At 62.9% G+C, this 114,777-nt stretch carries 98 protein-coding genes, 1 tRNA gene and 1 pseudogene (1 of these 100 only partly in view); 37 read left to right on the top strand and 63 right to left on the bottom strand.

Annotated elements, in window-relative coordinates:
- Positions 1-719, top strand: partial view of a monofunctional biosynthetic peptidoglycan transglycosylase gene (mtgA, locus tag ACP691_RS15795; RefSeq protein ID WP_426151810.1) — the 3' portion only. 4 nt of this gene lie to the left of the window's left edge; the window shows 719 of its 723 coding nt (coding positions 5-723); its start codon lies beyond the left edge, outside the window; the stop codon is at positions 717-719.
- A gap of 172 nt (positions 720-891) precedes the next feature.
- Here the strand turns inward: mtgA and rpoH are convergent, their stop codons facing one another.
- The 4 genes from rpoH to ftsY form a co-directional block, all read right to left on the bottom strand.
- Positions 892-1,746 carry an RNA polymerase sigma factor RpoH gene (rpoH, locus tag ACP691_RS15790; RefSeq protein WP_040259541.1) on the bottom strand — a complete coding sequence of 285 codons (855 nt, stop codon included), beginning with the start codon at positions 1,744-1,746 and terminating at the stop codon, positions 892-894.
- Positions 1,747-1,852: 106 nt separating this feature from the next.
- Entirely contained in the window at positions 1,853-2,878 is a 1,026-nt protein-coding gene (gene ftsX, locus ACP691_RS15785; protein ID WP_426151645.1) for a permease-like cell division protein FtsX, read from the bottom strand.
- Complete coding sequence (gene ftsE / locus ACP691_RS15780) at positions 2,875-3,546, bottom strand: cell division ATP-binding protein FtsE (protein WP_040259538.1); 672 nt, start codon at positions 3,544-3,546, stop codon at positions 2,875-2,877. Before ftsE ends, ftsX begins: the two co-directional genes overlap by 4 nt.
- Positions 3,543-4,931: a signal recognition particle-docking protein FtsY gene (gene ftsY / locus ACP691_RS15775; protein ID WP_426151648.1), complete on the bottom strand. Its 1,389-nt coding sequence runs from the start codon at positions 4,929-4,931 to the stop codon at positions 3,543-3,545. The genes ftsE and ftsY overlap by 4 nt, the downstream gene beginning before the upstream one ends.
- Positions 4,932-5,162: 231 nt before the next feature.
- Here ftsY and ACP691_RS15770 point away from each other — a divergent pair, with 231 nt between their 5' ends.
- From ACP691_RS15770 to ACP691_RS15755, 4 genes are read left to right on the top strand one after another with little or no spacing between them, the layout of a single operon-like run.
- Complete coding sequence (locus ACP691_RS15770) at positions 5,163-6,515, top strand: M16 family metallopeptidase (protein WP_426151650.1); 1,353 nt, start codon at positions 5,163-5,165, stop codon at positions 6,513-6,515.
- A gap of 34 nt (positions 6,516-6,549) precedes the next feature.
- Positions 6,550-7,956: a M16 family metallopeptidase gene (locus ACP691_RS15765; protein WP_426151812.1), complete on the top strand. Its 1,407-nt coding sequence runs from the start codon at positions 6,550-6,552 to the stop codon at positions 7,954-7,956.
- On the top strand, positions 7,956-8,549 hold the full coding sequence (gene rsmD / locus ACP691_RS15760) for a 16S rRNA (guanine(966)-N(2))-methyltransferase RsmD (RefSeq protein WP_426151652.1): 594 nt from the start codon (positions 7,956-7,958) through the stop codon (positions 8,547-8,549). The genes ACP691_RS15765 and rsmD overlap by 1 nt, the downstream gene beginning before the upstream one ends.
- A gap of 11 nt (positions 8,550-8,560) precedes the next feature.
- Positions 8,561-9,574: a hydrolase gene (locus ACP691_RS15755; RefSeq protein WP_426151654.1), complete on the top strand. Its 1,014-nt coding sequence runs from the start codon at positions 8,561-8,563 to the stop codon at positions 9,572-9,574.
- Here ACP691_RS15755 and ACP691_RS15750 read toward each other — a convergent pair.
- Positions 9,561-10,436 (bottom strand): sulfurtransferase, encoded by an 876-nt coding sequence (locus ACP691_RS15750; RefSeq protein ID WP_426151656.1) that lies wholly within the window; start codon positions 10,434-10,436, stop codon positions 9,561-9,563. The genes ACP691_RS15755 and ACP691_RS15750 overlap by 14 nt on opposite strands.
- A gap of 43 nt (positions 10,437-10,479) precedes the next feature.
- Positions 10,480-11,172 carry a TetR/AcrR family transcriptional regulator gene (locus tag ACP691_RS15745; RefSeq protein ID WP_426199732.1) on the bottom strand — a complete coding sequence of 231 codons (693 nt, stop codon included), beginning with the start codon at positions 11,170-11,172 and terminating at the stop codon, positions 10,480-10,482.
- Positions 11,173-11,335: 163 nt separating this feature from the next.
- Between ACP691_RS15745 and ACP691_RS15740 the strand changes: the two genes are divergently transcribed.
- The 3 genes from ACP691_RS15740 (at position 11,336) to ACP691_RS15730 (ending at position 12,471) form a co-directional block, all read left to right on the top strand.
- Complete coding sequence (locus tag ACP691_RS15740; RefSeq protein ID WP_040259528.1) at positions 11,336-11,551, top strand: acyl carrier protein; 216 nt, start codon at positions 11,336-11,338, stop codon at positions 11,549-11,551.
- 95 nt (positions 11,552-11,646) lie between these two features.
- Positions 11,647-12,126: a pantetheine-phosphate adenylyltransferase gene (gene coaD / locus ACP691_RS15735; RefSeq protein ID WP_040259526.1), complete on the top strand. Its 480-nt coding sequence runs from the start codon at positions 11,647-11,649 to the stop codon at positions 12,124-12,126.
- A gap of 93 nt (positions 12,127-12,219) precedes the next feature.
- Positions 12,220-12,471 carry a YfhL family 4Fe-4S dicluster ferredoxin gene (locus ACP691_RS15730; RefSeq protein WP_040259525.1) on the top strand — a complete coding sequence of 84 codons (252 nt, stop codon included), beginning with the start codon at positions 12,220-12,222 and terminating at the stop codon, positions 12,469-12,471.
- A 4-nt stretch (positions 12,472-12,475) separates the two neighbouring features.
- Here ACP691_RS15730 and ACP691_RS15725 read toward each other — a convergent pair whose 3' ends face one another.
- The 3 genes from ACP691_RS15725 to ACP691_RS15715 form a co-directional block, all read right to left on the bottom strand.
- Positions 12,476-12,817, bottom strand: a complete 342-nt coding sequence (locus ACP691_RS15725) for a hypothetical protein (RefSeq protein WP_040259524.1) — start codon at positions 12,815-12,817, stop codon at positions 12,476-12,478.
- An 85-nt stretch (positions 12,818-12,902) separates the two neighbouring features.
- Positions 12,903-13,715 (bottom strand): bifunctional DNA-formamidopyrimidine glycosylase/DNA-(apurinic or apyrimidinic site) lyase, encoded by an 813-nt coding sequence (mutM, locus tag ACP691_RS15720; protein ID WP_426151661.1) that lies wholly within the window; start codon positions 13,713-13,715, stop codon positions 12,903-12,905.
- A gap of 21 nt (positions 13,716-13,736) precedes the next feature.
- The gene (locus ACP691_RS15715) at positions 13,737-14,594 is read right to left on the bottom strand and encodes an HDOD domain-containing protein (protein ID WP_426151663.1); all 858 of its coding nucleotides are present in this window, start codon (positions 14,592-14,594) and stop codon (positions 13,737-13,739) included.
- Positions 14,595-14,734: 140 nt separating this feature from the next.
- Here ACP691_RS15715 and ACP691_RS15710 point away from each other — a divergent pair, with 140 nt between their 5' ends.
- Together ACP691_RS15710 and ACP691_RS15705 are read left to right on the top strand one after the other, a co-directional pair.
- A complete protein-coding gene (locus ACP691_RS15710; protein ID WP_040259520.1) occupies positions 14,735-15,931 on the top strand; it encodes a class I SAM-dependent rRNA methyltransferase in 1,197 nt (398 codons plus the stop codon).
- A 221-nt stretch (positions 15,932-16,152) separates the two neighbouring features.
- Complete coding sequence (locus ACP691_RS15705; protein WP_426151666.1) at positions 16,153-17,340, top strand: MFS transporter; 1,188 nt, start codon at positions 16,153-16,155, stop codon at positions 17,338-17,340.
- On the opposite strand, the gene mgtE is transcribed toward ACP691_RS15705, so the two are convergent.
- Positions 17,312-18,628 carry a magnesium transporter gene (gene mgtE, locus ACP691_RS15700; protein WP_426151667.1) on the bottom strand — a complete coding sequence of 439 codons (1,317 nt, stop codon included), beginning with the start codon at positions 18,626-18,628 and terminating at the stop codon, positions 17,312-17,314. The genes ACP691_RS15705 and mgtE overlap by 29 nt on opposite strands.
- Before the next feature lie 465 nt (positions 18,629-19,093).
- Between mgtE and ilvD the strand changes: the two genes are divergently transcribed.
- Positions 19,094-20,932: a dihydroxy-acid dehydratase gene (gene ilvD, locus ACP691_RS15695; RefSeq protein WP_040259519.1), complete on the top strand. Its 1,839-nt coding sequence runs from the start codon at positions 19,094-19,096 to the stop codon at positions 20,930-20,932.
- Between the two features lie 48 nt (positions 20,933-20,980).
- Here the strand turns inward: ilvD and ACP691_RS15690 are convergent, their stop codons facing one another.
- Positions 20,981-21,499, bottom strand: a complete 519-nt coding sequence (locus tag ACP691_RS15690; protein ID WP_426151669.1) for a dihydrofolate reductase — start codon at positions 21,497-21,499, stop codon at positions 20,981-20,983.
- Positions 21,500-21,580: 81 nt separating this feature from the next.
- Here ACP691_RS15690 and ACP691_RS15685 point away from each other — a divergent pair, with 81 nt between their 5' ends.
- Together ACP691_RS15685 and ACP691_RS15680 are read left to right on the top strand one after the other, a co-directional pair.
- Positions 21,581-22,951, top strand: a complete 1,371-nt coding sequence (locus ACP691_RS15685) for a DUF2868 domain-containing protein (protein ID WP_426151671.1) — start codon at positions 21,581-21,583, stop codon at positions 22,949-22,951.
- Positions 22,944-24,317 carry a GTPase/DUF3482 domain-containing protein gene (locus tag ACP691_RS15680; protein WP_426151673.1) on the top strand — a complete coding sequence of 458 codons (1,374 nt, stop codon included), beginning with the start codon at positions 22,944-22,946 and terminating at the stop codon, positions 24,315-24,317. Before ACP691_RS15685 ends, ACP691_RS15680 begins: the two co-directional genes overlap by 8 nt.
- Here ACP691_RS15680 and ACP691_RS15675 read toward each other — a convergent pair.
- Positions 24,284-26,611: a heavy metal translocating P-type ATPase gene (locus ACP691_RS15675; protein ID WP_426151675.1), complete on the bottom strand. Its 2,328-nt coding sequence runs from the start codon at positions 26,609-26,611 to the stop codon at positions 24,284-24,286. The genes ACP691_RS15680 and ACP691_RS15675 overlap by 34 nt on opposite strands.
- 101 nt (positions 26,612-26,712) lie before the next feature.
- Between ACP691_RS15675 and cadR the strand changes: the two genes are divergently transcribed.
- The gene (gene cadR / locus ACP691_RS15670) at positions 26,713-27,162 is read left to right on the top strand and encodes a Cd(II)/Pb(II)-responsive transcriptional regulator (RefSeq protein ID WP_426151677.1); all 450 of its coding nucleotides are present in this window, start codon (positions 26,713-26,715) and stop codon (positions 27,160-27,162) included.
- A 44-nt stretch (positions 27,163-27,206) separates the two neighbouring features.
- Here the strand turns inward: cadR and ACP691_RS15665 are convergent, their stop codons facing one another.
- From ACP691_RS15665 to ACP691_RS15655, 3 genes are read right to left on the bottom strand one after another with little or no spacing between them, the layout of a single operon-like run.
- Positions 27,207-28,178 (bottom strand): thymidylate synthase, encoded by a 972-nt coding sequence (locus ACP691_RS15665; RefSeq protein ID WP_426151679.1) that lies wholly within the window; start codon positions 28,176-28,178, stop codon positions 27,207-27,209.
- Positions 28,179-28,219: 41 nt separating this feature from the next.
- Positions 28,220-29,029, bottom strand: a complete 810-nt coding sequence (lgt, locus tag ACP691_RS15660) for a prolipoprotein diacylglyceryl transferase (protein ID WP_040259513.1) — start codon at positions 29,027-29,029, stop codon at positions 28,220-28,222.
- 13 nt (positions 29,030-29,042) lie between these two features.
- Positions 29,043-29,825: a sulfite exporter TauE/SafE family protein gene (locus tag ACP691_RS15655; RefSeq protein ID WP_426151681.1), complete on the bottom strand. Its 783-nt coding sequence runs from the start codon at positions 29,823-29,825 to the stop codon at positions 29,043-29,045.
- Between the two features lie 119 nt (positions 29,826-29,944).
- On the opposite strand from ACP691_RS15655, the gene ACP691_RS15650 reads away from it, so the two are divergent.
- Positions 29,945-30,694, top strand: a complete 750-nt coding sequence (locus ACP691_RS15650) for an NRDE family protein (RefSeq protein WP_426151683.1) — start codon at positions 29,945-29,947, stop codon at positions 30,692-30,694.
- A 128-nt stretch (positions 30,695-30,822) separates the two neighbouring features.
- Here ACP691_RS15650 and ptsP read toward each other — a convergent pair whose 3' ends face one another.
- A complete protein-coding gene (gene ptsP, locus ACP691_RS15645) occupies positions 30,823-33,102 on the bottom strand; it encodes a phosphoenolpyruvate--protein phosphotransferase (RefSeq protein WP_426151685.1) in 2,280 nt (759 codons plus the stop codon).
- Between the two features lie 22 nt (positions 33,103-33,124).
- Entirely contained in the window at positions 33,125-33,604 is a 480-nt protein-coding gene (locus ACP691_RS15640) for an RNA pyrophosphohydrolase (protein WP_181113787.1), read from the bottom strand.
- 139 nt (positions 33,605-33,743) lie between these two features.
- Between ACP691_RS15640 and ACP691_RS15635 the strand changes: the two genes are divergently transcribed.
- Positions 33,744-34,400, top strand: a complete 657-nt coding sequence (locus tag ACP691_RS15635) for an HAD family hydrolase (RefSeq protein WP_426151687.1) — start codon at positions 33,744-33,746, stop codon at positions 34,398-34,400.
- Between the two features lie 81 nt (positions 34,401-34,481).
- On the opposite strand, the gene ilvA is transcribed toward ACP691_RS15635, so the two are convergent.
- Positions 34,482-35,996 (bottom strand): threonine ammonia-lyase, biosynthetic, encoded by a 1,515-nt coding sequence (gene ilvA, locus ACP691_RS15630; protein WP_426151689.1) that lies wholly within the window; start codon positions 35,994-35,996, stop codon positions 34,482-34,484.
- A gap of 148 nt (positions 35,997-36,144) precedes the next feature.
- Between ilvA and rpiA the strand changes: the two genes are divergently transcribed.
- Complete coding sequence (rpiA, locus tag ACP691_RS15625; protein WP_426151691.1) at positions 36,145-36,816, top strand: ribose-5-phosphate isomerase RpiA; 672 nt, start codon at positions 36,145-36,147, stop codon at positions 36,814-36,816.
- Between the two features lie 3 nt (positions 36,817-36,819).
- On the opposite strand, the gene ACP691_RS15620 is transcribed toward rpiA, so the two are convergent.
- The 3 genes from ACP691_RS15620 to ACP691_RS15610 form a co-directional block, all read right to left on the bottom strand.
- Positions 36,820-37,731 carry an SdiA-regulated domain-containing protein gene (locus tag ACP691_RS15620; protein ID WP_426151693.1) on the bottom strand — a complete coding sequence of 304 codons (912 nt, stop codon included), beginning with the start codon at positions 37,729-37,731 and terminating at the stop codon, positions 36,820-36,822.
- A gap of 76 nt (positions 37,732-37,807) precedes the next feature.
- A complete protein-coding gene (locus ACP691_RS15615; protein WP_426151695.1) occupies positions 37,808-38,734 on the bottom strand; it encodes an SdiA-regulated domain-containing protein in 927 nt (308 codons plus the stop codon).
- Between the two features lie 86 nt (positions 38,735-38,820).
- Positions 38,821-39,486 (bottom strand): fumarylacetoacetate hydrolase family protein, encoded by a 666-nt coding sequence (locus ACP691_RS15610; RefSeq protein WP_426151697.1) that lies wholly within the window; start codon positions 39,484-39,486, stop codon positions 38,821-38,823.
- A gap of 210 nt (positions 39,487-39,696) precedes the next feature.
- Between ACP691_RS15610 and serA the strand changes: the two genes are divergently transcribed.
- Positions 39,697-40,926 (top strand): phosphoglycerate dehydrogenase, encoded by a 1,230-nt coding sequence (gene serA, locus ACP691_RS15605; protein ID WP_426151699.1) that lies wholly within the window; start codon positions 39,697-39,699, stop codon positions 40,924-40,926.
- Positions 40,927-40,966: 40 nt separating this feature from the next.
- Here serA and ACP691_RS15600 read toward each other — a convergent pair whose 3' ends face one another.
- Positions 40,967-41,458 carry a DUF523 domain-containing protein gene (locus tag ACP691_RS15600; protein ID WP_426151701.1) on the bottom strand — a complete coding sequence of 164 codons (492 nt, stop codon included), beginning with the start codon at positions 41,456-41,458 and terminating at the stop codon, positions 40,967-40,969.
- Positions 41,455-42,078 (bottom strand): 2OG-Fe(II) oxygenase, encoded by a 624-nt coding sequence (locus ACP691_RS15595; protein ID WP_426151703.1) that lies wholly within the window; start codon positions 42,076-42,078, stop codon positions 41,455-41,457. Before ACP691_RS15595 ends, ACP691_RS15600 begins: the two co-directional genes overlap by 4 nt.
- Positions 42,079-42,210: 132 nt before the next feature.
- On the opposite strand from ACP691_RS15595, the gene ACP691_RS15590 reads away from it, so the two are divergent.
- Positions 42,211-42,945 (top strand): DUF2059 domain-containing protein, encoded by a 735-nt coding sequence (locus tag ACP691_RS15590; protein WP_426151705.1) that lies wholly within the window; start codon positions 42,211-42,213, stop codon positions 42,943-42,945.
- A 28-nt stretch (positions 42,946-42,973) separates the two neighbouring features.
- On the opposite strand, the gene ACP691_RS15585 is transcribed toward ACP691_RS15590, so the two are convergent.
- The 8 genes from ACP691_RS15585 to ACP691_RS15550 all read right to left on the bottom strand — a co-directional run bounded on the left by ACP691_RS15585 (position 42,974) and on the right by ACP691_RS15550 (position 52,199).
- Positions 42,974-43,912, bottom strand: coding sequence for an alpha/beta hydrolase (locus ACP691_RS15585; protein WP_426151707.1), 939 nt, complete (start codon positions 43,910-43,912; stop codon positions 42,974-42,976).
- A gap of 57 nt (positions 43,913-43,969) precedes the next feature.
- Complete coding sequence (locus ACP691_RS15580; protein WP_426151709.1) at positions 43,970-44,866, bottom strand: ABC transporter permease subunit; 897 nt, start codon at positions 44,864-44,866, stop codon at positions 43,970-43,972.
- Complete coding sequence (locus tag ACP691_RS15575; RefSeq protein ID WP_187375306.1) at positions 44,863-45,744, bottom strand: ABC transporter permease subunit; 882 nt, start codon at positions 45,742-45,744, stop codon at positions 44,863-44,865. The genes ACP691_RS15580 and ACP691_RS15575 overlap by 4 nt, the downstream gene beginning before the upstream one ends.
- Before the next feature lie 32 nt (positions 45,745-45,776).
- The gene (gene potA, locus ACP691_RS15570) at positions 45,777-46,919 is read right to left on the bottom strand and encodes a polyamine ABC transporter ATP-binding protein (RefSeq protein WP_426151711.1); all 1,143 of its coding nucleotides are present in this window, start codon (positions 46,917-46,919) and stop codon (positions 45,777-45,779) included.
- A gap of 51 nt (positions 46,920-46,970) precedes the next feature.
- Positions 46,971-48,035 carry a polyamine ABC transporter substrate-binding protein gene (locus ACP691_RS15565; protein ID WP_426151814.1) on the bottom strand — a complete coding sequence of 355 codons (1,065 nt, stop codon included), beginning with the start codon at positions 48,033-48,035 and terminating at the stop codon, positions 46,971-46,973.
- Positions 48,036-48,228: 193 nt separating this feature from the next.
- Positions 48,229-49,326, bottom strand: coding sequence for a polyamine ABC transporter substrate-binding protein (locus ACP691_RS15560; RefSeq protein WP_426151713.1), 1,098 nt, complete (start codon positions 49,324-49,326; stop codon positions 48,229-48,231).
- Between the two features lie 103 nt (positions 49,327-49,429).
- A complete protein-coding gene (locus tag ACP691_RS15555) occupies positions 49,430-50,794 on the bottom strand; it encodes an aspartate aminotransferase family protein (protein WP_426151715.1) in 1,365 nt (454 codons plus the stop codon).
- Positions 50,795-50,840: 46 nt separating this feature from the next.
- Positions 50,841-52,199: a glutamine synthetase family protein gene (locus tag ACP691_RS15550; RefSeq protein WP_040259485.1), complete on the bottom strand. Its 1,359-nt coding sequence runs from the start codon at positions 52,197-52,199 to the stop codon at positions 50,841-50,843.
- Between the two features lie 718 nt (positions 52,200-52,917).
- Between ACP691_RS15550 and ACP691_RS15545 the strand changes: the two genes are divergently transcribed.
- Both ACP691_RS15545 and ACP691_RS15540 read left to right on the top strand, forming a co-directional pair.
- Complete coding sequence (locus ACP691_RS15545) at positions 52,918-54,294, top strand: glutamine synthetase family protein (RefSeq protein WP_040259484.1); 1,377 nt, start codon at positions 52,918-52,920, stop codon at positions 54,292-54,294.
- A 173-nt stretch (positions 54,295-54,467) separates the two neighbouring features.
- Entirely contained in the window at positions 54,468-55,112 is a 645-nt protein-coding gene (locus tag ACP691_RS15540; RefSeq protein WP_426151718.1) for a TetR/AcrR family transcriptional regulator, read from the top strand.
- 18 nt (positions 55,113-55,130) lie between these two features.
- Here the strand turns inward: ACP691_RS15540 and ACP691_RS15535 are convergent, their stop codons facing one another.
- From ACP691_RS15535 to ssuE, 6 genes are all read right to left on the bottom strand, one after another.
- Positions 55,131-55,346 (bottom strand): TOBE domain-containing protein, encoded by a 216-nt coding sequence (locus tag ACP691_RS15535; protein WP_040259480.1) that lies wholly within the window; start codon positions 55,344-55,346, stop codon positions 55,131-55,133.
- A gap of 21 nt (positions 55,347-55,367) precedes the next feature.
- Positions 55,368-56,171, bottom strand: a complete 804-nt coding sequence (ssuB, locus tag ACP691_RS15530) for an aliphatic sulfonates ABC transporter ATP-binding protein (protein WP_426151816.1) — start codon at positions 56,169-56,171, stop codon at positions 55,368-55,370.
- Between the two features lie 2 nt (positions 56,172-56,173).
- On the bottom strand, positions 56,174-56,965 hold the full coding sequence (ssuC, locus tag ACP691_RS15525; RefSeq protein ID WP_426151721.1) for an aliphatic sulfonate ABC transporter permease SsuC: 792 nt from the start codon (positions 56,963-56,965) through the stop codon (positions 56,174-56,176).
- Positions 56,966-56,974: 9 nt separating this feature from the next.
- Entirely contained in the window at positions 56,975-58,123 is a 1,149-nt protein-coding gene (gene ssuD, locus ACP691_RS15520) for an FMNH2-dependent alkanesulfonate monooxygenase (protein WP_426151723.1), read from the bottom strand.
- A 46-nt stretch (positions 58,124-58,169) separates the two neighbouring features.
- A complete protein-coding gene (locus tag ACP691_RS15515) occupies positions 58,170-59,132 on the bottom strand; it encodes a sulfonate ABC transporter substrate-binding protein (protein ID WP_426151725.1) in 963 nt (320 codons plus the stop codon).
- Positions 59,133-59,204: 72 nt separating this feature from the next.
- Positions 59,205-59,798, bottom strand: coding sequence for an NADPH-dependent FMN reductase (gene ssuE, locus ACP691_RS15510; protein ID WP_426151727.1), 594 nt, complete (start codon positions 59,796-59,798; stop codon positions 59,205-59,207).
- 201 nt (positions 59,799-59,999) lie between these two features.
- Here ssuE and ACP691_RS15505 point away from each other — a divergent pair, with 201 nt between their 5' ends.
- Positions 60,000-61,604, top strand: a complete 1,605-nt coding sequence (locus ACP691_RS15505) for an inorganic phosphate transporter (protein WP_426151729.1) — start codon at positions 60,000-60,002, stop codon at positions 61,602-61,604.
- Between the two features lie 192 nt (positions 61,605-61,796).
- On the opposite strand, the gene ACP691_RS15500 is transcribed toward ACP691_RS15505, so the two are convergent.
- The gene (locus tag ACP691_RS15500; RefSeq protein ID WP_426151731.1) at positions 61,797-62,435 is read right to left on the bottom strand and encodes a peroxiredoxin; all 639 of its coding nucleotides are present in this window, start codon (positions 62,433-62,435) and stop codon (positions 61,797-61,799) included.
- A gap of 255 nt (positions 62,436-62,690) precedes the next feature.
- On the opposite strand from ACP691_RS15500, the gene tauA reads away from it, so the two are divergent.
- The 6 genes and pseudogenes from tauA to ACP691_RS15470 all read left to right on the top strand — a co-directional run bounded on the left by tauA (position 62,691) and on the right by ACP691_RS15470 (position 68,045).
- On the top strand, positions 62,691-63,674 hold the full coding sequence (gene tauA, locus ACP691_RS15495; protein ID WP_426151733.1) for a taurine ABC transporter substrate-binding protein: 984 nt from the start codon (positions 62,691-62,693) through the stop codon (positions 63,672-63,674).
- Positions 63,675-63,705: 31 nt separating this feature from the next.
- A complete protein-coding gene (tauB, locus tag ACP691_RS15490) occupies positions 63,706-64,497 on the top strand; it encodes a taurine ABC transporter ATP-binding subunit (RefSeq protein ID WP_426151735.1) in 792 nt (263 codons plus the stop codon).
- A gap of 56 nt (positions 64,498-64,553) precedes the next feature.
- Positions 64,554-65,324: pseudogene (tauC, locus tag ACP691_RS15485) on the top strand (taurine ABC transporter permease TauC); the annotation flags it as partial.
- 39 nt (positions 65,325-65,363) lie between these two features.
- Complete coding sequence (gene tauD / locus ACP691_RS15480; protein ID WP_426151737.1) at positions 65,364-66,197, top strand: taurine dioxygenase; 834 nt, start codon at positions 65,364-65,366, stop codon at positions 66,195-66,197.
- A gap of 55 nt (positions 66,198-66,252) precedes the next feature.
- On the top strand, positions 66,253-67,242 hold the full coding sequence (locus ACP691_RS15475; protein ID WP_426151739.1) for an alpha/beta hydrolase: 990 nt from the start codon (positions 66,253-66,255) through the stop codon (positions 67,240-67,242).
- A gap of 62 nt (positions 67,243-67,304) precedes the next feature.
- Complete coding sequence (locus ACP691_RS15470; protein ID WP_426151741.1) at positions 67,305-68,045, top strand: SDR family oxidoreductase; 741 nt, start codon at positions 67,305-67,307, stop codon at positions 68,043-68,045.
- A gap of 54 nt (positions 68,046-68,099) precedes the next feature.
- On the opposite strand, the gene betT is transcribed toward ACP691_RS15470, so the two are convergent.
- On the bottom strand, positions 68,100-70,064 hold the full coding sequence (gene betT / locus ACP691_RS15465) for a choline transporter BetT (RefSeq protein WP_426151818.1): 1,965 nt from the start codon (positions 70,062-70,064) through the stop codon (positions 68,100-68,102).
- Positions 70,065-70,321: 257 nt separating this feature from the next.
- Positions 70,322-71,269: a serine O-acetyltransferase EpsC gene (gene epsC / locus ACP691_RS15460; protein WP_426151743.1), complete on the bottom strand. Its 948-nt coding sequence runs from the start codon at positions 71,267-71,269 to the stop codon at positions 70,322-70,324.
- Positions 71,270-71,477: 208 nt separating this feature from the next.
- Between epsC and ACP691_RS15455 the strand changes: the two genes are divergently transcribed.
- From ACP691_RS15455 to tcyN, 4 genes are read left to right on the top strand one after another with little or no spacing between them, the layout of a single operon-like run.
- On the top strand, positions 71,478-72,476 hold the full coding sequence (locus ACP691_RS15455; RefSeq protein WP_426151745.1) for a D-cysteine desulfhydrase: 999 nt from the start codon (positions 71,478-71,480) through the stop codon (positions 72,474-72,476).
- 22 nt (positions 72,477-72,498) lie between these two features.
- A complete protein-coding gene (gene tcyJ, locus ACP691_RS15450; protein ID WP_426151747.1) occupies positions 72,499-73,290 on the top strand; it encodes a cystine ABC transporter substrate-binding protein in 792 nt (263 codons plus the stop codon).
- On the top strand, positions 73,287-73,955 hold the full coding sequence (tcyL, locus tag ACP691_RS15445) for a cystine ABC transporter permease (RefSeq protein ID WP_426151749.1): 669 nt from the start codon (positions 73,287-73,289) through the stop codon (positions 73,953-73,955). The genes tcyJ and tcyL overlap by 4 nt, the downstream gene beginning before the upstream one ends.
- Positions 73,956-73,958: 3 nt before the next feature.
- Positions 73,959-74,702 (top strand): L-cystine ABC transporter ATP-binding protein TcyN, encoded by a 744-nt coding sequence (gene tcyN, locus ACP691_RS15440; protein WP_426151751.1) that lies wholly within the window; start codon positions 73,959-73,961, stop codon positions 74,700-74,702.
- A 129-nt stretch (positions 74,703-74,831) separates the two neighbouring features.
- Here the strand turns inward: tcyN and ACP691_RS15435 are convergent, their stop codons facing one another.
- From ACP691_RS15435 to ACP691_RS15410, 6 genes are all read right to left on the bottom strand, one after another.
- Positions 74,832-77,876, bottom strand: coding sequence for an efflux RND transporter permease subunit (locus ACP691_RS15435; protein WP_426151753.1), 3,045 nt, complete (start codon positions 77,874-77,876; stop codon positions 74,832-74,834).
- The gene (locus tag ACP691_RS15430; RefSeq protein WP_426151755.1) at positions 77,873-78,937 is read right to left on the bottom strand and encodes an efflux RND transporter periplasmic adaptor subunit; all 1,065 of its coding nucleotides are present in this window, start codon (positions 78,935-78,937) and stop codon (positions 77,873-77,875) included. Before ACP691_RS15430 ends, ACP691_RS15435 begins: the two co-directional genes overlap by 4 nt.
- Positions 78,934-80,007, bottom strand: a complete 1,074-nt coding sequence (locus ACP691_RS15425) for an efflux RND transporter periplasmic adaptor subunit (protein ID WP_426151757.1) — start codon at positions 80,005-80,007, stop codon at positions 78,934-78,936. Before ACP691_RS15425 ends, ACP691_RS15430 begins: the two co-directional genes overlap by 4 nt.
- A 209-nt stretch (positions 80,008-80,216) precedes the next feature.
- Entirely contained in the window at positions 80,217-81,002 is a 786-nt protein-coding gene (locus ACP691_RS15420) for a MetQ/NlpA family ABC transporter substrate-binding protein (protein WP_426151759.1), read from the bottom strand.
- A gap of 93 nt (positions 81,003-81,095) precedes the next feature.
- On the bottom strand, positions 81,096-82,037 hold the full coding sequence (locus ACP691_RS15415) for a sigma 54-interacting transcriptional regulator (protein ID WP_426151761.1): 942 nt from the start codon (positions 82,035-82,037) through the stop codon (positions 81,096-81,098).
- 55 nt (positions 82,038-82,092) lie between these two features.
- The gene (locus ACP691_RS15410; protein ID WP_426151763.1) at positions 82,093-82,674 is read right to left on the bottom strand and encodes an RBBP9/YdeN family alpha/beta hydrolase; all 582 of its coding nucleotides are present in this window, start codon (positions 82,672-82,674) and stop codon (positions 82,093-82,095) included.
- 107 nt (positions 82,675-82,781) lie between these two features.
- Between ACP691_RS15410 and ACP691_RS15405 the strand changes: the two genes are divergently transcribed.
- Positions 82,782-83,258 (top strand): DUF962 domain-containing protein, encoded by a 477-nt coding sequence (locus ACP691_RS15405; protein WP_426151765.1) that lies wholly within the window; start codon positions 82,782-82,784, stop codon positions 83,256-83,258.
- A 119-nt stretch (positions 83,259-83,377) separates the two neighbouring features.
- Here ACP691_RS15405 and ACP691_RS15400 read toward each other — a convergent pair whose 3' ends face one another.
- The 5 genes from ACP691_RS15400 to oscA all read right to left on the bottom strand — a co-directional run bounded on the left by ACP691_RS15400 (position 83,378) and on the right by oscA (position 87,467).
- Entirely contained in the window at positions 83,378-84,361 is a 984-nt protein-coding gene (locus ACP691_RS15400) for a sulfate/molybdate ABC transporter ATP-binding protein (RefSeq protein ID WP_426151767.1), read from the bottom strand.
- 3 nt (positions 84,362-84,364) lie between these two features.
- On the bottom strand, positions 84,365-85,237 hold the full coding sequence (gene cysW, locus ACP691_RS15395; protein WP_426151769.1) for a sulfate ABC transporter permease subunit CysW: 873 nt from the start codon (positions 85,235-85,237) through the stop codon (positions 84,365-84,367).
- Between the two features lie 9 nt (positions 85,238-85,246).
- On the bottom strand, positions 85,247-86,065 hold the full coding sequence (cysT, locus tag ACP691_RS15390) for a sulfate ABC transporter permease subunit CysT (RefSeq protein ID WP_040259444.1): 819 nt from the start codon (positions 86,063-86,065) through the stop codon (positions 85,247-85,249).
- Between the two features lie 67 nt (positions 86,066-86,132).
- On the bottom strand, positions 86,133-87,143 hold the full coding sequence (locus ACP691_RS15385) for a sulfate ABC transporter substrate-binding protein (protein WP_426151771.1): 1,011 nt from the start codon (positions 87,141-87,143) through the stop codon (positions 86,133-86,135).
- 141 nt (positions 87,144-87,284) lie between these two features.
- The gene (gene oscA / locus ACP691_RS15380; RefSeq protein WP_426151773.1) at positions 87,285-87,467 is read right to left on the bottom strand and encodes a sulfur starvation response protein OscA; all 183 of its coding nucleotides are present in this window, start codon (positions 87,465-87,467) and stop codon (positions 87,285-87,287) included.
- A gap of 271 nt (positions 87,468-87,738) precedes the next feature.
- On the opposite strand from oscA, the gene ACP691_RS15375 reads away from it, so the two are divergent.
- Positions 87,739-88,728 (top strand): GGDEF domain-containing protein, encoded by a 990-nt coding sequence (locus ACP691_RS15375; RefSeq protein ID WP_426151775.1) that lies wholly within the window; start codon positions 87,739-87,741, stop codon positions 88,726-88,728.
- Between the two features lie 8 nt (positions 88,729-88,736).
- On the opposite strand, the gene ACP691_RS15370 is transcribed toward ACP691_RS15375, so the two are convergent.
- The 3 genes from ACP691_RS15370 to gabD form a co-directional block, all read right to left on the bottom strand.
- Positions 88,737-89,975 carry an HDOD domain-containing protein gene (locus ACP691_RS15370; protein WP_426151777.1) on the bottom strand — a complete coding sequence of 413 codons (1,239 nt, stop codon included), beginning with the start codon at positions 89,973-89,975 and terminating at the stop codon, positions 88,737-88,739.
- 126 nt (positions 89,976-90,101) lie between these two features.
- A complete protein-coding gene (gene gabT / locus ACP691_RS15365) occupies positions 90,102-91,379 on the bottom strand; it encodes a 4-aminobutyrate--2-oxoglutarate transaminase (RefSeq protein ID WP_426151779.1) in 1,278 nt (425 codons plus the stop codon).
- Between the two features lie 125 nt (positions 91,380-91,504).
- Complete coding sequence (gene gabD / locus ACP691_RS15360) at positions 91,505-92,947, bottom strand: NADP-dependent succinate-semialdehyde dehydrogenase (RefSeq protein WP_426151781.1); 1,443 nt, start codon at positions 92,945-92,947, stop codon at positions 91,505-91,507.
- Between the two features lie 258 nt (positions 92,948-93,205).
- Here gabD and ACP691_RS15355 point away from each other — a divergent pair.
- Positions 93,206-93,282: transfer RNA gene (locus ACP691_RS15355), tRNA-Arg, on the top strand.
- A gap of 406 nt (positions 93,283-93,688) precedes the next feature.
- Here the strand turns inward: ACP691_RS15355 and ACP691_RS15350 are convergent.
- Both ACP691_RS15350 and ACP691_RS15345 read right to left on the bottom strand, forming a co-directional pair.
- The gene (locus tag ACP691_RS15350; protein WP_426151783.1) at positions 93,689-95,164 is read right to left on the bottom strand and encodes a YdgA family protein; all 1,476 of its coding nucleotides are present in this window, start codon (positions 95,162-95,164) and stop codon (positions 93,689-93,691) included.
- 123 nt (positions 95,165-95,287) lie between these two features.
- Entirely contained in the window at positions 95,288-96,370 is a 1,083-nt protein-coding gene (locus ACP691_RS15345; RefSeq protein ID WP_426151785.1) for a beta family protein, read from the bottom strand.
- Positions 96,371-96,626: 256 nt separating this feature from the next.
- Here ACP691_RS15345 and ACP691_RS15340 point away from each other — a divergent pair, with 256 nt between their 5' ends.
- Complete coding sequence (locus ACP691_RS15340) at positions 96,627-97,733, top strand: YcjF family protein (protein WP_426151787.1); 1,107 nt, start codon at positions 96,627-96,629, stop codon at positions 97,731-97,733.
- Positions 97,717-99,258, top strand: coding sequence for a GTPase family protein (locus tag ACP691_RS15335; RefSeq protein ID WP_426151789.1), 1,542 nt, complete (start codon positions 97,717-97,719; stop codon positions 99,256-99,258). The genes ACP691_RS15340 and ACP691_RS15335 overlap by 17 nt, the downstream gene beginning before the upstream one ends.
- 167 nt (positions 99,259-99,425) lie before the next feature.
- On the opposite strand, the gene ACP691_RS15330 is transcribed toward ACP691_RS15335, so the two are convergent.
- The 7 genes from ACP691_RS15330 to ACP691_RS15300 all read right to left on the bottom strand — a co-directional run bounded on the left by ACP691_RS15330 (position 99,426) and on the right by ACP691_RS15300 (position 114,722).
- Complete coding sequence (locus ACP691_RS15330; RefSeq protein WP_426151791.1) at positions 99,426-100,841, bottom strand: efflux transporter outer membrane subunit; 1,416 nt, start codon at positions 100,839-100,841, stop codon at positions 99,426-99,428.
- Positions 100,838-101,737, bottom strand: coding sequence for an efflux RND transporter periplasmic adaptor subunit (locus ACP691_RS15325; RefSeq protein ID WP_426151793.1), 900 nt, complete (start codon positions 101,735-101,737; stop codon positions 100,838-100,840). Before ACP691_RS15325 ends, ACP691_RS15330 begins: the two co-directional genes overlap by 4 nt.
- Positions 101,734-101,943 carry a DUF1656 domain-containing protein gene (locus ACP691_RS15320; protein WP_040259428.1) on the bottom strand — a complete coding sequence of 70 codons (210 nt, stop codon included), beginning with the start codon at positions 101,941-101,943 and terminating at the stop codon, positions 101,734-101,736. The genes ACP691_RS15325 and ACP691_RS15320 overlap by 4 nt, the downstream gene beginning before the upstream one ends.
- The gene (locus ACP691_RS15315; RefSeq protein WP_426151820.1) at positions 101,940-104,021 is read right to left on the bottom strand and encodes an FUSC family protein; all 2,082 of its coding nucleotides are present in this window, start codon (positions 104,019-104,021) and stop codon (positions 101,940-101,942) included. Before ACP691_RS15315 ends, ACP691_RS15320 begins: the two co-directional genes overlap by 4 nt.
- Positions 104,018-104,473, bottom strand: a complete 456-nt coding sequence (locus ACP691_RS15310; RefSeq protein WP_426151795.1) for a MarR family winged helix-turn-helix transcriptional regulator — start codon at positions 104,471-104,473, stop codon at positions 104,018-104,020. Before ACP691_RS15310 ends, ACP691_RS15315 begins: the two co-directional genes overlap by 4 nt.
- Positions 104,474-104,675: 202 nt before the next feature.
- Complete coding sequence (locus ACP691_RS15305) at positions 104,676-105,014, bottom strand: hypothetical protein (protein WP_040259425.1); 339 nt, start codon at positions 105,012-105,014, stop codon at positions 104,676-104,678.
- 105 nt (positions 105,015-105,119) lie between these two features.
- Complete coding sequence (locus ACP691_RS15300; RefSeq protein WP_426199730.1) at positions 105,120-114,722, bottom strand: tandem-95 repeat protein; 9,603 nt, start codon at positions 114,720-114,722, stop codon at positions 105,120-105,122.
- Positions 114,723-114,777: the final 55 nt, after the last annotated feature.

Below are 114,777 nucleotides of genomic sequence, written 5' to 3'. Positions count from 1 at the left end.
TAGGGACGCTCCTTCAGCACACTCGTCGCTTTCTGATGTGGTTCGCCATCGGCAGCCTAGCCCTGGTGCTTGTGTTTCGCTGGGTTCCGCCGCCGGGCACCGCCTTGATGATCGAGCGCAAGGTGCAATCCTGGTTCGATGGCCGGCCCATCGACCTGCAACGGACATGGCGAAGCTGGGACAACCTGCCCGACGACCTGAAAGTGGCCGTCATTGCCGGTGAAGATCAGAAGTTTCCCTTCCATTGGGGGTTCGACCTCCCCGCCATCCGCGCCGCCTTCAGCCATAACGAACGCGGTGGCGCGCTACGCGGGGCCAGCACTCTGAGCCAGCAAGTGGCCAAGAATCTGTTCCTGTGGTCGGGGCGGAGCTATTTGCGCAAGGGCCTGGAAGCCTGGTTCACGGTATTGATCGAAGTGCTATGGCCCAAGCAGCGCATCCTGGAGGTATATCTGAACAGTGCCGAATGGGACAGCGGCGTGTTTGGCGCCGAAGCGGCGGCCCGACATCACTTCAATACGTCCGCCATCAACCTGAGCCGCCAGCAGGCCAGCCTGCTCGCCGCGGTACTTCCCTCACCCTTGAAATGGAGCGCAGCCCGGCCTAGCCCCTACGTGCTACGCCGGGCTGCCTGGATACGCCAGCAGATGGGCCACTTGGGGGGAAGCGATTATCTGGGGAACCTGGACAGGCCCAGGTCCGCGCCCTGGGCCGACTAGGAGGTAGCGAAGCTACCGAATGGCAGGGAATACAAGCGTCGATTCGCCAGCTTCGCTGGCTCCCACCCGCTGTCCAACGATTAGCTTGAGCACCTGATTCAGGCCCATGCCCTGGGCCACTATTCACCAGCTGCCCGGCCTCCACCAAGGAGGCCGACAGGCTTGAGGCTTATCAAGCCGCGATGGTGCCCTTGAGCTTGTTCATCGCGTTCTTTTCCAACTGACGGATGCGCTCGGCCGACACGTTGTACTTGGCGGCCAGCTCATGCAGCGTGGCCTTTTCCTCGGCCAGCCAGCGCTGGTAGAGAATGTCACGGCTGCGTTCGTCCAGCACTTCCAACGCCTCGTGCAGGTTGCTGGTGGAGCTGTCGGTCCAGTCTGCATCTTCCAGCTGACGAGCCGGGTCGTAGCGATGGTCTTCCAGGTAATGGGCCGGAGACTGGAACGCGCTGTCGTCATCGGCCTCCGCGGCCGGGTCGAAAGCCATGTCCTGGCCTGTGAGGCGGCTTTCCATTTCACGCACTTCGCGAGGCTCCACGCCCAGGCTTTCGGCCACGCGATGCACTTCTTCGTTGTTCAGCCAGGCCAGACGTTTTTTCTGGCTGCGCAGGTTGAAGAACAGCTTGCGCTGGGCCTTGGTGGTGGCCACCTTCACGATCCGCCAGTTGCGCAGGATGAATTCATGGATCTCGGCCTTGATCCAGTGCACGGCGAAAGACACCAGGCGCACGCCCATTTCCGGGTTGAAGCGCTTGACCGCTTTCATCAGGCCGACGTTACCTTCCTGGATGAGGTCAGCCTGGGCCAGGCCGTATCCGGAATAGCTACGGGCGATATGCACCACGAAACGCAGGTGGGCAAGGACCATCTCCCGAGCGGCGTCGAGGTCCTGGTCGTAGTAGAGCTTTTCGGCCAGTTCGCGCTCCCGCTCGGGTGTCAGCAAGGCAATGCTGTTCACCGCATGCACGTAGGCCTCCAGGTTCGCACCCGGGACTAGCGTATAAGCAGGTTGCAAAGACGTGGTCATTCAAAAACCTCCGAGAAACCGATGTGCGCCTTGTGAGCGCCGACCCAATAGACCACGCTGCCGGAGGGGAGTTCCGGTGCACGATCCACTGGCGCCAAAAATTCGATCAGCGTGGCGCCAGCTCCCGAAGGTGCCTCGCCACTGCAATCCATGCACCGATATACCCTAACAATACCGCCCCTAGCAAGAGCGATACCCCGTCTGCCCCGGGAACTCCGGCCAGGGCAAAATCGCTACCGTACAGCCCGGCCAGGTTGATCACCGCGCCATTGAGCCAGTCCAGTCCGAAGGCAAGCACTGCCCAGGCGAGCAAGCCGGCGCCGAGCCCATAAAGCGCGCCCATGTAGAGGAAGGGCCGTCTTACATAGGCATCCGTGCCGCCCACCAATTTAATGACCTCGATCTCGTTGCGGCGGTTCTCGATATGCAGCCGAATGGTATTGCCGATCACCAGCAGCAGCGCGGAAATGAGCAATACGGCCAGGCCGAAGACGAAACGGTCGCCCAGCTTCAAGATGGCAGCCAGACGCTCCACCCAGACCAGGTCCAGCTGGGCCTGCTCCACGTTCGGCAATTGCGCCAATTGTTCACGCAGGGCTTCGAGAGCGGGCTTGTCGACCTCCAGGGGGGTTACCACCACGACGCCCGGCAAGGGATTGTCCGGCAGTTCCTTCAGCGCCTCGCCCAGCCCGGACTGTTGCTGGAAACTTTCCAGAGCCTTGTCACGGCTGATGAACTCGGCGTCCGCGACGCCCGCCAGCCCCTTTACCTGCCCTACAAGGGACTCGCCTTCCCGTGTTCCAGCGTCCATGCGCATATAGAGGGAAATCTGCGCGGCCCGCTGCCAGGAACCGCCAAGGCGTTCCACATTCTTGAGCAGCAACGACAACCCCATGGGCAGGCTCAAGGCGACCGCCATCACCATGCAGGTGAAGAAGCTGCCGATGGGCTGCCTTCCGAGACGCTTGAGACTGTCGGCCAGGCTGGCCCTGTGACTTTCCAGCCAGGCGTGAAACAACGTGCCAAAATCCGGACCCTCGTCTTCGTCCTGGCGACGCGGTTTCTTCGGCGCCGGTTCAGCGGGCTTGGGCGCGACCCGGTCCGATACCTTAGGGCTACGTGTGGCGCTCATTGGCCTGCCTCCCCATCGCCGATCAGGCGACCTCGCTGCAAGGTGAGCATGCGATGGCGCATGCGTGCGATCAGTGCCAGATCATGGCTGGCGATCAGCACGCTGGTACCCAACCGGTTGATATCTTCGAATACGCCCATGATTTCCGCGGCCAGGCGCGGGTCCAGGTTGCCGGTGGGCTCATCGGCCAGCAGCAGGGCCGGCTTGTGCACGATGGCCCGGGCAATGCCTACCCGTTGTTGCTGACCGGTGGAAAGGTCGCCCGGAAAGAGTTCGCCCTTGTCGCCAAGGGATACTCGCTCCAGGGCCGCGTCTACCCGCTTGGCGATCTCGGCCTTGGACAGGCCCAGGATCTGCAGCGGCAGGGCCACGTTGTTGAACACGGTACGATCGAACAGCAACTGGTGGTTCTGAAACACCACGCCGATCTGCCGGCGCAGGAACGGGATCTGTGCGTTGCTGATCTGCCCCAGGTCCTGACCGGCAAGCAGCAACTTGCCGCTGGTGGGGCGCTCCATGGCCAGCAACAGGCGCAGCAGGGTGCTTTTGCCCGCGCCCGAATGACCGGTTACAAAAAGGAATTCACCTCGACGCACGCGGAAGCTCAGCTCATGCAGGCCCACGTGGCCATTGGCGTAGCGCTTGCCCACCTGCTCGAAGCGGATCATGCACCCTCCCGCTCGGCGAACAGGGCCTTGACGAAGGGCTCGGCCTCGAAGGTGCGCAGGTCGTCGATCCCCTCGCCTACTCCAATATAACGAATCGGCAGGCCGAACTGCTTGGCCAGGGCGAAGATGACCCCGCCCTTGGCGGTGCCGTCCAGCTTGGTCAGGGCCAGGCCCGTGAGGGCCACCGACTGGTTGAAGTGCTTGGCCTGGTTGATCGCGTTCTGGCCGGTGCCCGCGTCGAGCACCAGCAGCACCTCATGGGGCGCGGCTTCATCCAGCTTGCCCATGACCCGGCGTACTTTCTTCAACTCCTCCATGAGATTGTCCTTGGTGTGCAGGCGGCCGGCCGTATCGGCGATCAGCACATCTATGCCCCGGGAGCGCGCGGCTTGCAGCGCATCGAAGATGACCGAGGCGGAGTCGGCGCCCGTATGCTGGGCGATCACCGGCACATTGTTGCGCTCGCCCCAGACCTGCAGCTGCTCCACGGCGGCGGCGCGGAAAGTATCGCCGGCGGCCAGCATCACTTTCTTCCCCTCGCGCTGGAAGCGCGCGGCCAATTTGCCGATGGTGGTGGTCTTGCCGGCGCCATTGACACCCACCACCAGGATCACGAACGGCTTGTGCTGCGCCTGTACGACAAGGGGCTGCTCCACGGGGCGCAGCATGTCCGCCAGCTCGCCCTGCAGGGAGGTGTAGAGCGCCTGGGCATCGGTCAGCTGCTTGCGCGCCACCTTCTGGGTGAGATTGCGAATGATCACCGAGGTGGCCTCGACGCCCACGTCGGCGGTCAGCAGGCGGGTTTCGATTTCGTCGAGCAGGTCATCGTCGATGGCCTTCCGGCCAAGGAAGAGGCTGGCCATGCCTTCGCCGATACTGGCGCTGGTCTTGCTCAATCCCTGCTTGAGCCGGGCGAAGAAGCCTACCTTGGTAGCCTCGCCAGCCACGGGCACCGGGGGCGTAGGGGGCGCGATCTGCGGCTCGAACGCAGGCATGGCAGGTTCAGACGCCGCGGGTATCAGGGCCTGGGCCGCCTGGGCGGCCTGCACCGGCCTGGGCGGCGGCAGCGGCGCGGGCTCCGGCTCTGGATCGATGCCAACCGGCTCTTCCGGTACCGGCAGCTCCAGCCGTGGCTCGGGCGCCGCGGTTTCAGGCGCTACTTGCGCCGGGGCTGTATCCGACGCCCCGGTGGTCAGCGTTGGCTCGGGGGCAAGTTCCACGGCGCGCTCGACGCCCACTTCGGCGGCGTCAGGAGCGTTCGCCGGAGCAGGCTCGGCCACGGGCTGTGGGGCAGGCTCCTGCGGCTTCTTGCGCAGCCAGCCGAACAGGCCTCTTTTCTCACCGGCCTGGGCCGGGGTCTTCTTATCGTCACTGGAACCAAACATGAAGGGCGGCTATCTCAAGGTAGCGAAGCGCCAGCCGGGGCGCTTCGGGGAAACTGGAGGTCGCAGAACAGACCTTTTTTCGCCCGGCGCGTTCGTGCAACATTTTGCGCCGAGACGCTTGGCAAAGCATGGCCACAGGCGTGGCCGTCCACCGGGCGGATCAGTATCCTAGCACCTCCTCGCCCGCCGACGCTAAGGCCAGGGGGCATCCGTACAGGTTCCGTAGTGAAAATGACCGCTCACACCCGCCGCTTCGCCAGCTGGCTGGCCAGCCTGGCCTGCTGTTCCATGGCCACCGCTGCGCTGGCCGCTCAACCTACCCATGAATACCAGCTCGCCAACGGCCTGAAGATCATCGTGCGCGAGGATCACCGCGCGCCTGTGGTGGTTTCGCAACTCTGGTACAAGGTGGGCTCGAGCTACGAGGGGCCGGGCCACACGGGCCTGTCCCATGCCCTGGAACACATGATGTTCAAGGGCAGCAGCAAGCTCGGCCCCGGCGAGGCCTCGCGGGTACTGCGCGACCTGGGCGCGGACGAGAACGCTTTCACCAGCGACGATTACACGGCGTACTACCAGGTGTTGGCGAAGGATCGACTCCCCGTAGCCCTTGAAATGGAAGCCGATCGCATGGCCACCCTTGCCCTGCCACCGGCGGAATTCACCCGGGAGATCGAGGTGATCAAGGAGGAGCGCCGCCTGCGCACCGAGGACAAGCCCGCGCAGAAAGCGTTCGAGCTGTTCAAGGCCGCCGCCTACCCGTCGTCGGGATACCGCACGCCGACCATCGGCTGGATGGCCGACCTGCAGCGCATGACCATCGATGACCTGCGCGACTGGTACCGCACCTGGTATGCCCCCAATAACGCCACCCTGGTGGTCGTGGGCGACGTGCAGCCCGAGGAGGTCAAGGCTTTGGCCGAGCGCTTCTTCGGCCCCATCGCGCAACGGCCAGTACCCGCGGCCAAGCGCCCGGTCGAACTGGCCCAACCTGGCGAACGGAGGCTGACGCTGCACGTGCGCACTCAACTGCCAAGCGTGCTCATGGCGTTCAACGTCCCGGGCGCGGCAACAGCCAGCGACCCTCGCTCGGTCTCCGCGCTGCGCCTGCTGGTGGCCCTGCTCGATGGCGGCTACAGCGCCCGCATGGCCGCGCGACTCGAACGCGGCGCCGAGGTAGTGACCGGAGCCTCGGCCAGCTACGACGCCTACAATCGTGGCGATAGCCTGTTCATCCTCTCGGCCACGCCCAACGCCGAAAAAGGCAAGACTGTGGCCGATGCCGAGAAGGCGCTCTGGGGGCTGCTCGACGAAATCAAGCGCACCGCGCCGTCGCCCGAGGAGCTGGAACGGGTCCGCGTGCAATACATCGCCGGGCTGGTCTACGACCAGGACTCGATCACCTCCCAGGCCACGGCCATCGGTCAATTGGAAACCGCCGGGCTGCCCTGGACCCTGCTCGACAGCGAGGTCCAGGCCCTTGGCCAGGTCACGCCGGCCGATATCCGCCAGGCCGCGCAAACCTACTTCAGCCGCGACCGACTCACCGTCGCCCATGTTCTTCCGGAGGCTGATCATGAGTAAGCGCCCCGTTACCCCATGGCTACTGGCACTGCTCATGGCCGGCCACGGCGCCGCTCATGCAGAGGCGGCGCCTGCTACCTCAGCGCCCCGGCTGGAGACCCTGGCCAGCGCCGAGGCCGCCACCCCGACCTACCGCCAATTGAATGTGCAGCGCTGGGTCACCCGCGCAGGAGCACGGGTTCTTTTCGTCGAAGCCCACGAGTTGCCGATGTTCGACCTGCGGGTGACTTTCGCCGCCGGTAGCGCCCGTGACGGACAGCATCCCGGGCTGGCGCTGATGACCAACGCCATGCTCAACGAAGGGGTGCCAGGCAAGGACGTTGACGCCATTGCCCGTGGCTTCGAAGGTCTGGGCGCCGATTTCGGCAATGGCTCATACCGTGACATGGCCGTGGTGAGCTTGCGCAGCCTGGTCGATGAAGCCAGGCGCGTGCCGGCCATGGCGCTGTTCACCCAGGTGATCGGGCAACCCACCTTCCCGGCTGCCTCGGTCACCCGCATCAAGAACCAACTGCTGGCCAGCTTCGAATACCAGAAGCAGAGCCCGGGCCGTCTGGCCAGCCTGGCGTTCATGGGCAAGCTCTACGGCCCCCACCCCTATGCACACGACACCCAGGGGACGGCTGCGTCGGTGCAGGCCATCACCGTGGCGCAGATGAAAGCCTTCCACAAGCAGGCCTACGCCGCCGGCAACGCCGTTATAGCCTTGGTGGGCGACCTCGACCGCGCCCAGGCTGAAGCCTTGGCCGAGCAGGTCTCCCAAGCGCTCCCCCCCGGCCCGGCCTTGCCAGCGCTGCCTGCGGCCGTTGAGCAGGCGCCCGGCGCCACCCATATCGAATTCCCTTCCAAGCAGACCCATCTGTTGATTGGCCAGTTGGGCGTCGAGCGCAAGAATCCGGACCATGTCGCGCTCACCCTGGGCAACCAGATCCTCGGCGGTGGCGGCTTTGGCACACGCCTGATGAACGAGGTCCGTGAAAAGCGGGGCCTGGCCTATGGCGTATCCTCCGGTTTCTCGCCGATGCAGGTTCAGGGCCCCTTCATGATCAGCCTGCAAACCCGGGCATCGGTGAGCGAAGGCACCCTGGAGCTGGTTCGTCGGGTGCTTCGTGACTACCTCCGCGATGGCCCCACCGAAGCGGAGCTGGCCGCCGCCAAGAAGGAACTTGCCGGAAGCTTCCCACTGTCCAATGCCAGCAACGAGAGCATCGTCGGGCAATTGGGCAGCATGGGCTTCTACGACCTGCCAGCTTCCTACCTGGAGGACTTCATGGCCCAGTCCCAGAAGTTGACCGTGGAACAGGTCAAGAGCGCCATGAATCGTCATCTCGATGCAGACAAGATGACGGTGGTGACCGTAGGGCCCACCGTGGAGCAGGATGCTCTGCCCCCTCCAACCGATAACCCCACCGAGCCTGCGCTCGGCATTCCGGAGCACTAATGGCCATTCAACCTGCCAAATCCGGCCCCCGTGGCGGCCAGGGTCAACTCCGCATCATCGGCGGCGAGTGGCGCAGCCGCAAGGTCAGCTTCCCCGACGGCCCGGGGCTGCGGCCTACGCCTGATCGGGTACGGGAAACCCTGTTCAACTGGCTGGCCCCCTATGTGGCCGGCGCACGGGTGCTCGACCCCTTCGCCGGGAGCGGCGCGCTGTACCTGGAAGCGCTGTCCCGGGGCGCCGCCATGGGCCTGGCGCTGGACAACAACGCCGTTGCCATCGCCAGCCTTCGCGATAACCTTGCCCTGCTCAAATGCCCAGTAGGGCAGCTATTGCAGGCCGATGCGGTGCGCTACCTGGACAACCAGCCCGCGCATCCCTTCGACCTGGTGTTCCTCGATCCACCATTCCACCAGAACCTGCTGGCCCCCGTATGCGCCCTGCTCGATGGCAAGGGCTGGCTGGCCGAGCGCGCCTGGGTCTATACCGAGAGCGAAACGCCTCCGTCTTCCCTGGGCCTGCCCGCTCGCTGGCGCCTGCATCGGGAAAAACAGGCCGGCCAGGTGTACTACGCGCTCTGGGCCACGGCTGAGTGAGCCCCGGCGCGATGAACCTCGACACGGCGCCAGGCGAGCCCTTCCGCCCTGCCCGGGGCCTGGCGAACCCGCACCTGCAAACCCTGTGGGGGCCGCTCTGGCGCAACGCGCCTGCGCTGGAGCGAACCCGCGAGCGGCTATGGCTGCCCGATGGCGACTTCCTTGATATCGACTGGCACGGCCCTCATGACACCCAAGCCCCGCTGGTAATGGTGCTGCATGGCCTTACAGGCTCATCGAATTCGCCCTATGTCGTCGGGCTGCAACAGGCCCTGGCGCGCCAAGGCTGGGCCAGCGCGGCCCTGAACTGGCGGGGTTGTTCGGGCGAGCCCAACCTTCTGCCGCGAAGCTACCACTCGGGGGCCAGCGAGGACCTGGCCGATGTCATCGCCCAGCTCAAGGCGCGCCGCCCAATGGCGCCGCTGTATGCAGTCGGCTACTCCCTGGGCGGAAACATCCTGCTCAAATACATGGGCGAGACCGGGGCAGACTGTCCGTTGCAGGCCGCGGTCGCCGTGTCGGTACCCTTCCGTCTCGACCAATGCGCGGACCGCATCGGCCTAGGCTTTTCGCGCATCTATCAGGCGCATTTCATGAAGGAAATGCTTGGTTACCTTCAGCACAAGCGCCAGCGCTTCGAGCAGCAGGGCCATGCGCGCCACCTGCAAGCCTTGGCTGACTTGGGCCCGCTCCAAGGCATACGCACTTTCTGGGATTTCGACGGCCGCATCACCGCGCCGCTGCACGGCTTCAAGGACGCGCAGGATTATTACCGCCGGGCGTCCAGCCGCTACTTCCTGCCGGATATCGAACGCCCTTGCCTGCTTATCCAGGCCGAAGACGACCCGTTCGTGTTTCGTCACAGCCTGCCCGAAGCCAGCGAACTATCGCCCACTACTACCTTCGAGCGGCACCGCCGTGGTGGCCACGTTGGCTTCGTAGAGGGAAGCCTGCGGCGTCCCGGTTATTACCTTGAACGCCGGATTCCCCAGTGGCTGGGCGAGCGTGCCCTCAACCCGGCCTGACATCGCCCGTCGTGACTTCCACCGGGCGCTGCGGGTCGGTGATCCACTCGCTCCAGGACCCGGCGTACAGGCGCGCCAGGGGCAGCCCCGCCAGGCACATGGCGAAGAGGTTGTGGCAGGCGGTGACACCGGAGCCGCAATAGGCTACCACCTGTGCGGCATCCCCCTTCAAGGACAGGTAGGGCTCGAACCGTTCGCGCAGTTCCTCGGCCGGCAGGAAGGTACCGTCCGGGCCCAGATTCCGGTTGAAATCCAGGCAGTGGGCGCCGGGTATGTGGCCTGCCACAGGATCGATGGGTTCGACTTCGCCGTCGAAGCGCGCCTGGGCCCGAGCATCGAGCAGTACAAGCTGGTCCTGTCCGAGCTGATCATGGACCTGCTGGGCGGTCACAACCAGATCTGGATCGGGTTTGCCGCTCAGATGCCCGCGCTTGGTGGAAGGGGGGTTCAAGCTTAGCGCGCCGCAAGCCCGGTGCCATGCCTTGAGGCCACCATCGAGCAGGTAAAGGCCGTTACGCTTACCGAGCCAGACCAGTAGCCACCATGCCCGCGCGGCATAGATGCCTGGGCCGTCGTCATAAAGCACAACGTCGGAATCGGCATTGATGCCCCAATCCTGGAAGCGCTCCAGCAGATGCCCAGGGCTGGGCAAAGGATGGCGCCCGGTAACGTTCTTGACCACCTTGCCGCTCAGGTCTCGTTCAAGGTCAGCCAGGCGCGCGCCTTCAATATGGCCTTGGGCATAGCTGCGTCGGCCATAGTCCAAATCCTCAAGAGAGGCCCGGCAATCGAGAATCACCAATCCAGGTTCCTCGAGCCGCTGGTACAAGGCAGTAGGCGTAATGAGTTGCGCGATAGGCATGGCAGGTTTCCCGGGAAATGCTCGATTGATCCGTGGTTCAGGCCTAAGTTCCAGCGGCCAGGGCGGCTAGACGGCCTGGGCGCTCGGGCTGGTCGACACCTCGAAAGCTGAGCATCAGCTCGGCAAAGGCGGGCCTGGCCGTTGGAGTCACGAACCCCTGGAGCAGACTCAAGGCTTGCCAGGCACCCCGCCTTACTGCTGGCACCGTCAACCGCGCGGGCCCGGGCAAGGTCGTTTGCAGGTAACGAACCCAGGACGTAAGGATCAACCAGGCATTGATCGCCACGGTTTGCTGCTCCTGCCCAGTCATGAAGAGGATCTGGCAGCGGCAGAGCGCCTCAAGAAACTTGCGCCCCTCACGCAGGCAAGCGGCTGAGAACGCTCTATGCTGGAGCGCCAGCTCTTGATCAGCCTGAAGCAGATGTTCAAGGTCTCGGTAGATGAAGCGGTAGTCCCAGATGGCCGCGATGATCCCTTCAACACAATTTCGCAATCCAGGCATGCCCTGGTCCGAAAGCGGATCAAGCGCCAATGCTCGCTTGACCTGCGCCTGATAGTCAGAAAACAGCAGCGCCACGATCTCTTGCTTGTTACTAAAATGGTAATAGAGATTACCAGGCGACATGCCTGCCGCCGCTGCGATGTGATTGGTGCTCACGCTGCGCTCACCATGCTCATTGAATAACGCAAGGCCGGTGAAGGCGATCAATTGGCGGGTTTTCTGACTGGCCCTCATGGCATGTCTCGGCGCGGCTATTCGAGGTATGAGCATAGTGACACAGGCGAGCAAGCCTGACTGTTTTTGCGATTTGCGAATAGAAGCCCAAACAGATCTTGACGTGGCGCAATGCCAGCACTAGCGTGCGTTCAGCTCGGACTTTCGCGCGAATGAGGCAGTGATGAATGTATCGCGGGACGATGTCATCGGATTGTGGAAGAAATACCTGCACGTGGATGTGGTCAACGATCAGGACAACTTCTTCGAGCTCGGCGGGGACTCCATCCAGGTATTGCGTATCGTGTACGAACTGAGCCTGCGCTACAGCACGGGCATGGACGTGCGCTCCTTTCTCGCCAACCCTACGCCGGCCGGCCTGCTGGCCGCCGCTCACTGAGGCCTGTCGGCCCCTGCGTACTCGCCTGCTGGCGCCTGTGCGCCCGGCTGCGCTACCATCCGAGTCCCTAACGGCTTCCTTTTCAGGATCTGGCGATGAATCGAGTGTTGTATCCAGGCACCTTCGACCCTATTACCAAGGGCCATGGCGATCTGGTCGAGCGGGCGTCGCGCCTGTTTGACACTGTGGTGATCGCGGTGGCCGCCAGCCCCAAGAAGAACCCGCTATTCGCGCTGGATCAACGGGTGGCCCTGGCCAAGGAAGTCACCAGTCACCTGCCCAATGTGGAAGTGGTCGGCTTTTCGACGCTGCTGGCAGCCTTTGCCAAGGAGCAAGGCGCCAACGTACTACTACGCGGCCTGCGGGCGGTTTCCGATTTCGAATATGAATTCCAGTTGGCGAACATGAACCGCCAGCTGGCGCCCGATATCGAAAGCCTGTTCCTGACCCCTTCCGAGCGCTATTCGTTCATTTCCTCCACATTGGTCAGGGAAATCGCTGCCTTGGGCGGTGACATCAGCAAGTTCGTGCATCCAGCCGTGGCGGATGCCCTGCAACAGCGCTTCAAGGGCTGAAACCGACACACCGGCGTGCAAGGCGCCGGTGATTGGGGCAAAATGCGCGCATTGTCTCAGCATGCCCTGGCGCCGGCCCGGGCCGGAGTTTTCATGTCTTTGATCATCACCGACGATTGCATCAACTGCGACGTCTGCGAACCCGAGTGCCCGAACGCCGCCATCTCCCAAGGGGAGGAGATCTACGTGATCGACCCGAACCTGTGCACCCAGTGCGTGGGGCACTATGACGAACCCCAGTGCCAGCAGGTGTGCCCGGTGGACTGCATCCCCCTGGATGAAGCCAATCCGGAAACCCACGACCAGCTCATGGACAAGTACCGCCGGATCACTGGCCAGGCCTGACGGGTCAATCCCCGTGGTGATAGCCGCTTTCGGTGCAGCCCAGGCAGCGAACGAACGCGGCCCTGCCCGGATCGACCACCAGGGCCTTGCCGGCAGCCTTGACGTTGCCGCCAAGCGCGGTGAAAGGCAGCGACACCACGAACACGCCGGTGCCAATGACGGTAGCTGCGATCAGCAATGGCCGGGCTACCAGCAGGTCGCCAATCATCGCGTAAGCGGGTGGTGCCTGTACGTCGTAGACGGGATCACCGCTGGTATTGCTCTGGGACACCTCGGCCACGACCGAGACACTGGTCATTGCCATGGCCAGCGCCAGGGCGGACGTTAGGGAACGGAACGGCGTCATGAGGCTTCCTTTTTCCCAATGGGGGAAAGCGACTGCAAGTCTGGTTAACTATATCAGCGCAACGCTGGCTGTCAGGCTGGGGACATCATTTCTGACAACCTGGACAATATACGCTGGCACGCTGCCCAAGACGTATTTCTCTTAGTATCCGACCGCATACTTTGCAGTACTCGCCCGCTCGGCCATAAACGAACAGCTCTTGCTGAAAGTATCCTGGCTGGCCGTCACCGCCGATGAAGTCGCGCAAGGTAGTGCCGCCGCGCTCGATGGCATAGGCCAGGATTCGCTTGATTTCTTCGGCCAGGCGCAGGTAGCGCCCTTTGGAGACATTCCCCGCGGCCCGGCGTGGATCTATACCCGCGGCGAACAGTGCTTCGCTGGCATAAATGTTCCCGACGCCCACGACCACTTGGTTATCCATGATGAACGGCTTGATCGCCGCGCTTCGCCCGCGTGAAAGCGCGAACAGGCGATGGCCGTCGAAGGCATCGGTCAGAGGCTCCGGCCCCAGGCCGCGTAGCAGTTCGTGAGCGTGAGGGTCACTGCTCCAGAGCATCGCACCGAAGCGCCTAGGGTCCGTGTAACGAAGCGCCAACCCTGACTCCAGTTCGATATCTACGTGCTCGTGCTTCAAGGGGGGCTGGCCGACCGGCACCAGGCGCAGGTTACCCGACATCCCAAGGTGCGCGATAAGCGTACCCACTTCGGCATTGAGCAAAAGGTACTTGGCCCTGCGTTCCACCGATACGAAACGCTGCCCGGAAAGACGCGCATCCAGGTCTTCGGGGACAGGCCAGCGCAAGCGACCGTCGCGGACCACGACACGCGCCACGTGCTGTCCCTGGACATGAGGCGCTATGCCGCGACGGGTGGTTTCGACTTCAGGTAGTTCAGGCATTGGAAACTCGGCGGGCAGACGTTAGCGGGCACTCATTTCACGCAGGGTTTGGCGAAGGTTATCGAAATCGTATTCCGAACACCCTACATAATCGAGCACCAGGTCTGCGACGCGGTTCCATTCGTGATCCTCCACCTGGGCGCCCATCACCTGATAGGAACGGCCTATATGCTCAGCCATCTTCAGTACCGCCAGCAGATTCTTCAAGGGGGTGCGCTGACTAGGATTCGCTTCCAGAACCGCCAAGGCATTGTGATGATTGCCAATGGCCGCGCACCATTTGTCTGGTAGCCGCCATGCCCGGGCCGTGTAGTACCCGACCACGGCATGGTTGGTGTTGTAGGCACGGTTTTCCGCATCCACCACACGGTCGTCCATGCTGGCGGCATAGGCAGCTTCCAGCTGGGCCATGTACTGCGGGAAACGCCTGAGCATCAGCGGCACACCACAGTCGTGGAGCAGGCCAAGCGCATAGGCCTCGTCCTCGCCGGGCACACCGAACTCCCGGGCCAGTGTGGCACTGGCGGTGGCCACATCCTGGGCGTTGTCCCAGAACTGGTTGAGGGTAACGATGGTTTCATCGCTCATCTCGCCCTTGATGGACTGCGCATCGATCAAGGCCGCCACCAGTGGCGCACCCAGGGTATCCACGGCCTGCCTTATGCAAGTAAGCCGCTCGCCTTCGGTCAAGCTATTGGTCACCTTGAGTACCGCGCCGGCCAGGCCAGGGTCCTGCGCGATCAGCCGGCCGATGGCGGGCAGGTCCGGGTCGGGCATATACAGCTCCATTTGCAGGTCGACCAGGATCTGGGGCTGGGCAGGCACGCTGATGCCTTGCAGGGTTTGCTCAAGTCGTTCGGGGGTCAGCGCATGCGCCATAAGAAGGGGTACTCCGCAATGCGCTGATTCTACCTTCTGGTCGGTTCTTCAGGGCACAACCTGTCACAGGTTTCATCGGCAAAAAGCCTGTGTGGCGCGGCTGCGGGTATAATCACGCTCTTTTTGTCCGGAGCACCCTCATGTCCTTGCCAAGCCTACGTCTTAAAGCCAACGCCGACCGTCGGTTGCGCGCGGGCCATCTGTGGGTCTTCAGCAACGAGGTGGACGTCGCCGCCACGCCGCTGCAGAGCTTGCAGCCAGGCGGCCAGGCGATCCTGGAGGCGGCCAATGGCAAGCCTTTGGGCGTGGTGGCCGTGAGCCCGAACAACCTGATCTGCGCCCGCCTGGTATCGCGCGATGCGCGAATCGTGCTCGACAAGTCGCTGCTGGTGCACCGCCTGAACGTGGCGCTCTCCTTGCGGGAACGGCTGTTCGACAAGCCCTTCTACCGCCTCGTCTACGGTGACTCGGACTTGCTGCCAGGGCTGGTGGTGGACCGTTTCGGTGACATCCTGGTCGTGCAACTGGCTTCGGCCACCATGGAGGCCCATAAGGACGACGTACTGGCGGCCTTGATTCAGGTGCTCAAGCCCAGCGGCGTGCTGTTCAAGAACGACTCCTCGGCGCGTGATGCCGAGGGCTTGCAGCGCTACGTCGAAACCCCGTTCGGCGTAGTGCCGGAGTGGGTAGGCCTGGAAGAAAACGGCGTGAAATTCGAAGCGCCCGTGATGGAAGGCCAGAAGACCGGTTGGTTCTATGATCACCGCATGAACCGTGCCCGCCTGGCGCCCTATGTCAAAGGCAAGCGGGTACTGGACCTGTTCAGCTATATCGGAGGCTGGGGCGTGCAAGCCGGTGCCTTTGGCGCCAGTGAAGTATTCTGCGTGGATGCGTCCGGCTTCGCCCTCGATGGCGTGGAACGCAACGCGGCGCTCAATGGCTTCGCCGAAAAAGTCACCTGCGTTGAAGGGGATGTGTTCGAAGCGCTGAAAGAGCTCAAGGCCGCCGAAGAGCGTTTCGATGTGATCGTGGCCGACCCGCCCGCCTTCATCAAGCGCAAGAAAGACCTGAAAAACGGTGAAGGCGCCTATCGCCGCCTGAATGAACAGGCCATGCGGCTGCTGAGCAAGGATGGCATCCTGGTCAGCGCCTCCTGCTCCATGCACCTGCCTGAGGATGATCTGCAGAACATCCTGCTGACCAGCGCCCGCCACCTGGACCGCAATATCCAGTTGCTGGAACGCGGCGGGCAAGGGCCGGATCACCCCGTGCACCCGGCCATTCCGGAGACGCGCTATATCAAGAGCATTACCTGCCGCTTGCTGCCTAACAGTTGAGATCGAGGAAAGTCGCAGTCGGCCCGTCGGCCGTCTGCGCGCCCTACCTGGACATGGAGGCTCCATGTACCTATAGCGCCCGGGTTCTTTCGACAGGGTTTTTGGGTTCAGCGTGATCGTCAAGCTGAACCCTGCCCCGAGCGTTTTCCTACAGCTTTTTCAGCTCACGCACCGCTGAGGTTTGCTTTTAGGCTTGCTACTCCTTCTGCAGGGGGTTTGCAATGCCGGCCGTTATGCCTTTGCTCTTGCTGGTCGTGCTTCTCGGCGTATTTCCCATCGATGTAATGCTCGCCTCGATTCTCTCGATGTCGCGGCACTTTGGAGTCGGTACGCAGCTGCTGGTAGCCAATGTAGGGCTTTTCCCGGTTGGGGTTGCGGTGGCTCAACTGATCGTCGGGGCTGCATCGGATCGCTATGGCCGCAAATCCCTGTTGGTGGTATCCCTGGGCATGGCTGCCTTCGGTGGGCTTGGCAGCGCGTTCGCCAGCAGCTTCATTGAGTTCAACGTTTGGCGCGCCTTGCAAGGCTTTGGTTGCGGGGGCTTGGTACTTGTCCACGCCTTGGTGCAAGACCTGTTTCCTGACTACCAGCGCACCCGCCAGCGCATAGCGTTGAACACCGCCGGTGGCCTGTTCATCTCGCTTTCGCCCCTTGCGGGCGTGATGTTGGAGGCACAGTTGGGCTGGCACGCAAGCTTCTGGGTTTTCGCCGGGCTCTGCGGTCTGGCTGCCCTGCTTGCCATGAAGATCCTGCCAGGCGGCATGCCTGCGAAAGTGGCAGAATGGCCGAAAGCGAACGAAGCCCTGGCGAACAAGGCCAGCTTCGTCTGCGCCGCCTCGCTGGCTACGCTGCTATTCACCGCTCACTTCAGTTTCATCCTGCTCTCTCCCTTGGTATTCCTCGAACAACTCGATGGGGACGCAACAGCCTATGGCCTGGCGATGCTTGCCTATGGTGGCGCCTACCTGGGCGGAGGGCTGATCGCCTGCCGTGTAGCGGGCCGCTATACCGAAACCCTCCAAATGAGCCTCGCCGTTGGCTTGATTGTATTGGCTGGCATTTGGATGGTGTTGATCCACAGCCTGGTTGGCATGACCTCGTTCAGCGTACTAAGCGGTGGTTGCCTGATGGTTGCTGGTGTCACCCTGGGGCGCCCGGCCGCTATCACAGTGGCGATGAACTCCATGCCAGGCAAGGCCGGCCTAGCGGCGGCGATGCTCAATGCACTGACGTTCATCGGTGGTGGCTCGCTGAGCGCTCTGTTCGGGCTCTTTGCCGATTACAGTCTGTGGTTGCTTCCAAGCGTATTGCTGGCGCTTGGCGCCCTGGGGTGCTGCTTGATCTCGCACCCCAGGATACGCCGGCCAGTGGAAGCCTCGCTTACAAGTCCAGCACCTGCGAAGCGATAGCGAAATACACCAGCACCCCGGCCGCATCCGCAATGGAGGTGATCAGCGGCCCGCTGGCGGTGGCCGGGTCCATGCGCAGGCGGCTGAGCAGGAAGGGCAGGCTCATGCCGATCACGCTGCCCAGGATCACGATGATCACCATGCTGCTGGCCACGATGGCGGCGATCGCCGGGCCGCCCCGCAGGATGCCCAGACCTGCCACGGCCACCGCCATGGTCGCGCCCAACGCCAGGGCGACCAGGCATTCGCGCCCCAGCAGGCGAACCCAGTCGCGCAGCACAACCTCCCCCGTGGCCAGGGCGCGAACCATCAGGGTGGCCGACTGGGAACCCGCGTTTCCGCCGCTGTCCACCAGTAGCGGCAGGAAGAAGACCAGGGCGATATTGGCAGCGATCACGTCTTCGAACGCGGCGATGCCCGCGCCTGAGAACAGGTTGCCGAATACCAGCAGTACCAGCCAGAAGACGCGCTTGCGGTAGAGCAACCCCACGGTGGCGTCGCGCAGGTTGCCAATGTGGGTGGCGATGGACGCGCCCTTGTGGAAGTCTTCGGTAGCCTCATCCACCACCACATCCATGGCGTCGTCACAGGTGACGATGCCCACCAGCCGCCTGTCCGGGTCCACGATGGGCAGCGCGAGCAGGTCATAGTCGTTGATAAGCCGGGCGACCTGCTCCTGAGAGCAGTCCACAGGCGCGCTGACCACCTGGGCCGAGGCCAGGCTGGCGACCGTCATCTCGGGCGCGGCCAACACCAGGTCTCTCAGAGACAATACGCCAGTGAGACGGCGCTGCTCATCCACTACATAGGCTTGATAGATGGTTTCGGCCTGAGGCGCGCTCTCGCGCAACGCGGCGATGGCCTCGCTGACGGACATCACGCTGTCCACCGTGCAGTATTCGCTGGTCATGATCGCGCCAGCTGTGCCCTCCAGATGGGCGCTGAGCCGGAGCAGGTCGTCACGTTCGGCCTGGGCCAGGGCGGATAACAGTTGCTGGCGAACACTGGCCCCCAGGCGCCGAAAAAGGTCCACCCGCTCATCGGCGGACATGGCGCTGACCAACCGGGCCAGTTGGGTGCGAGACATTTTTTCGGTGAGTTCGACTTGCCGCGTCAGTGGCAGGTAGCCAAACACTTCAGCACGCTTTTCCAGCTCCACCTGTTCGAGGTTTTCAAGAGCCGAATCGACTGGCATGAGTGCGAGATAACGGGCGATGTCAGCGGCCAGTGAGGCTTTGGCAGCGGCGGGAACAGCCGAGGTGAAAACAGTATTGTAGACATGGGTCATGGCATTCTCCGACACGCGAACGGGCCGAAGAACAGGGCAGGCAATGGCCGCCGAGACTACGGGCCGTACGGGCGCGTACTACAGGGTTGATTCGATGAACTGGGAAGGTCCATTCAGAAAGTCTCTAAGCACCGCAAATACGGCGAGGGGATACTAGGAAGCCGAACGAGGCGGGGCAAGCCTGCAAGGCCTTGCTGAAACGTTTCTCTGAAAAGTCCTACAGTTGATCGCTGCCCGTGCCTTTTGCCACGCCCGGATGTCCGGGCCCATTCCCTCAAGGCGCCAGGGGTGTAGAATCGGTTCATTCATCGCCAACATCCCCCGGCGGGTTTATGAGCCAGGCCCAGGCTTGCGGAGATCCCGCGCAGCTATCGGCCACTTCCGCGAGGGCAGCCCAACGGCCTCCCGGCCGGAACAGAACAAGGCTCACATTTCCTGGAACCTGATTGCCGCCCGGAGCGCCTCATGCCTGATTACCGTTCGAAAACCTCCACCCATGGCCGCAACATGGCCGGTGCCCGCGCGCTGTGGCGCGCCACCGGCATGAAAGACGACGACTTCAAGAAACCGATCATCGCCATCGCCAATTCCTTCACTCAGTTCGTGCCGGGCCACGTGCACCTCAAGGACCTGGGTCAACTGGTAGCGCGCGAAATCGAGCGCGCCGGTGGCGTGGCCAAGGAGTTCAACACCATCGCCGTGGACGATGGCATCGCCATGGGTCACGACGGCATGCTGTACTCACTCCCCAGCCGGGAGATCATCGCCGACTCGGTCGAATACATGGTCAACGCCCACTGCGCTGACGCCATCGTGTGCATCTCCAACTGCGACAAGATCACCCCTGGCATGCTCATGGCCGCGCTGCGGCTGAACATCCCGGTGGTCTTCGTCTCCGGCGGCCCGATGGAAGCGGGCAAGACCAAGCTGGCCAGCCACGGCCTGGACCTGGTCGACGCCATGGTGATCGCCGCGGACAGCAGCGCGTCGGACGAGAAGGTCGCTGAATACGAACGCAGCGCCTGTCCTACCTGCGGCTCATGCTCCGGCATGTTCACCGCCAACTCCATGAACTGCCTGACCGAGGCCCTGGGCCTGGCGTTGCCCGGCAACGGTTCGATCGTGGCCACCCACGCCGACCGTGAGCAGCTGTTCCTGCGCGCCGGCCGCACCATCGTGGAGATCGCCAAGCGCTACTACCACGATAACGACGAGTCGGTGCTGCCGCGCAACATCGCGTCCTTCAAGGCGTTCGAGAACGCCATGACCCTGGACATCGCCATGGGTGGTTCGACCAATACCATTCTGCACCTCCTGGCCGCGGCCCAGGAGGCGGAGCTGCACTTCGACCTGCGCGACATCGACCGGCTATCGCGCAAAGTGCCGCAGCTGTGCAAGGTGGCGCCGAACACACCCAAGTATCATATGGAGGACGTGCACCGGGCCGGCGGCATCTTCGGCATCCTCGGCGAGCTGGCCCGGGCCGGCCTGCTGCATACGGACGTGCCCACGGTCCACAGCCCGAGCATGGCCGCGGCCATTGCCCAATGGGACATCACCCAGACCACCGACGAAGCCGTGCGCGAGTTCTATCGCGCCGGGCCCGCTGGCATCCCGACCCAGGTCGCCTTCAGCCAGAGCACGCGTTGGGAAACCCTGGACGACGACCGCGCCGAAGGTTGCATCCGTAGCCTGGCCCACGCCTATTCCCTGGAAGGCGGCCTGGCGGTGCTCTACGGCAACCTGGCCGTGGACGGTTGTGTGGTGAAAACCGCGGGCGTGGACGAATCCATCCACCGCTTCGAGGGCACCGCCAAGATCTTCGAAAGCCAGGACAGCGCCGTACGCGGCATCCTCAATGACGAAGTGAAGGCCGGCGACGTGGTGATCATTCGCTACGAAGGCCCCAAGGGCGGGCCGGGGATGCAGGAAATGCTCTACCCCACCTCGTACCTGAAATCCAAGGGGCTGGGTAAGGCCTGCGCGCTACTGACTGACGGCCGTTTCTCCGGTGGCACCTCGGGCCTGTCCATTGGCCATGCCTCTCCGGAAGCCGCCGCGGGCGGGACCATCGCCCTGGCGCAGGATGGTGACAAGGTATTGATCGACATCCCCAACCGCGCCATCAACCTGCTGGTCGACGATGGCGAGCTGGCGGCGCGCCGTCATGACCAGGAAGAAAAAGGCTGGAAGCCCGCCGAAGCGCGCCCACGCAAGGTAACCACCGCGCTCAAGGCCTATGCCCTGCTGGCGACCAGCGCCGACAAGGGCGCCGTGCGCAACAAGGCGCTGCTGGACGGTTAAGCCGATGCCGAGGCTGGCTGGCCTGCGCCAGCCTCGGCACTTTGCCTCTCAAGCGGTTCGCCGCTCCCAAACCTCGAAGGTGTAGCCCGGCGCCGTGCCCTCAGCCGGGTTGGAAACGCTGGAAACCTTCTCCCATGCCTGGCAATCGAAGCTCGGGAAGTAAGCGTCCCCTTCGGGCGCGGCATGCACGCGGGTCAGGTAAAGGCGGTCGGCGTCTGGTAGGCCAAGGGCATAGAGCTGCGCCCCGCCGATCAGCATGACTTCATTCACCCCTTGATCGGCCGCCCAGGCCTGGGCGCGAACGATGGCCGCCTCGAGCGACGGGTAGACCTCCGCGCCCTCCAGGATCAGGTCCGGCTGGCGGCTGACGACCAGATTCAGCCGGCCAGGCAGGGGCCGGCCGAGGGAATCCCAGGTCTTGCGCCCCATGACGATGGGCTTGCCCAAAGTGGTGGACTTGAAATAACGGAAATCGCCCGGCAGGTGCCAGGGCATGCGGTTGTCGATACCGATAACGCCATTTTCAGCGGCGGCGGCAATCAGGCTTAACGTGAAGGACTTGTTCATGGTTGCGAGGATAACAGAGGGCCGCGCTGCCAGCAGCCGGGGTGCGATATGCTGGCGACTGGATTTTCCACGGGAGTGCGCGTGAACAAGCTGGATACCCTTTGGTTGACGGAGGCGATCAGCCTGCGCGAGCGCGATACCGGCCCGTTGGATGACAACGAGGCTAATAGGGTAGCGCGGCAGGAAGGCGGTGACTTCGCTCGACGCTGGCAGGCCCGCGCATTATGGCTGGCGCGCCGGGATGGCTTGGTAACCGCCTTGACGCACTGGAAACAGGGCGCCCGCCTGGGTGCGATCGCCCTGGCGATCCTGGCGCTGTTAAGCGGAGCGGGCATGGCGGCCACTGCCTTTGCCGACGCACCACGGCCAATCAATGTATTCTGGGCGGTGGGCAGTCTGCTGGGCCTGAACCTGATCATGCTCGCGCTCTGGTTCCTGGGCCTTCTGCTCGGCGGCGGCCACGGCGCCTGGCTGGGCCGGCTGTGGCTGGGTCTGAGCCAGCGTCTGGCGCGGGATGCCAAATCGGCTCACCTGGGCGCGGCCCTGGTGACACTGCTACACCGACAGGGGCTGAACCGTTGGCTGATGGGTGTGACGGTCCATGCCTTCTGGGCCCTTTGCATGCTGGCAACGCTGGTCACGCTGCTGCTGATGTTTGCGGCACGCCGCTACGATTTTGTCTGGGAAACCACCCTGCTCCACAGCCAAGCCTTCATTGCGTTGACGGTTCACCTTGGCGCCATCCCCGCCTGGCTTGGCTTTCCAGTGCCCGATGCCGCGCTGGTACAGGCCAGCGGCAATGGCCCCGCGGCGCTGGAGGGCGCTCGCCAGGCCTGGGCAGGCTGGCTGGTAGGGGTGGTCGTGTGCTACGGCCTGTTGCCGCGAGCGCTGCTGACCCTCGCCTGCTGGCTTCGCTGGCGCCTGGGCCTGAGGCGCCTGCGACCCGCGCTGGATACGCCCCAGGCTCAACAGCTGCGCGAGCGCCTCATACCTTCGGCCGAGCCGCTGGGCGCCAAGGATCTTCCGGCGGAGCCCGCATGGGGAATGGTCGCCTCACCTCACGATAGCGAGGGGCATGGCGCCGTCATGGCCGCCATCGAGCTGGACAGTGATCAAGCCTGGCCGCCCCTGACCAGCCCGCACATTCGTGACGCCGGCATCCTGGATGACCGGGCCTCCCGGCACCGCTTGCTCGAAGCCCTGGCCAGCCACCCCGCCGAACGTCTGTTGCTGGCCTGCGACCCTCGCCGCTCACCGGACCGCGGTACCCAGGCACTGTTGGCGGAGCTTTCGCGCAATGCACGGGAAACCCGGGTATGGCTGCTACCCTTGCCATCCGGGGGCGCCGATGATCCGGCACGCCTGGAAACCTGGCGCGACGCGTTGGAACAGTTGGGTCTGACGGCTGAAGTGGAGTTTCCTCAACATTGGCTGGAGCATGCCCATGGCTGACACGCTGCGGCTGGCCGTGGTCGGCCATACCAATGTCGGCAAGACGTCATTGTTGCGTACCCTCACCCGCGACCCCGCGTTCGGCGAGGTGTCGCACCGCCCCGGCACCACCCGCCATGTAGAGGGTGCTCGTTTGTCTGTGGACGGCCAGGCCTTGCTGGAGCTTTACGACACCCCCGGCCTGGAGGATGCCGTGGCACTGCTCGAATACCTGGACCGGCTCGGCAATGGCCAGGTGCGGCTCGACGGGCCAGCGCGCATAGACGCTTTCCTGGGTTCGGCCGAGGCGCGCCAGCGCTTCGAGCAGGAAGCCAAGGTGGTGCGCCAGCTCAGCGCTTCGGACGCCGGGCTCTATGTGATCGACGCCCGTGAGCCGATCCTGGCCAAATACCGGGACGAGTTGCAGATCCTGGCCAGTTGCGGGAGACCCCTGTTACCGGTGCTCAATTTCGTCAGTGCTCCGGCAGCGCGCCGCGAGGCCTGGCAAGCGGCCCTGGCGCGCTTGGGATTGCATGCTCTGGTCGCCTTCGACACTGTCGCCCCGCCTCAGGATGGGGAGCGCCGCCTTTATGAAAGTCTGGCCCTGCTGATCGAGCGCGCCCGGCCAGGCCTGGAACGACTGATCGAAGACCTTGAGCAACAGCGCCACCAGCGCCTGGCAGCGGGACGAGCACTGATCGCCGAATTGCTCATCGACTGTGCCGCCTGCCGCCGCGCGGTGGCGCCGGATGCTCGGGCGGTGGAGGTCGAGGCTTTGCGCGCGCAGGTTCGTCAGCGCGAACAGGCCTGCGTCAGCGAGCTGTTGGCGCTCTTCGGTTTCAGGCCAGGAGACGCCGAAGCGGCGAGCCTGCCCTTGCTCGACGGCCGCTGGGGCGATGACCTGTTCAACCCGGAAACCCTTCGGCAGTTGGGTGTGAAAGTCGGCGGTGGCCTGGCGGCTGGCGCCGCTGCGGGGGCAGGGATAGACCTGCTCGCCGGCGGCCTGACATTGGGCTTGGCCACCCTGGCGGGCGCTGTGGCTGGCGGTGCCTTGCAGACCGCTCGCGGCTACGGCGGGCGTTTGTTAGGCAAATGGCGCGGAGAGCAGCTGTTGAGTGTCGACGACGCAGTACTGCGGCTGTTGGCCTTGCGGCAGAATGCCTTGCTGCAGGCGCTGGTCCGCCGCGGCCATGCGGCTCAGGATAGCGTGCAGTTGCCCGAGCAAGACCCAGGGCAATGGCGGGAGGGACGGCTGCCGTCCGCGCTCAAGCGAGCCCGCGCCCACCCGGAATGGTCCAGCCTCAATCCAGGCTGGCGCCGTGGCCGCGGTTTCCCTGGCCGAGACGAGCGCGCTCAGGCAGTGGCCGAGGTGGCCGCCGAACTTTGAACCGGACCGCGCAGCAGGCGCAAGCCGTTGAACACCACCAACAGACTCACCCCCATATCGGCGAAGACGGCCATCCACAAGGTAGCCAGGCCAACCAGGCTGAGCCCCAAGAAGACTGCCTTGATACCCAGGGCCAGGGCGATGTTCTGCACCAGTACCTGCCGGGTACGCCTGGACAGCTCGATGAATTCGGCCACTTTGCGCAGATCATCGTCCATCAACGCCACATCCGCGGTTTCGATCGCGGCATGCGAACCTGCCGCTCCCATGGCGAAGCCGATATCAGCACGAGCCAAGGCCGGCGCATCGTTGATGCCATCCCCCACCATACCTACCGGCTCGCCACGCTGAACCAGGGCTTCGATCACCGCCAGCTTGTCTTCGGGTAGCAGATTACCCCGAGCCTGGTCGATCCCTACCTGAGCCGCCATTGCCGTCGCGGCTGCCTGGTTGTCACCACTGAGCATCAGGGTCGCCACCCCCAGGCGGTGCAACCGGGCCACAGCCCCGCCGCTCGACTCACGCAGCGCGTCAGCGACAGCGAACAGCGCAAGGGCTCGCTGCTCGTCGCACAGCACGACGCCGGTCTCGCCGGCGCGCTCCAGTTTGGCAAGGGCCGTTTCCAGCTCAGGCCCGCACAGGCCCAGCTCTTCGACCAATCGATGATTGCCCAGGACATAGTGGCGCCCCTGGATCAGGCCACGACTACCACGGCCTGGCAGTGCCTCGAAGCCTGTGACCGGTAGCACCTCTGCCTGCAAGCCACCAGCCAGGGCTTTGGATACAGGGTGATCCGACCGGCTCGCCAGGCTTTTCGCCCAGGCCTCCAGAGGCAGCGCCTGATCCGTCAAGGCTATGACATCAGTCAACACAGGCGTGCCCCGGGTCAAGGTGCCGGTTTTGTCCAGCGCAAGCCAGCGCAAGCGATAGCCGCTTTCCAGGTAGGCGCCGCCCTTGATCAGGATCCCACGGCGCGCCGCCGCTGCCAGGCCGCTGACCAAGGTAACCGGCGTCGAGATGACCAATGCGCAAGGGCAAGCCACGACCAACAACACCAGGCCGCGATAGATCCATTCCAGCCAGGTGCCTAGGCCGAACAATGGTGGCAGCAAGGCAACGGCTGTGGCCAGGATCATCACAGCCGGTGTGTAGACCCGGGAAAAGCGTTCGACAAAGCGCTGGGTTGGCGCCCGGCTACCCTGGGCCTGGGCGACCACGCGCTGGATCCGCCCCAGGGTTGAATCGTTGGCCAGTGCGGTAGTGCGATATTCCAGCTCGCCGGTCTGGTTCACCGTGCCGGCGAACAGCGAGTCGCCCGGCGTTTTATCCACAGGCAGGCTTTCACCTGTGATGGGGGCTTGGTCAACGGTCGAGCGTCCCGTGGTAACCGTACCGTCCAAGGCGATACGCTCGCCGGGTCGCGCCCGTACAAGGCTGCCCACGGCGATATCGCCTGCCGGCCGCATTTGCCATTGGCCCTGATCGTCCTGTGCCAATGCTTGCTCGGGCGCCAGCTGCATCAGCGCGCCAATGGCATTACGCGCGCGCTCCAGGGAACCTGCCTCGATTCGCTCGGCAAGGGCAAAGAGCACCATGACCATGGCAGCCTCGGGCCATTGGCCGATCAGCACCGCCCCGGTCACTGCCAGGCTCATCAAGGCATTGATGTTCAGGTTGCGCTGACGTATGGCGATCCAGCCCTTGCGGTAGGTACCGACCCCGGTCACGCCTATGGCGATCAGGGCAAGCATCACCACCAGCGCCTCGGGCCCTCGCTGAAACAGGTGCAGCAGCTCCGCCGCGGCCGCTGCTACCAACCCGAGGCCCAATGCCCAACGGCCGTGCCGGGCAGGCGTGGGCGCCTGGGCGGCATCGGCTTGCGCCTCGCTCAGGGGAACGGCCGTCATCCCTACTTCGGCGATGGCGGCTTCGATGGCGGTGGTCGCTTTCAGCGAATGGCGGACACCCAGTACCCGGTTGATGAGGTTGAATTCCAGGCCATGGATGCCCGGCATCTGACCGAGACGTTTCTCCAACAGCGCCTGTTCGGTAGGGCAATCCATGGCTTCTATGCGGAAACGGCTGAAGTGACCACCGACTTGATCGTCGAAGGCCACGCCAGTGGGACGACCATCGTGGTCGTGGTCGTGGTCGTGGTGGTGGTCGTGGTCGTGGTCGTGACGCTCAGGGTGATGCGCATGGGCCAGGCGCGCATGTCCGTCGCCACCGTTGTGCTGGCAGGACGACGCGCAAGCGCGCGCGGATCTCGAATCGGGCTGGGAGTGACGGTGCATGGATGGCTCCGACGGCTGACTGTTGCTTAGTCAACACCCTGTAGCCACTATAGGGTCAAGGGCACATTCGTTCATGGCCCGCAATACCGAGGATCGGCGTCATGAAGATCGGCGAACTGGCCAAGGCCACCGACTGCCAGGTAGAAACCATCCGCTATTACGAACGTGAGCGGCTACTGCCAGAGCCGGCGCGCACCGAAGGCAATTACCGACACTACACCCAGGTCCATGTGGAGCGGCTGACCTTCATTCGCAACTGCCGCACCCTGGACATGACCCTGGACGAGATCCGCGCGCTGCTTGCCCTGCGCGACAACGCCAGCGCCCCCTGCGCCCGGGTCAATGCCTTGGTGGACGAGCATATCGAACATGTCCGTGCCCGCATCCAGGGTTTGCTGGCGCTCGAAGCCCAGCTGGTCGGCCTGCGCGATCGCTGCCAGGCAGGCGACACCACGGCCGGTTGCGGCATTCTGGAGCGGCTGGAAGTCAGCGGCGCGGTGGCGCTACCTACCGCTGAGGCCAGCCATGTGGGACGTAGTCACGGGCACTAGGCGCCAGGAACGTCAGCGAGGGCGCGTCAGTGGCGCACGAGCGGTCAGACCGCCATCGGCGCCGTCAGCGGTGGGTGGTGCTCGTAGCCTTCGAGGCTGAAATCGCTGGGCTCGATCTTTTCCAGCCACTGCGGCGCGTAGACACCGGTCTGGGCGTAGTCAGGCACGCGGTCGGAAATCACCAGCCGCGGCGCGGGCAAGGGTTCACGACGCATCTGTTCGTTGAGCATGTCCAGGTGGTTCACGTACACATGGGCGTCGCCCACGAAATAGGTTAGCCAGCGCGGGGTATAGCCGGTCAGACGCGCGAACAGGGAAAGCATGGCGGCGCCTTCGGTGATATTGAAAGGCGTGCCCAGGCCCAGGTCGTTGGAGCGGATGTACAGGGTCAGGGACAGCTCACGAGTTTGTGCGTTGGGATGGAACTGATACAGCAGGTGGCAGGGCGGCAGGGCCATCTCGTCGAGCTGGGCGCAATTCCAGCCATGGAACAGAATGCGCCGGCTGCCAGGGTCCTTGACGATGGTGTCCAGGCACTGGCGAACCTGATCGATGGCTTTGTACAACACGACGAATCGCTCGCCGTTTTCCTCGTCTTCGGCAATCTGCCGGTAACCCTGGGCCAGACTGGCCTGGATGGCGGCCGGGTTGCTCGACGGCACGCGCTTATAGGCAGGCCACTTGCGCCATTGCACCCCGTAGATTTCGCCGAGATCGTCAGTGCCTTGGCGAAAGGGGTTGTTCAGCCACTGGCTGTTTTCATTGGCGTTCTGGTCCCAGACCTTGCAGCCCAGGGCACGGAAATCCGCGGCGCTGTTGGCGCCGCGCAAGAAACCGACCATTTCGCCGATGGCGGATTTGAATGCCAGCTTGCGGGTGGTGATGGCAGGGAAGCCTTCCCGCAGGTCGAACTTCAGCATGGCGCCCGGCAGGCTGATGGTATCCACCCCGGTGCGGTTGGCCTGGCGGGTGCCGTGTTGGATAACCTGGGCGACAAGATCGAGATAGTGCTTCATGACAGTCCTGAAGGAGCGGGGCCTTGGCCCCGCCCGAAAATTTAAGCGGTTTGCCGGCGTGCCGGGTCACGGTGGTACGCCAGCCAGATGAGCGCGGCGCCGCCGAGGATCATCGGCAGGCAAAGCACCTGGCCCATGGTCAGCCAACCGAAGGCCAGATACCCCAACTGGGCATCCGGCACGCGCACGAATTCCACCAGGAAGCGGAAAATGCCGTAGCAGAGCGCGAACATCCCCGACACCGCCATGGTAGGCCGTGGCTTGCTGGAATACAGCCAGAGGATGACGAACAGCGCCACGCCTTCCAGCGCGAATTGATAAAGCTGAGAAGGATGGCGCGGAAGCTGAGCCGGGTCGCTGAAGGGTGGAAACACCATCGCCCATGGCAGATCGGTGGGTTTGCCCCACAACTCGGCGTTGATGAAGTTGCCAATGCGCCCCGCGCCCAGGCCCAGGGGCACGAACGGGGCGATGAAGTCCATGAGCTGGAAGAACGTCTTGTCGTTGCGCTTGCCGAACCACCAGGTAGACAGCATCACGCCGATAAGACCGCCGTGGAACGACATGCCGCCTTTCCATACTTCGAAGATCAGTGCCGGATGAGCGATGTAGGCGGGCAAATCGTAGAACAGGACATAGCCCAGACGCCCGCCCAGGATCACCCCCATGGCAACCCAGAACACCAGGTCGGAGAGTTTTTCCCGGTTCCAGGTAGGGTCGAACCGCGGCAGGCGTCGCGGTGCCAGCAGCCAGGCACTGCCGATGCCCAGCAGGTACATCAGGCCATACCAATGGATCTGCAACGGCCCGATGCTCACCGCCACGGGGTCTATCTGCGGGTAAGGCAGCATTTCTCTTCCTCGATCAAAGCAAAAAACCAAGGCCAACGCTGAACAGCAGCATGGCGAACAGACGCTTGAGCAGCCGCGGCGACAAGCGATGAGCCAGGCGCGCGCCGAAGCGGGCGCATAGCATGCTGGTAATGGCGATGCCCACCAGCGCCGGCCAGTAAACGAACCCGGAACTATGCGCTGGCAGCAACGGATCCTGCCAGCCCAGGATGATGAAACTTATGGCACCTGAGAGGGCGATAGGCAGCCCGCAGGCTGAAGACGTGGCCACCGCCTGTTGCATGGGGATACGTCGCCAGCAAAGGTAAGGCACGGTCAACGAGCCACCGCCGATGCCGAAGATCGCCGACGCCCAGCCGATGATCACGCCGGCCAGTGTAAGCCCGCCCTTGCCGGGAGTGTCTCGACTGCCTTTGGGCTTGAAGTCCAGGAACATCTGCACGCTTACCAGCAAGGCGAACACGCCGATGATCTTTTGCAAATGCGGCCCCTGGATGAGCGAGGCGGTCTTGGCGCCCAATGCGCTTCCCAGCAGGATGCCCAGGGTCATCCAGGCAAAGACGTGCCAGCGCACCGCGCCGCGCTTATGATGTTCGCGGATGGCATTGAGCGACGTGAACACGATGGTGGCCAACGAGGTGCCCACGGCCAGGTGTGTCAGCACATCGGGAGAGAAGCCTTGCAAGCCGAAGCTGAAAACCAGCACCGGAACGATAATGATCCCGCCGCCCACCCCGAACAGGCCTGCCAGCACACCGGCGCAAGCTCCCAAGGCCAGATAGAGCGCGTATTCCATGTAAGACTCCCCGAGCGAGGGCGCATGGTAACGGATAGGGTACCGCCGGCTCCAGTCGCCCTGATGGAACCCGATGATCGCAGCCCTGCGAAAGAGCTGCCAAGGAGAAACGCCAGCCCATGTGCCTGATTACCTTCGCCTGGCGCCCTGAGCATGACCGCCCCTTGATAGTGGCCGCCAATCGTGACGAATTCTATGCCCGCCCGACCGCCGCCGCGGCTGAATGGGAGGACGCGCCAGGCGTCTACGCGGGACGCGACCTGGAAGCCGGAGGGACTTGGCTGGGAATGGGCCCGCAAGGCCGCTTCGCCGCGGTCACCAATATCCGCGCGGTAGCCAGCCGGCCTGCGCCTCGTTCTCGAGGCGAACTGTGCGCGGCTTACCTGACCGGTGACGTTGACCTTGGGGATTATGCGCGCCAGGTGTGCAGCAGCACGCAGGAGTATGGCGGCTTCAATTTGCTGCTGGGAGATGGAAGCAACCTGTATTACCTCAACAGTCACAGCAGGGTGCCGCAAGCTCTGGCCGCTGGCGTGTATGGACTGTCCAACGCCGCGCTCGATACGCCCTGGCCCAAGCTGCTCAAGATCCGCAAAGATTTCGCGGCCTCGCTGGAGGCATCCCCCGAGCAGTGGATGGCATTGCTGAGTGACCCTAGCTTGGCCAAGGACGCGGATTTGCCCGAGACAGGCGTAGGGCTGGCAACCGAGCGGCTACTGTCCAGCGTGTTCATCGCCAGTCCGACCTATGGCACCCGTGCGAGCACGGTACTGGTGGCCTGGGCCGATGGTCGGCGCACCCTGGTCGAGCGCAGCTTCGGCCCCGGCGGTGGCCGGCTTGGGGAAGTAAGTTTCGAGATTCCGGGCTGACTTCTGTTCAGCCGTAGGAGGCAGCGAAGCTGCCGAACCTGGCCCGTCTCCGTAAGCCGCGGCACCCGTATTCGCTTTCCTGTGTACCGGTCGACGCCAGTACTGCCCCGGTATCTCGGATCGCGCAATCAGAGGCTCTTGGGCGCGGCCGGGTTGATCATGCGCGCCAACCCCTGGTTCTTGAGGGCCAACTGCAGGGAGCTGTGGATAAGTTGCGGGTTGTCCATCTTCATCAGCTGGGCCAGCAATTCACGGGATTTTTCGTGGCTCACCTGGCGCAACATCCATTTCACCTTGGGAAGGTTGGTAGCGTTCATGGACAGGCTGTCGAAGCCCATGGCCATGAGCAGCACCGCGGCGGCCGGGTCGCCTGCCATTTCGCCACAGATGCTCACCGGCTTGCCTTCGGCATGGGCCTCGGTGACCACGTGCTGCAAGGCCTGCAACACGGCCGGGTGAAGATAGTCGTACAGGTCGGCTACCCGTGGATTGTTGCGGTCCACGGCCAACAAGTACTGGGTGAGGTCGTTGGAGCCGACCGAGAGGAAATCCACCTGACGAGCCAAATCGCGGGTCTGGTAGACCGCCGCGGGAATCTCCACCATCACGCCAATCGGCGGCATCGGCACATCAGTGCCTTCATCGCGCACCTCTCCCCAGGCCCGGTGGAGCAGGTGCAAGGCTTCTTCCAGCTCATGGATGCCGGAGATCATCGGCAGCAGGATACGCAGGTTGTTCAGGCCCTCGCTGGCCTTGAGCATGGCCCTGGCCTGCACAAGGAAGATTTCCGGATGGTCGAGGGTGACACGAATACCGCGCCAGCCGAGGAAGGGGTTCTCTTCCTTGATGGGGAAGTATGACAATGACTTGTCACCGCCGATGTCCAGGCTACGCATGGTGACCGGCAAGGGGTGGAAGGCCGCCAGTTGTTCCCGATAGATCGCCAGCTGCTCCTTCTCGGAAGGGAAGCGCTGGTTGATCATGAAGGGGACTTCGGTACGGTACAGCCCTACCCCTTCGGCGCCGCGCTGTTGGGCCCGGGCCACATCGGCGAGCAGGCCGGTATTGACCCACAAAGGCATGCGATGGCCGTCGAGGGTGACGCACGGCAGCTCGCGCAGGGCGTCCAGGCCCTTGGTCAGTTGCCGCTCTTCCTCGACGACCGCCGCGTACTGCTTGCTGAGAATCTCGCTGGGGTTGGTGAAGACCTCGCCGTGATAGCCATCGACGATCATCTGGATGCCATCGACCTTCGAATAAGGCAGGTCCACCAGCCCCATGACCGTCGGGATACCCATGGCCCGGGCCAGGATGGCCACGTGAGAGTTGCCCGACCCCATCACGGAGACCAGCCCCACCAACTTGCCTTCGGGTACCTCGCCCAACATGGCCGGAGATAGCTCCTCGCTGACCAGGATGGTGTTATCCGGGTAAACCAATGACTGTTGCCGCGCCTGTTGCAAGTAGGCCAGCAACCTTCGACCGAGATCCTTCACATCCGAGGCGCGCTCACGGAGATAGGCGTCATCCATCAGCTCGAAACGATTGACATGCTCGGTGACGACCTGCCGCAAGGCACCCTGGGCCCACTGACCCGTCTTGATGACGTTACGCACCTCGCTACCGAGTGACGCGTCGTCCAGCATCATCAGGTAAACGTCGAACAGCGCGCGTTCCTCGGGACGCAATTGCGTCGCCAGCTTCGCCGAGAGCGTCCGCATGTCATTGCGAACCCCTTCCAACGCGGCCTCGAACAGCTGCAACTCGGCGTCGATGTCGGTCACGGTGCGATCCGGCACCACATCCAGATCAGCGGGTGGAAGCACTACCAGGGCGGTACCCACGGCGGCGCCTGGAGAACCTGGTACCCCTACGAAGCGGGCCTCCTGGGTGCCCTTGCCCTGTCTACCAAGGCCACGGATGGAGCCGGTGGCTTCAGCATGGGCAATGACCCCTGCCAATTGCGCGCTCATGGTGACCAGGAAGGCTTCTTCGCCTTCGTCGAACTGACGCCGCTCCCGCTGCTGGATCACCAGCACGCCTACGACTCGGCGGTGGTGGATGATGGGCGCGCCCAGGAAGGAGGCGTAACGTTCCTCGCCGGTTTCAGCGAAATACCGGTAACGAGGGTGGTCCGCGGCGTTCTCCAGGTTCAGCGGTTCTTCCCGGGTGCCTACCAGGCCCACGAGGCCTTCGTTGGGCGCCATGCTCACCCGACCGATGGAGCGCTTGTTCAGCCCCTCGGTAGCCATGAGGACGAAGCGATTGGTTTCAGGGTCCAGCAGGTACACCGAACAGACCTGGCTGCTCATGGCCTCCTGGACGCGGATGACGATGATCCCCAACGCCGTCTTGAGATCCTTGGCGGAGTTGACTTCCTGGACGATCTTGCGCAGCGTATTGAGCATGGCTCGGGGTCGGACTCCGTCGTCAGTCGCGCGATAACAGGCGTGGCGCCAATTCTTTCAAGGCCCGGCGATACACCTCGCGCTTGAAAGTGACGACTTGCCCTAGCGGATACCAATAGCTGACCCAGCGCCAGCCATCGAATTCCGGTTTGCCGGTCAGGTCCATGCGAACCCGCTGCTCGTTAGATACCAGACGCAGCAGGAACCACTTCTGTTTCTGGCCGATGCACAGCGGCTGACTGTGGGTCCTTACCAGCCGCTGGGGAAGACGGTAGCGCAACCAGCCGCGGGTGCAGGCCAGGATTTCCACATCCTGTCGCTCGAGCCCAACTTCCTCGTTGAGTTCACGATACAGGGCCTGTTCAGGGGTTTCCTCAGGGTTGATCCCCCCTTGGGGGAATTGCCAGGCGTCCTGATTGATCCGACGCGCCCATAGCACCTGGCCAGCATCATTGGTAAGTATGATGCCGACATTGGGGCGGAATCCATCAGGATCGATCACGGTGGCAACCTCGCAAACGCATGTTCAGGCATTGTTCCACAAAGCCCGGCAGAGCAGCAACGAGGCTGCAAGCCTTATGTGCAGCCTGGCTAAAAGGCCGTATTCTGTGGGCCATTTCACTGGCAATGCGAGCCCATCCATGCGTCTGGCCCTCTTCGACCTCGACAACACGCTGCTTGGCGGCGACAGCGACCATGCCTGGGGTGATTACCTGTGCGCCAAGGGCATCCTGGACCCTATCACCTACAAGGCACGCAACGATGCCTTCTATCAGGATTACCTCGCCGGCAGGCTGGACCTTCAGGCCTATCTGAACTTCAGCCTGGAGATCCTTGCCAGTACCGAGCCTGCCCAGCTCAAGGAGTGGCATGCCGCTTTCATGCGCGACTGCATCGAGCCCATCATCCTGCCAAAAGCCTTGGCCCTGTTGGAACGGCATCGCAGCGCAGGCGACAAGCTGGTCATCATTACCGCGACCAATCGTTTCGTCACCGGCCCCATCGCGCAGCGGCTGGGGGTAGAGACACTATTGGCAACGGAATGCGAAATGGACGGTGATCGCTATACGGGCCGTAGTACGGACGTGCCGTGCTTCCGTGATGGAAAGGTCACTCGACTGGAGCGCTGGCTGAGCGAAACCGGCTCGAGCCTGGAAGGGAGCTATTTCTATAGCGACTCGATGAACGATCTGCCACTGCTCGAACGCGTGGCACACCCGGTAGCCGTGGACCCGGACCCGGTCCTGCATGGCGAAGCCATGCGCCGTGGCTGGAAGGTGATCTCGCTACGCGATTGATCCCGCTGACCGTTGGAACTCGCGCCAGCTGGCGAAGGGCCGAAGGGCCCGTTCGGCAGCTTCGCTGCGTCCCACAGCGGTTCAGCCGAGGAAGAGTTGGTAGGCCGGGTTATCGGTTTCGTCCCAGTACGGGTAGCCGATCTCTTCCAGCGCCGCGTACACCTGGGGCCGCTCGCTTTGCGCCACTTGCAGGCCGGCCACGACCCTGCCGTCGGCGGCGCCGTGGTTGCGGTAGTGAAACATGGAGATGTTCCAGCGCCCGCCCAGCTTGTTCAGGAAGTTGAACAGCGCGCCCGGGCGCTCGGGGAACTCGAAGCGCAGCACCATTTCGTTGCTGACTTTATCGGCGTGCCCGCCGACCATGTGCCTGATATGCAACTTGGCCAGTTCGTTGTCGGTCAGGTCCTGCACCGGGAAGCCTTGAGCGATAAGGCTGGCGATCAGCGCCGCGCGCGGGTCGTTGTCCGGGTGGGTTTGCACACCCACGAAGATGTGCGCCTCATCACCGCTGTGATAGCGATAGTTGAACTCGGTGATCTGCCGCTTGCCCACTGCCTCGCAAAACGCCTTGAAGCTGCCCGGGCGCTCAGGAATGGTCACGGCGATCACCGCTTCACGCCCTTCGCCCAACTCCGCGCGCTCAGCCACATGACGCAGGCGATCGAAATTGACGTTCGCCCCTGACTCGATGGCGATGAGGGTCTGCCCGTTGGCACCGGTGGATTCCACGTACTTCTTGATGCCCGCGACGCCGAGCGCCCCGGCCGGCTCGGTGATGGAACGGGTATCGTCATAGATGTCCTTGATGGCCGCGCAGATTTCATCACTGCTGACCGTGATCACCTCATCCACATAGCGGCGGCAGATTTCAAAGGTATGCTGGCCAATCTGCGCCACCGCCACGCCGTCCGCGAACAGTCCCACTTGAGGCAGTACTACCCGCTCACCGGCCGCCAACGCGGCCTGCAGGCAGTTGGAATCGTCAGGTTCCACCCCGATGATGCGTACCTCCGGGTGCAGGTATTTGACATAGGCCGCGATGCCGGAAATGAGCCCGCCGCCGCCCACCGGAACGAAAATGGCATCCAGCGGGCCACGGTGCTGTCGCAGGATTTCCATGGCCACCGTGCCCTGGCCGGCGATGGTGTCCGGATCGTCATAAGGGTGGATGTAGACGTAGCCCTTTTCCTCGACCAGCTTGAGCGACCAGGCGAGGGCCTCCGGGAAGGAGTCTCCATGCAGCACGACCTTGCCGCCCCGTGAACGTACGCCTTCGACCTTGATCTCGGGGGTGGTCTTGGGCATCACGATGGTCGCCTGCACGCCCATCTCCCTTGCCGCCAGGGCCAGCCCCTGGGCATGATTGCCCGCCGAGGCGGTGACCACACCGCGGCTGCGCTCGCTGTCGCTGAGCTGTGACAGCTTGTTGTAGGCGCCGCGTACCTTGAAGGAAAACACCGGCTGCAGGTCTTCACGCTTGAGCAGCACGCGGTTGTGCAGCCGGCGCGACAGCTGTTCGGCTGCCTGCAAGGGCGTTTCGACCGCAACGTCATAGACGCGGGAGGTAAGGATCTTCTTGACGTACTGTTCGAGCATGGGCGCGCGGTCACTGCTGGCGGAACAAGGGTCTTGGAGTCTACCCCAGCGTCATCGGCCGACACCATATTAAGGGCAAGGTTTCCCAGCCCTCTATGACTATAATGTTGCCCCTTTTTCGAACACCAGCCGCTTGCGGAGCGCCAGCATGAACCAGGATCAACTCAAACAGGCCGTCGCCCAGGCTGCCGTCGACCATATCTTGCCCAGCTTGAATGACAAGAGCATCGTCGGCGTAGGTACCGGGTCCACGGCCAACCTGTTCATCGATGCCCTCGCTCGCCACAAGGGGGCTTTCGATGGCGCGGTAGCCAGTTCGGAAGCGACCGCGGCGCGCCTCAAGGGCCATGGCATTCCTGTGTACGACCTCAATACCGTGGGCGAGCTTGAGTTCTATGTAGACGGCACCGATGAAAGCGACGAGCGCCTGCATTTGATCAAGGGCGGCGGTGCCGCGCTGACGCGAGAGAAGATAGTCGCGGCCGTGGCCCGCCAGTTCATCTGCATCGCCGATGCCAGCAAGCTGGTACCGGTGCTGGGCCAGTTTCCCTTGCCGGTGGAAGTCATCCCCATGGCCCGCAGCCATGTTGCCCGGGAACTGGTCAAGCTCGGCGGCGACCCGGTCTACCGCGACGGCGTTGTGACCGACAACGGCAATATCATCCTGGATGTGCATAACATGCACATCACTGACCCGGTGGCTTTGGAAAACGCTATCAACCAGATCGTCGGGGTAGTGACCAATGGGTTGTTCGCGGCGCGGCCCGCCGACCTGCTGCTGCTGGGCACCGCCGAAGGTGTCAAGCGCTACGTCCGCTAGGGCTCAGGGCGTCGGCCTGGGGTCGAACCGGTAGAACAGGTTCGGCTCACTGACCAGGTACAAGCGGCCCGTCTTGTCCATGGCGATGCCTTCAGCCTGAGGCACCTTGGCCGTCAAACCCGCGGACCCCGCGCTCAGGGAGAGCCGGCCAACAGGTTGGCCGTCCACGTCCAGCGCCACGATCACCCGGGACTCGTCCGATACCACCAGCAACTGGCCGGTACGCTCGTCGAATTGCAGGCTGGACAGGTCTCGTACCTTCATGCCCCGATCGCGCGCCGGGTTCTCCCGCACATCGATCGCCACCGGCCCTTCACCCCCGAGTGGGAAGCCATCGATCTCGTATATCCGCACCGGGTCCCGCTCCTTGGCCACGAAGAGGCGCTTGCGCTCGCTATCGTAGGCCAGGCCCTCGAATCCCTTGTTGCCATTGAGGCCCAGCCCCAGCGCGAACTGGTGCCCCTGGGCCGCGTCGATTTCGCGAGTGGTAGCGTCCATCACCACCTGTACCAGCCGCTGTCGCCGCTCGTCGCTGATCACATAAGTGCCGGGCGCTACGTACTCCACTGCCTCAGGATCTTCAAAGCCTTTGAGCGCAACGCGCCGCAGCACCTGGCCTTCGAGTGAAAGCTCCACCAGCTCCGGCGTTTTATTGGTCACGGTGAACAAGGTGTTTCGATCTGGATCGTAGGTCAGCGCCGACACGTCCCCGTGCAGCCCGGCGATTGGCCGCGCCTCTACCGACACGCTATATGTGGCTATTCCCGTAGCCGAACCCGGCATTCCCCACCCGTGGGTCAGCACGTGCCAGGCCATGGCCGGGAGCTGGGAAAGATGGAGACCAACCGTGCCCAGGGTCAGGGCAAGTACAAGCGCGCCGAAACGAAACAGGCGAGGCAGAGCGAACCGCGACATAGGATTACCAGGCAGAAAAGGATTCGCCGATGAAACCACAGTTCGCTGAAACAGGGCTTAAGACTGCCACCAGGTTTCACTTTTTCTCGAAGGCATAGAAGAGGTTGGGTTCGCTCACTACATAGAGCGTGCCTTGGTCATCCATGGCCACCCCTTCTGCCCGAGGCACCGTATGGGCCAGGCCGTTGAAATGGCCGAGCAGGGTCATGAAGCTCACGGGCTGGCCGTTTTCGTCGGCTTCGATGAGCAGATGCGAGTCGGCGGAAAGCAACAGCAGATGGCCGGTGCGTGGATCGAATGTCATGGCCGAGAGGTTGCGCATATCCAGCGCATCGCTGGCTACCGGAGTCTTTTGCGAGCCGAAGCCGCTGTCATTGCCTTTGAGGCTGAACAGCAAGGAGGGGCGTTCCTGGCCCACCAGCAACCGCTGGTGACGAGCATCCCAGGCTACACCTTCATAGCCCTTGTTCCCGTCCGGGCTGGCACCAAGGTCGGTTGAATGAAAGTCGGCGAAATTCAATGCCGTGGTATCAGGGTTCACCGTTACCACCGTGAGGGTGTGCTGACGCTCGTCGACGATCGCCAGACGGCCATCGGCCAGGCGACTTATACCTTCAGGGTTGCTCCAGCCCACCAAGGGGATGCGACGTAGCACATCGCCTTGCAGGCTGAGCTGAACGAGCAGCGGCTCCTTGCCCATGACCGAATACAGAGTACGGGTGACCGGGTCGTAGGTCAGGTCCGAGGCCTCCGCGTTTTCCAGGCCGGGTAGCGGTCGGGCGTCGATGGTCACTCGGTAATCGGGCAGCCAAACCGCCTTGGCCTGGGCCGCTGGCGAAGTCATGGCCTCCCTGAACCAGAGCAACGCGCGATCGTCCCAATGCAGCAGAGCGGCGACCAGGTAAGCGACGATCAGGATCGCGGCTCCGGCAATGTACAGCCGCCTGCGGCCAGAGGCTCTACCTGAGGCCGATATGGAGGGTAAAGCGGCTGTGTCGGACATCGAGTCACCTGCGGCTGGCGAGAGGTGCCGCCATTATCTGCATGCGATGTGAAAAAACCGCGAAGGACGCGGGTTTCCCGCAGTGCTCAAAGTACCCGAGTCTGTACCTCGATGGCGCCCGGCAGCGCCAGTATCAGCTCATCGCCGGACTCGAGCGCTCCGACGCCGGCCGGCGTGCCGGTCATGATGACGTCCCCGGCCAGCAGCGAGAAGTGCCCGGCCATGTACTGGATCGTCTTGACGATCGGGTTGAGCATCTTGGCGCTGGTGTCGTCCTGACGCACCTGGCCGTTGAGCGTCAGCCGCAGCGGAATCGCGGTCAGGTCTTCGAAGGCGGACGCGGCAACGAAGGGGGTGAGCACGCAGGCGCCGTCGAATGACTTGGCCAACTCCCAGGGCAGGCCCTTTTCCTTGAGCCTGGCCTGCACATCCCGCAGGGTGAGGTCCAGCGCCGGGGCGAAACCGGAAATGGCGTCGAGCACTTCCTCTTCGCTCGGCTGGGTGGACAGCGCCTTGCCCAGCAGCACCGCGATTTCCGTTTCGTAATGAACCGAGCCGCGCCCGCTGGGGATCTTGAAGCCGCCCGCGGCTGGCACCACGCAGCTGCCCGGCTTGATGAACAGCAAGGGCTCGGTAGGCACCGGGTTGTTCAGCTCGTGGGCGTGCTCGGCGTAGTTGCGGCCAATGCAGACTACCTTCCCCAAGGGGAAATGGATGTGGGTACCGTCGGCATACTGGTGCTGATAGCTCATCGTCGACTCCTGGAGGGCAGAACCTGCAAGCGAACCCGCGAACCGCTCATGGGGCGCCTGAGCCATATTCACGTCTCAGGGCGGGCGCCAGGGAAGGCGGACATGCTAGCATACGCCCCCGCCCTGGCGCTGCCAGACGCGGCGCCCAGCGCGAGCGCAGCGGGTTTTTCCCCTTTCCTGCCCTTTTTTCCGGAACCCAGGTTTAAGCAGATGAGCAAGACTTCTCTCGACAAGAGCAAGATCAAGTTCCTTCTTCTCGAAGGCGTACACCAGACTGCCGTGGACACGCTCAAGGCGGCCGGTTACACCAACATCGAGTACCACTCCAGTTCCCTGCCGGAAGCAGAGCTGAAGGAAAAGATCGCGGAAGCTCATTTTCTCGGCATTCGCTCGCGGACTCATCTGACGGAAGAACTGTTCGACAGCGCCAAGAAGCTGGTGGCGGTAGGCTGCTTCTGCATTGGCACGAACCAGGTGGACCTCAATGCCGCCCGCGAGCGCGGTATCGCCGTCTTCAACGCCCCCTATTCCAATACCCGTTCGGTGGCCGAACTGGTGCTGGCCGAAGCCATCCTGCTGTTGCGCGGGATTCCCGAGAAGAACGCTTCCTGCCATCGTGGCGGCTGGATCAAGAGCGCGGCGAACTCCTTCGAGATCCGTGGCAAGAAGCTTGGCATCGTCGGCTATGGTTCCATCGGTACCCAGCTGTCGGTGCTGGCCGAAAGCCTGGGCATGCAGGTGTTCTTCTATGACCCCCTGACCAAGCTACCCCTGGGCAACGCTACCCAGGTACCTACCCTCAAGGAGTTGCTGGGCCTGGCGGACATCGTTTCGCTGCACGTACCCGAGCTGCCCTCGACCAAGTGGATGATTGGCGAGGAAGAAATCCGCTCCATGAAGAAGGGCGGCATTCTGATCAACGCCGCCCGCGGCACCGTGGTGCGCCTGGAAGCCCTGGCTGAAGCCATCAAGGACAAGCACCTGATCGGCGCCGCCATCGACGTGTTCCCCGTGGAACCGCGCAGCAACGATGACGTGTTCGAAAGCCCCCTGCGTGGCCTGGACAATGTCATCCTTACCCCGCACATCGGTGGCTCCACCGCTGAAGCACAGGCCAACATCGGGTTGGAAGTGGCGGAAAAGCTGGTCAAGTACAGCGACAACGGTACCTCGGTTTCCTCGGTCAACTTCCCCGAGGTGGCCCTGCCGGCTCACCCAGGCAAGCACCGCTTGCTGCACATCCATGAAAACATTCCTGGCGTGCTGAGCGAGATCAACAAGGTGTTCGCCGAGAACGGCATCAACATCTCCGGCCAGTTCCTGCAAACCAATGAAAAGGTCGGCTACGTGGTGATCGACGTGGACGCCGAGTACTCCGACCTGGCCCAGGCCAAGCTGCAGCAGATCAAGGGCACCATCCGCTGCCGCGTGCTGTTCTGATGATCGCGGCCACTTCTCCGAGGGGAAGTGGCCGCAGTCTTCAAGGTTCCAGGCGCCGCAAAAACGCCTCTACCTGCTCCAACTGCCCTTCGTTGAATACCTTCACCCCTGCCTGCGCCAGCAAGGCCGCGGCCACGCCTTCCCCTGTCACTCGCCGTCCGCTGAAGCTGCCGTCGTAGGTCTGCTCGTTTCCGCATGACGGGCTGTTGGCCTTGAGGACGGCCACGCGGATGTCATGGGCACGAACCAGCGCCAGCGCAGCCTCGGCCCCCACAAGAAACGATGCGGTCACGTCCTCGCCCGTGCTGGCGATGATGCGCGCCTGGCCGGCAAGCACTGCGCGGCCTTGACCGCCGTCGATTTCCGCGGGAGGTCGCGGTGTTGGCAAGCCGCCGGCGACTTCCGGGCACAGTGGCACGACGCGCCCTTCGGCCTGCCAGGCCTTCAGCAGCGCCCAGTACCCGCTGGCCTGGCCGTCATAACGCACGGGTTCGCCTAGCAGACAACGGCTGACCAGCACCTTGGCTGTCATAAGGGCGAGGCGCCTCGGCGCCGGAACCAGCCGGTCAAGGACATGCGCTCTCGACGCGCAGGAAGTACTTCGTGGGGAATCTGGTCGGAAAGAAAAACCACCAGGGCACCGCCGGTGGGAACAACCTCATGCTGGCGTTCATGGGGAAGATAGAGCCGCAGTTGACCGCCATCTTCCGCAAGCCACGCCTGGTTCAGGTAGAGCACCGTGGAAACGCTGCGGCGGTCGTCATCGTTGAAACGATCCAGGTGGCGCTTGTAGCAAGCTCCGGGCGGGTAACAGGCGTAATGGCTCTCAAAGTCCTCCAGGCCCAGGTACAGCGCCTGGTTCAGGCTTCGCCGCAGGCTGTCCATGATGCCCAGGTAGCGGTCGGTGGGCTCGCTCTGGCCTGGCTCCAGCCACTGGATGGCATCGCCACGTATACCTTCGCGCACCTGGGCGGTGGCGCCTCGGCCCGTGGCCGCCGGGGTCAACGCGCCCGCCAGGGCACGCGCCTGGCATTCCTTGGCCAAGGCCTGGGTCAGGGTGTCGGGCAGGAAGATGGTTTGCTGGGACCAGCCATGGTCGGCCAGGTCCGAAGCGATACGCAGGAATAGCGGATGGTCGAGTGAAATAGTCATGCGCTCATGGTAGCGGCCAGTGCCCTGGCTTCACAACGTTGCCAAAAACGCTTTCATCGCTCGCCGCCTCGCCTCTCTCGACAAACGCGGCCGCCCACACAGACAATAGCGCCCTGCCGACAGGAGTCCTCCATGCGTCGTTTTCTTTCCGTTGTGTTGCTGCTCTGCGCCTTGCCGGCCTGGGCGGACGTGCACGACGAACTCTACAAGGCAGCGGGCTGGCCGGAGCAGCGAGGACACTTCACCGAAGCCTTGCGGGCCGCGCAACAACGCTACCAGAACAGCTTGCCCCCGGCGGTGTTCCAGGCGCTGGTGAACAATAGCAACCAGCGCTTCGCCCCCCAGGCCATGGACCAGCGGGCCGAAGCCAGCCTGCGCCAGGCGCTGGCACGACCGCAGCCGGCCCTGGCCTTCTTCCAGTCGCCCCTGGGACGCAAGATCGTCGCCGCCGAACTGCTGGCTACCCGCGCCGACCAGCTGGCCCGCAATGCCCAAGGGTTGCCCAAGATGCAGGCCAGCGATACCCGGCAACTGCTTATCGGCCACCTGGCCCGTGCCCTGCCTGCTCGCGAAGCCGGTGCTGAAGTGAGCCTGGCCATTGCAGGCGTAGCCGCCGACAGCCTGAGCTCGATGATTCCCGGCCTGCTCGGAGGCGGTTCTGCGCCAGGGCTGCTGGAAGGCCAACGTGAACGTCTCGAGCAGCAGATAGGCGCGGACCTGGACAACACCCTGCTCTACGTCTATCGCGAACTGAGCGATCCCGAGCTGGAAGAATTCGTAGCCTTCGCCGAATCGGCGGACGGCCAGGCCTACTACCAAGCAGCCTTGGCAGCGGTACGCGCGGGGCTGGCGGTGGGTACGCGCTGAGGGCGCCTGGCCTTGGCACCGGCCCGCGCTACAGACGCTCGCGCAAGTGCGAAAGGTAATGTTCGCGAATCCGCGTCGTCTCGTTGGCCAGATGATGCCGGCCCTGAGGCAGACGCAGGATTTCGGGCTGCCTGAATTTGCGCTCCAGGACCTTGAGGTTATAGCGCCAGTCCACGGTCATGTCCTGCTCCCCCTGAACGATCAGGGGGCTGCGCTCACAGCCGGGAGCGGCCTCGATGCGCTTGACCCACTGCACCAGCGCGCCTACCCAGGCCGTGGGCAGGCGCAGCGGCTGTAGCGGATCGGCCTGGAGAAACGCCAGGAAAGCCGGATCGTTACTGTTCTCGCTGAAGCGCCGGGCGACTCCGTCCACGAACGGGCGCAGCGCGTGGTAACTGAGCTTGGACCACCCCCACGCCCGGGGCCGTACCAAGGGCGCCAACAACATCAGCTGCCCGTCGATGGGGCTGCGCTGAGCCTGATGCAATGCATGGTCGATGAATATCGCACCGCCTGTACTCTGCCCCAGCGCGTGCCAGGGCCGAGGAAGCGTCAGGCTACCGGCCTGGATCAGCAGGCTGTCCAGTACTGACTGGTAGTGGGCGAAATCCTGGATGCTTGCCCGCGTGCCGCTGGACAACCCATGGCCCGGCAGGTCGCATGACAACACCGCCAGGCCGCAGTCCAGCGCCCAGTCTACCAAGTGCCGGAACAGCCCCATGTGGTCATAGAAACCATGCAATAGCAGCAAGGTGCCGCGAGGTTGCGGCGGGAGCCAGGCCTGGGCGACCACATCGAAGCCTTCAACCTCGAAACGCCCCAGCAGGCTGGTGAAACGGACCCCGCAGCCCGGCAGGTCGAGCCCGTAGAAACGCTGGTAGGCTGCCCCGTGATCGCAAGGCGGCCGGGCATCGGCGAGAAGGGGGAGGCTGGCGCGCAGCTGGTCTGGATGGAAGGTAGCGGACATAAGGGTTACCCGGTTATGCGGGTAACCCTACCGCCACCTTTCCCTGGACACAAGGGCTCAGGCGGAGACAGCTTCGGCCTTGGCCCGACGGGGGTCCGGCTGTGCCGAGTTGGCCTGGGCGGCCTCCTCGATCGCTTGCTGGATGGCCCGACGGCGACGCTCTTCGGCTCGGCGGCTGAAGAACCAGACCAGGAAGGTGAAGATCGACACCACCAACAGGATGAGGCTGGCGATGGCGTTGATCTCCGGCTTGACGCCCAGGCGCACCTGGGAGAATACCTCCATCGGCAGGGTGGTGGAGCCGGGGCCGGCCACGAAGCTGGCCAACACCAGGTCATCCAGGGACAGGGCGAACGACATCATGCCGCCGGCTGCCAGGGAAGGCGCGATCATGGGGATGGTGATCAGCATGAACACCTTCCAGGGCCTCGCGCCCAGGTCCATGGCCGCCTCCTCGATGGACAGGTCCAGCTCACGCAGCCGCGCCGACACCACCACCGCCACATAGGCCGCGCAGAAAGTAGTGTGGGCAATCCAGATGGTCGGCACGCCGCGTTCCTGCGGCCAGCCCACCACCTGTGCCATGGCGACGAACAGCAACAGCAGCGAGAGACCGGTGATCACTTCCGGCATCACCAGGGGCGCGGTGACCAAGCCGCCGAACAAGGTACGCCCCTTGAAGCGAGGCACACGGGTCAGCACGAAGGCCGCCAGCGTGCCGAGGAACACCGATGAAAGGGCGGTGTAGGTGGCGATCTCCAGCGAGCGGAACACGGCGCTCATCAGCTGATCGTTGTGCATCAACCCCACGTACCACTTCACCGACCAGCCTCCCCAGACCGTCACCAGCCGGGACGCGTTGAAGGAGAAGATCACCAGGATGACCATGGGCGCATAGATGAACAGCAGGCCCGCCCACAGCATGAAGGTGGAAAAACGCCAGCGCGAAGTCATACCTTGCCCTCCATCTCTTTGGCCTGGCTACGGTTGAAGAGCAGAATGGGCACGATCAACAGGGCCAGCATCACTACCGCCAGGGCCGATGCCACCGGCCAGTCACGGTTGTTGAAGAACTCCTGCCACAATACCTTGCCGATCATCAGGGTTTCCGGCCCGCCCAGCAGTTCCGGAATCACGAACTCACCCACCACCGGGATGAACACCAGCATGCAGCCGGCCACGATGCCGTTCTTCGACAGCGGCACGGTGATCTTCCAGAAGTTGTTGAAGCGGCTCGAGCCAAGGTCCGACGCGGCTTCGAGCAGGCTGTGATCGTGCTTGACCAGGTTGGCGAACAGGGGCAGGATCATGAACGGCAGATAGGAATAGACCACGCCGATATAGACCGCCAGGTTGGTGTTGAGGATCTGCAGTGGCTGGTCGATCAGGCCCAGGTACATCAAAAGGCCGTTCAAAAGACCGTTGTTGCTCAGCAGGCCCATCCAGGCGTACACCCGGATCAGGATCGCCGTCCAGGTCGGCATCATGATCAGCAGCAGCAGCACTGTCTGGGTTTCTTTCTTGGCCACGGACATGGCGTACGCCATGGGGTAGCCGATCAGCAGGCACAAGAGCGTGCTGAAGAACGCCATCTTCAGCGAGCCGAGGTAGGCCGAGAAGTAAAGTTCGTCGTCACCCAACAGCAGGTAGTTCGCCAGGTTGAGAGCGATATCGATCTTGCCTTCGGCGTACTGCCAGATTTCCGTATAGGGCGGAATGGCCACATCCGCCTCGGCGAAACTGATCTTCAATACGATGAAGAACGGCAGCATGAAGAACAGGAACAGCCACAGGAACGGGATGCCGATCACGACCTGGCGGCCGCCAGGCACCCACCGGTTATAGATACGCTTGAGTTTCTTGTTCATGAGCGAAGCACCACGCCGCTGTCGTCTTCCCACCATACGAACACTTCATCGTCCCAGGTCGGCCGGGCGCCGCGACGCTCGGCGTTGGCCACGAACGACTGTACGATCTTGCCGCTGGGCAACTGTACGTAGAACACCGAATGCCCGCCCAGATAGGCAATGTCATGGACCTTGCCGCGAGACCAGTTGTGCTCGGTCGGCGGCTGTTCGGTGGTGACCAGCAGCTTTTCCGGGCGAATGGCGTAGGTCACGCTCTTGTCTTCGGCCGCGGTACTCACACCGTGGCCCACGTAGATGCTGCGCTCCAGTTCAGGGGAACTGATCAGGGCATAGCCTTCCATGTCCTCGACCACTTCGCCGTCGAACAGGTTGACGTTACCGATGAACTCGCACACCAGCCGGCTGGTAGGCGTTTCGTACACGTCGATGGGGCTACCGATCTGAGCGATCCAGCCCAAGTGCATGATGGCGATACGCTGGGCCATGGTCATGGCTTCTTCTTGGTCGTGGGTCACCATCACGCAGGTCACACCCACGCGCTCGATGATTTCCACCAGTTCCAGCTGCATCTCCGAACGCAGTTTCTTGTCCAGCGCCCCCATGGGCTCGTCCAGCAGCAAGAGCTTGGGACGCTTGGCCAGGGAGCGCGCCAGGGCCACCCGCTGGCGCTGGCCGCCAGACAACTGGTGCGGCTTGCGCTTGGCGTACTGGGTCATGTGCACCAGCTTGAGCATTTCGGCGACCCGCGCGTCGATTTCCGCGGCGGGCATCTTGTCCTGCTTGAGGCCGAACGCGATGTTCTGGGCCACCGTCATGTGCGGGAACAAGGCGTAAGACTGGAACATCATGTTGATGGGCCGCTTGTAGGGCGGCATATCGGTGATGTCCACTCCGTCGAGGAAGATTCGCCCTTCGGTCGGCCGCTCGAACCCGGCAAGCATGCGCAACAGCGTGGATTTACCCGAGCCCGATCCCCCCAGCAGGGCGAAGATCTCACCCTTGTGGATCTGCAGGGACACATCGTCCACGGCGATCGTCTCGTCGAACTTCTTGGTGACCCGATCGATCTTGACCAACACCTCTTTAGGGTGTTGCCCGCCTTCGAGGGCTTTCTTATAGGCACTGGAGGCAACGGCCATCAACGAACTCCCAACGTTTCACAGGCCCGCCGCGAGGCGGGTAAAGGTTAATTATTTGCCCGTCTTGATGCGCGTCCAGGAACGGGTCATCAAGCGTTGAATGTTAGGCGGCAGCTCGTGGCTGACGTACGCCTTTTCGAGCACGTCCTGTGGCGGATACACCGCAGGATCTTGGCTCACGGCTTCGTCCATGTCGGACTTGGCCTCCGGATTCGGGTTGGCATAGCCCACATAGTCGCTCACCTGAGCGATCACCTTGGGCTCCAACAGGTAATTGATGAAGGCATGGGCCTGCTTCGGATCCGGTGCATCGGCGGGAATGGCCAGCATGTCGAACCACAGGTTGCCTCCTTCCTTGGGTACGGCGTAGGCAACGTTCACACCGTTCTTGGCTTCACTGGCGCGGTTGCGCGCCTGGAACACGTCTCCGGAGAACCCGGCGGCCACGCAGATGTTTCCGGAGGAAAGGTCCGTGATGTATTTGGAGGAATGGAAATAGCGCACGTACGGGCGCACGGCGAGCAGCTTGGCTTCAGCCTTCTTGTAGTCGTCCGGGTTGGTGCTGTTGGGGTCCAGCCCCAGGTACTGCAGCACGGCAGGCATCATTTCGTCAGGCGAGTCGAGGAAGGCGACGCCACATTTCTGTAGTTTCTTCATGTTCTCGGGCTCGAAAATCGTCGCCCAGGAATCGATCTTTTCCACGCCCAGGGCGGCCTTTACCTTGGCCACGTTGTAGCCGATGCCATTGGTGCCCCACAGGTAGGGCACGGCGTACTGGTTGCCGGGATCGTTGGCTTCCAGGCGTTTCATCAGGGTCGGGTCGAGGTTTTTCCAGTTGGGCAATTGGCTGCGGTCCAGCTTCTGGAACACGCCAGCCTTGATCTGCTTACCCAGGAAATGGTTCGACGGTACCACCACGTCATAGCCGGTATGGCCTGCGAGCAGTTTACCCTCGAGGGTTTCATTGGAATCGAAGACGTCATAGGAAGGCGTGACGCCCGTGGCCTTTTCAAAGTCCGCCAGGGTCGTTTCACCGATGTAGTCCGACCAGTTGTAGATCTTTACCGTCCCTGCCGCGTGGGCGCCAGCCGTGAAGGCAAGCCCGAGGGTGAGCATTATCGCCTTGCTTATTAAGGAGTCAGACAAGTGAAATATCCTCTCGAAATATTCTTTCAGACGGCAACCAACCGACCGGAATCTAAAACCGGCGCGCAACTTACCTTCGATACGCCCTCTGGGCAAAATTAAATCGTAAACATTCGCCCTGGCTTGCCAGGCACAGCCGCCCGGCAAGCCCTGGAGCGGGCGCTTATTTGCCCGACTTGATCTTGGTCCAGCTACGGGTCATCTCACGCAGCGTAGGCTGGGGCAGATCGGCGATCGCGTAGAACTTGGCTTTCACCTCGTCGGACGGGTAGATGCTCGGGTCCGACTTGATGGCATCGTCCACGAATTCAGTGGCGGCCTTGTTACCGTTCGGGAACTGAACGGCGTTGGTGATCTTGGCCATGTTCTTGGGCTCAAGGAGGAAGTTCATGAAGGCATAGGCGGCCTCCTTGTTTTCCGCATCCTTGGGAATCGCGACCATGTCATAGAAGGTGCCGGCGCCTTCCTTCGGAATGGCGTAGCTGACCGTCACCTTGCCACCGGCTTCCTCGGCGCGGGACTTGGCCTGCTGCACGTCGCCCGAGTAGCCGACCGCTACGCAGATGTTGCCGGTAGCCAGGTCAGAGATGTACTTGGAAGAATGGAAATAAGTGATGTTCGGGCGGATGCTCAGGAAAAGATCTTCGGCTTTCTTCAAGTCTTCCTTCTTGGTGGTGTTGGTCGGCAGCCCCAGGTAGTGCAAGGCGACCGGCAGCATCTCGGTAGGCGAATCCAGGAAGCTGACCCCGCAGGATTTCAGCTTGGCGATGTTCTCAGGCTTGAGCAGCACATCCCAGGAATCGATCTTGTCCACGCCCAGCGCGGCCTTGACCTTGGCAGGGTTGTAACCGATGCCGATGGTGCCCCACATGTAGGGGAAGGCATGCTTGTTGCCCGGGTCGCTGGCATCGCCCACGGCCTTGAGCAGGGACTCGTCCAGGTTCTTCCAGTTCGGCAGTTTGGCCTTGTCCAGTTCTTCGTAAACGCCGGCCTTGTTTTGCTTGGCAAGGAAGTTGTTGGACGGTACTACGATGTCATACCCGGATTTGCCGGCCAGCATCTTGGCTTCCAGGGTTTCGTTGCTATCGTAGACGTCATATACCACCTTGATTCCGGACGCCTTCTCGAAGTCGGCGACAGTGTCGGGCGCGATATAGTCAGACCAGTTGTAGACGTGCAGGACTTTGTCATCCGCGTGCGCTGCCCCGGCCGCGGCGGCCACGAGGGACATGGCGAGCAGCGTCTTGCCAAATTTCTTCATGCGTAATGCTCCAAATTTTTTGATTAACCACCCGCTCACCGCCAGCGCCTGGCCAGCGGGTGATCCGGCGCCTAGGCTAACGCGCCTGGGTACAGACTAGCATTTAGCCATTTATCGCATTAAGGGTCAGGTCCAGGCACAACCGCGCCTTGCTTACCAGTTCATCCACGTCCGCCTCGGTCATCACCAGCGGAGGCGCAATGATCATGGTGTCGCCCACGGCGCGCATGATCAGGCCATTGTCGAAGCAGAACTGCCGGCAGACCATGCCTACACCACGACCTTCATAACGCTCGCGCGTGGCTTTGTCCTTTACCAGCTCGATGGCGCCTAGCATGCCTAACCCACGGACCTCGCCCACCAGCGGGTGGTCTTCGAGTTCCCGCAAGCGCTTTTGCAAATATGGTGCCGTTTCGCTTCTCACCCGTTCAATGATCTTTTCTTCATGGAGCAGGCGCAGGTTGGCCAGACCGACAGCGGCCGCCACCGGATGCCCTGAGTAGGTGAACCCATGATTGAAATCGCCGCCTTCGCTGATCACCTTGGCGACGCGATCACGCACGATCACGCCACCCATGGGCACGTAACCCGAGGTAAGGCCCTTGGCGATGGTCATCAGGTCCGGCTTGAGCTGGTAATAATCGCTACCGAACCACTCGCCCGTACGGCCGAACCCGCAGATGACCTCGTCGGCGACGAAGAGGATGTCGTACTTGGCCAGGATTTCCTTGATGCGCGGCCAGTAGCTGTCCGGCGGAATGATGACCCCGCCAGCGCCCTGGATCGGCTCGGCGATGAAGGCCGCTACCTGGTCCTCGCCCAGCTCCAGGATCTTTTCTTCCAGCTGGTTCGCCGCCCACAGGCCGAACTCATCCGGGCTCATATCGCCGCCTTCACCGAACCAGTACGGCTGCGGGATGTGAGCGATGCCCGGGATCGGCAGGTCGCCCTGCTCGTGCATTCCGGACATGCCGCCGAGGCTGGCGCCGGCCACGGTGGAGCCGTGGTAGCCATTGACCCGACCGATAATGGTTTTCTTGCCAGGCTTGCCTTGCAATGCCCAGTAATGGCGAACCAGGCGCAGGACGGTATCGTTGCCCTCGGAGCCCGAGCCGGTGAAGAACACGTGGCTCATGCCGTCAGGCGCCACCTGCACCACTGCCTGGGCCAGTTCCAGGGCAGGCGGGTGCGCCGTCTGGAAGAACAGGTTGTAGTAAGGCAGCTCACGCATCTGCGCGGCCGCGGCCTGTACCAGTTCTTCTCGGCCGTAGCCTACCGCCACGCACCACAGGCCCGCCATGCCATCCAGGATCTTGTGCCCTTCGCTGTCCCAAAGGTGAACGCCCTGGGCCTTGGTGATGATCCGCGGACCTTTTTCCTTCAGTTGCCTATAGTCGCTGAAGGGCGCCAGGTGGTGATCCCCGCTGAGGGCCTGCCACTGCAGGGTTTGTGGACTCTTAGTGCTCATCATTCCTCTCCTGGGCCGGCCCGAGATGGGCGGCGGTCCGCATCGATCAGACCGCGAACAACAGGAACTCCCGTTCCCACGAACTGATCACGCGCTTGAAATTCTCATGCTCGGCACGCTTGACCGCTACATAACCGGTCACGAACTTGCGACCGAGGTATTTCTCCACCGTTCGGCAATTTTCCATGCGCTCGAGCGCATCCTCGATGGTCAATGGCAGGCGCAGGTTGCGGCGCTCATAGCCACGACCGTGCACCGGCGCGCTGGGCGGAATGCCCTCGACCATGCCAATGAAGCCACACAGCAGGCTGGCCGCGATGGCCAGGTAAGGGTTGGCATCCGCGCCCGGCAGGCGGTTTTCCACTCGGCGATTCTGTGGCGTGGCGTCTGGCACGCGCAGGCCCACGGTACGGTTTTCCTCGCCCCATTCGACGTTGACCGGCGCCGAGGTATCGGGCAGGAAGCGGCGGAATGAGTTCACATTGGGCGCGAACAGTGGCAGCAATTCGGGAATGAACTTCTGCAAGCCACCCACATGGTGCAGGAACAACTGGCTCATGGAGCCATCTTCGTTTGAAAAGATGCTCTTGCCAGTTTCCACGCTCACCACGCTCTGGTGCAGATGCATGGCGCTGCCAGGCTCGCCGGTCATGGGCTTGGCCATGAAAGTAGCGGCCACGTTGTGCTTGAGCGCGGCCTCGCGCATGGTGCGCTTGAACACCACGATCTGATCGGCCAGGGACAGAGCGCTGCCATGACGGAAGTTGATTTCCATCTGGGCGGTGCCGTCTTCGTGAATGAGGGTGTCCAGGTCCAGGTTCTGTAGCTCGCACCAGTCATAGACGTCTTCGAACAGAGGGTCGAATTCGTTCGCGGCCTCGATGGAGAACGACTGGCGACCGGTTTCCGGGCGCCCGGAGCGACCGATCGGTGGCTGAAGAGGGAAGTCCGGATCATCGCAGCGCTTGGTCAGGTAGAACTCCATTTCCGGCGCCACGATTGGCTGCCAACCACGATCAGCGTAGAGCTTGAGCACCTTTTTCAATACGTTGCGCGGAGACAGCTCGATCGGGTTGCCCTGCTTGTCGTAGGTATCGTGAATCACCTGGGCGGTGGGCTCGATGGCCCAAGGCACCAGGAACACTGCGTTTTCGTCCGGGCGGCAGAGCATGTCGATATCGGCCGGGTCGAGCAACTCGTAATAGATGTCGTCTTCGACGTAATCACCGGTAACGGTTTGCAGCAGCACGCTTTCCGGCAAGCGCATGCCCTTTTCGGCGATGAACTTGTTGGTAGGCGAAATCTTGCCGCGAGTGATGCCGGTCAGGTCGCTGATCAGGCATTCGACTTCGGTGATCTTGTGCTTCTTCAACCAATCCGTGAGCTGGTCGAGGTTGGTACTCATAAATACCTCAGGAGGCAAGGCGCCCGGCCTCTATGGCCGAAGGTGACCGACGCGGCAGCGTCAGCAGGTGGCGCGAATGTTCCTGGCCTCCCGCAAGGGGCCAGGCGCTGTGCCGCAAATATGCAAGGGCTGCTTCGATGGGGCCGGGCGCGGGCAGGGATGCGCCGCTAACCTGGGCCGATGAGGCGAACGGGTGCACGAGAGCGACTTCTGGCAGTATGTTAATACGAACCTGCGCCGGTTCGTGACGCGCTTCAGTCGAGCCGAAGGCATTGTAGTGATAGGGTGTGCCTGACCGAGCATGCGGCCGCGTATTGCGACCGCAAACGCTACGAGGTCGGCAAGACCTTTGCAGCATAAGGCAAGATGTAGCGACGTGAAGAGCCGCGAGCACTGCGGTGCGAGCCAGGCAGTTGCGCCCATATATAGCAGGCGTGCCATGATATTCCCCGTTATTGTTGCTGTTATGGGATGCGACCGAGCTTAGCGCTGTTCAATTTTTTATACAACACCCTGTAAAGAATTCACCACGCCTGGGTTTTTGCGGAAATAATGACGGAAAATTCAGGCGTTATTTGCACCAGACGAGGGCATGGGTAGCACGAAAAGCCCTTTCATGAGGCGCAGCTGGGCCAGCTTGACTTCGGATTGGCTTTCGGATTGACTGAACTGGTTCTAAGCCAATGATTGATATTTTTAACAACAAAGGTGTTGCATCATGTCGGTACCCCCGCGTGCCGTTCAGCTGAACGAAGCAAACGCATTCCTCAAGGATCATCCTGAGGTTCTGTACGTCGACCTTCTGATTGCAGATATGAATGGTGTAGTGCGTGGCAAGCGCATCGAGCGCACCAGCCTGCATAAGGTGTATGAGAAAGGCATCAATCTTCCGGCGTCCTTGTTCGCACTGGACATCAACGGGTCCACGGTGGAAAGCACCGGCCTGGGCCTGGACATCGGTGATGCCGATCGCATCTGCTACCCCATCCCCAATACCTTGAGCAATGAGCCCTGGCAAAAGCGCCCCACGGCGCAATTGCTGATGACCATGCATGAGCTCGAGGGCGAGCCGTTCTTTGCCGACCCTCGAGAAGTGCTGCGCCAGGTCGTGCAGAAGTTCGATGAGCTGGGCCTGACCATTTGCGCAGCCTTCGAGCTGGAGTTCTACCTGATCGACCAGGAGAACGTGAACGGCCGGCCTCAGCCTCCGCGCTCGCCGATTTCCGGCAAACGTCCACAGTCTACCCAGGTGTACCTGATCGACGATCTGGACGAGTATGTGGATTGCCTGCAGGACATCCTCGAAGGCGCCAAGGAGCAACGCATCCCCGCCGACGCCATCGTCAAGGAGAGCGCCCCGGCCCAGTTCGAGGTCAACCTGCACCATGTGGCAGACCCGCTACGGGCCTGCGACTATGCAGTGCTGCTCAAGCGATTGATCAAGAACATCGCCTATGACCACGAGATGGACACGACCTTCATGGCCAAGCCCTATCCGGGCCAGGCGGGCAACGGTCTGCATGTGCATATCTCGATCCTGGACAAGGACGGCAAGAACATCTTCACCAGCGAGGATCCCGAGCAGAACGCCGCATTGCGCCATGCAATCGGCGGTGTGCTCGAGACCCTGCCGGCCTCCATGGCCTTCCTTTGCCCCAACGTCAACTCCTACCGCCGTTTCGGTGCTCAGTTCTACGTCCCCAACTCCCCGACCTGGGGCCTGGACAACCGCACCGTGGCGCTGCGAGTACCCACGGGCGCGCCCGATTCGGTCCGTATCGAACACCGGGTCGCCGGCGCCGATGCCAACCCCTACCTGCTGATGGCAGCGGTGCTGGCGGGCATCCACCATGGTCTTACCAACCAGTGCGATCCGGGAGAACCTCTGGAAGGCAATGCCTATGAGCAGACTGAACCGAGCCTGCCGAACAACCTGCGCGATGCCTTGCGGGCCCTGGATGACAGCGAAATCATGGCCAAGTACATCGACCCCAAGTACATCGATATCTTCGTGGCTTGCAAGGAAAGCGAACTGGAGGAGTTCGAACACTCCATCTCGGACCTGGAATACAACTGGTACCTGCATACGGTGTGAATGAAGGTTCAACCAGCGCCAGTGGGCGAATCCGGCTGCATTCGATGCCTGTTCGCCAGCTGGTGCTGGCTCCCACCGAGTTTTCAAGCCTATTCGCCGATTGGCGCTGGTGCCAACCGGTACCAGAAGGCTTGCTGTGCCTTTAGAATGCGGGCTGCCTCCAGGAGCCCGTCATGCCGCGCACCATTACCTCCCGTAAACCCCGCCAACGCAGCCAGGCGCGTATCGATGCCATCCTTGCCGCGGCACGCTCCATCCTGGCCGAGGCTGGCGTGGCAGGCCTTTCCATCTACGCTGTGGCGGAACTGGCAGGCATTCCCCCTTCCTCCGTCTACCATTTCTTCCCTAGCGTGCCTGCCTTGCTGGAAGGGCTGACGGCAGACATCCACGCCGCCTTCCGCGCCTGCCTCCAGACACCGATCGACAGCCATAGTCTGACGACCTGGCGCGACCTGTCCCGGCTGGTGGAAGAGCGCATGCTTGGGCTGTACAACGAGGATGCCGCGGCTCGCCAGTTGATTCTGGCGCAGCATGGCTTGAGCGAGGTGACCCAGGCCGACCGCCAGCATGACATCGAGCTGGGCGCCTTGATGCAAGCTCTCTTCGCCCGTCATTTCGTGCTGCCGCAACTCCCTGAAGAAGTGGACGTCTTCACCCTGGCCATGGAGCTGGGCGACCGGGTATACGCGCGCTCAGTGCAGATGCATGGCGTGATCACGCCGCGCCTGGCCGAGGAAGGCATGCGGGTATTCGATGCGTATCTTGGGCTGTACCTGCCCCCGTACCTGGCCCGCCGGGGCCAGGACACAGGGGAGTGAAGCAGGCCCGCGGGGCAGTCACAGCTTGGCGATGGACACCTCGGTGGATTTCACGAAGGCGATCACCTCACTGCCTACCGCCAGTTCCAGCTCCTTTACCGAGCGCGTGGTGATCACGGAGGTAACGATACCCGAGGCCGTCTGCACATCGATCTCCGAGAGCACGGGGCCTTCGATGATTTCCTTGACGGTGCCTTTGAACTGGTTGCGAACGTTGATGGCTTTGATGGTCATGGTGTTTTCCTCGATTGACTTTCAATAAGCCCAGCGCAACTGCGTAGGCAAGGGTTGAACAGGTTCCTGCGGCGCATCCTGGCCAGGCAACGACAGCACCCGCTCCAGGATGCGACTTTCCAGCCCGGCCAGGGCGTAGGAGCCTCGCTGCCGTGGGCGTGGCAGATCGACCGCCAGGTCCAGGCCAATCTGGCCTTCTTCGATCAGGATCACGCGGTCAGCCACGGCTACCGCTTCAGCGACGTCATGGGTCACCAGCACCACGGTGAAACGATGCTGCTGCCACAGGCGCTCCAGCAGTTGCTGCATTTCGATGCGGGTGAGGGCATCGAGCGCGCCCAGGGGTTCATCCAGCAATAACAGTCGTGGCTGGTGAATCAGCGCCCGGGCCAGGGCAACCCGCTGCTTTTGCCCACCCGAAAGCGCTGCCGGCCACTCCCCGGCCCGCTCGGCCAGGCCTACGGCCTTGAGCGCGTCCAACGCCTGGGCTTTCCAATTGCCCTTCAGGCCCAGCCCAACGTTTTCGATCACCGTTTTCCAAGGCAGCAGGCGCGGCTCCTGGAACATCAGGCGAGTACCGTCACGCACGCTTTCCAGGCTGCCCTCGTCGCTGCCCAGACTGCCGCCGCTGGGCTTGTCCAGGCCAGCAAGCAAGCGCAACAACGTACTCTTGCCGCAACCGCTGCGGCCTACCACGGCCACGAACTGGCCCAGCGGAATGTGAAGGTCGATGCCCTTGAGTACCTGACGCCGGTCGAAGGTACGGGTCAGCCCCCGCACATCCACACTGATGCCACGCAAGAAATGAGGCGTCTCGTTCAGGATGCTCACGCCCTGGCCTCCTTGGCGCCCTGGTAGGCCGGATGCCAGCGCAACCAGGCCCGCTCCAGGCCTCGGGCGGCCAGATCGGCCAGCTTGCCCAGCACGGCATAGAGCACGATGGCCAGGACCACTACGTCGGTTTGCAGGAATTCGCGTGCATTCATCGCCAGGTAGCCGATGCCGGAGCTGGCGGAAATGGTTTCGGCCACGATCAGCGTGAGCCACATGAAGCCCAGGGCAAAACGCACGCCCACCAGGATCGACGGCAGCGCGCCCGGGAGTATCACCTGCCAGAACAGCGCCAGGCCTGATAGGCCGTAACTGCGCGCCATCTCCAGCAAGGCCGGGTCGACATTGCGGATACCGTGATAGGTGTTGAGATAGATAGGGAACAAAGTGCCCAAGGCTACCAGGAAGATCTTCGCCGACTCGTCGATGCCGAACCAGAGGATCACCAAGGGAATCAACGCCAGGTGCGGCACGTTGCGGATCATCTGGACGGAGCTGTCCAGCAAGCGCTCACCCCAGCGGGACAGCCCGGTCAGGAACCCGAGGCCCAGTCCGATGCTGCCGCCTATGGCAAAGCCCACGGCGGCGCGCCAGCTGCTGATGGCCAAGTGTTTCCAAAGGTCACCCGACTGTACCAGGGCTACTCCCGCCTCTAGCACGGCGCTGGGCGCGGGCAGGATGCGGGTAGACAGCCAGCCCGCGCTGACCGCCAGTTGCCACGTCGCCAACATCACCACGGGCAAGGCCCAGGGGGCCAGGCGTTCAGTGGTTCTACGCGCAATGCTCATGGCCCCTCCTCAACTCTGCGCAACGGCTTTGGGCAGGATGTCATTGGCGACCATTTCACCGAAGGGGCTGATGTAACCCTGACCGCCCTGTGCTTGTGGACGCTCCACGTCAAGGTGCGGGAACAGCAGCTCAGCGACCCGATAGGACTCCTCCAGGTGCGGGTAACCCGAGAAAATGAAGGTGTCGATGCCCAGGTCGGCGTATTCCTTCACCCGCGCGGCTACTGTAGGGCCATCGCCCACCAGCGCCGTGCCAGCGCCGCCGCGCACAAGGCCGACGCCGGCCCAGAGGTTCGGGCTGACTTCCAGCTTGTCGCGACGGCCTCCATGCAGGGCCGCCATGCGCTGCTGGCCGACCGAGTCGAAGCGTGCGAAGGCCGACTGGGCCTTGGCGATGGTGTCATCGTCCAGCTCAGCGATCAGCCGATCCGCCGCGGCCCAGGCCTGCTCATTGGTTTCGCGCACGATCACGTGCAAGCGAATGCCGAAACGCACGCTGCGCCCTTGCGCCGCTGCCTTGGCTCGCACCTGAGCGATCTTTTCCGCCACGGCCGCCGGTGGCTCGCCCCAGGTCAGGTACAGCTCCACCTGCTCCGCGGCAAGGTCTTGCGCGGCCTCGGAGGAACCACCGAAATAGAGTGGCGGACGAGGCTGTTGCAGTGGGGGGTAGAGCAATCTGGCACCCCTGACCTTGATGTGCTTGCCGTCATAGTCGACGGTCTGGCCTTCAAGCACGCGGCGCCAGATGCGGGTGAATTCCACGGAGGCTTCGTAGCGTTCTTCATGACTGAGGAACAGGCCATCACCCGCCAGTTCATCCGGGTCGCCGCCGGTCACCAGGTTGAACAGCGCGCGGCCGCCTGAAAGGCGATCCAGTGTCGCGGCCTGGCGCGCGGCCACCGTTGGCGAGATGATTCCCGGGCGCAGCGCCACCAGGAATTTCAAGCGCTGGGTGACTGGAATCAACGAGGCGGCCACTAGCCAGGAATCTTCGCAAGAGCGCCCGGTGGGAATCAGTACCCCGCCGTAGCCGAGACGGTCAGCCGCTTGGGCGATCTGCTGCAGGTACCCATGATCGACCGTGCGGGCGCCCTGGGCGGTGCCCAGGTAGTGTCCGTCACCGTGAGTAGGCAGAAACCAGAAAATGTTCAGGCTCATGGGAGTTGTCTCCAGAGGGAAGCGTCGGCCAGACCGACCAGGGAATTCATTGCACGGCCAGGCTCGCCGGAGGCGTCCAGACCACATCCTTGATGCTCAAAGGCTTGGGTATCAGCTTGAGCTGGTAGAAAGCATCGGCGATCTTCTGCTGGGCGGCAGTCACCTCCGGGGTGATGTAGCCAGCCCCGAAGCCTTGACGCTTCACTGTTGTCAGCACGATAGGGGCAGGCAGCCCCAACAGGGGTACGACCTGCTCGGCAACCTCTTGCGGGTTCGCCTGGGACCACTCCCCCGTTTTGCGAACTTCTTCGACCAGCGCCGCCACCACGGCGGGGTGGGCCTGGGCATAAGGCCGGGTGGCCAGGTAAAACTGGTTGTTGTCCACCAGCCCACTGCCGTCACGCAGGGTACGGGCGCCGAGCTGTTGCTCAGCGGCAGCCTGGTAGGGGTCCCAGATGACCCAGGCGTCCACGCTGCCCCGCTCGAACGCGGCGCGGGCATCGGCCGGAGGCAGGAATACGGTCTGGATGTCAGTGTATTTGAGCCCAGCGTCTTCCAAAGCGCGCACCAGCAGGTAGTGCACGTTTGAACCCTTGTTCAACACCACCTTCTTGCCTTTGAGGTCTTTGACGCTGGCGATGGCCGAGCCCTTGGGCACCAGGATCGCTTCGCTCGTCGGAGCGGGCGGCTCATGAGCCACGTAGACCAGATCGGCGCCGGCGGCCTGGGCGAACACCGGCGGCGTTTCGCCGGTGACACCGAAATCGATCGATCCCACATTCAGGCCTTCGAGTAGCTGCGGGCCGCCGGGAAACTCTGTCCACTGCACCGTGATACCCTGGTCAGCCAGGCGTTTCTCCAGTGCGCCCTTGGCCTTGAGCAGCACAAGGGTGCCGTATTTCTGATAGCCGATGCGTAAGGTTTCAGCCTGGGCCTGGCTAAGTGCTCCGAGGGCAACGGTCGCGGTAAACAGGGCGACCAGCCCTCGACGCAAGGTGATTGTGCGCATGGCGCTCTCCTTGTTGAGTGTCGGGTACTGGCACCTGCTTCCCGTGGTCGGGTCAGAAGGCGATAAGACGGTTCAGATGCTCCAGCGCGCCTCGATCAGGCTACGGCCGAGCTGTCCGTGCAACAGCGGACGAGGCCGCCGCGCAAGCGCTTGATGAAATTCTTCCAGCGCGCCCTCCAGGCGCTGTTCCAAAGCCGGGCTAAGGTTGGCTGACGCCGCGCCCTCGCCATAAGTGATCTGGGAATCCTCGGCAAAGATGCCCTGTAGCATTTCCTGAGCCTTCAAGGCGGCCAGCACCGGCTTGAGGGCGTAGTCCACAGCCAGCATATGGGCGATGCTGCCGCCCGTGGCGATAGGCAGGACCACCTTGCTGGCCAAGGCTCGCTCGGGCAGCAGGTCAAGCAAGGTTTTCAAGGCGCCGCTGAACGAGGCCTTGTACACCGGGGTCGCGACAATCAAGCCGTCAGCCTGCTCGACCACATCCAGGAATGTCTGGATCTGCGGGCTATCGAAGCGGGCGTGCAGTAGATCTTCGGCGGGAAACTCCCGCACCTGGTAACTCACCACCTCAATGCCTCGCTGCTGCAGGCTCTGTCGTGCTCGCTCAAGCATGATTGTGGAGCGTGACCGCACGCTGGGGCTGCCCCCTACCGATACCACAAGCATCCGACGCTCCTCGCCAACCTTGAAATCTGAGCACTGAGCGTACTCCTGCTTTTATATATCCATAAATCATATTTATTTCTTTGCTTATTCCATTTCTTACAGCCACTGGTCAGCCGGCTGACGGAGGGAAAACTTGAGAACTTTTTTGTAACATTTGACGAGCAGGATCAGGGTTGCCTCTTTCCAGCCTGGAGCTGCCCGATGACTACCACCACACTCGCCGGGGTCGCGAAGCGAAACGGCCCCGAGCTGGATCGCCGTTCCCATCCCTTGGTCAAGGCACTCTTCTACGCCGTGTTGGCCGCTGGCCTGGGCTATATGTTCTGGAGCCTGAACCGAGACCTGGATACGTCCAACGTCGATGCCACCACCTGGACACCCTACATCTTGCTGGGTGTCGCCCTGGTGATCGCTCTGGGTTTCGAATTCGTCAACGGTTTTCATGACACTGCCAATGCCGTGGCGACAGTGATCTATACCCATTCGCTGCCTGCGCAGGTGGCGGTGATGTGGTCAGGTGCCTTCAACTTCATCGGGGTGCTCAGCTCCAGCGGCGCGGTGGCCTTTGGCATCATTGCGCTGCTACCCGTGGACCTGATTCTCCAGGTGGGCTCCTCGGCCGGCTTTGCAATGATCTTCGCCCTGCTGATCGCCGCGATCCTGTGGAACCTGGGCACTTGGTGGCTCGGCCTGCCAGCGTCTTCTTCCCATACGCTTATCGGCTCGATCATCGGCGTAGGGGTAGCCAATGCCTGGATGAGCGGCCGCGATGGTACGTCCGGGGTAGACTGGAGCCAGGCGGCCAAGGTCGGCTATGCCCTGCTGCTGTCGCCTTTGATCGGCTTCGCCTGCGCGGCCGGGTTGATGCTGCTTCTGCGCCATTTAGTGAAGAACCGCGCGCTGTACCAGGCTCCGGAGGGCAACACGCCGCCGCCGTTCTGGATTCGTGGGCTGTTGATCATGACCTGTACCGGGGTGTCCTTCGCTCATGGCTCGAACGATGGGCAAAAGGGCATGGGGCTTATCATGCTCATCCTGATCGGCACCTTGCCCATGGCATATGCCCTGAACCGTGCCATTCCCGAACCCGAGACCCAACGGTTCGCTGCCCTGGCCCAGGTCACGCAACAAGCTTTGCTACAGGCAGAACCCGGTACCCCGAGCGAGGCGCCACGGCAGCAGCTGGAGCGATTTCTCATCGACAAGAAAGCCAGCCCGGGGCTGGTTCTGGCGCTGGCACGCCTGATCGGCAGTATCGGCGACCAGGTCAAGGGCTACGGCTCCCTGGATCGGGTACCGCCGCAAGCCAGCTCCAACGTGCGCAACGACATGTACCTGGCGTCGGAAACGATTCGGCTGATGGACAAGGAAAAGGTGGGGAGTTTCAACGCCGATACCAAGGACAAGCTCAAAGCCTTCCAGGCCTATACCAACGAGGCGACACGCTTCATCCCGCCGTGGGTGAAGGTGGCGGTCGCCATTGCCTTGAGCCTGGGCACCCTGGTGGGCTGGCGTCGTATCGTGATCACCGTGGGCGAGCGCATCGGCAAGACCCACCTGACCTACGCCCAGGGTGCCAGCGCCGAAACCGTCGCCATGCTGACTATCGCCGCGGCCGACATGTACGGCCTGCCGGTATCCACCACCCACGTACTCTCGTCAGGCGTGGCCGGCACCATGGCGGCCAATGGCTCAGGCCTGCAGATGCGCACCATACGCAATCTGCTGATGGCCTGGGTACTCACCCTCCCCGCCGCCATCGCGCTCTCGGCGGGGTTGTACTGGCTGTTCCGGCAGTTTGTCTAAGGGAATGATGTCAGGCAGAGCACCGAGGCAGGTTGTGTGGGACCTAGCGAAGCTAGGGAACGAGCGCTGATAGCTTGCGCGAATTCGCCAGCTTCGCTGGCTCCAACCGCTATACATATCCGGTTCAGTGCCAGTGCCCAACAAAAAAGGGGACCACTCTCGTGATCCCCAAAGCCCTGCTAGGCATAGGTGTCAGCGGTTGGGCTGCGGTGTCAGGCGCAGGTAGGGCTTGACCGCGCGATAGCCCTTGGGGAATCGCTGTGCAATCTCGGCTTCGTCTTTCAGAGAAGGCACGATCACTACGTCTTCACCGTCCTGCCAGTTGGCGGGGGTAGCCACCTTGTGGTTGTCGGTCAGCTGCAGCGAATCGATCACCCGCAGAATCTCGTTGAAATTGCGCCCCGTGCTGGCGGGATAGGTAATGGTCAGACGCACCTTCTTGTTCGGATCGATGATGAACAGCGAGCGCACCGTCAGTGTGTCATTGGCGTTCGGGTGAATCAGGTCGTACAGGTCGGAGACCTTGCGGTCCGCATCGGCCAGGATAGGGAAGTTCACCTGGGTACTTTGGGTTTCGTTGATATCGTCGATCCATTTCACATGGGACTCGACCGGGTCCACCGAGAGCGCAATGGCCTTGACGCCGCGCTTGTCGAATTCTTCCTTGAGCTTGGCGGTAAAGCCCAGCTCAGTGGTGCACACCGGAGTGAAGTCGGCAGGGTGAGAAAACAGCACGCCCCAGCTGTTACCGAGCCATTCGTGGAAGCGGATACGGCCGAGGCTGGAATCCTGTTCGAAATCGGGGGCGATATCGCCCAGCTTGAGGCTCATGAGGTAGCTCCTTGGTTCTGTAAGGTGATGCTGCAACGTCCGCGAGAAAACCAGAAGGAATAAATAATTATTTATTTATAACCCAAATATTTAAGCAATGCACAACGCTAAAGCCGCTCAGAAAGGTTTAGTCGAACCTGCGATATCCGTCTCGAGCACCCACGAATTCGCCATAAGCTAGTAACCAAATAGTATTTATTTGGTGTTTTTTATAACGATATTATCGGTCCATCCCTTCCTTACCCAGGCATCGTCATGGCTCGTACGTTCAGCTTCCGCACCCTGATCACTACCCTTACCTTGGCCACTGCCGCGCTGTCCGCCCAGGCCGCCGACCTTACCGTGGCGTATCAGACCGGCATCGATCCAAGCAAGGTACCCCAGGCGTCTGGCGCCTACGAGAAAGCCATCGGAGAGAAGATCGACTGGCGACGCTTCAACAGCGGTTCCGAAGTCGTCACCGCCCTGGCCGCAGGCAATGTCCAGATCGGCAACCTTGGCTCCAGCCCACTGGCTGCGGCGGCCTCGCGCAAGCTTCCGATAGTGGCGTTCATTGTGTCCGCCCAGATCAACAGTTCCGAGCAGTTGGTGGTGCGCAATGGCAGCGGCATCAGCAAGCCTGAAGATCTTGTCGGCAAGACTATCGCGACGCCCTTCGTGTCCACCTCTCACTACAGCCTATTGGGCGCGCTTAAGCATTGGGGCCTGGACACCACCAAGGTCAAGGTAGTGAACCTTCAGCCTCTGGAGATCGCCGCTGCCTGGAAACGCGGTGACATCGACGGCGCCTTCGTGTGGTCGCCCGCCCTGGGTGAAATCCGCAAGACTGGCACGGTGCTGACCGATGCCGCCCAAGTGGGCCAATGGGGCGCGCCTACCTTCGAAGTCTGGGTGGCTCGCAAGGACTACGCCGAGAAACATCCGGACGTGATCGCCAAATTCGCCCACGTGACCCTTCAGGCCTATGCCGACTACGCGGCCCACAAGAACGAATGGACTGCGGATTCGGCCCCGGTGAAGGACATCGCCCGGCTGACTGGCTCTAACGCCGCCGACGTACCCGAATTGCTGGCCGGTTCGGCCTTCCCTCAGGCCCAGGCGCAGACCTCGCCGGCGCTTCTGCAAGGTGGAACCGCCAAGGCCATAGCCGATACCGCCGCCTTCCTGAAGGAGCAAGGCAAGGTCGAGAGCGTACTCCCCGACTACAGCGGCTTCGTCAGCGCCAAGTACGTTCAGTAGCCGCTGGGTCGTCATTCAGAGGAGGGTCACCATGGCACAGCTAGAACTCGACCGCGTCAGCGCCCATTACCCAGGCGCCAGCACCCCGGTACTGGAAAACCTGTCCTTGCGCCTGGGCCCTGAACAGCTGATGGTCGCCCTTGGCCCCTCCGGCAGTGGCAAAACCTCATTGCTTAACCTGATCGCCGGTTTCGTACCCCCCAGTGGCGGTAGCCTGCGCCTTGACGGTATCCATGTGAAGGGCCCAGGCGCGGACCGCGCCGTGGTGTTCCAGGACGATGTGCTCTTGCCCTGGCAGAACGTGCTACAGAACGTAGCCTTCGGCCTGGAGCTCGCCGGCATCGATCGTCCCAGGCGAGAAGCCAAGGCCGAACAACTGCTGGCTCTGGTGGGGTTGGCGGGCTTTGGCCAGCGTCGCGTCTGGGAACTGTCCGGCGGACAACGCCAGCGGGTCGGCCTGGCCCGAGCCCTGGCGGCGGAGCCGCGGATATTGCTGATGGACGAACCCTTCGGCGCCCTGGACGCCTTCACTCGGGAGCAGATGCAGGAGCTGTTGCTGTCGGTATGGAAGCGCACGGCCAAGCCTGTGTTCCTCATTACCCATGACATCGAAGAGGCCGTGTTTCTGGCCACCGACCTGATTCTTCTGGCGCCCAATCCGGGCAGGATCGTTCAAAGACTCAGCCTGGACTTCGGCCGCCGGTACGCTGCCGGCGAATCGGCCCGGGCGATCAAGTCGGACCCTCGCTTCATCGAGACCCGCGAGCGGGTATTGGCCCAGGTTTTCTCGCAACGCCACGCTGCTGCCCAGGAGGCGCCATGAACCCTGCTGAATTGACCGTGGCCGGGCACGTACCCGGCCGCGCGCCCGTGTCGAGCCGCGCCCTGAGCACCCGTGCGCTGAGTGCTCTTACTGCCGCCACGCTGATCCTGGCCTGGTGGGTCGTCACCCGCTTCGGCTGGGTCGACCCACTCTTCCTGCCCTCCCCTTCGGCGGTACTGGAAAAGGGATGGCTGTTGGCAACCACCGGTTACATGGATGCGACCCTCTGGCAGCATCTGGGCGCCAGCCTGCAACGCATCGGCCTGGCCTTGGGCCTGGCCATCCTTACCGCCATTCCAGTAGGCATCGCCATTGGCCGCAACCGGATCGCCCAAGGCGTGCTTGACCCATTGATCGAGTTCTACCGGCCAATTCCTCCTTTGGCCTATCTCCCGCTGATCGTCATCTGGTGCGGCATTGGCGAGCTCTCCAAGGTTTTGCTGATCTACCTGGCCATCTTCGCGCCCATCGCCATCGCCACGGCGACCGGCGTGCGCACCGTGGACCCGGCTCGCCTGCGCGCCGCCCAGTGCCTGGGCGCTACACGGACACAGCTGGTACGCCATGTGATTCTGCCCAGCGCCCTGCCGGACATTCTCACCGGCGTACGCATCGGCCTGGGGGTGGGCTGGTCGACGCTGGTCGCCGCCGAGTTGATCGCCGCCACCAGCGGCCTGGGCTTCATGGTCCAGTCCGCCGCGCAGTTCCTGATCACCGACGTGGTCATTCTCGGCATTCTGGTCATCGCCGTGGTCGCCTTCGCCCTGGAACTGGGGCTGCGGGCGCTGCAGCGTCGACTGGTGCCCTGGCATGGCCGTAGCCATTGATCGCGCCCTCTTTTCGTATTGGTCAACCGAGCGAATCCCATGACACTGAGCATCACCCCGCTGAACCCTGCCATCGGTGCGCGTATCGACGGCCTGGACCTCACTCGGCCACTGGGCGAGGCCGACCGCGACGCGCTCGAGCAGGCCCTGCTCGACCATCAGGTGTTGTTCTTCCGGCAGCAGCCTTTGACACCCCAGCAGCAGGCCCGGCTCGCCATGACCTTCGGCGACCTGCATATCCACCCTATCTACCCCAACGTGCCCGAACAGCCAGAAGTATTGGTACTCGATACCGCGGTTACGGATGTTCGCGACAATGCCATCTGGCATACCGACGTAACCTTCCTGCCGGCACCGGCCATGGGTGCCGTGCTGGCGGCCAAACAGGTGCCGGCCCATGGCGGCGATACCCTTTGGGCTAGCGGCATTGCCGCCTTCGAGGGTTTGTCCTCGCCCATCCAGCGGTTGCTCGAAGGCCTGACGGCGCGCCATGAGTTCAGCAAATCCTTCCCTCTAGAGCGCTTTGGCACCAACCCCGAGGCGTTAGCCCGCTGGGAAGAAACTCGGCGCCGTCATCCTCCGGTCAGCCATCCGGTAATACGCACCCACCCGCGCAGCGGGCGCAAGGCGCTGTTCGTCAATGAAGGTTTCACTACCCGCATCAACGAGCTGAGCGAAGCGGAAAGCACTACCCTGCTAGCCTTTTTGTTCAACCATTCCACTCGCCCGGAATTCACCGTGCGTTGGCAATGGCAGGTCAACGATGTGGCCTTCTGGGACAACCGCGTAACCCAGCACTACGCCGTGGATGATTACCGGCCCGCGCGTCGGGTGATGCATCGCGCGACCATCCTCGGTGATGTGCCACGTTGAACGGCATCGGAATCGGCGCTAGTTTCTGCGCAGCGCCTTGACCGGGAGCCCTGCCATGTTGCGACGGCTTGCGATCAGCCTGCTGGTCCTGCTCTGCGCGTGCGCATGCAAGGCCGAGCCTTTGCAAAGAGTGCCGATCTCCGTCGATCATGGCCTGGCGGCCTTCGCCAACAAGCCGTTGAACATGCCAGGTGGCGATCCAGAGGTGGAGCGCGCGGTGGTCATCCTTCATGGTGTTCGCCGCAACCCAGCGGATTACTTCAGGATTGCCCAGCGGCTAGCGTCTGACGTTTCCTGGCCATCGAGTCACACGCTGGTACTGGCCCCCGGCTTTTTCACAGCACGCGACCTGCCGGGCCGCAGAGACCTCCCGTTGTGGAGCAAGACCTGGATGCAGGCCAGCCCATCGGTGGCTGGCCGTACGGGCATCACTCCGGTACAGGCCCTGGACGAACTGCTCACCTGGCTGGGCGATAACCAGCATTATCCCCACCTGCGGCACATCATCCTGATGGGTCATTCCGCCGGTGGCCAGCTGTTGCAGCGCTATGCAGTGTTCGGCCGTGCCGACCTGGCTTTGGCCAGCCGTGGCATCAAGGTGCGCTATGTCATTTCGAGCCCGTCGAGTTATCTGTATTTCGATGCTCGCCGAGCGGTCGAGGGTGGCTTCGCCCAGGCCATGGAAGGTGACTGCCCGGGTGTCGACCGTTACCGCTACGGTTTGCAGGCGCTACCTGCCTATCTGGATTCAGGATTGGACAGCCGCCAATTGTTCCAGCGCTATGCCAGGCGCGACATTACCTATCTGGTAGGCGCCCGGGATAACGACCCCGGCCATCCCCTGCTGGACCGCAGCTGCGCCGCCTTGGCCCAGGGCGACAGTCGACTGCAGCGCCAACGCAACTACCTGGCCTATGAACGCCAGCTCAGCCGCGATTGGCATCTACCCCTGACGCGGGAACATGGAGAGATCCCTGGCGTGGGCCATAGCGCCAAAACCCTTTACCAGGCTAAAGAAGCTCTGGAATTGTTCAAGGACGAGTAGTTTCACGAAAACATGCACATATCTGGGCTAGGGTTTTGTAACTTTCATCCGAGGAGCTCTTCATGGTTACCGCTACCCAGAAAACAGCCCTGATCACGGGCGCCTCTCGTGGCATTGGTGCCGCCCTGGCGTTGCGCCTGGTGGACGATGGCTTCGCTGTGGTCATCAACTATGCCCATAGCGCCAAGGATGCCGATGAACTGGTGGCGCGCATCAACGAAGAAGGCGGGCGCGCCGTGGCGATCAAGGCGAACGTGGCCGACAGCGGCGATGTACGCCGCCTGTTCGATGAGGCCGAAGCCGCGTTCGGCAAGATCGACGTGCTGGTCAACAATGCCGGCGTCTTGAAGATGGTGCCCTTGGCAGACAGCAGCGACGAGCTGTTCGACCATACCTTCAATATCAATACCCGCGGTACCTTCAATACACTGCGCGAGGCGGCTCGGCGCTTGAATGACGGCGGGCGCATCGTGAATCTTTCCAGCAGCACGGTGGGCATGAACCTGCCCAATTACTCCCTGTACATTGCCAGCAAGGCGGCGGTGGAGTCATTGACCAAGGTATTCGCCCAGGAGCTGCGTGGCCGCGATATTACCGTCAATGCCGTTGCCCCCGGCCCGGTCGCCACTGAGCTGTTCTTCGAGGGCAAGACCGAGGAGCTGATCCAGCAACTGGCCAAGCGCCCGCCTCTCGAGCGGCTGGGTGAGCCGGAGGATATCGCTGGCATAGTAGCCTTCCTGGTAGGGCCCGAAGGCGCCTGGATCAACGGCCAGGTGCTGCGCGCCAACGGCGGGATCGTTTAGCCAGCGCCTGGGCAGCGGGCCACCGTTGTACGCGGCGGCGGCCGCTGCCTCCCTCTAGCGAACCAGATGCAGGAACTGCATGTGCCGTTCGTACTGATCCAGGATGTCGGTGATGATCTGCTCCTTGTTGTAGCCGACCAGATCATAGTCCTGGCTGCCCTCGGCCAGGTGGACCTCGGCTCGATAGTAGCGGCGGTTCTTGAGCTCCTTGTTGCCCATCCCGCCCCGAGCGAACGATGGCGTGAAGTACCCACGCATGCGCACCTGGTAAATGAAGGGCCGTTCCTCGCCGTGGGTCACGATCAGGCTTTCAGCGTCGTGACCGGTATTTTCCTCGACCCGCGCAGTGAGGCCCTTGCCCACGAACTCGGCGCATACCTCCTGCATCGCTGGGCGAATGGACCCTTCCATGAAGCGATACACCTCATCCCGCGAGGGGAAATGCACGGCTTGGCTCAGGCGTTGACGCCAGCCGCCACGCCCCTTGCCACGACGCGCAGACGTGCTGGGCGCCAAGGAATAAAGCTGGGCGATCTGCCGCTGAGACTCCATGTAGAACGCCTTGTGCAGGCCCCACATCATCAGCAAGAGGATCAGGGAGAACGGCAGGGAGGTCAGCACCACCGCCGACTTGAGCGAATCGATACTGCCGGCGAACAACAGGCCACCGGTGACGAGGGCCGTGGCGGTACCCCAGAACACACGCAGCCACTTGGGGCCGTCTTCGTCCGGCCCGCCGCCCTTGGCAGACAAGGTGGACAGCACCACGGTACCCGAGTCCGCGGAGGTGACGAAGAATACGAAGCTGACGAACACCGTGACCGCGATGACCGTGCGGCTCCAGGGATATTGCTGCAACATCAGGTAGAGCGTGCGTGACGGATCGGCAATGGCCGAAGTGGCCAAATCCAGCACGCCGTGAAGCTGCAGATCCAGCGCACTGTTGGCGAATATGGACATCCAGGCCAGGGTGAACCCCAGGGGAATGAATAGCACGCCGAACACGAATTCGCGGATGGTTCGCCCGCGGGAAATGCGTGCGATGAACAACCCGACGAAGGGCGCCCAGGCGATCCACCAGGCCCAGTAGAACACGGTCCAATCACCTAGCCAGCCGCCGACCTTGCCATAGGCATAGAGGTCGAAGCTCTTGGCCGGCAACACCGAGAGGTAATCGCCTACGTTCTGCACCAGGGTATTGAGCAGGTGCTGGGTCGGCCCGGCGAAGAGTACGAACAGCAGCAAGGCGCAGGCCAGAAGCATGTTCAGGTCCGACATGACCCGCACGCCCTTGTCCACGCCGGAGACGGCCACCAGGATGGCGGCACCCATCATGAGGGCGATCAGCCCCAACTGCACCCATTGGTTATGGGGCATTGCGAACAGTTGATCCAGCCCGGCGTTGAGGTGCAGCACCCCAAAGCCCATGTCAGCCCCCAGCCCGAACACAGTGGCGATGATCCCGAAACCATCCACGGCATAGCCGATAGGGCCGTTGATCCGCTTGCCAATCAGCGGGTAAAGGGCCGAGCGCAACGCCAGCGGCAGGTTATGCCGGTAGGCGAAATAACCCAGCGCCATGCCCACGAACGCGAAGACGCCCCAACCGTGCAAGCCCCAATGCAGGAACAGCAGCTGCATGGCCTGGCGAGCCGCGGCCTCGTTGCCAGCCTCGCCCTGGGGCGGATGGGTGAAATGGGTCAGCGGCTCCGAGACACAGAAGAAGAACAGCGTGATGCTGATGCCGGCAGCGAAGAGCATGCCGGCCCACGAAAGATAACTGAACTCCGGCTCATCATGGTCCGCGCCCAGCTTGATACGGCCGTAGCCAGAGAGCGCCGTGACCACTACGAAAACCAGGTAAAGGCTCATGGCCAGCAGGTAATACCAGCCGACGGTATTGGAGGCCCAAGCCTGGGCCCTGAGCAACCAGGCGCCGGCAGCGGTGGGGAAAGCCAGCACAACGGCGGCGAAGAGAAGGATAGCGCCAGCGGCGAAGGCAAACACCGGCGGGTTCATGCGGACAGGTGCGGAATGACTGGTCACGGGCAGGACGGGCCTCCAGATGAACGCAGCGTGCGAACATGTTTTAATTGAACGGGCGTTCAATTAAAACATGATTCCCGCCCAAGACCAAACCGGGTCACCGCCACAGGTCTTCCTCATGAGGTTGTCTGTGTCCCGTGGGATCCAGCGCCAGCTGGGGAGCAGATGCTTGCAACATCTGTTCGGCAGCTGCGCTGCCTCCCACCAGGGCTTGCAGCGCTTCGCGGCCTCTATCGAACGCCGCTTTCGTCCTGTTGCAGGCTCGCCTGGGTCAGGTTGCTGCCCGGCGGCACGCTGCGGGTGAGCCAGACGTTACCGCCGATGGTGGAGCCCTGGCCGATGGTGATCCGGCCCAGGATGGTCGCCCCGGCGTAGATCACCACGTCGTCTTCCACGATGGGATGACGCGGCAGGCCTTTCTGCAGCGAACCGTCCTCGGTGGCCGGGAACCGCTTGGCCCCGAGGGTAACGGCCTGGTAGATCCGCACCCGCTCGCCGATGATGCAGGTTTCCCCGATGACCACGCCGGTACCGTGGTCGATGAAGAAGCTGGGGCCGATCTGGGCGCCGGGGTGGATGTCGATGCCGGTACTGGAATGGGCCAGTTCCGCAGCGATGCGCGCCAGCAAGGGAAGACCCGCGCGGTACAGATGATGGGCCAGCCGGTGGTGGATGATTGCCAGTACCCCGGGATAGCACAGCAACACCTCGTCCACGCTGCGGGCGGCCGGGTCGCCCTGGTAGGCCGCCAGCACATCAGTATCGAGCAGGCGCCGGATGCCCGGCAAGGCGGTGGCGAACCCTTGGATCAGGCGAAGCGCGGTGGCGTCCAGCTCCTCGATGTTGCACGGGCCATGACGGCCGGCGTAGCGCAATTCGAGGCGCGCCTGGGCCAACAGCCCGTTCAGGGCTGCGTCCAAGGTATGGCCGACGTAGAAATCTTCGCTCTCCTCGCGCAGGTCCACCGGGCCCAGGCGCATCGGGAAGAGCGCGCCGCACAGCTGCTCCAGCACCGTGGCCACTGCTTCCCGGGAAGGCAGGTCCCGCCCGCCGGTGGAACCACAACTGCGGCCATTCTGGCGGCGCCATTGTTCGCGCGCGCCCCGTAGTTCTTCCACGATGCCTTTCAGTTGCCAGTGGCCGCCGTTATGGCTGCGGCGTTGCCCAGTCTCGCTCACGGTACCTTCTCCTGCGTTGGGGCGACGGCGTGCGCGCCGTTCCGGCGCCTACTGTACGGGAAATCATGGCATTGAAAAAATAACCAGTTTTCCGCTCGCGCAAGCGTCGGGGAATATGTATCGGCGTGCTCATACTTGCCCGACAAGCGTATTGCCTGGGCCGCGACGCATGCCTATAGTCGCTGGTCGGCCTCCTATTGGACACCCCATGATCTCCACCCAGCTTGCCCGCTTCCCCCGCCTGGACCTGATGCAAACCGCAACGCCGCTGGAAAGGCTGGGCCGGCTTTCCGCCTGGCTGGGGCGAGACATCCATGTCAAGCGGGACGACCTGACGCCCCTGGCGCTGGGCGGCAACAAGCTGCGCAAGCTTGAATACCTGGCCGCCGACGCCCTGGCGCAAGGGGCCGATACCCTGGTCACCGCCGGCGCCATCCAGAGCAACCATGTACGGCAAACCGCCGCCCTGGCGGCACGGCTTGGCCTGTCCTGCTTCGCCTTGCTGGAAAACCCCACAGGTACCACGGCGCCGGATTACCTGGGCAATGGCAATCGCCTGCTGCTAGACCTGTTCGATGCGCGGGTAGAGCTGGTCGAGAATCTGGACAACGCCCCGGCGGCCCTCGAAGCTCTGGCGGCCCGGTTGCGCACGGCGGGCAAGCGGCCTTATATCGTGCCTATTGGTGGCTCCAGCCCAATAGGCGCGCTTGGCTACGTGCGAGCCGGCCTGGAGCTGGCTGAGCAGATCCAGGCCAGCGGCGTGGACTTCGCCGCCGTGGTGCTGGCCAGCGGCAGCGCCGGCACCCACGCCGGGCTGGCCCTTGGCTTGAGCCAACAGTTGCCGGAACTGCCGGTGATCGGGGTAACCGTCTCCCGCGACGAAGACCAGCAGCGCCCCAAGGTACGACAACTGGCCGAGGCCACGGCTGCGTTGCTGGACGTCCCGTTGCCTGAAAGTCTGCGCATTCATCTCTGGGACGAGTACTACGGTCCTCGTTACGGTGAACCGAACGCTGGAGGCCTGGCGGCGATCAAACTGCTGGCCGCCCAGGAAGGAATCCTGCTCGACCCTGTCTATACCGCCAAGGCCATGGCGGCGCTGCTCGACGGCGTGGGTCGCCAACGCTTCGACGATGGCCCCCTGCTGTTTCTCCATACCGGCGGGGCGCCTGCCCTCTTTGCCTATACCGATGCCTGGTCTGCCTGACCTTAGCCCAAAGGATATTGCCATGCGCTTGAACGCTCTGCGTCGCTACTTTGCCTTCACCGCCATCGCCCTGGCCACTGCCATGGGCAGCCAGGCCCAGGCGGGCCAGCAGTTGCAACAGATCCAGGACAGCAAGGTCCTGAAGGTAGGCCTGGAAGGCACCTACCCACCCTTCAGCTACGTGGATGACAGCGGCAAGCTGACCGGCTTCGAGGTAGAGCTGGCCCAGGCCCTGGCCAAGGAGCTGGGCGTGAAGGCCGAGCTGCAGCCGACCAAGTGGGACGGTATCCTGGCGGCGCTGGAATCCAAGCGCCTGGACGTGGTCATCAACCAGGTGACCATCTCTGACGAGCGCAAGAAAAAGTACGACTTTTCCGTGCCTTATACCGTGTCCGGCATCCAGGCCCTGACCCTGAAGGCCAATGCGTCGACCATCGCCAAGCCGGCAGACCTGGCAGGCAAGAAAGTCGGCGTCGGCCTGGGTACCAACTACGAACAGTGGGTGAAGCAAAACGTACCTCAGGCTGATGTGCGCACCTACGAGGACGACCCTACCAAGTTCCAGGACCTGATGAACAAGCGTATCGATGCTATCCTGGTGGACCGCCTCGCCGCCCTGGATACTGTGAAAAAGACCAACGACCGCCTGGCCGTCGCCGGCGAAGCCTTCTCTCGCCAGGAAGCCGGCGTGGCCGTGCGCAAGGGCGAGCCGGAACTGCTCAAGGCCATCGACGACGCCCTGGTCAAGCTGCGCCAGGACGGTACCCTGGCTCAGTTGTCCCAGAAGTGGTTCGGCGCTGACGTGACCCAATGAACCAGGAAAGCCTGCGCGTCGCCCTGGAGTCGCTGCCCTTCCTGCTCCAAGGCGCTTGGTTCACCGTGGTGCTGAGCCTGGGCGGCATGTTCTTCGGGCTGCTGCTGGGTTTCGCCCTGGCTTTGATGCGCCTGTCCCGGCTGCGGCCACTGCGTGGCCTGGCCGGAATCTATGTGTCGTTCTTCCGCGGCACGCCCCTGCTGGTGCAGCTGTTCCTGATCTACTACGGCCTGCCGTCGGTGGGTATCGAACTCAGTCCTCTCACGGCGGCGTTGATCGGCTTTTCCTTGAACATGGCGGCCTATGCCTGTGAAATCCTGCGGGCCGCGATTGCCTCGATCGATCGCGGCCAGTGGGAAGCCGCCGCCAGCATTGGCATGACCCGCTGGCAAACCCTGCGCCGGACCATACTTCCCCAGGCAGCGCGCACCGCGCTGCCGCCATTGGGTAACAGTTTCATTTCCCTGGTCAAGGACACGGCCCTGGCCGCGACGATCCAGGTGCCGGAGCTGTTCCGCCAGGCGCAACTAGTCACCGCGCGCACCTTCGAAATCTTCGCCATGTACCTGAGCGCGGCCCTTATCTACTGGGTATTGGCCAGTGTCCTCGCGCACTTCCAGCATCGCCTGGAACGACGCGTCAATCGCCATGACCTGGAGCGCTAAGCCATGATTGTGGTGGAACATCTCACCAAGCGTTTCAAAGACACCACTGTGCTCGACGAGCTTGACCTGACGGTAAAAGAAGGCGAAGTCGTTGCCATCATTGGGCCGAGCGGCTCGGGCAAGACCACCTTCCTGCGCTGCCTGAACCTGCTTGAAACTCCGACAGCCGGGCATATCCAGGTGGGCGACGTGCGGATCGATGCCAGCCAGCCCATTGCCCGGCAGCAGGCGCAGGTGCGCCGGCTGCGTCAGCAGGTGGGCTTCGTTTTCCAGAACTTCAACCTCTTCCCTCACCGCACTGCCCTTGAGAACGTCATTGAAGGCCCTGTGGTGGTGAAGAAGATGCCCTTGGCCGAGGCTCAGGACCTGGGCCGTACCCTGCTGGCCAAGGTAGGGTTGGCCGGCAAGGAAGACGCTTATCCCCGCCGGCTCTCTGGCGGGCAGCAGCAACGGGTCGCCATTGCCCGTGCCCTGGCCATGGCCCCGGAGGTGATTCTGTTCGATGAACCCACCTCGGCCTTGGACCCGGAACTGGTGGGCGAGGTACTAGCGACCATTCGCGGCCTGGCCGAGGAGAAGCGCACCATGGTGATCGTCACCCATGAAATGAGCTTCGCCCGGGATGTGGCCAACCGGGTGATCTTCTTCGACAAGGGCAAGATCATCGAACAGGGAGACCCGAAGGCCTTGTTCGCCGCGCCTCAGCATGAGCGCACCCGGCAGTTCCTCGGCAAGTTCGTCAGCTGAACAACCAGTGAACTGAACCCCTCGTTCATTGGACAGCGAGTGATCACGGTGGGCGCTAGCGCCAGCTAGCGAAAAGGCTTTCTGATCGAGCACAATTCGTCAGCTGCGCTGACGCCCACCCGCTGAATTTCAATGCTCTTTTATGCGATACCAGGCCACATAAAGCGCTGGCAGGAACAACAGCGTGAGCAGGGTCGCGCTGATGATGCCGCCAATCATGGCGTAGGCCATGGGCCCCCAGAACACTTCCCGGGCGATGGGGATCATGCCCAGGCTGGCCGCGGCCGCGGTCAGCAGAATCGGCCGGCGCCGGTGCTGGGTTGCCTCCACCACGGCGTCCCAAGGCTTGTAGCCGTCGCGCTCGAAAATGTCGATCTGGGTCACCAGGATCACCGAGTTGCGGATGATGATGCCGATCAGCGCCAGCACCCCGAGAATAGCCACGAAGCCTAGCGGCGTACCCGTGGGCACCAGGGCAATCACCACCCCGATCAGCCCCAGGGGCGCCACGCTGGCGACCAGGAACATCTTCTGCACGCTGTGCAGCTGGATCATCAGGAAGGTGGCCATCAGGAAGATCATCAAAGGCACCACCTGGGCGATCGGCCCCTGGGCCTTGCCGCTTTCCTCCACGGTGCCGCCGGTGGTCACCGTGTAGCCCTGGGGCAGTTCGGCGGCGAAGCGATCCACGTCGGCCTTGAGCTGAGTGACCAAGTCGGTGGGCTGGATCTTGTCGCGCACCGCCGCCTTCAAGGTTACGGTGGGCAAGCGGTCCCGCCGCCAGACCAGCGGCTGCTCCAGCTCATAGCGGACCGTGGCGAATGCCCGCAGTGGGATGGACACCCCATTCGGGGTCACGATCTGCAGGTTCTGCAGGGTTTCCGGCGAGTCCCGCTCCGCATCCTCGGCGCGACCGACCACGTTCACCAGATAGATGTCATCGTTGACCTGGGTGATGGGCGCCCCGCTGACGATGGTATTCATCAGCTTGGCCACGTCCTCGGAGGAGAGCCCCAACTGGCGGGCGCGGTCCTGGGCGATATCGATGCGCAGCACCTTGCCCGGTTCGCTCCAGTCGAAAATCATGTCCCCCACATGGGGGTTCTGGTCCAGCAGCGTGGCCAGATCGATGGCATGCTTGCGCACTTCGTCGAGGTCGCGGCCGCTGACCCGGTACTGTAGCGGCCGACCTACCGGCGGCCCCATCTCCAGTGGTTGCACGTAGGTGCCGATGCCTACGAAGTCCTGACGCAGTTTCTGCCGCAGCCGCTCCGCCAGGGCTTCACGCTCTTCCAGCCCCTTGCTCACGATCACCAGCTGAGCGTAGTAAGGGTTCTGCAGCTGCTGGTCCAGTGGTAGATAGAAACGAATCGCCCCCTCACCGATATAGGTACTCCAGCGCAGAATGTCCGGGTCGTCCTTGATCATGGCCTCGAGCTTGTCCACCGCTCGCGCGGCCTCATGGATGGATGCGTTCTGTGGCAGGTTCAGGTCCACCAGCAGCTCTGGCCGGTCTGACGAGGGGAAGAACTGATTCTGGACGAAGCGCATGCAGAACAGCGCCAGGGCAAAGATCGCCAGGGTGCCGATGATGGTCAACCAACGGTGGCGCATGCAGCTCAACAAGGCGTTGTTGAACATCCGTCCGATGCGCCCGGGTTCGTCCGAGTGCTTCTTGGCGACTTTCTCACTGAGAATATGCACGCCGATCACAGGCGCGAAGAACACCGCCACCACCCAGGATACCAACATGGCAATGGCGATCACCGCGAACAGCGTGAAGGTGTATTCACCCGCAGAGCTGGCATTGAGCCCGATGGGCGTGAAGCCGGCCACGGTGACCAGCGTGCCGGTGAGCATGGGAAAAGCGGTGGAGGTATAGGCAAAGGTCGCGGCTTTCTCTCGGCTGTCGCCAAGCTCCAGCCGCGTGACCATCATCTCTACCGTGATCATGGCGTCGTCTACCAACAGTCCCAGGGCAATGATCAGGGCGCCTAGGGAAATGCGCTGCATGGTGATGCCGCTGTACTCCATGAACACGAACACCATGGCCAGCACCAGCGGGATCGAGCAGGCCACCACCAGCCCGGCGCGGATACCCAGGCTGACGAAGCTGACCACCATCACGATCACTACCGCCTCGAACAAGGCGCTGGTAAAGCCGCCGACAGCCTTTTCCACCACGGCCGCCTGGTCCGATACCGAGTGCACGCCCACCCCGACCGGCAACTCGGCGGTGAGCTCGCTCATGCGCGCGTGCAGGGCCTTGCCGAATGCCTGGATATTGCCGCCATCACGCATGGCGACGGCCAGGCCAATGGCCGGCTGCCCGTTGTAGCGGAACATGGGCGCGGGCGGCTCGGCGTAGCCGCGGCTGATCTGCGCTACGTCGGCCAAGCGATAGAAGCGGTCGTTGACCCGCAGGTTGAGCTCGCGCAGGTCAGCCTCGGACCGGAATTGCCCGGTGGTGCGCACGGAAATACGCTCGGGACCGGCCTCTATGGTCCCCGCGGGGGTCACCGCATTCTGCGCCTGTAGCGCCTGCACCACCTGTCGCTGGTCCAGCCCCAGGGCAGCGAGCTGACGCGTGGAAAAATTCAGGTAGATGACTTCGTCCTGTTCACCGATCATCTCCACCTTGCCCAGGTTTTCCACCTGGCGGATACCCGCGCGCACTTGCTCCACATAGTCACGCAGCTGGCGCATGCTCAGGCCATCTGCCGTAAAGGCGTAGATAGAGCCGAACACGTCGCCGAACTCATCGTTGAAGGCCGGCCCCTGCAAGCCTTGGGGAAATTCCCCGCGAATATCGTCGATCTTCTTGCGCACTTCATACCAGATGTGAGGTATCGCCCCGGCCTTGGTGGTGTCGCGCAGGTACACGAATACCGTCGACTCGCCTGGTCGGGTATAGCTCTTGGTGTAATCCAGCGAATCCAGCTCTTCGAGTTTCTTCTCGATCCGGTCGGTGACCTGCTTGAGGGTTTCGTCCTGGGTCGCGCCCGGCCAGCGGGTCTGAATGACCATGGTCTTGATGGTGAACGCCGGGTCTTCCTCACGGCCCAGCTTCATATAGGAAAACACGCCCATCAGCAGGGCCACGAACATCAGGTACCACACGAAAGACTGATGCCGTAGCGCCCAGTCCGAGAGGTTGAACTTGCTGCCGCTCATTGGGCCTTTCCTTGGTCGGTCTTGATCGCTTGCCCCGGCTTGAGGCTGTTGAGCCCGGCGATGGCCACTCGCTCACCCGGGCGCACGCTGGTGTCCACGATGGCGGTATCGCCTTGCCGCTCCAGTACGGTGACCGGGCGGGGCGACACACTGCGGGCCTGTTCATCGATAACCCACACCCGGGTTTGCCCGTCGACTTCTTGCAAGGCTTGCACAGGCAGGGCGCTACGGGGCTGAACCTGGCGGCTGAGGGTCACGCTGATCGCAGTGCCCAGGCGTAGGCCTGCGGGAGTGTCCACCAGGCTGAGACGTACCTGGCGGGTACGAGTGGCGCTGTTGGCCTGGGGCTCGACCTCCCGCAGCCTGGCATGGGTGGTCACGGTAGGGTCCAGTTGAGCCTGCACCTGAAAGTCCGCGTCCGGGGAGAGCTGCTCGGCCAGGCTCATGGGCAGGTCGATCACCGCTTCCTTCACATCGGGCCGGGCGAGGGTCACCACTTCCTGGCCAGCCGCCACCACTTGCCCGGCCTCGGCGCTCAAGGCAGTGACCACGGCATCATGGTCCGCGCGCAGCTCGCTGTAGCCTAGCTGGTCACGGGCCTGGCTTACGGCGGCCTTGGCTTGCTCCAGGGACGCGGCGGTGGTTTTCAGGTCCGCGGTGGCCCGGTCCAGCAACGCGGCCGAGCCCACGCCCCGATCGAACAGCTCTTGCTGCCGTCGGCTGTTGGCCTGGGCATTGATCCACTGGGCCTCGACCCGGCTCAGGTCGCCCTCACGGGAGCGCAACTGGTTCTGCTGGTCGGTGGGGTCGAGCACGGCAAGCAGGTCGCCTCGCTTGACCTCATCGCCCACGTCCACCAGCCGACGAGCGATACGGCCAGGCACGCGAAACCCCAGGGTGCTTTGATAGCGCGGCTCGATATTGCCGGCGAAGCGACCCAAGGCTTGCTGGTCGACGGCGACCACGACCGCCGACAGTACCGGCCTGATCGGCTCCTTCGGGGGCGGATCTTCGCCGCAACCGGCCAGCATCAGCAAAGGCAGCAGGAACCAGGGTTTCATGGCTTGGCCTCCTGGGCGACTTCCACCTGCATGTCCGGATGCAGCAATTGCCCGCCTGCCACCACGACACGGTCGCCAGGCGCCAGGCCTTCAGTGATCACCACCTTGCCGGTCAGGTAGCGGCCAACAGTGACCTTGTGCAGCGTGACCTTGTCACCATCCAACCGCCACACGGCCGGGTCGTGCAGATCCTTGGTCAAGGCCGACCATGGCAGCTCTACCGCTGGCTGGGCCGGGGCCGCCAAGGCGCCGCTGACCACGGAGCCCAGGCGCATGCGCGGGGGAAGCGCCGCCAGCGCTACCTTCACCTGCAGCGTGCCGGTTTGCGCCGATACCGTTGGGGTGACTTCCCGCACGCGGCCTTCCACGGTCACGCTGGGGTCTTCCAGCAAGCGCACCGTGATGGGCGCATCGCCCGCAGGGTTGAGGAACAGCGACTCATACACGTTGAACACCGCATCGCGTTCGCCGTCCCGGGCGAGGCTGAACATGGGCTGGGTCGCCTGGACGACCTGCCCGACCTCTGCCTGTCGCGCCGTGATCACGCCGGGCGCATCGGCGATCAGGTCGGTGTAGCTCAGTTGCTCCCGGGCATTGGCCAGCTCAGCGCGGGCGGCGGCCAGCGCGCTCTGGCTGCTTTTCAGCGCAGCCTGGGCGGAATCGTATTCGCTGCGGCTGGTATAGCCCTTGGGCAGGAGCTTGGCCTGGCGTTCGAAGGCCAGGCTGGCCTGGGTGACACGCGCCTGCTCAGCGGCGACCGCGGCCGTGGCTGAATCCACACTGGTTTGCAGGTCCTTCGGGTCCAGCCGGGCCAGTACCTGACGTGGGCTGACACGGTCGCCGACATCCACCATACGCTGGATGATCTTGCCAGAGACGCGGAACGACAGCTGCGTCTGCACCCTGGCCTGGATGTCGCCGGTGACTTCGACCTTGGGCGCGAACGGCACGCTCTGCACGGTCTGCACCATCACTCGAGGCCGCTCGGGTTGCAAGGCGGGTTTTTCGCCGCAGCCGTACAGCAACGCCAGGAACGTCCAGGCGACTCCCCTCCCCCACGCACGCGTCATGCACACTTCCTTTGCACGGAAAATCTGGTGATGCGACTGTAACCGATTGTGATCGGTTCATTGCGCCTGATGCATCGAAGGAGGAAAAAAGAACCGGCTCGCCGGGTCGAGCGAGGGTGCGGGGAGGATTGAAAAAGCAGAAACGAGGCCTTGCCCAAGGCAGGCCCCGGCTCAAGAGGGCCAGCGAGCGCCAGCCCCCGCAGGCGTGGTCAGAAGGCAGGCAGTACGGCGCCGTTATACTTCTTCTCGATGAAGGCCTTCACTTCTGGCGAGGTCAAGACCTTGGCCAGCTTCTGGATGGCATCGCTGTTCTTGTTGTCCGGACGAGCGACCAGGTAGTTCACGTAGGGCGAGTCGCTGCCTTCGATCACCAGCGCATCCTTGGCAGGGTTCAGGCCGGCTTCCAGGGCATAGTTGGTGTTGATCATGTCCAGGTCGACCTGGTCCAGCACGCGCGGCAGCATGGCCGACTCCAGCTCCTTGAACTTCAGGTTCTTGCTGTTGGTAGCGATGTCTTTAGGCGTAGCCAGGGCATTGCTTGGGTCTTTCAGGGTAATCAGCCCAGCCTTTTGCAGCAGCAGCAAGGCGCGGCCGCTGTTACTGCCCTCGTTGGGGATGGCCACGGTGGCCCCGTCCTTGAGTTCGGACAGGCTCTTGACCTTCTTGGAGTAACCACCGAAAGGCTCGACATGCACGCCAATGACCGTTTCCAGGTGGGTACCCTTGCCTTCGTTGAAATTCTTCAGGTAAGGCAGGGTCTGGAAGTAGTTGGCGTCGAGGCGCTTCTGGTCTACCTGAACGTTCGGCTGTACGTAGTCTGTAAAGACCTTGATCTCCAGGTCGATGCCTTCCTTGGCCAGGGTTGGCTTGACCAGCTCAAGGATTTCAGCGTGGGGGATGGGCGTGGCCGCTACCACGAGCTTTTCAGCGGCCTGGGCGAAGCCCGTCACGGACAACGCAGCAGCGAATGCGGAGAACAGAAGTGCCTTTTTCATTGGTAATCCTTATTAAGCAGGGTGCCAGTATTCTGGCATGGCGGGACGATACTCAATTCCCTTATGCCGTTGAAATACCTTTTTTCTAGCTGCTTATGAATTTTTTTCAAGCTCAACAGCGTAACGGCGTACAAGGGCCAGCGTAGCCGCTCTAGAATGGGCATTTCCTGCACTAAGGCACAAGGCTAGATGGTCCTCGAGGCTGCTCGGACTCGTGCTTATGCCTGCCTGGCTCAAATGCCTGGCTTCGATGCAGGGCCCTTCGCTGACCAGAAGCGCGAAGTGAATGACGTTTTCCAGTTCGCGCGTATTGCCTGGCCAGCCATGGGCAAGCATCCGTTGCACCGCGGCTTCGCTGAAGGTTGGAGTAGGCAGGCCCAGCCGCTGGCTGTAGATACCCAGGAAGTACTCCGCCAGAGGCAGAATATCGCCGGGACGTTCACGCAAGGCCGGGAGCCGCAGGCGCCCTTCATCCAGATAACGCCACAGCCGCTCGTTGAACTTGCCGACCGCCACTGCTTGGCCCAGTTCGATGCTCGAAGCCGCGATCAAGCGTACATCCACGGGAGTGGGCTGCGTCGCGCCTACACGCACCACTTCGTGGTTTTCCAGCGCTTCGAGCAGTGCGGCCTGGATGGGTAGCGGCAGGTCGGCGATCTCATCCAGATAAAGGGTGCCGCCATTGGCGGAGCCGAACCAGCCAGCCCGGCTCGCGGCCGACCCGGGCGAAGCGCCTGGCGCATGGCCAAACAACTCCGCCTGGGCATAGGTCGGGCTCAAGGCTCCGCAATTTACCGACACGAACAGGCCTGCTCGGTCGCTGGCCTTGTGCAAGTGCCGGGCGAGCAGCTCCTTGCCGGTTCCGGTTTCGCCATGGATGAGCACCGGCAATGCCCCGGGCGCAAGCGCCTGCATACGCTCGCGCAGGACCTGCGAGCGAGGGTCCGCGAATACCAGCGCCTTGGCACGGATGCTCAGTGGGCTGCGGTCCGCGTCCGGGAATGTCAGCAGGGGCTGGCCCAGGCTACTACTCATCGCTTCATTCTCTCAAAGATTCCAGGCTGGCTGCCCGAGGCCACGCGGGCTGGGCTCAGGCACGGCGCAAGCCGTTTCGCTGCGCGCGGCTCTGCAAGCGGTAGAGATAGGCGAAACCTTGATCCCAGCGGTGGTGGCCGGATTTCACATTGATGTGCCCCGCCCCGCTGAGGATGCCCGCCTCGGCGCCCCAATCCCTGGCCATCTCCAATGCTCGGGCGACCGTGGCGGCAGGATCGTTGTCCGAGGCCACGACCTGGCTTGGGAAGGGCAATGGTTGTCTTGGAACAGGCGCGAAATCAGCCAAGGGCGAAGGACGATTGGGCCGCTCCACGTCCGCCGGCGCCACCAGCAGCGCGCCCTGCACCCTACCGACCCGCGCAAGCGGCGCCTGGCTGGCCCAGTGCGCTACGGTAATGCAGCCCAGGCTATGGGCAATGAGCACGGTGGGCTTGCTGGTACTGGCGATGGCATGGTCCAGGCTGCTGACCCAGTGATCTTTTTGCGGGTGATTCCAGTCCGCCTGCTCCAGCCACTCACTGTTGGGCAAGGTGTGATGCCAATGGCGCTGCCAGTGTCCATCGGGCGAGCCTTGCCAACCGGGGACGATAAGGTAGCGGATGGAATCGGTGCGCATGATGGCAACTCCTGGCCCTGTCTGCTTACATGTGGAGAAGTATAAAGAGCGACCTTATTCACGTTAAGGAATAAGAAGCTATTTATTAATAACTAGGGATGCTAACCGTGAAGACGCTGACGCAACACCTGAGCCGATACGCTGCCTACCATCAAGATCCGCGCAATGTCGCTACCCATTTCGTGGGCATCCCTTTCATTGTCCTGGCGGTGGCGGCACTCTTATCGCGGCCAGACTGGCACGGCATTTCCCCCGCCTTATTGGTGGCCTTGGCCAGCGGAGCGTTCTACCTTCGCCTGGACAGGCAGCTGGGCCTATTGATGGCGATGCTGCTGGCGCTGAGTCTCTGGTTCGGCCACACGGTAGCGTCGCTCTCCACGGCCAGCTGGCTGACCCTGGGAATAGGCATGTTCGTGATCGGGTGGGCAATGCAGTTCCTGGGTCACCATTATGAAGGGCGCAAGCCGGCCTTCATGGATGACGTCAGCGGGTTGGTCATTGGCCCGCTGTTCGTGGTGGTGGAATTCGGCTTCCTGCTGGGGCTGGGAGAAGAGCTCAGGGAGCGGATGGAAACCGAAGCCTAGCGGTTCACCTCTGTAGGGCGGCACCCGATCGGTAGGAAGGAGGCGTGTCACGGATGAAGCTCGCGGGTGCGGTGCAAGGCCGTTCGCGAGCTGCGCCCGGCTCCTGCTGCTGCACGGGTTCAGTTCATGGGCGCGCGTCCCTTGGGCGCGAAGAACAGAGTATCCCCACGGTTCAGCCCCGCCAGGCTGTCATGGTCCTTCACCACTTCCGCCTCGATCAGCTCATCCTGGCCTTCCACCTTCAGGGTGATACGTGTGGTCGCGCCCAAGGGGCGGATGTCGCGCACCTGGCCCGGATGGTGCGCGTCTACCACTAGCCGCGACAAGGAAATCTCATGGGGCCGGAATTGCAGAGGTTGCTCCTGGCCCAGGTACAAGCGGTTGGAATCGCCCAGGAAGTGATACACGAAGTCGCTGGCCGGGTGTTCATAGACTTCACCAGGCGAGCCGATCTGCTCAATCACGCCCTTGTTCATCACCACAATGCGATCGGCAACCTCCATGGCCTCTTCCTGATCGTGGGTAACGAATACCGAGGTCAGGTTGATTTCCTCGTGCAGGCGTGCCAGCCAGCGCCGCAGCTCCTTGCGCACCTTGGCGTCGAGAGCACCGAAGGGTTCGTCCAGCAAGAGCACCTTCGGCTCGACCGCCAATGCGCGAGCCAGGGCGATGCGCTGCCGCTGCCCGCCTGACAGCTGCTCAGGGTAGCGATCGGCAAGCCAATCCAGCTGCACCATGTTCAACAGCTCATGCACTTTCTCGGCGATCCGCGCTTCACTGGGGCGCTGAGCGCGCGCCTTCATGCGCAGGCCGAAGGCGACGTTGTCGAACACCGTCATGTGGCGGAAGAGCGCGTAATGCTGAAAGACAAAACCTACATTGCGGTCCCGTACGTCGTGCCCGGACACATCCTCCCCATGGAAGACGATGCTTCCCTGATCAGGGGTTTCCAGCCCGGCAATGATGCGCAGCAAGGTGGTTTTGCCACAGCCCGAGGGGCCCAGTAGCGCCACCAGCTCGCCGCTACGGATGTGCAGGTCGATAGTGTTCAACGCCTGGAACTGGTTGAAGCGCTTGCTGACATTACGGACTTCGATCGACATGGATTATTCCTCCGCGGCGCTATGGCGCAGGCGGTCAAGGCGGCTTTCACTCCACTGCTTGAGCAGCAGGATGAACAGGGCAAGGGCCAATAGCAGGCTGGCCACGCTGAAGGCAGCCACATGGTTGTATTCGTTGTAGAGAATTTCCACGTGCAGCGGCAGGGTGTTGGTCACGCCGCGAATGTGCCCGGACACCACCGACACCGCGCCGAACTCGCCCATGGCACGAGCGGTGCAGAGCACTACCCCATACATAAGGCCCCATTTGATATTGGGCAGGGTCACATGCCAGAACATTTGCCACCCATTGGCGCCCAGCAACCTGGCGGCCTCTTCTTCTTGAGTGCCTTGTTCCTGCATCAGCGGAATCAGCTCTCGCGCCACGAACGGCACGGTCACGAAGATGGTGGCCAGCACGATGCCTGGCAGGGCGAAAACAATCTGGATGTCGTGATCTGACAACCAAGGCCCCAGCAAGCCGCGCGCGCCGAACATCAGCACATAGACCAGGCCGGCGATCACTGGAGATACCGAGAACGGCAGGTCGATCAAGGTGACCAGCAGGCTTTTACCCCGGAATTCGTATTTGCTCACACACCAGGCCGCGCTCACGCCGAACACCAGGTTCAGCGGCACAGAGATCGCCACGGCCAGCACGGTCAGCTTGAGCGCGCTCAAGGCGTCGGGCTCTAGAATGGCGCTGAAAAATGTGCCCGCGCCTTCCTTGAGCGCCTGAGAGACAACGATAAACAACGGCAGCAGGAGGAACAGGGCGAAGATCAGCCAGGCGAGGATGATCAGGGCGCGTCGCGCCCAAGGGCTACCGCGCCGGGCAGCATTGGCCGCCTGCGCGGCCGAAACGGTCGAACGGGACATGCGGCTTCCTCAAGGGGTTTCGATGCGACGCTGAAGCAGGTTGATCAGCAACAGCAGAATGAACGAGACCACCAGCATCAACACGCCGATGGCGGTAGCGCCGGTATAGTCGTACTGGTCGAGCTTGACCATGATCAGCAAGGGCAGGATCTCGGTTTTCATCGGCATGTTGCCGGCGATGAAAATCACTGAGCCGTATTCCCCGACCCCTCGGGCGAATGCCAGTGCGAAACCCGTCAGCCAGGCGGGTAGCAAGGCCGGAGCGAGAATGTGACGAAACACCTGCCAAGGACGCGCGCCCAGGCAGGCGGCGGCTTCTTCCACCTCACGCGGGATGTCAGCCAGTACTGGCTGCACGGTGCGCACTACGAAGGGCAAGGTGACGAAGGTCAGGGCCAGGGTGATACCCAGTGGGGTGTAGGCGATCTTGAAACCCAGGTCCGTGGCGAGTTGCCCCACCAGGCCGTTCGGCGCATACAGGGCCGTCAGAGCGATGCCCGCCACGGCGGTGGGCAAGGCAAAGGGCAGGTCGATCATGGCATCGATGACGCGCCGCCCCGGAAAGCTGTAGCGCACCAGCACCCAGGCCAGCAAGGTACCGATGACGCCGTTGATCACGGCGGCATAGAGCGCGGTACCGAAACTGAGTTTGAGCGCGGCCATGACCCGAGGGGCGCTGACGACCGCCCAGAACTGCTCCATGCTCAGTTGTGCGGCATGTACGAACATGGCGGCAAGGGGAATCAGCACGATAAGGCTGAGGTAGACCAGCGTGTAGCCCAGCGTCAGCCCGAAGCCGGGTATGACGGGGGAAATACGGCGCGACATAGAAGTCCTTTGTGTGAACGCAACGAGCCCGGGAACGATCCCGGGCTGCATGCCATACCTTTAGGGTTTACTGAGCCTGGTAGATCTGGTCGAAGATCCCGCCATCGCTGAAGAACTTGGGTTGAGCAGTTTTCCAGCCGCCGAAGTCTTTGTCGATAGTCACCAGGTTGAGGGTGGGGAAGGTGCTGGCGTATTTCTTCGCCACCTCGGGGTTGCGCGGCCGATAGAAGTTCCTGGCGGCGATCTCCTGCCCAGCGGGGCTGTACAGATGCTCGAGATAAGCAGTGGCCACATCCACCGTGCCTTTCTTTTCCGCATTCTTGTCCACCACCGCCACTGGTGGTTCGGCAAGGATGGAAAGCGACGGCACCACGATGTCGAACTTGTCGGCGCCCCCGTCTTCTTTCAGGGCCAGGTGCGCTTCGTTTTCCCAGGCAAGCAGCACGTCGCCCTGGCCATTGTTGACGAAGGTGATGGTCGAGCCGCGAGCGCCGGTGTCCAGTACAGGAACGTGCTTGAACAGCTGCTGTACATAGGCCTTGGCCTTGGCCTCATCCCCATTGCTGGCCTTCAGGCCATAGGCATAGGCCGCCAGGAAGTTCCAGCGCGCACCGCCGGACGTCTTGGGGTTGGGCGTGATCACCGATATGCCGTCCTTGACCAGGTCATCCCAATCCTTGATGCCCTTGGGGTTGCCTTTGCGCACCAGGAACACGATGGTGGAGGTATAGGGCGTGCTGGCCTCTGGCAAACGCTTCTGCCAATCGGTGGGCAACAGCTTGCCGAGGTTGGCGATTTCGTCGATGTCCCCGGCCAGTGCAAGGGTAACGACATCCGCGCGAAGCCCGTCGATGACAGAGCGCCCCTGTTTGCCTGACCCACCGTGGGACTGCTGGATTCTTACCGTGTCGCCCGGATGCTGCTGTTTCCAGAAGCTGGCGAACTCAGCGTTGTATTCCTGGTACAGCTCACGGGTGGGGTCGTAGGACACATTGAGCAGTTCGTAGTCCTTGGCGACGGCAGAACCTGCGAACAACGCGGCCGTGAGGGCAGCCAGCGCGTAACGGCGGATGAACATGGGTGTGCTCCTGAAGACGACTCGAGTTGGCGTTTTTCTTATGGCGCGCGCTGGCACTGCTGATAAGGCGACCCACAGAAGGGGTTGGTTCGCTGTCGGCAGCCCATGTGGCGCCCTCCGGGGGTCCGGTCGGGTCAAGGCTCAGCTTGGCTTCTGATTGGCATGTTGCAGACGAAACTTCTCTTTGCGCTCGATCTGCACGACCTGGGCGTTATGCACAGTGATCTCCACCGCGCCGAAACGAAGATCACGCAGGGCGCTCTGGATTTCTCGAAGAATCGCCGTTTCATCCTGACTATCGACGCTACGCAAAGGTGCGCTCATGGGGTGCTCCTGGCTCGGTGGCTATGCTCGGGGAGAGCGCCGGCAAGTTGCCTGACGTAGGTGGACTATAAGATCTGCCATTTATTCTCAAAAATAATATTTAAGAATGCATTTAGATCTAAAAGTTTTAAGAAAGGTTTTTAGGATCCCTAAGCGATACGGCGACTGAACTTTCACGGCCAAATTTGATCAGAGCCACATGCTCGCTGGTGCAGCGAGCCATGGCCACCTGCCGGTGGGCCCACCTCGACGCGTCCCGAAAGAAGCCGTGATGGTCAACATTCAAGCTCCGTCCACATCGCTCGAGCAGGTTCCGGAAGCCGCGGAAACCCTTCTTGCCCTCATGCATGCTCAAGGCGAAGTCGCACGGCTCAAGGAACGCGAGGAGCTCTTCAGTTCGCTGCTGGTCAGTGTCAACGCCGTGCTATGGGCGTTCGACTGGGAAACCCAGCAGATGATCTATGTCAGCCCTGCCTACGAACGCATCTTTGGCCGCTCCGCCGGGCTGCTGCTGGCCGACTATAACGAATGGCGAGACAGCATCTACCCCGATGACCTGGACTATGCCGAGCGCAGCCGGGCCGAGGTGCTGGAGAAGGGCTCCATCGAGGACCGGGAATACCGGATCATTCGCGCCGACGGGCAGATCCGCTGGCTGAGCGACAAATGCTTCATCAGTCACCGCCCCGAGTCCGGGCAGCGGGTGATCGTTGTCGGCATTGCTGAAGACATCACCGAAAAGAAGCACCTGGAAGGAGAGCTTCAACGCCTGGCCACTACCGACGTGCTGACCCAGAGCAGCAACCGTCGTCACTTCTTCGAGTGCGCCCATCGCGAGTTCGAGCAGTCGAGGCTCAACGACACGCCCATGGCGTTTCTGCTCCTGGACATCGATGACTTCAAGATGATCAATGACACTTACGGCCACCAGGACGGTGACCTGGTGCTGCAGCGTATCGCCGAAAGCGGCAAGGCGGCGCTGAGGCGTGGTGACCTGTTCGGACGTATCGGTGGCGAGGAGTTCGCCGCCGTATTCCCAGGCTGCGCCCCGGAAATGGCACGCCAGATCGCCGAGCGTTTGCAGCGCGAGGTGCAACGGCTGAGCTTCAGCAGCGGCGACAAGACCTACGGCGTGACTGTCAGCCAGGGTTTGACCAACCTCAAGCCGGACGACGAAGCGCTGGACAACCTTTATTCGCGCGCGGACGCGGCCATGTACCAGGCCAAACGCCAGGGCAAGAACCAGATCATCATGTCCTGAGGGCCGGGTCAGCCGGCCGTGGGCGGCGCCGGGCGAGGCGATCCTGCCGCCTTGCGCAGTCCGGCAAGATGGGCGGCGTCCAGCCCCAGCAATCGGGCAGCCTTGCCTTGGGCTACGGCCGTGACGTCTTCTTCAGGGGGCAGATTCGCCAGTTGTCCCGCGATATTCATCACCAGCGCAGGCCTGCCGTATACCCCCATCAAGGCATACACCGAGGCGATCAGGTCCCGCAGGTCGTGCGGCAACCGCCAGCGCGCCCGCAGGGCCGAACCGAAGTTCGCCCCGAAGCGCTGCAACGAGGCCTCCACCTGGGCTGGCTGCAGGGTGCCTCCGGCCAGCTTCCATTCCATCAGGGTGCGCAGCAGCGCCAACTCACCAAGACGATGCAGGAGCCCGGCGCAATAGCAGAGTTCGGCATCGATCCCCTGCTGCCGCGCCAAGGCACGGGCCAACTCAGCAGTGGCCAGGGAGGCTTTCCAATGGACCTGGGCGTGTTCGGCCAACAAGGGGTCATCGAGCCGAGCGCTGCGCTTGAGGGCAAGCCCAAGGATGAGATTCATGCTTTGGTTGGCGCCCAGCCGCGACAGAGCCTGTAGAAGGGTATTGGCGGGCTCTTCGCGATGGCGAGCCGCGCTGTTGGCGGCGGCCAGCAATACGGCGGTGACTTGCGGGTCTGAACGGATCTCTGCTTCAAGCGCGCGCAGGTTGAGCGAGCGTGCCTTGATGCTGCGCACGACGGCATCGTAGACCTCGGTCATGATGGGCGCGCCATCGGAAGCTTCCCGGCGCATCTCGAGAAAGTCGGCAAGTTCGATTCCGGGCATGACGGGCGGTACTTCGCACACTACCGCTTCCCCGGCCTCCAGCAGCAGATTGCTCAACCGCTCCCGCAGGGATTCGAAATTGAGCGGCTTGGTCAGGTAGGCAGTGGGTGTCAAGGCCAAGGTTTCCCGCACGCTGGCGCTATCGCCCCGGCTACTGAGCAGAATGAAAGGCAGCCCCGGCGCTCGCGCGCCTCGCCTGACTTGCCGCAGCAATTCAAGCCCATCGGTGCCGGGCAATTCACGGCTGGCGATGATCAGGTCCGCGGGCTCGTCCAGCGCAGCCAAGGCCTGCGTGCCATTCTCGCAGAGAGTCACCTTGGCGTCGCAGCGCACGCTGAGTAACAGCTGAGTCAGCAGGTCCCTGCTCCATGGGTCGGATTCCGCGATGAGCACGCGGGGGGAGGCGTTCAAGGGTTCGGCCATCGGCAGATCTCCACGGGCCCATTTCAGCCCGACCATTAGCCATTTATAGGCGGCTATTGGCGCTTCTCCAAGTAAAAAACCCGCCTCTAGGGGCGGGTCTCTTACAGCGCGGGCGTGCTCGGGCCGTTACAGCTCGGCGAAGCACTCTTCCAGAATGGCCAGACCTTTATCCAACTGCTCGTCCGGCGCGGTCAGTGGCACCAGGATGCGCAACACGTTGCCATAAGTGCCGCACGACAGCAGGATCAAGCCTTTCTCACGCGCCTTGGCCACGACCTGGGCCACAGCGGCGGCATTAGGCTTGTGGCTGTCGCCGCCTTCGAACAGCTCGACGGCGATCATCGCGCCCAAGCCACGAACGTCGCCAATGACTGGGTACTTGGCCTGGATTGCGCGCAGGCCAGCGGTCAGACGCTCGGCCACGGCCTGGCAGCGTTGCAGCAGTTTTTCTTCCTCGAACACTTCCATCACGGCCAGAGCCGCGGCACAGCCCAGCGGGCTGCCGGCGTAGGTACCGCCCAGGCCGCCTGGGGCGATGGCGTCCATGATCTCAGCCTTGCCGCATACGCCGGCCAAGGGGAAACCACCGGCGATGGATTTGGCGAAGGTGGTCAGATTCGGCACGACGCCCATCTGCTCCATGGCGAAAAAGGTGCCGGTACGGCCAGCGCCGGTCTGCACCTCGTCGGCGATCAACAGAATGCCGTGCTGGTCGCACAGGGCGCGCAGGCGTGCCATGAAGGCCTTGGGCGCGACATAGAAGCCACCCTCGCCCTGCACGGGCTCGATGATGATGGCGGCGATGTCACGTGGCTCGGCGTCGTTCTTGAAGATGCGCTCGATGCTGGCGATGCTGTCGTCCACGCTTACGCCGTGCAGCTCGCACGGGTACTGGGCGCGGAAGATGCCACCGGGCATCAGGCCCATGCCGGCCGAGTAAGGCACGACCTTACCGGTCAGGCCCAGGGTCATCATGGTGCGGCCATGGTACCCACCGGTGAAGGCGATCACGCCGGCGCGGCCAGTGGCTGCGCGGGCGATCTTCACAGCGTTTTCCACGGCTTCGGAGCCGGTGGTCACCAGCAGGGTTTTCTTGGCGAAGTCGCCGGGCACCTTGGCGTTGATCTTTTCGCACAGCTCGACATAGGGCTCGTAGGCCAAGACCTGGAAGCAGGTATGGGTCAGCTTGTGCAACTGAGCTTCCACCGCGGCGACGATCTTGGGGTGCAGGTGACCGGTGTTGAGCACGGCGATGCCGCCGGCGAAGTCGATGAATTCACGGCCTTCGACGTCGGTAACAGTGGAGTTCTTGGCGTGGTCGGCAAAAATCGGGTGGATCTGGCCTACACCACGTGGCACAGCGGCCATGCGCCGCTGCATCAGGGATTCGTTGGTCTTGCTCATGGAAAAGCTCCTCATGCGCCGCTCATCGTCGGCGCGGATCAGAACAGGGCACCTGGCACGGCTGGGCAGCATACGATGATCGACTGCCCAGCGGCCGGGATACCCGGGGTAAGTGCTGCCCGCGCTTATACGCTCAGGCAGAGGTATTTGATTTCCAGGTAGTCTTCGATGCCGTACTTGGAGCCTTCACGGCCCAGGCCGGAGGCTTTCACACCGCCAAAAGGCGCGACCTCGTTGGAAATCAGGCCGGTGTTGATTCCCACCATGCCGTATTCCAAGGCTTCCGCAACGCGGAAGACGCGGCTCAGATCCTTGGCGTAGAAATATGAAGCCAGGCCGAACTCGGTATCGTTGGCCGCGGCGATCACCTCGGCCTCGTCCTTGAAGCGGAACAGCGGCGCCAGCGGGCCGAAGGTTTCTTCCTTGGCCACGGCCGCGCTGGCCGGTACGTTCAGCAGCACAGTGGGCTGGAAGAAGTTGCCTTCGATGACATCGCCGCCGGTCAGCACGCTGGCGCCCTTGCCCAGGGCATCGGCAATGTGCTCCTTGACCTTGGCCACGGCCTTTTCGTCGATCATCGGGCCAGTGGTGGTGCCATCTTCCAGGCCATTACCGACCTTGAGCTTGGCCACCGCCGCCTTGAGCTTCTCGGCGAAGGCGTCGTATACACCATCCTGTACATAGATGCGGTTGGCGCAGACGCAGGTCTGGCCGTTGTTGCGGTACTTGGAGATCATCGCCCCTTCCACGGCCTTGTCCAGGTCCGCGTCGTCGAACACGATGAAGGGCGCGTTGCCGCCCAGCTCCAGGGAAACTTTCTTGATGTCCGCGGCGCACTCGGCCATCAGCTGGCGGCCGATATCGGTGGAGCCGGTGAACGACAACTTGCGTACGGTAGGGTTGCCGGTGAGCTCGCCGCCCACTTCACCCGCGCTGCCGGTGACCACGTTGAAGACACCCTTCGGAATGCCGGCGCGCTCGGCCAGCTCGGCCAGGGCCAGGGCCGAGTAAGGGGTCTGCGAAGCAGGCTTGAGTACCATGGTGCAACCAGCCGCCAGGGCTGGCCCGGCCTTGCGGGTGATCATGGCTGCCGGGAAGTTCCAGGGGGTAATGGCCGCAGTCACGCCGATGGGCTGCTTGAGTACGATCAGGCGCTTGTCGGGCTGGTGACCAGGGATCACATCCCCGTAGACGCGCTTGGCTTCCTCGGCGAACCATTCCAGGAACGAGGCCGCGTAGGCGATCTCACCCTTGGCCTCGGCCAGCGGCTTGCCCTGCTCCAGGGTCATCAGGCGGCCCAGGTCGTCCTGGTTTTCCAGCATCAGCTCGTACCAGCGGCGCAGCTTGGCGGCGCGTTCCTTGGCCGTCAGCGCGCGCCAGGCCGGCAGAGCACGGTCGGCCGCTTCGATGGCCCGGCGGGTTTCAGCCTTGCCCATCTTCGGCACGCTGCCCAGGATCTCACCCGTGGCCGGGTTGTTGACGCTGATGGTCTGGCCGCTGTCGGCGTCCGCCCAGGCACCATCTACATAAGCCTGCTGGCGGAACAGTTGGGCATCTTTGAGCTGCATGTCGGCTCCCTAAGCTGGCCTCGCCCGTGCGAAGCCTGAGGTTGGCGGATGGTCGCCCAGCGTTTGGGCGTTTGAAATCTCAAACGCATCCTAGGATCTGGGCAAGAAAAGGACAATAGCTGTTCGAAAAAAAGAACATCCCGTTGGCGATTCCCTTATAGCCGGCCCGTCGGGCTTGCGAACCCGGGCCCTGGAAACCCAGCGCGGCTTATCAGCATAGACGGACACCCTCGACATGGGTATCATGGCGCCCGCGTTGCACTCGTAGCTCAGCTGGATAGAGTACTGCCCTCCGAAGGCAGGGGTCGTGGGTTCGAATCCCGCCGAGTGCGCCATACAAAGCAAGGGCCTAGGTGAAAACCTAGGCCCTTTTGTTTATGGCTGTTCCTTTCCCTGCTGTGGGTATCGCATAGGTTCTGAGCGCGGGCTCAAATCCCGCCTGGATCATTTCGGTCACTACCTGGCGGCCCGTGGCTTTTTCGGCCCAAGCAGGAACCAAGACGAGGTCAGCCAGGGCCAGTTGGATTCGATCAGCCACAAGCGCGCTCTGCTATTGTCTGGCTGCAGGGGAGTTGGCGGCTGTCTCCCATGCTTGGCTCATGAAGGGTGGCCGAAGCGCGCGTTGTAAGCGCTGAAGCCCTCGCCGACTTCGCTGCCTCGGGCCACCTCTTCGTTGTGACCCAGCGCCAGCTGGAGAATGGCCTCTGGAAGTCGCCATTCCCCACTCAACCTAACCCAACATCAACGCTGCCCGAACGCCGCCATCAGAAAACTCGCGAACTCCTCTGGCGTCATCTTCCGGCCGTTGAAATCCACGCTGTCGTTCTCGTAGCGCAGGGTCGAAACCAAGACATCACCTTCGGTCCTGGCCAAGCCCTGCAGGGTCGCGACGGCGGTGACCAGGATCGCGGCAGCGTCGCCGTTCTGGGCCAGGGTGGCAGCGTCGGTCTGGCCCTCCAGGCGGCCCTTGAGCATGGCCAGGTCGCGCAAGGTGCCCTTGGCCAGGGACAGGCGAGCCTCGAGGCGGCTGAGGCTGTTCTGGAACACTTCCGGTGCGGGGGCGTTCGGGTTGGCCGGAGCGGTGAAGTCCAAGGCTAGGGAGAGATGGCTTTCACCGGAGGCAGTCTTCAAGCCCAGTGGCTGCAGCTCCACGCGGGGCTTGCCTTGCAGAAGACGCTGCAGGCTCGCCTGCCAGGCCGCCTGTTGCTCCGGAGTCAGTTGCAGGTGCAGCGGGCGATGCTCCTGGGTGGCTTCGGCGGCCTGGGGGACTACTACTTCCTGATAGAACCTGGCCAGGTCTCGGCTGGCCTGGATGTCCAGGTTATCGAACACCCAGCGCATCTGCCCGCTTCCCACGGCCTCACCCGCGGCAGTGGCGGAGCCGAAGCGATAGTCGACGAAACCCTTGAGCTTGCCTTCAAGCTCTTCCAGGCTGCCATTGGCCGCCAATGCGCCCACGTCCAGCACCGATTCACCCCCGGAGCCGACGCTCATCCGTTCGGTTTCCATGCTGGTGTTGCCCAGGTAGAAACCGGACTCGCCCTTGATCCCGCCGGTATGCAGCTTCACGTTCTTCAGTTCGATGTTGACGGGAGCGTCGGGATCGGTGGAGGTATAGGTGAAGCTTGCGATACGCGCGTCCACCTCGTTCTTCTTGCCATCGGTTGTGCCCTTGCCCGTGCCTTCCAGCCCGGTGAAACTCAGCACACCCTGCCCGCTCTGCCATCTGAATGGCACGGCATGGAACTCAGTGTCCAGGGTACGGCCGTAGCCGAACACGCTGTAGACGGTGATGGGCGCCTGACCTTCCGGCAAGCTCAGCAGCTGGCTGAATTCCCCACCAGGCACCAGTTGATAGTCCATGGCGGCCATGACCGGCAACCATTTGAATTCCCGCACCCTCGACCATGGAAAGGGGCCGTGCTCGATCTGCGCGGTGGCCTCTATCTGTAGAGGCTGGCCGCCATTGAAATCCGGCGCCTGGATGGTGTTGACGAAGTGCGCCGCGCTGCTGAAAAGGTGGCGCTCGAACCCGGTCAGCTCCACCTTCGCGCTTACCGGCTGCCCGGCCAGGCTCGCCTGGATCTGCTGGTTCATTTCGCTGACCTGCTGGCGCAGCAGGGGCTCGACCTGGGTACCGGTGTACCAGGCCATGCCGGTGATGGCCGCGCCCGCGACTATGACCGCGCCGATCGCGGTAGGAAGAATCTTGCTCATGGATCGGGATGCTCCTTGCAATAAAGCTGCACAGCTTTTCATGAATCGGGATGGAAGGCATCTGCCACGTGAAATCAGCCGGTCATTCGCTCCGGATGAATCCCTGCAACGTCGGCGGCAGCGCTAAGACATATGAAAGTTCGCCAGCTCAAGGACTACCCGGGTGAAATGATGGTTATGCCCGATCGCGGCCCACCCGCCGGCCCCCTGAGCCGCAATGCCGAACTCGGCGCATTGCTGGATACATTCATCTCCCCAGGAAAAGCACTCGCCGTCGAATTGCCCGGAGGTCAGCACCTGCTGGCAAAGCTCTCGGTACTGGTCGTGCCCATCGTGGCGTACCGGCCCTCGCTGGGCCCTCAGCCAGCCATCGGCCACGGTGTAGTCGATCATGGCTTGGGGCTTTTCCAGACGCGGATCGGACAGTCCGGTAAGCGGATGAGCGATGCTGTAGTCGCCGAAGGCGGGGCGCCGGGTTTCGCCGAGGCGCCTGGACAGCTGCTTGTAGGCCAGCCATTCATAGCGCCGGGCAACCTGCAAGTACGGCCGCATCTGTTCCTCCGTCTCGGTCGGAAAGGCAGACCCTAGCAACGTCAGGCTACGCCAGCGTGCCAGCAAGGGAGTGCGCTCGAGCAAGGCCTGGGCATGCCCGGCCTGGGCAGTGACGCAACGGGCTATATGCTGGTGGAAGTCCAGGATCAGGTCCACCTGGCCAGGGGCCAGACCCATATAGGCCAGCAGGCCTCCTACCTGAGCGGCCAGCTCCGGGCGGTCGTAGTCTTCGCCGGTCAACCGCAGGCAAAGGCCTCGGCCCTGGCGACGAACGATACGCGCGGTGGCGGCCTGGTATTGGTAGTGTCGGTTCAGCCCAGTCACCGGTAGCGCCAGGCAGCCCGCTTGGGCCGCCAGCTCAAGCAGGCGTTCGAAGTGATGGATGCCGCCGGCGCAGAGCGCGTCCGCCGGCAGGTGGCAGGAATCCACGAAGCAGGGCAGGCCGCCCCAGTTGGCCATGAGGCGTCGCCCGAAGTGCTCGATGTGGTCGTCGATGCTTTTCTGCGGCTGCGCCGTTTCGTGGTCCCAGGCTTCGGCCGGGATCTCCAGCAGTGGCGTGATACGGCTGCGTAGCAGATCGCTGACGCGAGCAAGGGCCTGGTATTCCCCGTGGCGCCATTTCAGCACCGGTACGTACTGACGGTGGTCGAACATGCCATGGCGTCCTTCTGTGCGAGTTTCAGCCGGACTATAAAGCGCACGCCCGAGCGCCCTGAATCAGGCGAGGCTTAAGTTTCTGTAGGAAAGGGTCCGCACACCCCGTAGCCCCTTGGAATAGAGAGTTTTCCTGTCCGCGACGGCAGGCCCCAGGTAACCTCGCGAGTCTTGGCGGGGCAGTCGCATGCCGAGCGCCAGGATTTTTTCCCAGCGCAACGGGCCTAATGTCCATGCCCTACTGGAATACACCTTCATGAGCCTGCTCGACCGTGTTTACCGCACCCTCAACCCAGCGGCCAACCCCTCGCTGGAAAAGGCTTTCCAGCGCAGCGAGGCGCACCTGCCTACGCTGTGGCTGCTGGGCAAGACCGGTGCGGGCAAATCATCGCTGGTGCGGGCGCTCACAGGCCTGGACCGTGTCGAGGTAGGGGCAGGGTTCCGGCCTTGCACCCTGACCTCCGTCCGCTATGCCTATCCTACCGAAACCCCGGTGATGGCGTTCCTGGATACACGGGGCCTGGCCGAAGCGGACTACGACGCTCGCGAGGACCTGGCCAACTGCGAGCGCACCAGCCATGCGCTGATCGTGGTCATGAAGGCTGAGGATCCTGAGCAGTCCCAGGTGCTGGCCGCGCTCAGGCAGATCCGTCGCTCCGGCAAGGTTCGGGAAGCCTTGCTAGTGCATACCGGCGTATTGCAGATCGATGACGTGACGGAACGGGAACGTTGCATCGCTCGTAATGAAGAGCAGGTCCGGCAGAACTGGGGACAGGTCGATGCCGTGGCGGTGGACTTCGCCGACCTGGACGGTCGGCCCTATGGCCTGGAGGCCCTGACGCAGAAGCTGGCCGAGCGGTTGCCGATCCTTGGCGAGCTGTTCGAGCATCGAGCCCATGCCGATGTGGAAGAGCGCAATTTCCAGCGGCTGAAGAAGGAGGTCATCTGGTACGCAGGGGCCGCAGGCGCTGCCGATGCCATCCCTGCCGTTGGCCTGGTGGCTGTGCCGACAGTACAACTGAAGATGCTGCACAGCCTCGCCAATCAATATGGCCTGGCTTATGACCGGCGCTTGCTGGCGCAATTCGCTGCTGCCCTGGGCACCGGTTTCGGTGTGCACTATGCCTCGCGGCTTGGCCTGCGTCAGCTGCTGAAGCTGATTCCCGTGGTCGGCCAAACCGTGGGAAGCGCCTCGGCGGCGGCCGCCAGCTACGGCTTCACCTATGCACTGGGCAGGGCAGCCTGCCTGTACTTCTATCGTCTGTCCCGTGGGGAAAGCATCAGCGCCGCGGAGCTGCAAGCGCTCTACAAGAACGCCTTCAACCATATCCTTCCGGTGGCTCGCGATGAAAAGAACCTTTAGCGGGCTGACCGCGCTGACCCGGCTGTCAGACCGGGTGATGCCCTATGCCCTGGTCTCGGTGGTGCTGCCGCTGTTGGTACTGGCCGGGTTCGGTCTTTACGCCGTGATCCGCTACGGTTATGTGTTGCACCTGATCTTGGTACTGATCGCTTGCACCTTGCTGAGCAGCCTGGGCCTGCTGCTGGCCCGTCGCCGGTTCGGCCAGAAAATGGGGCCGGCGGTACGGGAAGCCCTGGAAGCGACGCCGCGCACCCCGAACTACTGGCGCCCTCAGGACCGTGAAGTGCAGCAGGCGCTGATGCCGGAGCTGCGCGCCATGGTGGCCGCAGAGGTACCTTGGCAGGAGCTCCCGCATACGGGCCTGGCCGTGTTGCGGCTGGTGGCGAGCCGGTATGACGCCCAATCCAGCCGGGCCCACTGGGCCTTCACCGCGCCCGAGCTGCTGGCCATCATCGAGCAGGTCAGCCGTCGTTACCGCCGCGTGCTCAAAGCCCATGTGCCGGGTGTCGACCATTTGCGCCTGTCGACCTTGCTGAGCCTGAACGAGCAGGTGGAACGCTATGGCCCGCTCGCTCGCAAGGCGTTCAACCTGTACCGGGCCGCGCGCCTGATTTCGCCCCAGGGCCTGGTGGCGGAGGCCTTGACGCAGTTGCGGGGCGAGGTGTTCAGTGGCTTGAGCGACGAGTTGCAGAATCGTCTGAAGTACCTGCTGTTGCTGGAAGTGCTCAGGGCTGCCATCGACCTGTATGGCGGGCATTTCCGTCTCGATGACGATCAACTCCAGGCGGCCCGCGTCACCGAACGCGACGACGCTCGCAAGGCGCCACCGTTGGACCCGGTGCGCATCTGCCTGGTCGGCCAGGTGGGCGCTGGCAAGTCCTCGCTGATCAATGCCCTCACCGGCAGCCTGAATGCCGAAGTCAGCGCCCTGCCCGCCACCGATGGCGTAGCCGTGTACGAATGCGCCATTGAGGGCGCGCCTAACATTCGGCTGGTGGACCTTCCCGGGCTGGACGGCAGCGAAGCGGTGGAAGCCCTGGTGTTCAAGGAGGTGTGTGAGTCTGACCTGATCATCTGGGCGCTGAAAGCCAACCAGCCGGCCCGCGCCCTGGACAAGCAGTTCCGCGAGCGGCTCAAGCTTTGGTTCGCCAAGCCTGAGAACCTTGAGCACGAACCAGCGGCGGTACTGGGGATCCTTACCCAGGGCGATCGACTGGTGCCCGGTGGAAGCTGGCCCGCTGCCTTTGGCCTGGATGATGGTAGCAAGGCCGCCCGCGCCGCTGGCGACGCCCTGGCCTACAACGCCCAGCTGCTGGACCTGCCCGACCTCATCCTGACCGCGCTACCCCAAGGCCAGCCCGCCTTTGGCCTCGTCCAACTGCAGCAGCGGCTGCAGGGGCTGTATGCCAAGGCGGTGAATGTGCAACTCAACCGGCGTCGGCGCGAAGCCGGGGCCTTTTCCGTCAGCCGCGAGCTGGAACGCATCAAGCGCGGCGCCAAGGGCGTGTTCAGCTTGTTACGGTGATACCACCTTAGCCAGCTCCGCTGGCTCCCACCGGGTGAACTGACCCCATTGATTGGACCGCGAGGTGATCACGGTGGGAGCTAGCGCCAGCTAGCGAAAAGGCTTTCTGATCGAGCACTGTTCGTCAGCTTCGCAGGCTCCCATCGGGTTCATCGCTTCGCCGGTTGCTACCGCTCCCACCCGCCACCCAAGGCCAGGAAGAGGTCGATCTGGCGCATGGCGACCTGGGTGTTGGCTTCGGCCAGCTGAGCGCGGGCGCTGGTATAGGTACGGGTAGCCTGGAGGTCTTCCAGGAAGGATTGGCGTCCGGCCAGGTAGAACTGATGGGTCTGGTCCGCGGCCTGGTGAGCTGAGCGTTCGGCTTCGGCCAGGGCATCGCGACGCTCAAGGGCCGCGGCATAGCTCGAGAGGCTGGTTTGCGCTTCGCGTACGGCATTGAGCACCACCCCATCGAAACTGGCCAGGGCACCCTGGGTGGCCGCCTCGGCTTCGCGGATACGGGCGCGGGCGCCGTTGGTAGGCACCGTCCAGCTGATCATCGGGCCGAAGCCCCAGCGGTTGGTGGCCGGCCCGCCCAGATCCTCCAACAGCCCTACAGTACCTACAGTGGCGCCGATGCTGATGTCCGGGTACAGCTGGCCGGTCGCTACCCCGATACGAGCGGTGGCGGCGGCCAGCTGGCGCTCGGCCCGGCGGATGTCCGGACGGCGCTTGAGCAGGCTGGCGCCATCGCCTACCGGCAATAGCTGGGCGATATGGGGAAGTTCCGCGCAGTCCCCTACCCCGGCGGGCAATTGCTCCACAGGCTTGGCGAGTAACATGGACAGGCGATACAGGCCCGCGGCGCGCTCGGCTCGGTAGCGCGGCAGCTCAGCACGCAAGGATTTGAATTGGGTCTGGGTGCGGGTGACCTGGGTTTCATCACCGCGCCCCGCGTCACGCAGCCGCTGTGCCAAGTCTACCCCTTGCTGTTGCAGTTGAAGGGAGCGCAGGGCGATGTCACGCTCTTCATTGGCCGCGCACACCTGGGTATAGGCCCGTACTACGTCGGCCACCACCGTAATGCGCGCGGTATCAGCCGCGGCCTGGGCCGCGTCGGCATTGGCATTGGCCGCTTCCACGCCGCGCTTGAGCGTGCCCCACAGGTCAAACTGGTAGGACGTCTTGATGGAGGCAGCGCCTATGTTGTCCACCGGCACCTTCTCGGTAAGGAGAAACGCCTGCCCTGACTCCTGCAGGCGCTGGGCTTCGGCGCTGATACTGGCATTGAACCCTCCCTCAGCCTCGGCTTGCTCGGTCTGGTAGCTTGCCCGTGCAATATTCGCCGCCGCCACACGCAGGTCAGTGTTGGACGCCAGGGCCTGGCGTACCAGCGCATCCAGGCGCGGGTCATGGTACAGCCGCCACCAGTCGTTCGGCACAGGCGCCGATATGACGTTAGGGTTGTCGGCGCCGAGATTGCCTTGCAGGTCGGGACGCTGCAGCGCCGCGTTGCCTGGGAGGTGATAGTCCGGGCCCACGGTCTGGCAGGCCGCCAGGCTTACCAGACCAGTCAGCGTCAGGGCTCGCCACAGACCGTTCATTGCGCCGCCTCCGGCTGGCCCGCTGCCGGCGCATCATCGAGCAAGGAAACAGTGGCGGTACGCCCGGCGATCATGCGGAAGTCCTTCGGCACCTGGTCGAAGGCGATCCGCACCGGGATACGCTGCGCCAGGCGTACCCAGCTGAAGGCAGGGTTTACGTTGGGCAGCAGGTTGCTGCCGCTGCTGCGGTCGCGATCTTCGATACCCGCGGAGATACTCTGCACATGCCCGGTCAGACGGGCCGTGTCGCCCATGACGCGGATATCCACCGCCTGGCCGACATGGATATGAGGCAACTTGGTTTCTTCGAAATAGCCATCGATGTGAAAGGAATCGGCATCGACCACCGAGAGCACCGGGCGACCCGCACTGACGAACTCGTGCTCCCGGGGAGCGCGATCGTTCACATAGCCATTGACCGGGCTGCGCACTACCGAGCGATCCAGGTTCAGCTGGGCGGCGTCCACCGCGACCTGGGCCTCGAGCAGGGCTGCCTGGGCACGGGTTTCTCGGGACTGGCTTTCTTCCAGTTGCTCTTTGGCCACCAGGTTGCCGAGGCCCCGGTTGCGCCTGTTCTCACGCTGCGCCTGGGCCAGGGTTTCCTTGCGATCGGCCAGCCCTGCCTGGGCCTGGCGCAGGGCCAGGCGGAAGCGATCCTGATCGATGGTGAACAACACATCGCCGCGCTTGACCCACTGGTTGTCATGCACCGGCACCTGTTCGATCAGGCCGGACACGTCCGGGGCGATCTGCACGATATCGGCACGGATATGCCCGTCCCGGGTCCAGGGCGCGAACATGTAGTACATCACCATGCGCCATACCAGCACCACGGCGAGCGCCACCACGATCAGAGTGAGAAAGAGGCGGCCAAAGGTCAACAAGGGTTTTTTCATGTCATCAGGCTTCGGCAGATTACGTCCACCGCGCTCAGCAGCACGGCATAAAGGGCAATGTTGAACAGCGCCCGGTGCCACACCAGGCGATAGAAATGCAGCCGGTTGAGCACGGCATGCACCGCCAGGAACAGCCCATAGGCGATGGCCATGATCCCCAGCAGGGTCGGCAGGAAGATCCCGCCGATATCCAGTTCACCGATCACAATGGCGCTCCATCGATACCATAGGGAGGCTGTTCTTGCGCCTGCTCGCCTTCCACCACCATTTCAGTCCCCGGCAGCAGCGCCAGGCGCAGGCCACTCAAGGCCAGCAGCAGATGGGGACAGGCGTCGCTCGCCAGGCTATTGCCCAGGCCACGGCGGGCACGATCCAGCGTCTTGAGAATGTCCAGGGGCGCTGGCAAGCGCTCTCCTGCTTTCAGGCAGGCCGAAAAATAAGCGGCGACCTCTTCCACGACTTGCTGCAACGACGCTTGGGCTGAAGGCTCCACGCGCCGCGCATAGGCCAGGATGTCCAGCAGGTTGAGGGCCACTCGCACATCGCGCAGGGCACCGCCGGTATCCTGGCCAACCTGCCCCAGACGCGGCAGCAGTTGCATCAGCCGGTCCAGCAGGTGGACCGCCATCTGCCGGTGCTCCTGCAAGGTGCCGGGCTCGCCAAGCCGCACGATGTCTTTCCAGCCGAAGCGGGTCAGCCGGCGCGCTGCCGCCTCGGTGCCGAAAGGCCGCACAACGAGTGTCCAGCAGAAGGCGAACAGCAGCCCGGCGGGGCCGGCGATATTACCGTTGATGAAACTCATGAAGTCCGCATCGTATTGGCTCTGGATACTGATGAACGTGGAGCTGTTGACGATGGTAAGCAGGGTGCCCAGATAGAACTTCGGTTGCACCGTTAGCGCGCCTATCCAGATAAAGGGCACCGCGAACGCCAGCACCAGCATGGCGAAGTCATGCAGGTTGGGCAGCACGAGGAACAAATACAGGCCCGACAGCACCACGGACACCATGGTCCAGAAGAAGAACCGGTAGATCTGCGGCGCCGGGTCGTCCATGGAAGCGAAGAAGCTGCAGGACACGGCGGCGAGCACCACGGCGCTGGCCCCATCGGCCCACCCGGTCAGCATCCAGATAGCGCTGGCGGCGATGATGGCGGTCACCGAGGACAACGCCGAATACAGCAACAGGCCTCGGTCGAAGAACGGCGTCAGCCGCCCCAGGCGCCAATGCCGGTACACGGCTTTCCAGGGCTGGCGCTGTTCGCTGGCGATGGCCAGGTGCAGCGTACGGCAGTCCTGCCACAGGTCTACCCACTCTTCGAGCCGGTAGAGGGCGTTGGCCAGCAGCAGGTTATGCCGGTCCCCCAGCGCCTCGTTGGCGGGGCGGGCCTGGTCGATCTGCCCGTGCAATGCCTGCCAGGCCGCTTCGCCAGGCGCGTCGGCGCTGGCGCTCACCCAGCGCTGGGCATGCTCCAGGATCGGAGCCATCCGTGCCGCCAGTTCGGGCGTGCGACGCTCCAAGGCCACCAGGGCGTCATCCAGCGCATCGATGGCCGGCAGAAGGTGAATCATCCGCCCGCGCAATTCCTTGCGATTTCGCACACTCTGGGGCGTAGCGCCTTCATGAGAAAGCTGGCCGATCATCTGCTCCAGGGAGTTGAAGGTCACCACCATGGAGGCCCGCAGCGGGGCCACGTCCTCCGCGCTGACACTTCGGGACAGATAACGCAGGCTGTAGTCGCTGGCTTCCTTGAACCATTTGTCCAGCGCCCCGGACACCACCGGTGCCAGCCGCCGCGGCCAGAAGATCGCGCCGACCACCGCCGCGCAGACGATGCCGATGAAGATCTCCTGGGTACGCGCCGAGGCCACGTCGAACACGGCCGCGGGGTTATCCACCACTGGCAGGGCAATCATCGGCATGGTGTAGCCGGCCAGCATCAATGCATAGAAATTGGCGGTGCGCAGATGCAAGGAAAGGAACAGCAAGGTACCGGTCCACAGGCCAACCACGATGGCCAGCAAGGCCGGCGCCTGGACAAACAAGGGCACCAAAAGCACGGCCGCGCTGGCCCCCAGCAAGGTCCCCAGAAAGCGATAGACGGCCTTGGAGCTGGTCGGGCCCACGTAAGGGCTGGACACGATATAGACGGTGGCCATGGCCCAGTACGGCCGCGGCATTTCCAGCTTCAAGGCAATGTACAGCGCCAGCATGGACGCACAGAAGGTACGCACCCCGTACCACCAGTCTTGGGCAGGGGGTAGGTCGCTGAAAAAGCCTTTCAGGATGCCCATACGGCTGACCCCTGCCCGGCTTCCTCGAAGGCCCGCACCACCCGCAGGGCGGCTTCCAGGTCCGCTTTTTCCACCTTCTTGAGCACATCGCGACGCAGCCTCACCAGTTCGCCCTCGATGGCTTCGGCCAGGCTGCGACCCTCGGCGGTGAGGCTCAAGGCCTTGGCGCGCCGGTCGGTGGTATCTTCGGTGCGTATCACCAGGCCCTGGGCGCACAACTGGTCCAACAGGCGCACCAGCGAAGGGCTTTCCAGGCCGGCGGCCTGGGCCACCGTAACCTGGCGCACCCCATCACCCAGGCGCACGATCACCAGCAAAGGCACCGCGCATGCTTCGGAGATACCGTAGTTGGCCAAGGTCGTCTGGCAGATACGCCGCCAATGCCGACCGGCGACGACCAGGCCACTGCTGACGTTCAGCTGGAGCTTGTCGAGTGTGTTCACAGGCACCACATGATTGATAGGTTGCTAACTATCAATATTCGAGCAAGCTTACAGTGTAGTCAATAGTTACAAATTGCCAGAGTGATGGGTGGTGTGCGTGGAGAGGCGCCTGCTGGGCTGCCAACAGGAAAACAGCGAAGCGGGTGAGTCCGGCAGGCACGCTGCACGGATTGACTCGCTTCGCTGTTTCCACAGGAGTTGCTTAGATAAGGCCGGTTTCTTCGTCGTTGATCAAACGGCTCAAGCCCCCCAGGGCTTCGCGGGCCTGGGTGCGGTCGAGCAGCTTGGCCTGGGCGGCGGGTGGGAGGTCGGTGATGCGGATGACGCCTTTGCTGGTGAGCAGCTGGATCAGGTCGTCCAGCACCCGCACCATGTCCAGGTCACTTTGGCGCAGTTGCTTGAGGCTGGTTTCCACCGCCTCGCTACTGAACCAGGCCTGGATATCCAGATGGTCGGCGGCCAGGGTTTCGGTATAGCCGGGAAACTCTGTTGGCTGGACCCGCATAAGCTGGCCTTCGCCATTGCGCTCGACATAGAACATCACAGAACCCTCATGATTGGTGCCCTTAGCATAGGGCAAGCACAGGCGGCACTACCAGCACCTGGGGCAGCACCACCCGGGGCAGCAGCCCCGGGGGGCTTGGCGTCAGGCGTGATCGACCTTGATATGGCTGTCCGCGCCGGCCACCAGGCTCTTGAGCGCATCGTAGCCAATGCCGCTGACCTTGATGGTGACGTCCGCCGCCGCCGCGTTGGTGCTTTCCGAGGCGGTGGAATTCAACTTGCCCGCGCTGCTGACCAACAGGGTGGCGGTGCCATCGCTGTCCTTGCCCACTTGCAGATACTGGGTCAGGTCGCTGCCATGGCCGGACAGCAGGTCGCTGAGGTCGATGACATCGCCCTGGCTGGTGCTGAAGTCCGTAATGGTGCTGGTGCCAGCATCGCCCTTGACGAACATGAAGGTATCGGCACCCGTGCCGCCGGTGAGGGTATTGCTACCGGTTCCACCCAGCAGGATGTCATTGCCCGCGCCGCCGTTGAGGATGTCATTGCCGCCCTGGCCGAACAGGATGTCATTGCCATCGCCCCCCAGGAGCGTGTCCGCGCCACCCGAGCTGGTACCGGTGAGCTTGGCGATATCCGCCACATGCTCGGTCACGTACTGGTGCAGCGCCGAATCGCTCACGCTGCTGACCTTGGTGACATCCGAGACGTAGGCACGCAGGTTTTCCACGCCATCACCGGAGTAGCCGGTCAGCTTGATGGCATCACCGAAGATGATGTCATTGCCGGCAACGCCGTTGATGGTGTCGGCCCCCGCCGGGATAGCCACGTCGTGACCGAGGATGGCGTCCGCCAGCTTCGATGGGTCGACGTTGGTCTGTACCTTGCCGTCGGTGTCGTAGGGCTTGAGCTTGTCAGCCGAGATCGAGGAGTTGATCCCGATGGCTTCGACCGTTGGGCTCACTGCTTGGAGTGCAGCATAGGCGGACTTGGCGTCGGCGGTAGCCGCGTCGGTGGAGCCAGTATTTGCTCCTGTGGTGTCGGTGACATCATAAGTACCATTGCCTTCAGCATGGATCTTGCCAATGACCGTGGATACCCATTTGCCGTTTACCGTCGTCCATTGCAAGACGTTCCCCGAGCTATCCACAATTACCCGATCGGAGCCGCCAAACCTCGCCGTCACTGTCTGCCCAGAACCGATGGTGTACTTGGCTGTGGTAACAAGTTCATCCAACGTATGAGATGTGCCACCAACTGTATAAATCGTCGGGTTGGCATTTTGGTAAGTATTCGGCTCACCATCGGTAATGAAGTAGGTCAGGTTCGTGGCATTGGTATTGCTCGTCGCCGTGGTGCTGCTGAAGAAGTTCGCCGCCGTCTTGAACGCGTCCTCGTAGTTGGTGGTTCCGCCGCTGGTCATGCTGTTGAGCACGGCAGTGAGCTTGGACAAGGCATCGCTGTCTGCCAGGTTCACCGTGACGGTCTGACGGACGTTGGTGTCGAAGTCTTCCAGGAAAATGTTCACCGTGCCGGCGCCGTTGCTCTGGGCGCTGGCCTTGAGGCTGTTGAACACGTTGGTCAGCGACTTGACCGCGGCCGCCACGGCATCGCTGCCCATGCTGCTGGAGGTGTCGACGATGAACGCGATGTTGTAGTTCTGCCCCTTGACCAGCTGGGTGCCGGAGGTATCGCCGGTCATGATGTCGTTGTTGACGGTGCCGGTGGAGCTGCCATCGCCCGCATTGCCGTCCTGGTGGCTGTACACCGCCGGGGTGACGGTGATCGGCAGGCTGGTCACGGTGTCCAGCCTGGAGGTGCCGTCCACGGAGGTGGTGGTGACCTGCAAGGTGTCGGTGCCGTTGTGGTAGGCCGCCGGGGTGTAGGTCAGGCTGGTGACCGTCCACTGGCTGACATCCACTTCGGTATTGCCCGTGGTGGCCGTGAAGCTATGGCCAGCGCTGTCGGACAGGGTTGCGCCCACCGGGATGCTGCTGATCTTGGTAACAGTCGCGGTTTCCGAACCGTCGGTATCAGTGGTATTGGCGACGAGCTTGAGCGTGGTCGAGTTGTTCTCGACCAGGGTCTGGTTGCCGTCCACCTTGAGGGTAGATACATCCGCCACCGGCGCCACGCTGATGCTCAGCGTGCTGCTGGCGCTGTAGGCCGCGCCGTCGTAGGCTTTGTAGGTCAGGGTGACCGTGCCCGACGCGTCCTTGGACGGGGTGTATTTCAGGTAACCGCTGTCGATGGCAGCCTTGGATACCAACTGGGTGCTGCCCGCAACCAAGGTGACCCACGTGCTGCCATCCTTGTACTGCAAGGTGCCCTGGCCGGCGGCAGGCGCGGTGACCTGCACGCTCAGCTTGCTGGCTGATGTATCCACATCAGTGACGCTGAAGTTGCTCCATTTCAGCACCACTGTCGTGTCTTCATTGGTCGAAGCTGAGCCGGCTGCCGCCACGGGGGCATCGTTCACCGCCGTGACATGGACCTGCCCACTGACCGCCACCGAGCTGGCGCCGCCGTCGTTGACCACCACGCTATAGCTGCGATCGACCACGCTCGGGTCTTCGCTGGTGTTGGCGTAGGTGATCGCCTTGATGGCCGCTTCATAGTTGGCCAGGGTCGAGGTCCCGCTCAGGGTCACGGTGATCTTGCCGCTGACGCTGGTGTCGATGGTCGCGTTGATGCCGCTTGGCAAGCTTCCCACCTTAAGCACGTCGTTAGCCTGGGCATTGCTCAGGGTCACGGTAGCGCTCTTGAGGGAGTTGCTGCCGTCGGCATCGCTGATGCTCAACTGCTTGACCAGGGCGGTCGGGGCGGCGTTCTCCACGTAGGTCACGTCCGCGGTGGTGCCGTTCGCCGGGGTCAAGGTAACCACGGGGGCGTCGTTCACCGCGTCGACGGTCACGCTCAGGGTGCCAGTGCGTACTTCAGGCGCGGCAACCCCCTGCTCGGTCGCCGTGGCGGTAACGGTCAGCGTGAAGGTGCCGTTGTAGTTCAGCGGGGTGGTGATCGACAGCTTGGACAGGTCGAGCCCATCGACCACGGCCGAACCGTTCTTGTCGAAGGTGACGGTACGGGTGCCGTCGCTCAAGGTGCTGCCGGCTGGCGCGCCGCTGAGGGTGGTGACGTGGGTCTCCGAGCCGTCGGTGGTGTCGCCATAGGTAACGCTGATCGGCGCCAGCTTGATGGCGGTGTCTTCCAGGCCGTGGTTCAGGCTGGTCGCAGTGTAGTAGCCCTCCCCATTGCTGCCATGCAGGCTGGACACATCCAGGCCAGCGTTGGTCATGTCCTGGACACTGCCGAAGGTCGCCAGACTTGCCAGTGAGGTAGCCACGCCGTTGACCAGCAGGGTGACGTTGTAGTTGCCCGGGCCGCTCTGGTTGTAGTGGTACAGCTCGAAGGTGTAGTAGCCGGTGTCGGTCGGCGTGAAGCTGCTGCTGCTCACGGTGCCGGAGTTCTTGCCCCAGCTGGCCGTGGCCACGGTAGTGCCGCCCAGCTGGATCGCCAGGCTGTCGTCGCCGCTGCCGCTGAAGCTGTAGGTCTTGCCCGCTTCCAGGTACACCAGACCGCTGATCTTGGTCGCGGTGCCGGCGACCAGGTTGCCGCTCGAGGCCATGGAGGTAACGCCATGAATGGTGGCGCTGCCATCTACCTTGGTGCCGCCCAGGGTATTGATCAATACCTGGGTATTGGCGCCGTTGCCGCCGCCCACGTCCAGGCTGGAACGATCGCTTGGCGTCCAAGTGTCCTTGTTCAGGCCAGTGGAGGTGATGTTCGCACTGGCGACGCTGACCACCGGAATGTCGACCACTGGGTTGACGGTGATCTTCAGGGTGCTGCTGACGCCCGTATTGGTGGTGTAGGTCACCTCCGGCACGGTGCCGGCCCAGTCCGCGGTCGGGGTGAAGCTGTAGGTGCCATCAGTGGCGACTTTCAGGGTGCCCACGCCAAGGTCGATATCTGTGCCGGTAGCGTAGGCATGGCCGCCTACGCTGACCGAACTGATGCTTAGAACGTTGTCGGCATCGCTGTCATTGCTCAACAGGTTGCCGCTGGCCTGGCCATCTTCGTTGATGGTCCTGCTGTCTGCCTGAAGCACGCTTGGGTCGTCCACCGCCTTTACGGTCAGCGTGCTGTTATAGACCGTAGTCTGCGCCGGGTCGCGAGCCAGGTTGTTGCCGCCGGCATCCGTCACCTGCACGGTCACGTTACGCACGCCGTCCACGGGTGTATCGGTGCCGTTGGAGAACTGAATGGCGTTGATCAGCGCTTGGTAGTTACCAACCGACGAGGTGCCGCTGAGGGTGAAGGTCTGGGTGCCGTTCACCACATCGCTGGCGACCAGGGTCACGCCCGACGGCAAGGTGCCGGTGAAGGCGACAGTATCGCCGGCGCCCAGGCCACTGATGGTCACCACGGCCTTGGCCAGGGTCGTGTTATCCACGTCGGAAATGGCCAGTCCATTGACAATGGAGGTAGCCGAATCGCCTTCGGTGAAGCTGGCCGACAAGCCGCTGACAACAGGCGCGTCATTCTCTGGCACCACTGCAACGTGGGAGATGCCAGTGGTGGTCGCGCCCTTGTCATCGGTGACAGCGATGGTGATGTTGCGGGTTTCCGAGCTTGGGTTTTGCGAGCTGTTGTTGAAGGTAATGCTGTTGATCACGGCCTGGTACTGGGCCGGGGTCGCATCGCCGCTCAGGCTCAAGGTGATGATGGCTTTGCCATTGGCATCCACACCTTCGACGATAGAAGCGCTGATGCCGCTGGTGCCAGTGTTCACCGCCAGGCTGTCGCCAGCGTGGGCATTGGTCAGCACCACGGTCGCGCTCTTGAGCGTCGGGCTGTCCACGTCGGTCAGCTTCAGGTCCCGAGCGATCAGCGCTACCCCTTGGCCGGCATGAGGCGTTTCGCCCGCCGCTGGGGTTTCGATGAAGGTGTTACCGAAGTTATTGGTGTTGGTGCTGCCGTCAGCATGGGTAATTACCGGGGCGTCATTCACCGCCTTCACGCTGATGGCGGCGGTGCCGGTGTTGGTGCTGGTCGCGCCCTGGTTGTCGGTGGCGGTGTAGACCACGCTGGTGCTGCCGTTCCAGTTGGCGTTCGGCACGAAGGTCAGAGTCGCGCCATTGCCGGTCGCGGCGATGGTGTCGCCGGCTTTCACGACGCTGAGCGGATCGTTGGCATCACGCAGCAGCACGCCATCGGCCGGGACCGAGGTAATGGTGAAGTGGTCGATGCTGCCGTCCACGTCGCTGCCACCCAGGGTCACGGTGACCGGGCTGTCTTCGTTTCCAGTGGCGGAGCTGTTACCAGCTACCGGAGCGTCGTTGACCGCATTCACCGTCAAGGTGCTGTTGTAGACAGTGGTCAAGGCTGGGTCGCGGGCCAGGTTGTCGCCACCGGCATCGGTGACCGCCACGCTCACGGTACGCACACCGTCCACCGGGGTATTGGTGGTGTTGGAGAACTGGATGGCACTGATCAACGCCTGGTAGTTGCCGACCGACGAGGTGCCGCTGAGGGTGAAGGTCTGGGTGCCGTTCACCACATCGCTGGCGACCAGGGTCACGCCCGACGGCAAGGTGCCGGTGAAGGCGACAGTATCGCCGGCGCCCAGGCCACTGATGGTCACCACGGCCTTGGCCAGGGTCGTGTTATCCACGTCGGAAATGGCCAGTCCATTGACAATGGAGGTAGCCGAATCGCCTTCGGTGAAGCTGGCCGACAAGCCGCTGACAACAGGCGCGTCATTCTCTGGCACCACTGCAACGTGGGAGATGCCAGTGGTGGTCGCGCCCTTGTCATCGGTGACAGCGATGGTGATGTTGCGGGTTTCCGAGCTTGGGTTTTGCGAGCTGTTGTTGAAGGTAATGCTGTTGATCACGGCCTGGTACTGGGCCGGGGTCGCATCGCCGCTCAGGCTCAAGGTGATGATGGCTTTGCCATTGGCATCCACACCTTCGACGATAGAAGCGCTGATGCCGCTGGTGCCAGTGTTCACCGCCAGGCTGTCGCCAGCGTGGGCATTGGTCAGCACCACGGTCGCGCTCTTGAGCGTCGGGCTGTCCACGTCGGTCAGGCTCAGATCACGCGCGATCAATGCCGGGCCTTGGCCTGCATGCAGGGTTTCCCCCGGTGCCGGGGTTTCGATGAAGGTGTTGCCCAGGGCGCCGCTGTTGGTGCTGCCGTTGGCAACGTTCTTGCCTGAACCATCGGTGATCACTGGAGCATCGTTCACCGCCGCTACGTTGACGGTCACAGTGCCAGAGGTGGTACTGGTCGCGCCCTGGTTGTCGGTGGCGGTGTAGACCACGCTGGTGCTGCCGTTCCAGTTGGCGTTCGGCACGAAGGTCAGGGTCGCGCCGTTGCCGGTCGCGGCAATGGTGTCGCCGGCTTTCACAACGCTGGACGGGTCGTTGGCATCACGCAACAGCACGCCATCGGCCGGGACCGAGGTGAGGGTGAAGTGATCGACAGTGCCGTCCACATCGCTGCCACCCAGGGTCAGGGTGACCGGGCTGTCTTCGCTGCCGTTGGCGGTGCTGTTGGTGACCAGCGGAGCGTCGTTCACCGCCGCCACGTTCACGGTCACAGTGCCAGAGGTGGTGCTGGTCGCGCCCTGGTTGTCGGTGGCGGTGTAGACCACGCTGGTGCTGCCGTTCCAGTTGGCGTTCGGCACGAAGGTCAGGGTCGCGCCGTTGCCGGTCGCGGCAATGGTGTCGCCGGCTTTCACAACGCTGGACGGGTCGTTGGCATCACGCAACAGCACGCCATCGGCCGGGACCGAGGTGAGGGTGAAGTGATCGACAGTGCCGTCCACATCGCTGCCACCCAGGGTCAGGGTGACCGCGCTGTCTTCGCTGCCGTTGACGGTGCTGTTGGTGACCAGCGGAGCGTCGTTCACGCCCGCTACGTGCACCACCAGGTCCTGGCTGACGCTTTGCGGCGCGGCGTTGCCGTCTTGCGCGGTAGCGGTCACGGTCAGGGTGTAATCGCCACTGGCATTGGTCGGCGCGGTGAATTTCAGACTGGACATGTCCCAGCCGCTGATATCGACCGTACCGTTGGCGCCCGCGGTTACGGTGTGCGCCGCGGTACCATCGGTCAGCACTGCGCCTTCGGGCAAGTTGCTGATCTTGACCGTAAGGGTTTCGGAACCGTCGATATCGGTGGTGGCTGCCTTGATGTTCGACAATAGGATCGGCTGGTCCTCCAAACCGCTATTGCGAGTTTCGACCAGCTGAATATTGTCGAGCAGGCCGCCCACGCCATTCTTGTCCGCCGCCACGAATTCCAGCCTTTCACTACCATCGACGCTGACTGGCAGGTTCAGGGTGTAATGGGTCATCCCCGCCGAGCCAGCGGAGAGCGTAGTGATCAGCTTGCCGCCCCAGAACACATTGATCGTAGAGTTGCCTTCGGCGCCCGCGCGCGCCGAGTAATCGAACGAAACCGTATAGGTAGCGCCCGCCTTGGCGCTGACCGTGGTGTAGAGGTTGCTGGCATCGCCACCGTTACGCTCGAGTTCGATGACCTGGCTGCCGGTATTGGCGCCGTAGGTATTGCCAGAGCCGATTTCCACGGTCTGCGGCTGGTTGTCGGTGTGCCATTCGCCGCCGCCCAGCTTGCCCACGTTCACTGTGGTGTAGCTGCCGGCATTCACTTCCTGGAAGTTGGTCGAAGCGACCGTGCTCTGGCCGATCAGGCTCAAGGTCGGGATGTCGGTTACCGGGTTCACGGTGACCACTATGTTGCCGGTATTGGTGGCGGTACTGCCGTTGGCGGCTTCGGTGGTGGTGCCAGTGACCGTCAGGGTATAGGTGCCGCTGGCATCCTTGGCCGCGCTGAAGCTGATGTTGGACAGGTTCCAGCTGCTCACGTCCACGGTGCCATCGCCACCGGCAATGGCGGTATAGCTGTGGCTGCCGTCGGTGATGGTCGCGCCGGTCGGGATACCGCTGATAACGGTGGTATGGGTTTCCGAGCCGTCGTTGTCGGTGTAGCTGGCGACAGTACCCAGGGCGATGGAGGTGTCTTCATCACCACTGACGGTGCGGGAATCGACGATCACCGCGGCGTCTGCCACGGGAATGACTGTAACGTTGAGCGTAGCCGTACTGGTTGCCGACTGGCCATTGGCACCTTCGGTAGAGGTGGCGCTGACCGCCAGGGCAATGGTGCCGCTGTAGTTGGCCGCCGGGGTAATGCTCAGGGTACTGAGATCCCAGCCGGTTACGTTGGCGCTGCCATTGGTGGCGGTCGCGGAGAAGCTGTGGCCGCTGGCGTCTTGCAGTACGGCGCCGCTCGGTATGCCCGAGATCGTGACATTGGTGATGGTTTCAGAGCCATCAGTATCGGTCAGAGCTACGTTGATGGTGCTCAGCTTGATGGTGGAATCTTCGACACCATGGTTGAGCGCGTAGCCGGCGTAATAGCCTTCACCGTTGGCGTCCAGATGAGGGACGACATCCAGGCCAGGGCTGGTGATGTCGGCAATGTTTTTGTAAATCGGGTAGTTGTCGCTGGTAAGCAGCTTGGCATCCGCGCCATCCACCGACATCAGCACTTCGTAACGGCCTGGGCCGTCCTGGTTGTACTGATACACATCCAGGGTATAGAAGCCCGTGACGCTCAGGGTGAAGCTGCCATTGAGGCCGACCGCCAGGGACGCAGAGGCTACGAGCTGACCGCCCACGGTGATCGCCATGCTGTCATCGACGCTACCGCTGAAACTGTAGGTATGGCCGGCCTCCAAATAGATAACGCCCGAGGTCTTGCTGGCCACGCCCTGAGGCACGTCGGCATCGACCACGCTATTGACGACCTGGCCCGCCACGCTCTTGTCGGCCGCGCCGATGCTGCTGACCAGGGCCGCGGCTGGCGCGCCCCAGCCATTGCCTTCCATGCCGGTCAGGCCGGTCCAGGTTTGCTTGTACAGGCCAGTGGATACGACGTTGTCTGGCGTGATGGACAGGCTTGGGGCATCAGCGACCGGGTTGACGGTCACGTTGATGGTATTGCTCACAGGCTGGCTGCTGGCGCCATTGGCGGTCTCCGTCGCCGTGCCGGTGACGGTGAGGGCCCAGGTGCCGCTGACGTTGCTGCCTGCGTTGAAACTAATGTCCGAAAGCTTCCAATCGCTGACGTCGACGGTGCCGTCACCGCCTACCTGGGAGGTGTAGCTATGAGTGCCGTCGGTGAGGGTAGCCCCCACTGGAATGCCGCTGATGATGGTGGTGTGGCTTTCCGAGCCGTCGTTGTCGGCGTAGCTGGCAATAGTACCCAGCGCGATGCTGGTGTCTTCGTTGCCACTCACTGTTTGCTGGGTAACGGTGGCGCCATCGGCAACCGGGGTCACGTTGATGGTGATGGTGTTCGAAGTTGTGGCAGTGCTGCCGTTGGCGGCTTCGGTCGAGGTACCAGTCACTACCAACGTAATGGTGTCGCTGGAGTTGGCTGCCGGGGTCAGGCTGATGCCTGACAGGTTCCAGGAACTGACATCCACGGTGCCGTCGCCAGTAGCGGTCGAGGTGTAGGAGTTCGTACCGTCGCTGATGGTGGCGCCAACAGGAATGCCGCTGATAACGGTGGTATGGGTCTCGGAGCCGTCGTTGTCTGCATAGGTGGCCACGATGCCCAGGGCAATGGACGTATCTTCGCTGGTGGTCAGGGTCTGGGCCGGAACCACGGCGGCATCAGCCACCGGCGTTACCGATACGGCGATGGTGCCCACGGTGGTGCTGGTGGCGTTATTGGCCGTCTCGGTGGAAGTGCCAGTAACGGTCAGG

This window comes from Pseudomonas sp. DC3200b2, assembly GCF_049895785.1.
Taxonomy (GTDB): domain Bacteria; phylum Pseudomonadota; class Gammaproteobacteria; order Pseudomonadales; family Pseudomonadaceae; genus Aquipseudomonas; species Aquipseudomonas massiliensis.
The sequence above is the reverse complement of the archived record's forward strand: the minus strand, read 5'-3'. Positions and strand labels throughout refer to the sequence as shown.

Coding starts and splice junctions, on each gene's coding strand:
- ACP691_RS15410 (WP_426151763.1), bottom strand. CDS start 82,674: ATGCGCACCGATTCCATCCGCTACCTTATCGTCCCCGGTTGGCAAGGC.
- cysT (WP_040259444.1), bottom strand. CDS start 86,065: ATGTCGCGCCGTATTTCCCCCGTCATACCCGGCTTCGGGCTGACGCTG.
- ACP691_RS15580 (WP_426151709.1), bottom strand. CDS start 44,866: ATGACTTCGCGCTGGCGTTTTTCCACCTTCATGCTGTGGGCGGGCCTG.
- ACP691_RS15505 (WP_426151729.1), top strand. CDS start 60,000: ATGACTACCACCACACTCGCCGGGGTCGCGAAGCGAAACGGCCCCGAG.
- gabT (WP_426151779.1), bottom strand. CDS start 91,379: ATGAGCAAGACCAACGAATCCCTGATGCAGCGGCGCATGGCCGCTGTG.
- ACP691_RS15725 (WP_040259524.1), bottom strand. CDS start 12,817: ATGACGCCGTTCCGTTCCCTAACGTCCGCCCTGGCGCTGGCCATGGCA.
- ssuE (WP_426151727.1), bottom strand. CDS start 59,798: ATGCTTGTGGTATCGGTAGGGGGCAGCCCCAGCGTGCGGTCACGCTCC.
- tauA (WP_426151733.1), top strand. CDS start 62,691: ATGGCTCGTACGTTCAGCTTCCGCACCCTGATCACTACCCTTACCTTG.
- rpiA (WP_426151691.1), top strand. CDS start 36,145: ATGAACCAGGATCAACTCAAACAGGCCGTCGCCCAGGCTGCCGTCGAC.
- betT (WP_426151818.1), bottom strand. CDS start 70,064: ATGAACCCGCCGGTGTTTGCCTTCGCCGCTGGCGCTATCCTTCTCTTC.
- ACP691_RS15745 (WP_426199732.1), bottom strand. CDS start 11,172: ATGAGGGCCAGTCAGAAAACCCGCCAATTGATCGCCTTCACCGGCCTT.
- oscA (WP_426151773.1), bottom strand. CDS start 87,467: ATGAGCGCACCTTTGCGTAGCGTCGATAGTCAGGATGAAACGGCGATT.
- ACP691_RS15710 (WP_040259520.1), top strand. CDS start 14,735: ATGTCCTTGCCAAGCCTACGTCTTAAAGCCAACGCCGACCGTCGGTTG.
- ACP691_RS15750 (WP_426151656.1), bottom strand. CDS start 10,436: ATGCCTATCGCGCAACTCATTACGCCTACTGCCTTGTACCAGCGGCTC.
- ftsY (WP_426151648.1), bottom strand. CDS start 4,931: ATGTTTGGTTCCAGTGACGATAAGAAGACCCCGGCCCAGGCCGGTGAG.
- ACP691_RS15335 (WP_426151789.1), top strand. CDS start 97,717: ATGAAAAGAACCTTTAGCGGGCTGACCGCGCTGACCCGGCTGTCAGAC.
- ACP691_RS15655 (WP_426151681.1), bottom strand. CDS start 29,825: ATGGAATACGCGCTCTATCTGGCCTTGGGAGCTTGCGCCGGTGTGCTG.
- ACP691_RS15340 (WP_426151787.1), top strand. CDS start 96,627: ATGAGCCTGCTCGACCGTGTTTACCGCACCCTCAACCCAGCGGCCAAC.
- ACP691_RS15430 (WP_426151755.1), bottom strand. CDS start 78,937: ATGAAACCCTGGTTCCTGCTGCCTTTGCTGATGCTGGCCGGTTGCGGC.
- ACP691_RS15600 (WP_426151701.1), bottom strand. CDS start 41,458: ATGACAGCCAAGGTGCTGGTCAGCCGTTGTCTGCTAGGCGAACCCGTG.
- ACP691_RS15375 (WP_426151775.1), top strand. CDS start 87,739: ATGGTCAACATTCAAGCTCCGTCCACATCGCTCGAGCAGGTTCCGGAA.
- mutM (WP_426151661.1), bottom strand. CDS start 13,715: ATGCCTGAACTACCTGAAGTCGAAACCACCCGTCGCGGCATAGCGCCT.
- ACP691_RS15370 (WP_426151777.1), bottom strand. CDS start 89,975: ATGGCCGAACCCTTGAACGCCTCCCCCCGCGTGCTCATCGCGGAATCC.
- ACP691_RS15350 (WP_426151783.1), bottom strand. CDS start 95,164: ATGAGCAAGATTCTTCCTACCGCGATCGGCGCGGTCATAGTCGCGGGC.
- ACP691_RS15550 (WP_040259485.1), bottom strand. CDS start 52,199: ATGAGTACCAACCTCGACCAGCTCACGGATTGGTTGAAGAAGCACAAG.
- ACP691_RS15515 (WP_426151725.1), bottom strand. CDS start 59,132: ATGCGCACAATCACCTTGCGTCGAGGGCTGGTCGCCCTGTTTACCGCG.
- ACP691_RS15680 (WP_426151673.1), top strand. CDS start 22,944: ATGGCTGACACGCTGCGGCTGGCCGTGGTCGGCCATACCAATGTCGGC.
- ACP691_RS15400 (WP_426151767.1), bottom strand. CDS start 84,361: ATGTCGATCGAAGTCCGTAATGTCAGCAAGCGCTTCAACCAGTTCCAG.
- ACP691_RS15705 (WP_426151666.1), top strand. CDS start 16,153: ATGCCGGCCGTTATGCCTTTGCTCTTGCTGGTCGTGCTTCTCGGCGTA.
- ilvD (WP_040259519.1), top strand. CDS start 19,094: ATGCCTGATTACCGTTCGAAAACCTCCACCCATGGCCGCAACATGGCC.
- ACP691_RS15595 (WP_426151703.1), bottom strand. CDS start 42,078: ATGACTATTTCACTCGACCATCCGCTATTCCTGCGTATCGCTTCGGAC.
- ACP691_RS15690 (WP_426151669.1), bottom strand. CDS start 21,499: ATGAACAAGTCCTTCACGTTAAGCCTGATTGCCGCCGCCGCTGAAAAT.
- ACP691_RS15435 (WP_426151753.1), bottom strand. CDS start 77,876: ATGAGCGGCAGCAAGTTCAACCTCTCGGACTGGGCGCTACGGCATCAG.
- ACP691_RS15325 (WP_426151793.1), bottom strand. CDS start 101,737: ATGAAAAAACCCTTGTTGACCTTTGGCCGCCTCTTTCTCACTCTGATC.
- coaD (WP_040259526.1), top strand. CDS start 11,647: ATGAATCGAGTGTTGTATCCAGGCACCTTCGACCCTATTACCAAGGGC.
- ACP691_RS15740 (WP_040259528.1), top strand. CDS start 11,336: ATGAATGTATCGCGGGACGATGTCATCGGATTGTGGAAGAAATACCTG.
- tcyJ (WP_426151747.1), top strand. CDS start 72,499: ATGCGCTTGAACGCTCTGCGTCGCTACTTTGCCTTCACCGCCATCGCC.
- ACP691_RS15475 (WP_426151739.1), top strand. CDS start 66,253: ATGTTGCGACGGCTTGCGATCAGCCTGCTGGTCCTGCTCTGCGCGTGC.
- ACP691_RS15385 (WP_426151771.1), bottom strand. CDS start 87,143: ATGTTCATCCGCCGTTACGCGCTGGCTGCCCTCACGGCCGCGTTGTTC.
- ACP691_RS15730 (WP_040259525.1), top strand. CDS start 12,220: ATGTCTTTGATCATCACCGACGATTGCATCAACTGCGACGTCTGCGAA.
- ssuD (WP_426151723.1), bottom strand. CDS start 58,123: ATGAGCCTGAACATTTTCTGGTTTCTGCCTACTCACGGTGACGGACAC.
- ACP691_RS15500 (WP_426151731.1), bottom strand. CDS start 62,435: ATGAGCCTCAAGCTGGGCGATATCGCCCCCGATTTCGAACAGGATTCC.
- ACP691_RS15565 (WP_426151814.1), bottom strand. CDS start 48,035: ATGCTCACCCTCGGGCTTGCCTTCACGGCTGGCGCCCACGCGGCAGGG.
- cadR (WP_426151677.1), top strand. CDS start 26,713: ATGAAGATCGGCGAACTGGCCAAGGCCACCGACTGCCAGGTAGAAACC.
- ACP691_RS15620 (WP_426151693.1), bottom strand. CDS start 37,731: ATGTCGCGGTTCGCTCTGCCTCGCCTGTTTCGTTTCGGCGCGCTTGTA.
- rpoH (WP_040259541.1), bottom strand. CDS start 1,746: ATGACCACGTCTTTGCAACCTGCTTATACGCTAGTCCCGGGTGCGAAC.
- tauD (WP_426151737.1), top strand. CDS start 65,364: ATGACACTGAGCATCACCCCGCTGAACCCTGCCATCGGTGCGCGTATC.
- tauB (WP_426151735.1), top strand. CDS start 63,706: ATGGCACAGCTAGAACTCGACCGCGTCAGCGCCCATTACCCAGGCGCC.
- ACP691_RS15770 (WP_426151650.1), top strand. CDS start 5,163: ATGACCGCTCACACCCGCCGCTTCGCCAGCTGGCTGGCCAGCCTGGCC.
- ACP691_RS15590 (WP_426151705.1), top strand. CDS start 42,211: ATGCGTCGTTTTCTTTCCGTTGTGTTGCTGCTCTGCGCCTTGCCGGCC.
- ilvA (WP_426151689.1), bottom strand. CDS start 35,996: ATGCTCGAACAGTACGTCAAGAAGATCCTTACCTCCCGCGTCTATGAC.
- mgtE (WP_426151667.1), bottom strand. CDS start 18,628: ATGACCCATGTCTACAATACTGTTTTCACCTCGGCTGTTCCCGCCGCT.
- rsmD (WP_426151652.1), top strand. CDS start 7,956: ATGGCCATTCAACCTGCCAAATCCGGCCCCCGTGGCGGCCAGGGTCAA.
- ACP691_RS15330 (WP_426151791.1), bottom strand. CDS start 100,841: ATGAACGGTCTGTGGCGAGCCCTGACGCTGACTGGTCTGGTAAGCCTG.
- ptsP (WP_426151685.1), bottom strand. CDS start 33,102: ATGCTCAATACGCTGCGCAAGATCGTCCAGGAAGTCAACTCCGCCAAG.
- ACP691_RS15555 (WP_426151715.1), bottom strand. CDS start 50,794: ATGAGCACTAAGAGTCCACAAACCCTGCAGTGGCAGGCCCTCAGCGGG.
- ACP691_RS15615 (WP_426151695.1), bottom strand. CDS start 38,734: ATGTCCGACACAGCCGCTTTACCCTCCATATCGGCCTCAGGTAGAGCC.
- ACP691_RS15470 (WP_426151741.1), top strand. CDS start 67,305: ATGGTTACCGCTACCCAGAAAACAGCCCTGATCACGGGCGCCTCTCGT.
- ACP691_RS15540 (WP_426151718.1), top strand. CDS start 54,468: ATGCCGCGCACCATTACCTCCCGTAAACCCCGCCAACGCAGCCAGGCG.
- tcyL (WP_426151749.1), top strand. CDS start 73,287: ATGAACCAGGAAAGCCTGCGCGTCGCCCTGGAGTCGCTGCCCTTCCTG.
- ACP691_RS15545 (WP_040259484.1), top strand. CDS start 52,918: ATGTCGGTACCCCCGCGTGCCGTTCAGCTGAACGAAGCAAACGCATTC.
- ssuC (WP_426151721.1), bottom strand. CDS start 56,965: ATGAGCATTGCGCGTAGAACCACTGAACGCCTGGCCCCCTGGGCCTTG.
- ACP691_RS15535 (WP_040259480.1), bottom strand. CDS start 55,346: ATGACCATCAAAGCCATCAACGTTCGCAACCAGTTCAAAGGCACCGTC.
- ACP691_RS15610 (WP_426151697.1), bottom strand. CDS start 39,486: ATGAGCTATCAGCACCAGTATGCCGACGGTACCCACATCCATTTCCCC.
- ftsE (WP_040259538.1), bottom strand. CDS start 3,546: ATGATCCGCTTCGAGCAGGTGGGCAAGCGCTACGCCAATGGCCACGTG.
- ACP691_RS15425 (WP_426151757.1), bottom strand. CDS start 80,007: ATGACGCGTGCGTGGGGGAGGGGAGTCGCCTGGACGTTCCTGGCGTTG.
- ACP691_RS15665 (WP_426151679.1), bottom strand. CDS start 28,178: ATGAAGCACTATCTCGATCTTGTCGCCCAGGTTATCCAACACGGCACC.
- ACP691_RS15345 (WP_426151785.1), bottom strand. CDS start 96,370: ATGTTCGACCACCGTCAGTACGTACCGGTGCTGAAATGGCGCCACGGG.
- ACP691_RS15765 (WP_426151812.1), top strand. CDS start 6,550: ATGGCCGGCCACGGCGCCGCTCATGCAGAGGCGGCGCCTGCTACCTCA.
- ACP691_RS15560 (WP_426151713.1), bottom strand. CDS start 49,326: ATGAAGAAATTTGGCAAGACGCTGCTCGCCATGTCCCTCGTGGCCGCC.
- ACP691_RS15675 (WP_426151675.1), bottom strand. CDS start 26,611: ATGCACCGTCACTCCCAGCCCGATTCGAGATCCGCGCGCGCTTGCGCG.
- ACP691_RS15635 (WP_426151687.1), top strand. CDS start 33,744: ATGCGTCTGGCCCTCTTCGACCTCGACAACACGCTGCTTGGCGGCGAC.
- lgt (WP_040259513.1), bottom strand. CDS start 29,029: ATGCTGCCTTACCCGCAGATAGACCCCGTGGCGGTGAGCATCGGGCCG.
- potA (WP_426151711.1), bottom strand. CDS start 46,919: ATGGCCGTTGCCTCCAGTGCCTATAAGAAAGCCCTCGAAGGCGGGCAA.
- ACP691_RS15585 (WP_426151707.1), bottom strand. CDS start 43,912: ATGTCCGCTACCTTCCATCCAGACCAGCTGCGCGCCAGCCTCCCCCTT.
- ACP691_RS15415 (WP_426151761.1), bottom strand. CDS start 82,037: ATGAGTAGTAGCCTGGGCCAGCCCCTGCTGACATTCCCGGACGCGGAC.
- gabD (WP_426151781.1), bottom strand. CDS start 92,947: ATGCAGCTCAAAGATGCCCAACTGTTCCGCCAGCAGGCTTATGTAGAT.
- tcyN (WP_426151751.1), top strand. CDS start 73,959: ATGATTGTGGTGGAACATCTCACCAAGCGTTTCAAAGACACCACTGTG.
- ACP691_RS15455 (WP_426151745.1), top strand. CDS start 71,478: ATGATCTCCACCCAGCTTGCCCGCTTCCCCCGCCTGGACCTGATGCAA.
- ACP691_RS15755 (WP_426151654.1), top strand. CDS start 8,561: ATGAACCTCGACACGGCGCCAGGCGAGCCCTTCCGCCCTGCCCGGGGC.
- ACP691_RS15650 (WP_426151683.1), top strand. CDS start 29,945: ATGTGCCTGATTACCTTCGCCTGGCGCCCTGAGCATGACCGCCCCTTG.
- ACP691_RS15420 (WP_426151759.1), bottom strand. CDS start 81,002: ATGAAAAAGGCACTTCTGTTCTCCGCATTCGCTGCTGCGTTGTCCGTG.
- cysW (WP_426151769.1), bottom strand. CDS start 85,237: ATGTCCCGTTCGACCGTTTCGGCCGCGCAGGCGGCCAATGCTGCCCGG.
- ACP691_RS15305 (WP_040259425.1), bottom strand. CDS start 105,014: ATGTTCTATGTCGAGCGCAATGGCGAAGGCCAGCTTATGCGGGTCCAG.
- ACP691_RS15715 (WP_426151663.1), bottom strand. CDS start 14,594: ATGGCGCATGCGCTGACCCCCGAACGACTTGAGCAAACCCTGCAAGGC.
- ftsX (WP_426151645.1), bottom strand. CDS start 2,878: ATGAGCGCCACACGTAGCCCTAAGGTATCGGACCGGGTCGCGCCCAAG.
- serA (WP_426151699.1), top strand. CDS start 39,697: ATGAGCAAGACTTCTCTCGACAAGAGCAAGATCAAGTTCCTTCTTCTC.